Below are 115,111 nucleotides of genomic sequence, written 5' to 3'. Positions count from 1 at the left end.
ATCAACAGCCGCGCGTCATCGTGTGCGGCGGGCAGCAGCCGCGCGATCTGTTCGAGATCGGCGATCCGGAACGCCTCTTCGCCCGATTGCCGCGTGCCCAGCAATTCGCCCCCGCCGCGCAGGCGCAGATCCTCTTCCGCGAGCCGAAACCCGTCCTGCGTCTCGCGCATCAGGGCGAGCCGTTCGCGCCCCGTTTCGGACAGCGCATCTCCGCGCAACAGCAGGCAGACCGACTTTTCCGATCCGCGCCCCACGCGCCCGCGCAACTGGTGCAATTGCGCCAGTCCGAAACGCTCGGCCTGTTCGATCACCATCAGCGTCGCATTGGGCACGTCGACCCCGACTTCGATCACGGTGGTCGCAACCAGCAGTTTCGCCTCGCCCGACGCGAAGCGCTCCATCGCCGCGTCTTTCTCTTCGGGCCGCAGCTGACCGTGGACGAGCACGACATCGTCCCCGAACCGCGCCTTGAGGCTGGCGAAGCGCTGTTCGGCAGCGGCGATATCGTCGGTCTCGCTTTCCCGAACGATCGGGCAGACCCAATAGGCTTGCTGCCCGCCCTCGATATGGCGCGAAACGCCGTCGGCGACTTCGGAGAGCCGCCCGGTCGAGACGACACGCGTATCGATCGCCTGTCGGCCCGGCGGCAATTCGTCGATCTGCGAGACTTCCATCTCGCCATATTGCGCCAGCGTGAGCGTGCGCGGGATCGGCGTCGCAGTCATCGCCAGCGTGTGCGGCGTCGTCTTGCCCTTGCGCGCCAGCATCAGCCGTTGCCCGACGCCGAAGCGATGCTGCTCGTCGATCACCACCAGCGCGAGGTTCCGGTACGCCACGCTGTCCTGGAAGATCGCATGCGTGCCGACCACGATGTCGATGCTCCCGTCGAGCAGCCCCATAAGGATCGATTCGCGCGCCTTGCCCTTGTCGCGGCCGGTCAGCAGCGCGATCTCGATCCCGACCGGGCGAGCCATGTCGCGCAGGGTCTCGTAATGCTGGCGGGCGAGGATCTCGGTCGGCGCTAGCAGCGCCGCCTGCGTCCCCGCCTCGATTGCGATCAGCATCGCTTCCAATGCGACCACCGTCTTGCCCGATCCGACATCGCCTTGCAGCAGACGGAGCATCGGCGCTTCCTGGGCAAGGTCGCCTTCGATCTCGGTAATGCAACGCGTCTGCGCGCCGGTCAGCGGGAACGGCAGGTTCAGCCTGTCGCGCAGCGCGCGGTCGCCGCGCAGGGGCGTACCGCGTCGCTTGCGGTTGTCGGCGCGCACCAGCATCAGCGCCAGCGCATTGGCGAACAATTCGTCATAGGCGAGCCGGTCGCGCGCCTTTTCATGCGGACCGCGATGGGCGAGATGGAGCGCATCGCGCCATGCCGGCCAGCCCCCGCGATCGGCCTGGCCCGGCTCGATCCATTCGGACAGTTCGGGGGCCAGATCGAGCGCTTGATCGACAAGTGACGCAACCCGCGGCTGCGTCAGCCCCTCAGCCAGGCGGTAGATTGGCTCGACCTGCTTGTCCGACAGCGTATCGGCTTTCTCGGCCACGTGATCGGGATGGACGATCTGCAACATGTCGCCATAGCGATCGAGCCGACCGGCGATCCAGCGCAGCTCGCCCGGCGGCAGCAGCTTTTTCGCGGTGTAGGAGGCGCGCCCGAAATAGGTCAGCGCGCAGATATTGCCGATCGCGTCCTGCGCCAGCACGCGATACGGCCCGCGCCCACCCCGCGAGGCGCGATGTTCGGTCGGCGTCAGTGCGATGACGATCTGCTCGCCCTCGCTCGCCTCGTCGAGATTGGCGACCGCGCGCCGCTCCACGAAGCGATCGGGCAGGTGGTAGGCGACATCCTTGATCTTGCTCAGCCCAAGCCGTTCGAGCGGCTTGGCGAGCTTGGGTCCCACGCCGTCGAGCGTGTTCACCTCGGCAAAGATCGGATTGAGGATATCGGGGCGCATCGTTTCGCTTCGCTACCAACTAAAATTCCTCATTGCGAGCAGAGCGAAGCAATCCCTAGTGGCAAAGCGCCAGCGCAGGATTGCCGCGTCGCCTGCGGCGCCTCGCAATGACGAGTTGAAAGGCAAGGTAGCCTGGCCTAACCGCTCCGCATGGCAGACAATCCCGACCTCACCCAACGTTTCGCCAAGGCCAAGTTCCGCGCCTGGCATCGCGGCACGCGCGAGGCGGATTACACCTTCGGCGGGTTCTTCGATCGCTATTCGGGCGAATGGGGCGAGGCCGAACTGGTGTGGTTCGAAGCCCTGCTCGAGGAAGACGATGTCGACGTGATGGCATGGATGCTCAAGACGGCTGCAGTGCCCGAGCAATTCGCCGGCCCGCAAATGGACGCGATGCAACGGCTCGACTTCGTCGATATCCCGCGTTGATTTTCGCCTTCCTACTCGCCAGATGAGGACATGCGCGAGCTTCTGCGCGCAAAGAAATTCAATTCGTAGCGAGGCCATGCGCGAGACGCGCGCTTCGCTCGCCTCAACATTCGCTCCCCTCCTCTGAAAAAGAGGGGGTTTTTCGTGCGTGACGGAACGGTTTCGCTCGCGCTTGCTTGGATAGACCGCATGCCCGATTTCTCCCGTATCCTGACGGCGAAAGAGCCGCTGACGCTTTCCGGCATCGCGCGCGGGGCCCAACCGCTGGTGCTGGCCGATCTCGCCCGCGCGGCATCGCGCCGGGCGGTCTTCATCGCGCCCGATGCCGCCGCGATGCGCGCGATTGCCGAAGCCGCAAGTTTCTTCGCGCCCGAGCTCGAAGTGCTGCAATTCCCGGGCTGGGATTGCCTGCCTTACGACCGCGCGAGCCCGGCGCTCTCGGTCAGCGCGCAGCGGCTCTCGACGCTCCATCGTTTGCAGGCGAAGGGCGCCAACCAGCTGCTGGTCACCACCGCCAACGCGGTCACCCAGCGCGTGCTCTCGTCCTTCCGGATTCGCGAGTCGGTGCGCGAACTCAAGCCCGGCGTCGAGATCGGGCATGACAGCCTCACCGCGCTGCTTTCGCGCCAGGGGTACAATCGCACCGATACGGTCGTCGATGCCGGCGAATTCGCAGTTCGCGGCTCGATCTTCGACGTTTACCCCAGCGGGCTCGAAGGCGGGCTGCGGCTCGATTTCTTCGGCGACGAGCTGGAGTCCCTTCGAGTCTTCGACACCGATACCCAGCGCACGGTCCGCACCGTCGACCAGCACCTGCTGCTCCCGGCCAGCGAAGCGCTGCTCGACGAAGACAGCATCAAGCGTTTCCGTACGCGCTATCGCGAGATGTTCGGGGCCAATGCGACACAGGACCCGCTCTACCAGGCGGTCAGCGAAGGCCGTCGGCTGGCGGGGATGGAACACTGGCTTCCGCTGTTCGAAGACAAGCTCGTCACCCTGTTCGATCATCTCGGCGACGATGTCAGCCTGATCGATGCCGCCGCTATCGGCTCGGCTGACGAACGCCTATCCGACGTCGCGGACTATCACAAGCAGCGCAGCGAAACCTCGGGCCAGGCCTCGGGCAGCTATCGCCCGCTCGACACCAATGCGCTCTACCTCACCGAGCACGAACTCGGCGCCATCCTCGCCGAACGGCCGGTGCATCGTGCGAGCCATTTCGCCGAGCCTGAAAGCCCCACCACGGTCGAGTTCGGCTTCAAGGCTGCCCGCGATTTTGCGCCGGAGCGTGCGCGCGGCGAAAACGCCTACGATGCTGCGGCCAAATATCTCGGCAAGCGCGCAAAGGATGCCAAGGCGATCTTCGCCGCCTATTCCAAGGGCAGCCGCTCGCGCATCGCTTCCATCCTCGAAGAAGCCGGCGCCAAGACGGTATTGGCGAACAGCTGGCAGGAAGCCTTGGGCATTGCGGCCAAGAAGCAGCCGGTCGCGCTGGTGCTTCCGCTCGAAACCGGCTTCGCCAATGACGAAATCGAACTCGTCACCGAACAGGACCTGCTGGGCGACCGGCTCGTTCGCAGGAAGAAGAAACGCAAGAGCGCGGACGCCTTCCTCGCCGAGATATCCGCCCTCACGCCGGGCGATCTCATCGTCCACATGGATCACGGCATCGGGCGCTACGAAGGGCTGCAATCGATCCCCGTGGGCAAGAGCCCGCACGATTGCGTCCAGCTCTCCTATGCCGGCGGCGACAAGCTCTACATCCCGGTCGAGAACCTCGACGTCCTCTCGCGCTATGGCAGCGAAAGCGACAGCGTACCGCTCGACAAGCTGGGCGGCGAAGCGTGGCAGCGCCGCAAGTCGGGCCTCAAGGAACGCATCCGCGAGATCGCGCACGAATTGCTCAAGACCGCCGCCGCCCGAAGCCTGCGCAAGGCGCCGGTGCTCGAACCCGAGAAATCTTCCTACGACCAGTTCGTCGAGAAATTCCCGTGGGAGGAAACCGACGACCAGGACGCGGCGATCGACGATGTCATTCGCGATCTGGGCACCGGACGGCCGATGGACCGGCTGGTGTGCGGCGATGTCGGCTTCGGCAAGACCGAGGTCGCCCTGCGCGCCGCCTTCATCGCCGCGATGGAAGGACGACAGGTCGCCGTGGTCGCGCCCACCACCCTGCTCGCGCGCCAGCACTTCACCAATTTCAGGGAGCGTTTTTCGGGCTTTCCGCTGGAGATCGGTCGCCTTTCGCGCCTCGTACCTCCCAAGGAAGCCAAGCAGACCCGCGAAGGCCTAGAAAAGGGCGATGTCGATATCGTGATCGGCACCCATGCGATCCTGTCGAAGAACGTGAATTTCAAGGACCTCGGCCTCGTGATCGTCGACGAGGAACAGCGCTTCGGGGTGACCCACAAGGAGAAGCTCAAGCAGCTGCGCGCCGACGTTCACGTTCTCACGCTCACCGCGACGCCGATCCCGCGCACCTTGCAGATGGCCATGTCGGGCCTGCGCGAATTGTCGACGATCCAGACACCGCCGGTCGATCGCCTCGCCACGCGCACCTATGTCACCGAATGGGACGACATGATCATGCGCGAGGCCCTGCTGCGCGAACACCATCGCGGCGGGCAGAGCTTCATCGTCGTGCCGCGTATTGCCGACATGGCCGATGTCGAGGACTGGCTCAAAGAGAACGTGCCCGAAATCAAGGCGATCACCGCGCATGGGCAGATGACGCCGAGCGAGGTCGAGGACCGGATGGGCGCGTTCTACGAAGGAAAGTACGAAGTGCTGCTCTCGACCACGATCGTCGAAAGCGGGATCGACATCCCGAGCGCCAACACGATCATCATCCACCGCGCCGACCGCTTCGGCCTCGCCCAGCTTTACCAGCTGCGCGGTCGCGTCGGCCGGGCCAAATTGCGCGCCTATGCCTACCTCACCTACCCCGCCGACACGCAATTGTCCGAAGTCGCCGAGAAGCGCCTCAAGGTGCTGGGCGATCTCGACAGCCTGGGTGCGGGTTTCCAGCTCGCCAGCCACGATCTCGACCTGCGCGGCGCCGGCAACCTGCTCGGCGACGAGCAATCGGGTCATATTCGCGAAGTCGGGTTCGAACTTTACCAGTCGATGCTCGAGGACGCGATCGTCATGGCCAAGGCCGGCGATGCGGGGCTGGAGAAGGACACCACCGGCCTGTCGCCGCAGATCACCGTCGATGCACCGATCATGATTCCCGAAGACTATGTGCCGGATCTTGCGGTGCGGATGGCGCTCTATCGCCGCCTCAACCAGGTCGAAGGCAAGGCCGAGCTCGAATCGCTCGCCGCCGAGATGATCGACCGCTTTGGACCGCTGCCGGATTCCACCGCCAATCTGGTCAAGCTCATAGAAATCAAGCAGCAGGCGATCGAGGCGCATATCGCCAAGATCGACCTTGGCCCGAAGGGGGCGCTGGTCACCTTCCACAACGACAATTTCCCCGACGGTCCGGGCCTCGTCGCCTATGTCGACCGATTGAAAGGCGCTGCCAAGCTGCGGCCCGACATGAAATTGGTCGTAACCCGCAGCTGGGGCGATCCGCAATCGCGGCTGAACGGGCTTTTCCAGCTCACCAAGGGTTTGTCGGGCGTGGTGCGCCGTTCGACGAAAGGCAGACCTGCTCCGGCATAGCGCATTGATCGTGCCCCCGTGCGGCGGTTAGCGTGGCCGCGAGGGAGAATCACATCATGCGTTTGCCATCCATCGCCGCCAGTTCCTTTGCACTGGCCATCGGTCTTGTCGCCGCCACCCCCGCCGCCGCGCAGGAAGGCTATCGCCTTCCGCCGCCCGACGTGGTCGATATCGTCACCCGCGCGCCCAGTCCGCGCGTTTCGGTTTCGCCCGACAACGATCAGCTCTTGCTGCTAGAGCGTGAAGCGCTGCCGCCGGTGGCGGAGCTTGCCAAGCCGATGGAAAAGCTCGCCGGGATGCGGCTCGATGCGGCGATCAACGATCGCTACGGCACCCGCGCCACGATCGGCCTGTCTCTGCAGGACATCGCCTCCGGTGACCTACGCCCCGTCGCCATGCCCGCCGACGCGGATATTTCCGACGTTTCCTGGGCACCAGACGGATCGAGCGTGGTGTTCACCAACACCCGCAGCGATGCGATGGATCTCTACGTCCTCGACACGCAGACCGCGGCGGCGCGCAAGGTCATGACCGGCGGGGTCAATCCGATCTTCCAGACGCCGCGCTTTCTGCCCGACGGATCGCTGCTGGTGCTGACCATTCCCGAGGCGCGCGGCCCGCGCCCGGTCGCTTCGCTCACTCCGGTCGGCCCTGCGATCCAGGATGCATCGGGCGGGCAGGAAGCGCAGACGCGCACCTATCAGGACCTGCTCGAAAATCCGCACGACGAGGCAATGTTCGAATGGCTCACCACGAGCCAGCCCGTGGTGATGGATGCCGATGGCAGCAACAAGCGCAAGCTGGGCGAACCGCGCATCTATACCAGCGTCGCATTCTCGCCCGATGGCAAGTACATGCTGATGGAATGGATCGAAAAGCCGTTCTCCTATCAGGTCCCGTATTACCGTTTCCCGACCACCACGGCGGTCTACACGCGCGACGGAAAGCTGGTGAAGACGATCGTCCGCCAACCGCTCGCCGATGCCCTTCCGGTGCAGGGCGTCGTCAAAGGTCCGCGCAACGTCCAGTGGCATCCGACCGAGGATGCGCTGCTGGTGTGGGCCGAAGCGCAGGACGGGGGCGATCCGCGCGTCGAAACCGACAATCGCGACAATCTCATGGCTCTGGCCGCTCCCTTCGACAGTGAAGCCCGGGTTCTCGTCCGGCTCGAAGATCGTGCATCGGGCGCGTTCGGGATCGAGAAATCGGATGATCTGGTCGCTTACGAGTACGATCGCGACACCCGCGAACTCCGTCAGACCCTGGTCGATGTGACCGGCAACAACGCGCCGCGGCAGATCAATATCCGCAACATCCAGGATGCCTATGCCGACCCGGGCGAACCGGTGACGACCTATACCGATCGGGGCTTTTCGGTCGCGCGATCGGATGACGGCGCGCTGCTGCTGACCGGCGCAGGCGCGTCGCCCGAAGGTTTGCGGCCGTTCCTGCGGCGCTTCGATCTCGACACTCTCGAAACCACCGAATTGTGGCGTTCTTCCGGCGAACAGCTCGAATCGGTGATCGACGTTCTCGACGACGATGGCGACAGCTTCATCACCTATTTCGAGAACCCGATCGATCCGGGCAATGTCCGCCTGCACCGGAAAGGCGAAGTGCGGGCCCTGACCGACTTCCGCGATCCGCATCCCGAACTGACCGGGATCAAGCGCGAACTCGTGACCTACAAGCGCGCCGACGGGGTCGATCTCACGGCCACGCTCTATCTCCCGCCCGAATACAAGGAAGGCGACAAGCTGCCGGTGGTCGTGTGGGCCTATCCGCGGGAATACAACGATGCGGCAACGGCAGGGCAGAACCGCGACTCGCCGTATCGCTTCACGCAAATCGGCGGCTACTCGCAACTATTCTTCCTGACCCAGGGCTATGCCGTGCTCGATCGCGCGGCGATGCCAGTGATCGGTGACGACCCCGAAACGGTCAACGACACCTTCATCGAACAGATCGTTGCTTCGGCGCAGGCAGCTGTGGACTTCACCGTCGAACGCGGCTTCGGCGACGGAGTGCGCGTCGGCGTGGGAGGGCACAGCTACGGTGCCTTCATGACGGCGCACCTGCTGGCGCAGAGCGATATCTTCAGGGCCGGCATCGCGCGTTCGGGTGCGTACAATCGCACGCTGACCCCGTTCGGCTTCCAGTCGGAACGGCGGATTTTCTGGGATACGCCAGCAACCTATTACGAGCTCAGCCCGTTCATGGCGGCGGACAAGATCAACGAACCGATCCTGTTCACCCACGGAATGAACGATAGCAACTCGGGCACTTTCCCGCAGCAGTCCGAACGCATGTTCGCCGCGGTCAAAGGCACCGGGGGCACCGCGCGCCTCGTCATGCTGCCGCACGAAGACCACGGCTATCGCGGTCGCGAATCGGTGCTCCACGTGCTGGCGGAAATGTTCGACTGGTTCGATACGCATGTGAAGAACGCACCGGTCGAACGGGACACGGACGACGCCAGCGCAGAGTGATCGCTCAGCCTTTGGCGAGCGTCAGGAATTCGGCGGCCGACATCGGTTGGTCGCCGAAATAGCCCTGGTAGACATCGCAGCCTTCGGCGGCGAGGAGATCGCGCAATTCTTCGGTCTCGACGCCTTCGGCGATCAGTTTCATGCTCAGCGCCTTGCCCAGCGCGATGATCGCCCGCATCACTTCGAGGTCGCGGGTGTCGGTGGTGACGCCTTCGACCATCGAGCGATCGAGCTTGATCGCACCGATCGGAAGGACCTTGAGGTAGCGGAAATTGCAGAAGCCCGCGCCGAAATCGTCGCACGCGATCTCGATCTTGGCTTCGGCGAGTTGTTCGAGGCTTTCCTGCGCCGTGCTGAGATCGCCGAGCAGCGCATGTTCGGTTACTTCGATCGTCAGCTTCTGCGGCAGGAAGGCGGTCTGTCGCACGATCGACAGCATTTGCGTGGCAAACCGGCTGTCGGCAAGGTCGGATGGCGTCACATTGAGCGATAGCCGCAAATGGCTCGGCCATTGGCTCGCCAGTTCGAGCGCGCGCATGGCGATATGACGCGATAGCGGCGTCACATGATCGGCGCGCTCGGCAATCGTGAACAGCGCAGAGGCACCGACCTGGCCTAGATCGCGGTGCTGCCAGCGCGCCAGCGCTTCCGCCCCCACCAGGATCCCGCCGTTCAGTGAATATTGGGGCTGGAACCAGATCTCGATCTCGTCGCGATCGATCGCGCGCAGCAGGTCCGCCTCGAGCTCTGCTCCACTCCGGCCCAATAACGCGCGTTCTCCGTCGGCCCATTGGACCCGCCGGTTCTGTTCGCGCTGGAGCTCGGCAAGCGTGATCGACAGGCGATCGAGCATGGTATCGACCCGCTCGCTCGACAAGGCACGCAGCAGAGCCACGCGGGGAGACAGGCGCAACACGCCTTCGCTGGCATTGATCGGGTGCGCGATCGCATCGGCCAGTTCCTCGGCCAGCCACTGCCATCGTTCTCGACTGCAGTTCCCACGCAAGATGACGAGGAAATGGCCCCCACCGCCGCGTGCGAGCTTCCATTCGCCGTCGATCTCGTCTTCGCAAAAGCGGTTGAGACGGCGCGCGACTTCGACCAGCGCGCCGTCGCCAGTGCTCTCTCCGTAAGCCAGATTGACCGTATCGAACCGCCGCAAGCCGATCAAAGCGGCGTGAACCTGGGGAGCGGACTGGCTGGAGGCTGCGTCTTTCAGCCAGGTGCGCAACGAAGAGCGCACCTCCTCCATCACAGGCAGACCTGTCAGCGGATCGCGTGAAATATCGTCAGCTGAATCGTGGCCGCCCATCTGGCCGTCCATGCGCTCCCGCGCTCGCGCTGGCAATAATCCGGATGCGACATGCCATTGCCAATCGTGCCCCTGCCCCATAACGAGGCACCATGTTTGCGCGAGAACAGTGGACGCCCACGGCGAAATGACCATCGAGACCGGCAAGCTCGCCCTGCTGGCGGCTGATAGCGAGCGCGCGCAGGAGGCCGCTGCAGAGATTCGCGAACAGGGCGATTTCGTTCCGCTCGCCGAAGCCGATGTCGCCGTCGTGCTGGGCGGGGACGGTTTCATGCTCCAGACGCTGCATTCCATGCTCGACCAAGGGCGGGTGATTCCGGCTTTCGGCCTGAATCTCGGCACGGTCGGCTTTCTGATGAACCGGCTCACCCGCTCGCGCTCGCTGGCCGAACGCGTATCGCGCGCGCAGCCCGTGGCCGTGAAACCTCTGTGCATGAAGGCGCATACCCATGGCGGGGAAGTGCGCGAGTACCACGCCATCAACGAGGTCTCTCTTCTGCGTGAAACCCGCCAGACGGCGAAGCTCGAAGTGTCGGTCAACGGCAAGCGCCGGATCGCCGAGCTGTCCGCCGATGGCGTGCTGGTGGCGACACCCGCGGGATCGACCGCCTACAATTTTTCCGCCAACGGCCCGATTCTGCCGCTGACATCGAACATGCTCGCGCTCACCCCGATCAGCGCGTTTCGCCCACGCCGCTGGCGCGGGGCAATCCTGCCTGATCACTACGAGATCGGTTTCCGCGTGATCGAGCCCGACAAACGGCCGGTTTCCGCCGTGGCAGACCAGAAAGAACTGCGCGATATCGACGAGGTTACCGTCTCGATCGACACCTCGCGGACGCTCACCCTGCTGTTCGACAAGGGAAAGACACTCGAAGAACGGATCGTTGCCGAACAATTCGTCACTTGAATGGTGAAGCGGTCTTGCAATCGGTGAATCGCCCGCATATAGGCGCGCTTCCGCGAGAGATGGGTATTCCCCGATAGCTCAGCGGTAGAGTAGGTGACTGTTAATCACTTGGTCGTTGGTTCGAATCCAACTCGGGGAGCCACCCACCTCTCGCGGACATGAAAAAGGCGCCGGAAGCTCGATTGCTTCCGGCGCCTTTTTCGTTGCCCTCCGGCTTAACCCGCCCTGCCGTGGCAGTGCTTGTACTTTGCACCCGAACCGCAGGGGCACGGGGCGTTGCGGTTGAGGTTCATGCCGGCATAGGGATTGTCGCCCTCACCTTCGGCACCCTGCGGCATCGCGCCCAGTCCGGCCATCTGTCCGGTTGCGCCCGCGCTCATGCCTTCGGCGTCATTCCGTCCGGTCAGCGGATCGATATGGCCGGTCAGGAAATCGGGCAGGTCGGGCAGCTCGTCGACCGTGGGGGCCGGGACCTGGATGTCGCTGGTGGCGAGAATCCGGGTCACGTCCTCACGCAGCTGGTCGAGCATGTTCTCGAACAGGCCGAACGCCTCGCGCTTGTATTCGTTGATCGGCTGCTTCTGTGCATGGGCGCGCAGGAACACGACGGTGCGCAGCGCATCGAGAGTGGCAAGGTGCTCCTTCCAGTGGTGGTCGAGCCGCTGGAGCAGCACGCTCTTTTCGACCGTGCGCCAGATCGAAGCGTCGGTGCGCTCGATCTTGGCCTGCATCTTTTCTTCGGTCGCCTTGCCCAGGCGTTCCTCGATTTCGGACTGGTCGATCCCGTCTTCCTCGATCCAGGATTCGATCGGCGCGGGCACGGCGAGGACTTCCTCGACCTTTTCCTTGAGCCCGGCGACATCCCACTGCTCGGGATAGGATCCGGGCGGGCAATGCTCGGTCACCATCGCGTTGATCGTGTCTTCGCGCATGTCGAGCATCACGTCGTCGACCGTTTCGCTGTCCATGATCTCGGCACGCTGGTCGTAGATCACCTTGCGCTGGTCGTTCATCACGTCGTCGAATTCGACGACCTGCTTGCGAGCCTCGTAATTGCGCGCCTCGACCTTCTTCTGCGCGGTCTCGATCGCCTTGGAAAGCCATTTGGAACCGATCGCCTCGCCATCTTCGAGGTTCGAATTCATCATCTTGGCGAACAGCGTGTCCGGGCCGAAGATGCGCAGGAGATCGTCCTCGAGGCAGAGGTAGAAGCGCGACAGGCCGGGGTCGCCCTGACGGCCCGAACGGCCGCGCAACTGGTTGTCGATGCGACGCGATTCATGCCGCTCGGTGCCGAGCACGAACAGGCCGCCGGCGTCCTTCACCCGCTGCTTTTCTTCCTCGATTTCGGCTTTCAGGCGCTCGATCGCGGCATCGCGTTCGGGGCCCTCTTCCATGTCGGAAAGCTCGTCGTTCATCCGGAATTCGAGGTTGCCGCCGAGCTGGATGTCGGTCCCGCGACCGGCCATGTTGGTGGCGATGGTCACCGCGCCGATCCGGCCCGCCTGGGCGACGATATGCGCCTCGCTTTCGTGGAAGCGCGCATTGAGCACCGCGTGCTTGACGCCTTCCTCGTCGAGGAATTTCGACAGCAGTTCCGATTTCTCGATCGAGACCGTGCCAACCAGCACCGGCTGGCCGATCTCGTTCTTCTCGCGGATCGCGCCGGCGATCGCTTTGAACTTGTCGAGCGTGTTCTTGTAGAATTCGTCATCCTCGTCGATCCGCTGGACCGGGAGGTTGGTCGGGATTTCGACCACGTTGAGCTTGTAGATGTCCCAGAACTCGGCCGCTTCGGTGGCCGCGGTGCCGGTCATGCCGGCGAGCTTGGGATACATGCGGAAATAGTTCTGGAAGGTGATCGAGGCGAGCGTCTGGTTCTCCGGCTCGATCTTGACGCCTTCCTTCGCCTCGACCGCCTGGTGCAGGCCGTTCGACCAGCGGCGTCCGTCCATCATGCGGCCGGTAAATTCATCGATGATGACGACTTTCTCGTCCTTTACGATGTAGTCGGTGTCGCGCTTGAACATGACGTTGGCCTTGAGCGCCTGGTCGAGGTGGTGGACCACCTGCGTGTTCTCGATGTCGTAGAGGTTGTCGCCTTCGAGCAGGCCTTCCTTCTCGAGCTCGCGCTCGGCCCATTCGATGCCGTCTTCGGTCAGCTGGACGTTCTTGGTCTTCTCGTCGGCTTCGTAAAGATCGTCGGTGATCCGCTTCACCACCGCATCGACCGCGATGTACAGATCGGACTTGTCCTCGGTCGGGCCGGAGATGATCAGCGGGGTGCGCGCTTCGTCGATCAGGATCGAATCGACTTCGTCGACGATCGCGAAATTGAACGGGCGCTGCACCATCTGGCTGCGCTCGTGCTTCATGTTGTCGCGCAGGTAGTCGAAGCCGAGCTCGTTATTGGTCGCGTAGGTGATGTCGGCCGCATAGGCTTCGCGCCGACCGGGTTCGGACATGTTCGGCACGATCACGCCGACGGTCAGGCCCATCCAGCCATAGAGCTGGCCCATCCATTCGGCGTCGCGGCGGGCGAGGTAGTCGTTGACCGTGACGACGTGGACGCCCTTGCCTTCGAGCGCGTTAAGGTAACAGGCCAGGGTCGCGACCAGGGTCTTGCCCTCACCGGTGCGCATTTCGGCGATCTCGCCGCGATGGAGCACCACGCCGCCGACCATTTGCACGTCGAAATGCCGCATGCCGAGCACGCGGAACGAGGCTTCGCGCACGGTAGCGAAGGCTTCCGGCATAATATCGTCGAGCGTCTTGCCCTCTTCGAGCTGGCGGCGGAACTTGGCCGTCTGGCCCTGCAGTTCCTCGTCGCTCAACGCCTTGATCTGGTCTTCATAGGCGGCGATCTGCGCGACGATCTTGTTGATCGAGGCGACGTAGCGATCGTTGGACGAGCCGAAGAGGCCCTTGAAAAGGTTGCCGAGCATGGTGGCCGAGACTTTCGTGATGTGATGTAGGGAAATGCGCTCACGGCGTCAGTGGCCGGAGCGCGAAAATGCGGTCGTATAAGGGGGCTGCGCGCTATTGCAGCGCGAGATCGACGCCGACATAGATCGGGGGAATGTAGATCGTGCGCCGCTTCTCGCGCGGACAATCCTTATCCTCGATCTTTTTTCCGTCCTTGCCCTTGGCACGGCATTCGCATGCCTTGTCGTCATCCTTGCAGTCGATGGTATCGCCGATTTGCGATTCGACCTGGCTGACGAGCGAGCGAGCATTCTCGGCCTGCGCGGGCGCGGCAACGGCAGCAAGGCCGGTTAGAACCGCGAGGCAGGTGAGAAGACGGCGTAGCATCGTGACCGATGATGTAATCGCTGGATCGCGTTTCGTAAACCTTCGACGGACATTTGCTTGCGAGCGTTGCAGCAAAGACATAGGCGCATCGCGATATGGACCTCGATCGCTCTCCCCTCGCCCGTTCTTTTCCAAACCTGCCCGCGATTACTGGCGCGACGCCGCGCGTGGCGCGTGCGCGCTATAAGACCTGGGATCGGTGCGACCTGACGCTGGTCGAATTCGCCAAGGGCACCGCAGTCGCCGGGCTGTTCACCAAGAGCGCCTGCGCCTCGCCCGAAGTCGAGGCCGGACGCGTGCAGATCGGCGGCGGATCGGCCCGCGCGCTGGTCGTCAACGCGGGCAATGCCAATGCCTTCACCGGTGCCGCAGGGCGCGAAGCGGTCGAACAGATCCAGGCTCAGGTGGCCGACGAACTCGATTGCTCCCCCGAGCAGGTGTTCGTCAGCTCGACCGGCGTGATCGGCGTGCCGCTGCCGAAGGACAAGGCGCGCGCCGGGATCGCCGCCGCGCTCCTCGCGGAGCCGTGCGATTGGCTCGAAGTCGCGCGTGCGATCGGCACCACCGACACGTTCGAAAAGGGCGCGACGACCACCGCAACGATCGGCGATACCGAGGTCACGCTGATCGGCGTGATCAAGGGCAGCGGCATGATCGCGCCCGATATGGCGACCATGCTCGGCTATATCGTCACCGATGCGGCGATCGAACCGGCCCTGCTGCAGACAATGCTCTCGCAGGCCAACGGGGCCAGCTTCGGTGCGATCACCGTCGATAGCGACACGTCGACCAGCGACACCGTGCTTGCCTTCGCAACCGGCGCGGCGGGCAATGTCCCGCTCGCCGATGACGACAGTCCCGAAGCCGAAGCCTTTGCCGCTGCGCTCGAGGACTTGTGCGGCCAGCTCGCCCGGCTCGTGGTGCGCGACGGCGAAGGCGCAAGCAAGTTCATCACGGTGAAGGTGACGGGCGCGGATTCGGATGACAGCGCGCACCGGATCGGCCTCTCGATCGCCAATTCGCCGCTGGTGAAGACCGCGATCGCGGGCGAGGACGCCAATTGGGGCCGTGTGGTGATGGCCGTCGGCAAGGCCGGCGAACCGGCGGATCGCGACCGCCTGTCGATTGCATTCGGCGGCATCGAGGTGGCGCGCGAAGGCCGCGCAGTCGAAACCTATGACGAAGCGCCGGTTGCCGCGCATCTCAAAGGACAGGAGATCGATATCGATGTCGATATCGATCTCGGAGACGGACAGGCCACGGTCTACACCTGCGATCTCACCCACGGCTATATTTCGATCAACGCGGACTACCGCTCGTGAGCGAGAGCCTGACCGGCCAGGTTCATGCCCTGATGGCGCGCGCGAGCCGCGATGCGATCATGCCGCATTACCGCACGCTCGACGACGGCGAGATCACGAACAAGGCGGCCGACGATGTCGTCACCGTGGCCGATCATGCGAGCGAGACAATCCTCACCGAGGGTCTCGCGCGGTTGCTGCCGCAGGCCTCGATCGTGGGAGAAGAAGCGGCGGAGGCCGATCCATCGATCATGGACCGGCTCGGCGACGGGCTGTGCTGGATCGTCGACCCGCTCGACGGGACGAACAATTTCGCGTTCGGCAAGCCGCCTTTCGGCGTGCTGGTCGCGCTGGCCGAGGGCGGGGAAACGGTCGCGGGTTGGATCTACGATTGCCTGTCGGGCCGCTTCTGCCACGCCATCCAGGGCGGCGGGGCATTCGTGGACGGCGAACCGGTTTCGGCGCGCGCGACCGGGCACGACGTGCCGATCGCCGCGATTTCACTGATTTTCCTCGACCAGGCCGAGCGCGCGGCAGTGTCCGAGCATATCGCGCCGCATTACGAACTGGTCGACATTCCCCGCTGCGCCGCCGAACAATATCCGCGGCTCGCACTCGGGGAAAACGACGTTTCGCTGTTCAACCGCACCCTGCCATGGGATCACGCGGCGGGGGCGCTGTGGCTCAACGAAGCGGGCGGCAAGGTCGCGCGGCTCGATGGCAGCGCCTATCGGCCCGCGGACTGGGAGCGCACGGGCCTGATCGGAGCGGCCACGCCGCAATTGTGGGATGCACTGGCGGAGCGGATCGCCGCCATGGGCTGAATCCCCGCTCTCACGGGGATCCAGCGGCGCATCAAAGCTCGCTCTCGAGCCAGCTCTGAAGCTGCGATTTGGGCGCGGCACCGAGCTTCTGCGCAACCGCTTCGCCATTCTTGAACAGCACCATCAGCGGGATCGACTGGACGCCATATTTCTGCGGCACTTCGGTGCTTTCCATGATGTCCATCTTGGCGATCGTCACCTTGTCGGCCAGCTCTTCGGAAATCTCTTCCAGCGCCGGCGCGATCATCTTGCACGGGCCGCACCACTCGGCCCAGAAATCGACCAGCACGGGCTTGTCGCTATCGAGAACGGTGGACTGGAAATCGGCGTCGGTGACAGCTTTGGTGGACATGAAAACTCCTTTGCGTGTGCAATCTATCTAGGATCGCGGATCGGATACGCAAGCGCACGAGACGCTCAGACGTTCCGCCGCTCCGCTCGCGCTTCCGGCCCTTCGGAGACGAGCAAGGCATCCGGCAGACCGATCAGTTGCGGCGTGTGCGTGTAGAGCACCGCGGCTTCGACCGACCTTCCGGGATATATGGCGCGCAGGCTCGCGGCGTAGGCGGCCATCTGGCGAATGGTGGATCCGGGCACCCCGTCGAGCGCATGGGGCGGGCGCAGCGTGGTCTTGAAATCGACGATCAGGATGCGCTCGTCCTCGATCAGCAACCGGTCGATCGTGCCGGCAATCACCGCTTCGCCCACAGTCGCCGCAATCGGGACTTCCGCCAATGCGCGCGGACCGAACAGCTCGGCCCATTGCGGATCGTCGAGCACTGCGATCGCGCTCGAAGCCATTTCCGCGCGCATGTCGTGGGCCAGATCGTCCGCCTGCTTTTCAAGCCAGCGCAGCGCGCGTTCCTGGCGCTCGCCCTCCGGCACTTCGGGCAAGCGTTCGAGCAGGGCGTGGATCAGCGTTCCGCGCCGCGCCGCAACCGCCAGCGCATCGCTCGGCAGCGGCGGGTCGGGTGCCTCGTCCTCGCCCAGCGACGACGGAGCCAGCGGGCGCGGAGGACGCGGCTCGGGGCCGATCGGCGTGGTAAGCCATGCCGGCTTTTCGGGCTCCGGATCGGGCCCTGCGCTAGTCTTGGCCACACCATCGCCAGCCTTGCCCCGGACGTTGGTAGCATCCCAGATCGGATCGTCGCGCCACTCGCCCTCGTCGAACAATGCTTGGAGCCGCGCATACCAGCTATCGTCGTGGGGTTTCTTTTCACGTGCGCCAAGCGACCCGGTGACGAACAGCGCTTCTTCCGCGCGCGTCATGCCGACATACAGCAGGCGCCAGTGTTCGCGCAGCATTTCGGCCTTGGCATCTTCGAGGATCGGCGCCAGCGGGCCGACCAGATGATCTTTCGACAATTTGGGCAGGGGCAACGTCAACGGATCGCCTGCGGGATCGGGCTCCTCGATATCGAGCCGGTCGGTCTGCGAGTTGTTCGGATTGTCGGCCGCATCGGCAAGGATCACGATCGGCGATTGCAGCCCCTTCGATCCATGCACGGTCATGACCCGCACCTGGTCGCCCGCGCTCCCCGCCTCGCGCTTCAACTCGCCCTCGCCCGCGTCGAGCCAATGGAGGAAGCCTGAAAGGCTCGGCACTTGCGACACGGCATAGGCGTGGGCAGCGTTCAGCAATTCGTCGAGCGGATCGTTGGCCTCGCGCCCCAATTGCGAGACGAGCTTGCGGCGCCCTTCCCACGGCCCGGTCAGCAACCAGTGGAGGATCTTCTGCGGGGGCTCGAAGTCGGCCTGCGCCAGCAGCGGTTCGAACTGCAGCAGGACCTGCGCAACGTCGGAATGCGAGGACGCACGCAAATGATCCCACAACCGCACCCGGTCCTCGCGATAGCCGTGATCGAGCAATTGCTCCTGCGACCATCCGACCAGGGGGGAGACCAGCAGCGCGGCGAGATTGAGATCGTCGAGCGGCTGCGCGGCAAAGCGCAGCGCGGAAAGCACATCCTTGACCGCCAGCGGATCGCCGAGCCGCAGACGGTCGACCCCGGCCACCGCGACGCCTTCCTCATGCAGCCGGGCAACGATCAGGCCAGCCAGTTGCTTGCGCCGCCGAACCAGCACCATGATGTCGCCCGGGCTCACGCGTTTGCCGCCGCGCTTGTGGAGCGCGAAGCCCGCATCGATCCAGGCTTTCACCTGCCGCGCGATCCGCTTGGCGAGACGGCGATCGCTGGGCTGGAGCCAATCGCCACCCTCGCCTTCTTCGCGTTCGTCCTCGTCCTCTCCGCCAATCGGACGCCAGAGCCCGACCAGCCCCGGCCCGTGCTCGCCGGCATGGGGTTCGACGTCCTGCGCGCGGAGGCCGATTTCCTCATGCCCGATCGCCTCGATCGCTTCGTCGACGATGGAGAGGATGGGCTGGGTGGTGCGGAAGGAACGACCTAACCCAAGCTCGCGCAAGGGGCGGGGAGCCGATTCAGCGCGCGCGCGGGAGTTGGCGCTGCGCCAGGCTTCGGCATAGTCGGCCATCCGCGTCCGCACCCGGTCGCGCGCCTTGCGGAAGTTTTCGGGGCTGGTGCCCTGAAAGCCGAAGATCGCCTGCTTGTAGTCGCCGACCACGAACAGCGTGCGGGTTTCTGTCCCGTGCTGGCCTTCGCCGCGCCAGAAATCGTCGGCCAGCCCGTCCAGGATGATCTGCCATTGGTCGGCATTGGTATCCTGCGCTTCGTCGACCAGGATATGATCGAAGCGGCGATCGAGCTTGAACCGGATCCAATCGGCGGGAACGGCATCGGTCAGGAGATGTGCGGCGAGGCGGATCTGGTCGTCGAAATCGATCAGGCCTTCGCGCTGCTTGGCTTCGTCCCATGCCAGCGCATAGCGGCGCCCCAATTCATACGCCGGCGCGAGCCAGTCGGCGAGTTCGATCAGTCGGCGCTGTTCGGCGATCGAATCAAGCGCCTGATTGACGTCGTCGATCGCCGGTCCGTAGCGATCGTCGACCTTCAGGATGTTGGCGATCTGCTTGGGCGTCCCGTCCTTGTTGAGCACGGTGCCGTAGAATTCGTCGATGGCTGCAAGCCGCGCCGCAGGATCGAGCGCCTGCCATTGTGCGATCGTCGCCGCGCCTGTCAGGCCCGTCTTCGTCCCCCAATCCTCGAGGATCGAGCGGCAAAGACCCAGCGATTCCAACGGGAAAGCACCGTCGGCACACAGCGCAGGCAGATCGTCGGGCGATGCATCGGCTTCCAGCCCCAGCATCCGCATCAGGCGCGGGCGGACCGGAGGCTGGAACCCGCGCGTGCCCTTCCACGCCTCAATATGCTTGGCGCATCGCCGCAGGAACGCTTCCGCGCCATCCGGCCCGAACCGCAGCGAAAGCGAGGCAAGCGCATCGAGCGACGCTGTGTCTCCCACCGCTTCGGCGTCGACTAGCAGTTCGGCCAGAACCTCGCGCGACAGCAGGTCCTGCTCGCGCTCTTCCATCGCCCGCAGGCCGGGAGGGAGGCCCGCCTCATAGGGGAACGCCGAGAGCAGCCAGGTCGAGAAAGCGTGGATCGTATCGATCCTCAGCCCGCCCCCCGGACAATCGAGGACCGCCGCAAACCGCGTGCGCGCGCGGTTGAGCGTCTCTTCTCCGACATCGGCGCCGATATGGGCAAGCTCCTTGCCCAGTTCATCATCCTTCATCCGCACCCAGCGGGCGAGCACGCCGTTGACGCGCTCTGCCATTTCGGCCGCGCCCGCCTTGGTAAAGGTCAGGCACAGGATCTGCGACGGCGACACGCCGGGTTCGAGCAGCAGGCGGAGGACGCGGGCAGACAGCACCTGCGTCTTCCCCGTCCCCGCAGACGCTCCGAGCCAGACGGTGTCGCGCGGATCGACCGCTTCGGCCTGCGCACCTTCGAGACGATGGACCGCGCTCATAGGGCATCCTCCGCCGCTTCCTCGTCGTCAGGTGAGGCGATCCATTCCTCGAGCCGCATCAGGTGATCGTAGTCGGTATACGCCTCGTAATCGGGGTTCTCGCGCGCCAGGAACGGCTCGCGCCCGTCGATGTATTTCTCGACGGCCATGCGCAGGAAGTGGGCCGTGCGATCGAGGAACTCCTCGCGCGGGATGCCGCGCTTGCCCCGCGGGGTCGGATGCGGGTCGGCGATGTGGCCGAATTGCTCGGTCTTGGGAAGGCGGCCCAGCGACCAATATTCGAACAGTTCGGGATCGCCCGCCACGCCCTTGAACGCGCCCGCGCGCGCCATCAGCCCGATCAACCCGAGCTGCAGCGCGAATCCCTTTTCGACCTGCGCTTTCGAAGGCGGCGCACCGGTCTTGTAATCGAGAATAGCGAGCGAGCCGTCGGGCAAGCGATCGATCCGGTCGGCCCGTCCCACCAGCGTCGCGCCGCAGACTTGCGCGGTGCCCTTTTCCTCGATCGCGATCGGAATACGACCGTCCGCGCGCATCTTTTCGGTCTCGTCGGCCACCCAGTCCAGCGCCTCGCGCAGGCGCGGCCACCACAGATGACGCACCAGCGGGTGGCCCGACATCTTTGCAAGCTCCTCGCGCGCGATCGTTTCGAGATCGCCCTCGCCTTCGTGCCAGCGCTGGAGGATCTTGTGCGCTGCCGTACCCTTCCACTTGGCCGAAGGCTCGTCATCGAGGCCATCGAGTGATTTCAGACGCAGGATTTCCGAGGCGTAGAACTGGTAGGGATCGCCCAGCAGCCGGTCGAGCGCGGTGACCGCGATCGGCACCTTGCGCCGCTCGGCCGCGGGGTCGGGCGCGGGCCGTGGCGCAGGATCGGTGCGTCCCGTCCAGTCGATCGAGCGAGCAAGCGCGGGGGTGCGTTCATCGGTATGACGTTGCGCCAGATCCTCGCCCATCAGGGCTCGCACCCGCTGGACGAACCGCGAAGGGATCACCGGCCCGCTTTCATCGCGGCGCGCATGGCTGAGAACGACATCCGGCGCGCCGAGTGCGGCGGCGAGATCGTGCGCCGAAAGCCCGATGCGAAACTCGCCATCGGGAACGCCGAGCGCACGCATGACCGGCGGCGGTAACAACGCGTCGGGCGTCGGGGAAGCAGGCCAGGAGCCTTCGTGCATCGCGCCGCAGATCACCAGTTCGGCACGGCTCATCCGGCTTTCGAGCAGGCCGTAGATCGAAACGCGCGGATGTCCGCCCCAGGGCGGTCGCACCGCGATATCTTCCATCACATCGCGCAGGATCGACGGCAGCTCGCGCGGTTCGACGTCGGTCGGCACGGTCTCGGCAGCGGTTCGCAAGTTCTCGATGAAGGCGGACAGCGCACGGCCCTCCGCGCCGCCCCACACAGTCGTTCCGCCCAGCGCCTCGATCGTCGTCGAAAGCTGGCGCAGCGCCTGATTGAGCGGCAGAGTTGTGGGCGGATCGAACAGCGGTGCAATCAGCGCTTCGGCTTCGTCCCACCAGTCTCGGATATGCTTTTCAACGGCCAGCGCGCGCAGCGGAGCCAGGCCCGGAGCCGGACGCGGCCCGCGCAAGGCACGGTCGAATTTGCGCGCATTCTCAAGCCACGATTTGCGGTTTCCGGAGCGCATCACGAGAGGGTGCTGGAGCAGCGCCGTGAGCGCGACCGGCCCGCCCTCGCCGCCCAGCATCTCCGCCGAAAGCAGGAACAGGCGTCCCGGTGCTGTCTGCGGCAGGGGTGTGCCCGCCGTATCGTCAGCCGCGATATTCCAGCGCCGCAGATGAGCGACCACACGGGCGGCGAGTCCGCGGTCGGGGGTCACCAGCGCGACGCGCCTTTCAGGCGTTTCGAGCGCTTCGCGGACGAGAATCGCGATGGCTTGCGCTTCCTCTTCGGAATTGGCGCTTTCCATCAGAGTAACGCCTTCAAGACGCCGATCCTCGCTGCCGAGGTCGGCCCAGCGCGCCGAGGGGCCCGGCGGCAAAAAGAGATTCGCGATCGCCTTGCTGCGTTCGGGACGCGCGGCGGTCATCCCGGCGCGGTGCCATTGGTCGATCTCGGCGCGGTTCACGCCCATCCGGTTGAGCAACAGTTTAAGATGGTATTGCGGATGAGTGAGCGCGTCGCGGCGCCCGATCGGCGCGCCATCGACCTCTTCAGGCACGCCTGCACGCCCAAGTCCGTCCCAGACATCGTCATCGAGCCGGTCGGCCAGGGCCAGGTCGGGCAGGATCACCGCGCCTTGCGGCAATTCGCTGACCACGCGCAGCAACCGCGCGAGCGAAGGCGAGGCACTGGTGACGCCCGCCGCGACGATCGGACTTGCGGGCGGATCGTCGCGCCAGCGCCGGGCCGCGTGGTCGAACAGGAGATTGCGCCGGGTCGGTGGGTCGACCTGGCCGAATTGCGCCAACCGCTCCTGCCACAACCGCTCGATGGTCGCGAACACAAGCGTCGAGGCTTTCCAGTGATCGGCGAGATCGGGCACCAGTTCGAGCACGCGATCGGAGAGCAGTGCATCGGAGGAAACGCCCTCCACCAGCAGGCGGTCGATCGTCCGCCCGATCAGGTCGGCTTCACGCAAGCGCGCCGAGGCGGGCGGTGGCTCTTCGCCCCGATTGCGGCGCGGATCGTGCTCGTGCAACAGTGCCGCGAGTTCGAGCCGCCGGCGGGTGGGATCGATTGCCGGTGGAATGGTATCGTTCGCTTCGCCAATCGGATCGAGCAGCGAGCCAAGCGCCTCGTCGAGGTCGAGATCGCCCACCACCACCATGCGAGGCAGCAGCAGGCCACCATCCGACGCGCGAACGAACGCCTCCGTCACGGTGCGCGCGGCACGACGGCTCGGAAGCAACAGGGTAACCCGCGCGAGACCGAACCCCTCCTCGCGATAACGCGGGATCAGACCGGCGACGAGCGCATCGGCGAATCCGCGATGCGCTGCGATCGTGTAGATCTGCGGAGCGCCCGCGCCCACCGCGCCCTCAGCGCTCGGCCAAAGCGGCTTCGGTTGGCGCGATCGCCTGCGGGGTGCCGACCTCGAACCACTCGCCGGTATGCACCAGGCCATAGAGCCGTTCTTCCTCGATCGCGCGCTCCCACAGCACATTGGTCGAGAACTTGCCTTCGGGCGCATCGCGCAGCAGGCGGTGCGAAACGAGCTGGATACCCGTGTAGATATAGGGCGCGATCCGCCCCGGCTCGCGGCGCGTGATACGGCCAACCGGATCGAGATAGAAATCGCCCTGCCCGCGATAATTTCCCGCATTGTGGTGGCGAACGACGAGCAGCAACGCGTCCATCCTGTCCGCGTCCCATCCCAGGCTCAACTCGTGGAACACGTCGCGCGGACCGTCGAGCCAGACATTGTCCGAATTGAGACAGAAGAATGGGTCTGGCAGCCTGCCCTGCGCGCGGACCATCCCCCCGCCCGTCTCCAGCAGCAGGTCGCGCTCGTCCGAAATCACGACGGCGGGATTCTTGCGCGGCTTTACATGCGCTTCGAGCGCATCGGCCAGGTAGTGGACATTGACCACCGCCTTCGCCACGCCCGCATCGGCGAGCGCATCGAGCGTGTGGTCGATCAGGTGACGTCCCGCCACCTTGACCAGGGGCTTGGGCTGGGTCGCAGTAAGCGGACGCATCCGCTTGCCTAGACCCGCCGCCATCACCATGGCCGTATCGCTCACCAACTCGATCATCGCTGGAATTCCCCGCCCAGATTGTCGCGCAATTCGCGCGGGACATTGGTGTCGAACCATTTGGCGACCGGCTCGAGCGCCGGATGGGCCAGATCGCGTTCCATCAGGTTCCAGACGCGCGGGATCAGGTCGAGATAGCGCGGCTTCCCATCGCGCTTCCACAGCCGCGTGAAGATGCCGACGATCTTTGCGTTCCGCTGGGCGCCCAACCGCGCATAGTCGGCTTCGAAGTCTTCGCCCGGATCGGTTTTGGACAGATAGTGATCGAGCATCGCGCGCTCGAGCTCGGGCGAAACGTCGCGCCGCGCATCTTGCAACAGCGAGACCAGATCGTAGGCCTTGTGACCAACCAGGGCGTCCTGGAAATCGAGCAAGCCCTGCCGCCCCAGCGCACCCAGCAGCATGATGTTCTCGGCATGGTAATCGCGCAGCACGGTGACGCCTTGCCGCTGGTTGCGCAGCACCGGGAGCATGGCGTCCTGCCAGGCGTCGATATATCCGCCCTCGTCGACCTCGAGCCCCTGAGCGGGAGCATACCACTCGGTGAGCAGTCCGACTTCGCGGGCGTATTCGGACCATCCGTATTCAGGGAAAGGTCCGGCCGGCTTGGTGTGCAGATCGACCAGCGCATCGATCGCACCGCGATAGGTCTCGGTCTCGTCCTGCGGCCATTCGTCGAGATAGTCGCGCATCCTTGCCGCGCCGAAATCTTCGAGCAGGACGAAGCCGTGCTCTTCGTTTTCGGCATGGATTTCCGGCGCACGCAATCCGTGTTCGCACAGCCAGCGATCGACTTTGACGAAGGGGCGGATGTCCTCTTGTGGGGGCGGTGCGTGCATCAGCAGCGCGCTGTCTTCACCGCGCTTCAACCGCCAGTAGCGGCGGAACGAGGCATCGCCTGTCAGCGCGGTGGATTCGGCCGCGCCCCATCCGGCTGCGGCAAGGAAAGTGTCGGCGCCTTCAGGCAGTTCGCTCATGGCAAGCGTCCCTGCCACTCCGTTCCGCCTTCGACAATGGCGAAGCGCATGTCATCCCGCTTTTCGAGACGGATCGAAAGACAGGCCGGTTCCTCGTCGAAACCACCGGCGCGATCGGGCCACTCGGCTAGGAGGACGGCCCCGTCGCGATAATCATCGAGCCCGATTTCGTACAATTCATCCGGATGTTCGAGCCGATAGAAATCGGCGTGCACCACGGGTGGCTCGAGCGCCTCGTAAGTCTCGATGATCGTGAAAGTCGGCGACGGCACATCACCCTCGTGCCCGGCAGCACGCAGGATCGCGCGCGATAGCGTCGTCTTGCCTGCCCCCAGATCTCCGGTCAGTGCGATCACATCTCCCCCGCGCAGGCGGGCAGCGATATCGGCACCGAACGCATCGACCGCAGCCAGATCGGGCAGATCGCGCCGCAGCTCAGCCAAGGTCGAAGATCACGGCAGTGCCCTGCCCCTTCTCGGACATGATTTCGAGGTTGCCACCATGGGCTTCGACGATCCGTTTCGCCAACGGGAGACCATAATTGACCCTGCGTTCGACGGTTTTTCCATCGGCGCTGACCATTAACCCGTCGAGCGCACGGGCGAGCGTGATCGCGTCCATTCCCTCGCCATCGTCCGAGATCACGATCCGCGTGCCGTCCTTTCGATCGAGGAGTTTAACGAGGATCCGCCCACCCTCAGGAAGCGCGTTGATCGCATTGTCGAGGATATGCCCAACGGCTCGCGAAAAGCGCGCGTCGTCGCCCATGATCCGGGCGCCGCTTCCGGCGACCTTGAGCTCGAGCTGGATGTCTTGGCCCTCGATCCGTTCGCGCCTGGTCTCGATCAGGTTTTCGAGGAAGGGAGCAAGCGTAATCTCTTCCTTCACCAGCGGCAGCATACCCGCCTCGCTTTGCGACAGATCGAGCACGCTTTCCACCTGCTCGACCGAATCGAGAATCGCCTTGAGATAGGCCATGCCGTCATCGGTTAGTTCGCCCCCGATGCCGGTTTCGAGCAATTCCGCAAACCCACGCATCGAGGTAAGTGGGGTGCGGAATTCGTAGCTCATATTGGCGAGGAAGCGCGTCTTCATCGCGTCGGCCTCGACCAAGGCCGCATTGCGCGCGCGCAGTGCCTCTTCGGCCTTTTGCGTGTCGGTGATGTCGAGCACGGTGAGCAGACCGTTGCCATCGGGCAGCGGCACGCCCGCGAATTCCAGGATGCGTCCATCGGATAGGTTCGCCCGGCCCACCCCCTGCGCGCGATCGAGCGTCGCTGCCCGGACCACGTCGCCGATCTGACCGGCCTTGTCCCCGCGCTGCAGCTTCTTCTGGATCAGTCCGAGAAGCTCATCGATCCGCGGATGGGTATCGAGGAATTCCTCGTCGAGCCCCCAATCGGCGGCAAAGCGGCGGTTCCACAATTGCAGACGTCCATCGGGCCGGAACACCGCGATCGATTCGAACAGGCTGTCGAAAGTAGCTGTGCGAGTTCGCAGCAACGTGTCCTGGGAGGCCGAGAGCTGCAATTGTTCGGTCTGGTCCTCGGCCAGCAGCAGCAGCCCCCCGTCGGGATTGGGCTGAGCGAATATGCGAAGATGCGTGCCGTCGGCCAGCGTCCAGCTTTCCTCATTGGTCTCGTTCGAGGTAAACCACTCCTCGCGTTCCTTGCGCCAGGCGGGGTAATCGCGAACTTGCGGTATGCGATCCCGATCGCGCGCATTTTCGAGCCAGCGGCTGAAACTCGGCTGCTCTCGCATCTGTTCGAAGGTCAGGCCGAAACTGCGCTGGAACGGGCGATTGGCGAAAATCAGGTGATGGTTGGCATCGAATTGCGCCACCCCGGCGGACAATTTGTCGAGCATGTTGCGCTGAGCAACACGGAACGCCTTGAAGCTGCGCGACAGCTCTTCCATGTCCTCGACATCGATCGCATAACCGGCGATGCCTTCCTCGCCGAGCGGCAGGTCCGAGACGCGCAAAGCCCGCCTCTGACCATTGATCGTGGCATTCACCATTCGCTCGATCGGAAGGCGCTGTTCGCTCGCTTCGCGCGCGACATGAGACGCGGCCAGTCCGTTTACCGGCTCCACCAGTTCGATCTGTTCGGCCACGACTTCGTCGGCATCCTTCGCACCGACAGCCACGACATAGGCGCTGTTGACGAGCCGGATGTCGCCCTCGTTCGTGCGGAACCACATCGGCATCGGCGCCGCTTCGAGCAGTCCGACCAGCGCGGCAAAATCCCCCCGCGCACGCTGGGCTTCATCACGCAGCCGGGCCAATTCGCTTTCGCTGTCGGAAAAATCGAAGACCCAGACCAGCGCGGCGCCGCCTGGCGAGACTTGCGGATCGGCCAATTGCCCACGCAACGACAGAGATCGTAACGACCCTTGCGGGGTGATGATCATATCGAACGGGGCCGCCGTCTTCTGCGTGCGCCGCACCGCTTCCTGCAACTGCTCTGCTTGTGGGGGTGCAAGGCCCCGATCTGTCTCGCCCAGTTCGGCTAGATAAGTCGGCAATTCCTCGAGCCCAAGCCATCCGGCAAGTCGGGGCGAGGCCTCGATCCTTCCATCGGCACGTACAAGCAGCGGCAGCGCCGGCGATTCGTCGAGCATGCGCTGGAGCCGCTTCAATCCCGTGCGGGCATCGCGGACCTGCGCCGTCGCCCTGCTGGCAAGATAGATGGCAGCCAGCGCGGCGAGCGTCCACCCGCCGAGCACGACGCCGATCAGCACCCAGGTCGTGGCCGAAATATCCATTGGCTTTCAGCTATGACGGCTAAGGCTGCGACGCAACGGCGCTAACCAACAAAAACGGGGCGTTCCGTTGCCGAAACGCCCCGCCGTGTTCGATTTGCGATCGATCAGTAACGATAATGTTCGGGCTTGAACGGACCGTCGACCGGCACACCGATGTAATCGGCCTGCTTCTGGGTCAGCTTGGTCAGCTGGACACCCAGCTTGTCGAGGTGCAGCGCGGCGACCTTCTCGTCGAGGTGCTTCGGCAGAACGTAGACGTCGTTCTTGTACTGATCGGTGTTCTTGTAGAGCTCGATCTGAGCCAGCACCTGATTGGTGAAGGAACAGCTCATCACAAAGCTCGGGTGGCCGGTGGCGCAGGCGAGGTTCACGAGGCGGCCCTTGGCCAATACGATGATTTCCTTGCCGTCGGGGAACTTCACAAGGTCAGTGCCGGGCTTCAATTCGGTCCACTCGTAATTGTCGAGCGCGCCGATCTGGATCTCGCTGTCGAAGTGGCCGATGTTGCAGACGATGCTCATCGGTTTCATCGCCTTCATGTGCTCTGCGGTGATGACGTCTTCATTGCCCGTGGTGGTCACGAAGATGTCGGCGCGCTTGACGCCTTCTTCCATCGTAACGACCTCGAACCCGTCCATCGCCGCCTGCAGCGCGCAAATCGGATCCACCTCGGTCACCAGCACACGCGCGCCGCCATTGCGAAGCGACTGGGCCGAGCCCTTGCCGACATCGCCGAAGCCCGCGACCAAGGCAACTTTACCCGAAAGCATGACGTCGGTAGCGCGGCGGATCGCGTCGACGAGCGATTCGCGGCAACCGTAGAGGTTGTCGAACTTCGACTTGGTCACGCTGTCATTCACGTTGATCGCCGGGAATGGCAGCTTGTCCTGTTTGGCAAGCGAATAGAGGCGGTGGACACCGGTGGTGGTCTCTTCTGACACGCCCTTGATGTTCTTGACGCTGGCGGTGAGGTAGCCGGGCTTCTTCTTGAGGAATTCCTTCAGCGCACGCTGGAATTCGATTTCCTCGGCATTACCGGGTGCGGGCAGTTCCTCGCCCGCTTCGACCCGTGCGCCCCAAAGCGCGAACATCGTAGCGTCGCCGCCATCATCGAGGATGATATTTGCGGTCTGGTCAGCATCGTCGTCGGTCGACCAGTCGAAGATCTTGCCGACATAATCCCAGTATTCGGCCAGGCTCTCACCCTTGATGGCGAACACCGGAATGTCCTGATCGGCGATCGCGGCAGCGGCGTGGTCCTGGGTCGAATAGATGTTGCAGGTCGCCCAGCGTACTTCGGCGCCCAGCTCGACCAGCGTCTCGATCAACACCGCCGTCTGGATCGTCATGTGGAGCGAGCCGGTGATGCGCGCGCCCTTGAGCAGTTTCTCGTTCCCGTATTCCTCGCGGATGGCCATGAGGCCGGGCATTTCTGTTTCGGCGATGCGGATTTCCTGGTGGCCGTATTCGGCCAGCGAAATATCCTTGATGACGTAGTCCTTGGCAGCAGCCACGGTATTCTCCTGAAACTTGTGTAAATAGCCCTGCCTAGGGACCGACCGAGGGAGGACGATCCACCAGCAGCGCAGGATGGTCTCCCACTTAGCGGCTGACCTCGCTCGAGGCAAATATAAAGACATCTTTATATGTCATATCGACATCGAGACGCGGCAACCGGATGACGGACGCCGCGCACGCCCGACAGATCGGCGATTGTGCGCGCGGAACGCGCTTCCTATATCGGCTCCGACTGCAATCCCTATTCTAGAAGGAAATACGACATGACGATTTCGGTTGGCGACAAACTGCCCGACGTACAGCTGGTCAAGGCGACCGGCGACGGCCCGCAGCCGGTCCAGAGCGGCGACTATTTCGCCGGCAAGAAGATTGCCCTGTTCTCTGTGCCCGGCGCTTACACCCCGACCTGCTCGGCGCGCCACCTCCCTGGCTATGTCGAAAAGGCAGATGACCTTATGGCCAAGGGTGTCGACGAAATCGCCTGCACCGCGGTCAACGACGCGTTCGTCATGGGCGCCTGGCAGGAAGCCAACAATGCCAGCGACGTGACCATGCTGTCGGACGGTAATGGCGAATTCGCGCAAGCGACCGGCCTTACGATGGACGGCAGCGCCTTCGGCCTCGGCCAGCGCGGCCAGCGGTATTCCATGATCGTCGACGATGGTGTCGTCACCGAGCTCAATGTCGAAGAACCCGGCGACTTCAAGGTCTCGAGCGCCGACCACATGCTCGGCCAGCTCTGAGACAGATCGGCACGCGATTCGCGTGCCTTCGCAAGGCAAGCAGACAAGGCGGGCGCGACCTATATGGTCGCGCCCGTTTTGCTTCCAGGCGACAATCGTCTATTGGTATAAGTAACGGGTGATCAATGATTTGCGGCTAACAGACCACCATGCGCATTGAGCGGAGTTTTCGCGGCTGGAAGCCGGTGCTGTCGTCGCTCGTTGCGTCATTGGCCCTGCTTGCTCCGGACGCCGCATTCGCGCGCTGTGTCGGTGTCGACGATCCTGTCGTCCAGCAGGCCGAACTGGAAATCGGCCGCAACCCGGCTGCCGCTATCGCATCGATAGATCGTGCAATCTCGCGAACGGACCCAAATGATCGCCGCCGCCTCGCCAATCTCCATCTTGCCCAGACGATCGCCTATTCGATGGACGGGCAGTTAGACTCAAAAATCTTCGACGAGGCCGAGCGGCTCGCCGCCGAATTCCCAGCCAGTGATCCGATCAATCTGTTCATGCGGATTCCACAAGCAGACAGGTTAGAAGACAAGGCGGATCGAGTAGAGGCGAGACAGGCGATCCTGCACGACGTGGAAAGCCTTCCTGCCAACGCCGGTACCAGGGCTTGCCTTGGCCTGGATCTCGCCGTGTCCTATTCCGACGACAACAATCTGCGGCGAGCCTTCGATTTGACGAGCCGCGCCTATCGCAACACCGATGGCGACACATTTCCGCGAGCGCATGCCGAAGCAGCCTCGATCTTGGCCTACCTCGTGTCGATTGGCCGGGATTTCGAATACGCACTTCGTCTCCATTCGGAATCTCTCGACTTCTATGTGTCTAACGAGCTTTACGACCTCGCCGCGAACGAGCACGTGGTTCGAGGGTATACGGAACTCGAAGCCGACAATATTCGAGACGCGCTCGCGGATTTCGAAGCGTCGGTTGAACAAGCGAAAAGCTACGGAAACAGTTACGCTGTGGCCTATGCCGAGCAAGGCCTGTGTCTCGCCGCTCTGGAGGGCGGCATGATCGCTCGCGCGCGGCCAGCTTGCATCGCCTCGTACAGTGTCCTCGATCAAGCAAACGAGCCGATGGCCTATCGCGCTGGAGTTGCGAAAGGCATGCTGCTCCTTGCGGAAGGCCGCGCATCGGAGGCTTTGAAAGCAATCGAAAGGGTATTCGAAAGAAAATACAAACCGCTGGGATATGAGGACCAGATCGAGGCTTACGCAACCCGGGCCAAGGCACTTGCAGCCTTGGGCCGTAGTGACGAAGCCTATCGAGACATGGTCCGCGCGGCCGAACTGACGTCCGACGATCACAAAATCGCGCAGGCCAGCGCTACAGGCGTCGCCCAGGCACGATTTCAAACACGACAACTGAAGAGCGAACTCGCGCAGGAGCAGCGGTCCAGCCAGGAGAGCCGCAGGCTGGCGCTCGCCGTTGTCATCGGTTCGGCGACCGGTCTCGTACTGCTGGGAATGCTCGTATTTACACTGCTCCGCCACCGTAGCGAATTCCGCAAGCTGGCTATGCTCGATCCGCTGACCAATCTCGCCAACCGGAGAGCGACGCTCCACGAGGCCGACGAAATCCTGAGTGGCCCTGCGACGATTCGCCCTCGGGCGACGACCGCGTTGCTCGATATCGATCGGTTCAAACGCTGCAACGATCGCTTCGGCCACGACGCGGGCGACCAGATCTTGCGCGAATTTGCGCGGGTCGTGAAACGCTGCGTCCGTCCCGACGATATCGTTGGTCGCTGGGGCGGCGAGGAGTTCCTCGTCATCTTTCCCGCGCTTTGCGCCGAAAAGGCCGAACAGGTCATCGAACGCATCCGGCGCGAAGCCGAAGTTCAACCGTTCGAGCTCGCACCTGACTTAACCTTGCGCTTCAGCGCGGGGATTGCCGAGATCGAGGAAGCCGGCGACGATATGCGGGAGTGCATCAGACTGGCCGATCGTCGCCTGTATCAAGCCAAGGCCATGGGTCGGCACCGCACTTGCAGTCGCGGTCCTGGGATCGATCCGCTCGCTTCAATCGGTGAGCAGTCCGGTAACGGAAAGCCGGGCGGATCGCCCGACCATTCGAGCGAAGCTAGCCGTAGCCCATCAGCTTGAGCACTTCCTCGCGACTGCGAGGATCGTCGAGGAAGGTGCCCATCATCCGGCTGGTGATCATACCGACACCGGGCGTGCGTACGCCGCGCGCAGTCATGCAGCTGTGCGAAGCCTCGATCACCACCGCCACGCCTTCCGGCTCGAGATGCTCCCAGATGCAATCGGCGACTTCGGCGGTGAGTCGCTCCTGCACCTGCAAGCGCCGGGCAAAACCGTGTAGTACTCGCGCGAGCTTCGAAATACCGACCACCCGGTTGGTCGGGAGATAGGCAATGGCCGCCTTCCCGATGATCGGAGCCATGTGGTGCTCGCAATGCGACTGGAACGGGATGTCCTTGAGCAGGACGATCTCGTTGTAGCCCCCCACTTCCTCGAACACGCGCGAGAGATGCACGGCCGGATCCTCGGTATAGCCGAGGCAGTATTCCTTCCACGCCCGCGCCACACGCGCCGGGGTATCGAGCAGCCCTTCGCGTGAAGGATCATCGCCGGTCCATTCGATCAGCGTCCTGATCGCGTCCTGCACATGGTCGGGTACCGGCGGTTTCCCGCGCGGATCGTCTTCGTCGGGGCCGACGAGGCTGCTCATCTCAATTTCCTTTTACGCGTCGCCAGAGGCGGTCGAGCGGGGTCTCTTTGCGGAAAAGTCCGCCATTGGCAAACGGCTCGAACATTTCATCGGGACGCTCGGGATCGAGCAATTCGGACCCTGCAAGCGTTTCGGTGACATCGCCCTTCTCCGGCGGATCGTAACGGCGCAGCTGGCGCGAATTGCGGCCTCCGTGCTGCTCAATGAAGTCCTGCATCGATTCGGCGTTCTCAAGCTCTTCAAGCGCAGCAGCTTCGGTCACCCCGGTATGCTCGGCAAGCAAGGAGACGCGCAGATCGCGTATCTGGTCGCCAATATGGGCATTGGCGGGACGGGACTTGTCGATGAACAGATCGGTCTCGCTGTCGAGCCCCATCGAGCGATTGTTGAGATTGGCAGATCCGATCCGCAGGATCTCGTCGTCGAAGATCGAGATCTTGGCATGAACATAGATCGGCGTGTCCCCCGTATAGGGGACATAGATCGCGAAGCGGTTCTTATGGTCGAGTTCGCGCAACCGCTCGACCAGGAGATCGCGTGCATGGTCCATCGCCTGCTGCTCAAGCCAACCTTCGGCATTGGCCGGGTGGACGATCACGATTTCGGGCGGATCGTCCTCCTGCAAGCGCTGGACGATCGCATCGACGACCTTGCGCGATGTGATGTATTGGTTCTCGAAATAAATGAACTTCTTTGCCTCGCCAATCTGGCGGAGCATCAACTCCTCGATCTCGTCGATCTGGGTCAGCTCTTCGTATTTTGCCCTGGTCCGGGCGATTCCGATCTCGATATCCTTGAATTGCGCGTCGAGCTCATCCGGCCAGGGCGTGTCGTCGCAATCGACCGGATCGAGCTCCTTGCCGCCGGCATTGTGCCAGCGATTGCGGCCGAGCTCGCCAAGGCAGCCCGCAATATCGCCTTCCAGCATCATCGTGGCATCATGCCATGGCTGGTAGGTCGAGCCGCGCGGCGTCCGGCGATCGGGATCGTGTTCATCGTGAGCGCGCGTGTCCCACCGCTCTGTGGTCATATCGATACCGCCGCACACGGCAAAATTGTCGTCGATCACCGCGATCTTCTGATGATGCGAGCAACCGATCGGGTGCTTGGTATCGAATTTGAAATCGATCGCTTTCTTGGGCCACATGCGGGCCAGATCGGCCAGCATGCCCATTCGCCCGACGAACTGGATCCACCCGACGCTCCATTTGAGCACAAGAATATCCAGCCCCTTGCGATGACGCGCCAGCCATAGAAGGAAGCTGCCGAGACGCACGGGGTAACCCGCGTCCTTGATCCGGTCATACCAGCGGCGCCCTTCGGCAAGGTGGATGCGGGTGTCGAAATCCCACCCCACTAACATGATTCGCCTCTCGGCCTTCAGCATCGCTTGCTGCATCAGCGCGAAATAATCCTCGGCATCGACGATCACCGACGCGCGCGAGGCCTTGGCATAGCGCCAGACCCCGGGCTCGACCGGCTTGTCGAAGTCCTCCTGCGCGTCGTGCGCCTGCCCCTCCCCCAGGATCGCCACTATTCCTTGGCGTCCTCTTTCTTTTCCGGAGTTACTTCGGCGTCGGCCTTCTCGGCCTTTTTACGGCGTTCAAACACATGCTCCATGTGCTCGACGTCCTTGCCGTCTAGGTACTTCTTGAAGTCGGGAAAGTGATCTTCCTCTTCCTCGTCGATGTGATGGCGGTAATCGTGGTCGAGCTGTTTGAACTTCTGCAGCCAGGCCGACGAACTCATATCGGTTGCGGCAAGATCGTTGAGCGCTTCCTCGATCTCGTGATGCTCTGCCACCGAGTGCCGGGTTTCGTCGGTGGTGGGCGGCTTGCGTAGCATGGTCGAATAGAGCGCCTGCTCCTCGGCCGAGGCGTGACCTTTCACGTCCTTCGTGAATTCTTCGAACAGCGTCTTGCGCTCGTCGGTCTCCCCGCTGGTCTCCCCGATCCTGTCGAGCAACTCGCGGTGTCGGTCGTGATCTTCCTTGAGGCGGGCGAAAATATCTTCGGCAGACATGGCGGCGATCCTTTCAGTTCGGTTTGATGATTGAACCGCAAGTCACGTGCCTTGTTCCGCATATCTTCCGATTCCACCTCCCGAAGTGCTTCCGCACGCCTCCCGAAACCAAAAAAGGGACCGACCCCGTCGGGTCAGTCCCTTGTTTGGCGCGCCAGGAAGGATTCGAACCTCCGGCCGCCTGATTCGTAGTCAGGTACTCTATCCAGCTGAGCTACTGGCGCGCTTTGGAGGTGGCCACATAGGGCCGGCTCGAAACCAATGCAACCCGATTATCGTGTTTCATTCAACTTGTGCGCAAGCGGGATATCGAGCGGAGGCATGGCGAGGCTATCCATCGTCGAGCGATCGAACCAAGCAATCTCCTGTCCTTCCAACGGTCGAGGCTCCCCGTCCCAGAAACGGCAAGTGTAAAGAAGAATGACATAGGGCGATCTTTCACTGGTTCGCTGATCCCGATCGCTGGAGAATACCAGCGGTTCCAGATCGCGTGCTGCAATCGTGATTCCCAGTTCTTCCCACAACTCGCGGATCAGCGCGGTTTCCAGCGTCTCGTCCTTCTCTACTTTCCCGCCCGGGAACTCCCACAGGCCCGCGTGCGGATGCCCCGAAGGGCAGCGCTGGAGCAGGACCTTCCCAGTGGGCGACATCAACGCCGCTGCAACCACGATTCGGTTTGTCGGATTTTTTTGCAAGAAATCACCGTGCATCAACACTTCATTAGCCAATCCACGCAATAACGGCATCGTCACGAACCGGACAGGGGGATCGATGATGGGACAAGACATACTTCGGCAGACGTTGCGCGACGAGAGTGGGGCAACCGCTGTCGAATACGGACTGATCGTCGCGCTGATCTTCCTCGCGATTGCCGGTGCCGTGGCTGGCATGGCCAACGAAAACACGAAGACCTGGAATAAGGTCTCGGACGAAATGACCGATGCCAACAGGGCCGCCAACTAGGCGGTTTAGGAATTATCAACGAATTGGGACTAGACCCAGAACCACTCAACACACGGCATTTTGGGTGCGCCGGGTAGAGAGACTGTAAAACAGGAGACTTGATATGAAATTCTTCAACAAGCTGATCAAAGACGAAGCCGGCGCTACCGCCATCGAATACGGCCTCATCGCCGCTCTGATCGCGGTTGCCGCGATCACCGCGATGCAGGGCCTCGGCGGCCAGCTCAAGACGACCTTCAACAAGGCGTCGACCGAAATGGCTTCGACCAACTAAGGTCTGGACCAAACGAACAAAGAAGGGCGGCGAGGAAACTCGCCGCCCTTTTTTTATGTCCGCTTCCGGATCGCCAACTCAGTAGGTGATGATTTTAACCTTGTCGCCAGCGCGCAGGGTCGAGTTCGCTTCGAGATCGTTGAGAACAAGGAAGCGTTCGAGCTGATAGTTCGAATAGCTCATCCGGCTCGCGATCGAACGGACCGTATCGCCCGAACGCACCGTGTAGATATCGATCTTGCGCGGTTTGACATTGGCGGCTTCGGAGCTGCTGATCCGGCGCATCGATTGATACATGGAATTGAACACGCCAGTATTCCCCGCCTGGGTCACGGTCAGGAAGTGGAAAGCCTGTCCGTTGGAAAATTCGTAGGCGAAAACCGTCGCATCGACCTGTCCATTGCCGCTGTTGACCCGCGCAACACCATAAGCGGCAGGGATGCCATTAACGGTCGTGCGCTGGACGCTGGAGGGTTGGACCTGTTGTTGTTCGGAAAGGCCGGCGAAGACCGAACGCACATAGCGATCGAGATCGCCATTATACGACGCCATCGAGAACTGGCCCTGCCCCGACTGTCCGCCGATCGACACCGCGCGGGTGCCGTTGACCAGGTAAAACCCCTGCGGTGCCTTGAAGGCGAGCTTGAGCTCGGGATGGATGAACGTGCCGTTCTCGATGATCCCCTGCTTGGGATCGTCGCCGTAGAGCATGCCATCGATGTTGTTCAGGAACTGATCGCGCGCGGTGATGCCGCCGGCATCGTACTTTTGCGCTTCGGCGAGCGCTTCCTGCACGCGCGAGGCCGGATCGGGGTGGGTCGACGCCCATTCGGGCACACGGGTTTCCGAGCGCCCCATCATGCGGGAGTCGAGCGCGTTCTGAGCTGCCAGGCTGTTGAGCACCGTCGCCATGGCGCGCTCATCATAACCGGCACGATTGAGATAGAGCGCGCCGAGCTTGTCTGCTTCGAGCTCCTGCCCGCGCGAATAACTGAGCGTCGCGGCCTGGGCGAGGCCGAGCGAACCGCGTGCAAGCGTGTCGCCGAGGCCCGAGCCGCCGAGGAAAACGCTCGAGAGAATCGCGCCCAAGGTCCCGAAGAGCGAATTGCGCTGAGCTTCTGCCTGGCGGCGTTCCGAGTGGCGTGCCGCCACGTGGCCGACTTCGTGACCAAGCACGCCGGCCAGCTCGGCCTCATTGTCCATCAGTCCCACCAGTTGGCGCGTCGTGTAGATATAGCCCCCGGGGATCGCGAAGGCGTTATTCACCGAGGAATTGAGTAGCGTGACCGTGTAGGCATCGCGACCATTGGCGAGGCCCGATTGCGCGGCGATGTTCTTGCCCACGCGCTCGACATACGCGCCGCCCGGGCCGGTATATTCCCCACCGAACTCGGCCATCAGCTGGGGGTGGTATTCGGCACCCTGGGCACGGTCCTGCGCGCTGATCGGTTCGGGGGTTTGGTTGATGTCGTAATTGCCCCCGCCGCCGAGCAGGCCGGAGCCTGCAGCGCAGCCTGCAAGCGAAGCGCAAGCGATCAAAGCGGTGGTCGATTTCAGAACTGTTTTTACCATCGGGGCATCTCCTGTCAGGCGCCCGATCAGAATGGTGCGGGGGCGCGTGGTCCGTCGTCGCGCGCGAACCCTTCTGTCAGAAGAAATCTGTTGTAGCTGAGTAAGTTCCCAGCCCTGCCGAGTTAGGTCGTCAGCCCTCGCCGATGCTCAGGAAACGTTCCTCGCGCATCGCACGCAACTTGGCGGAATCGAATTCAGAGAGAGTCTGCAGTTCGTCTTCCAGCGCTTTGCCCAGCGCGGCGCAGGCCTTGTCGGGCGCGCGGTGCGCACCGCCTACAGGCTCGGACACGATCCGGTCGATCACACCCAACTTGAGCAGGTCCTGCGCGGTCATCTTCATCGCCTCGGCCGCATCGGGCGCGTTTTCCGCGGTTCGCCACAGGATGGAGGCGCAGCCTTCGGGGCTGATCACCGAATAAACTGCATGCTCGAACATCAGCACGCGCTCCGCACTCGCCAGCGCCACCGCGCCGCCCGAACCGCCCTCGCCTACGATCGCCGAAACCATCGGCACCGGCAGCGCGAGGCAGGCTTCGGTCGAACGCGCGATCGCTTCGGCCTGGCCGCGCTCTTCGGCCTCGATCCCCGGGAATGCGCCCGACGTATCGACCAGCGTTACCACTGGCAGGCCGAACCGGCCCGCCATGTCCATCAGGCGGATCGCCTTGCGATAACCTTCGGGCTTGCCCATGCCGAAATTGTGCTTGAGCCGAGTCTGGGTGTCGTGCCCCTTCTCATGGCCCATCAGCACCACCCGGCGATCGCCGAGCTTGGCGAGTCCGCCGACTATCGCTTCGTCCTCGGCGTAATAGCGGTCACCGCCCAGCGGCACGAAATCGGTGAAGATCTGCTCGACATAGTCGCGGAAATGCGGTCGCTGCGGATGCCGCGCGACCTGCGTTTTCTGCCACGGCGTGAGCTTGGCGAAAGTGCTGCCGATCAATGACGCCCGGCGTTCACGCAGCTTTTCGATCTCGCTCGTCAGGTCGACGTCGTCGCCCGCTGCGCTTTCAAGTTCGGCGATGCGCGAATCGATCTCCGCGATCGGTTTTTCGAATTCCAGGTAGGATGCCATGTCGCTCCGCTACCGCCCTCGTCCGCGCGCGGCAAGAGGATGCCGTGTATTCACCAGCTCGACGAGCCGGGCTGCATCGACATGGGTGTATATCTGCGTGGTCGCGATATCGGCATGGCCAAGTAGGGTCTGGAGCACCCTCAGATCGGCCCCGCCTTCGAGCAGATGCGTGGCGAAAGCATGGCGCAGGACGTGCGGGCTGACTTGCGTCGGCGGCACCCCGGCCCGTCCTGCGAGATCGCGGAGTAGCTGGTAGAGCCGCACCCGCGTCAAGTGCCCGTCCTTCCCGCGCGAAGGGAACAGGAAGCGCGAACCGCCTGCGCGTAGCGCGACCCAGCGCCCGAGCGCCTCCTTCGCCCGCGAAGAGACCGGCACCATCCGCTGCTGGCCGCCCTTCCCCGTAACCGTCACGAACGGCGCATCGCGCGGGACAGCGTTGAGCGGCAGCGAAACCAGCTCTGTCGCGCGCAGGCCCGATCCGTAGAGCATTTCGAGGAGCGCGAGCATTCGGACGGCGGCAGCACAATCGCTTTCCGCCTCTTCCTCCGCCTGTTGTATGAGCGCTTCGACCTGATCGTGCGACAGAATACGCGGCAACGGCCGGCGCGACTTTGGTATGGCCAGCGCCGAGGACGGGTCGTCTTCCCGCAATCCCTCGTCGAGCGCGAAACCATAGAACTGACGCAAGGCCGAGACCTTTCTTGCCACGGTCGACGGCGCGAGGCCGGACCAACTTTGGGGCAGAGAGCGCAAGGCATCCTTGTCCGCCGCGAGCAGATCTCCCACCACGCTTTCGGTCTGTTCCAGATCGCGGGTATAGGCAGCGAGCGTATTGGTCGCCGCCCCGCGCTCGACTGCCATCATTTCGAGAAAATCCGCGATGGCCGCGGAATGCTCGCTCGGGTCACTCACCCGCGCGCGACCGCCTCGGCCGCGATCATCCGCGCTTCGGCGGACAGTCCGACCTTATCGAGCGCGCGAACGATGTGATAAAGATAGAGCGGCGTCATCCGGTTCCAACCGTCGCCCTGCATCCCCAGCCCCGCAAGCAGTGCCACAAGTGGCGCGCTGCCGGCATCGGCTGCGGCGGAGATCGCCCTCGTCCAGCGCGTCTGGCGCGCCAGGTCGATGTCGTGATCTGCCGCCAGCCCGTTCTCGGCCTTGCCGAGCCCGACAAGTCCGGCAACAAATAGCGGTGCGGTCTCGTCGAGATCGCCGACGGCACTGCCGCCGACCGCGCCCTGCTGCGGATCGATCAGAGCGAGCATTGCCCAGCCTTTCGATCCCGGTGCGACCACGTTCTTCCACCGCAGGGCGTTGCGGTCGAGCCCGGCGGAGAGCATCGAGCCGATCAGATCGCCGGCCTCATCCTCGAATGCATCGCTGACCGGCAGGCGCGCGGCGGCATAGGCCGTCATCACCTGTGCGCCGTAAGGGTATTCACCCCCCGCCGCCCACAGGTCCTGCATCGCCGCGAGCCGCGCCGAAGGTTCGGCGGCGACATAGGCGAGGCGCAATTGTTCGGCCTGACGCGCGACCGCGCCTTCGCTTTGGCCCTGCCCGTAAGCAAGGCTGAACAGGTCGACCATCGCCTGGGCCGACAGCACGCCGTTCGAGGCCGCAAACCATGAGGAGGCAGCGCGCTTGTCGATCGGAAGAGCGGGCGCGGTGGCATCGACCATCGCGTAGTAGCGGCCCGCTCCATCGCGGAGCCCGGTGGGCACATCGAGGCCGGCGGCCAAGGCCAGCCCATAGGCGAAGGGGCTCAGCTGCTGGCTCTCGTCCCATTCGACATTGACCGCGCGCCGGGTCGAGCCGCCGGCACCGGCAAAGCGTTGGGCAAGCAGCATTTCGGCACGCGGCAGCACACCTTGCTGGCGCGCACGCTCGAGACGGCGAAGCGATTCGCCGCTGCGGCCCGAATAGGCACCGCAAATATCGCGCGTGATCGTAATCCGCGCGTCCTCGGCATCGTATGGGCGCATGATTTCGAGCATCGGGCAAGCGCCGACGATGTCGCCTGTCGCCACGAAGGCATCGAAGGCGGCCGCGCTCATGCCGCTGTCATAGGCGGAGTTGTCGACTTGCTGCGCGAGAGCGCGGGCAACGTTCCCTTCGCCCATCCGGACGAGCAACGCGGTGCGGAGCGCAGCGAAATCGACCGGATCCATACCAGAGGGCGCGGCAAGCCGAGACGCGAGCGTGCGTCGCAGGAGAATATGTCCCCAGCGCGAAACGAGCCGCCCACTATTGCCGCGCAGCGAAGCTTCGACCAGCGTTGCCGGCTGAGGGCCGAGCGCGGCGGCCTGCAAGCCCCCTTCGCCCTCGCCCAGCACACCGACCGCGCGCAGCGATCGCCGCGCGGCAGGCGGGATGTCGGCCTTGGGCTTGAGGTCGAACAATTCCTCGAATTGGTCGTCCGACATCCGCTCGAGCTCGTCGAGCGACGGAATGTTGGCCGGGATGGACGCCGTGCGGCGTACGCGAGTCTCGCCGGTATCCTGCACGACCGGTACCGATACGGTCGCCGCAGCGGTGGGCGTGGGGGAAGGCTCGGCGTCCTGAAGAGTCGCCATTGCCATGACCGACGTGAGGGCGAGCGCCGATCCGGCGACAAGGTAGCCCAGTTTTTTCATTGCGCACTCTCCGGCACCGGTATTTCCTCGACGATCGGTTCGAGCTGGCGTTCGCCGCCGTCGATCCACGCAACCACGAGCACCAGCAGCACGACGCAGCCGCCGACCACCCACCAGAAACCTCGTCCCAATCTTGCGGTCATGCGAACCTTCGATGCCAATGCGCTTGCGCCTCGCCTAGCCGATCTATAGCCGCCGCTTCAATGGCCCTGACGTCTTCCCCCGAACTTGGCGATCTCGCCGCGCGGCTCGACCGGCCGATCGTGCTGGTAGGACTGATGGGGGCAGGGAAGAGCACGGTCGGGCGCAAACTTGCCGACATGCTCGGCGTCGAATTCGTCGATGTCGATCACGAGATCGAGGCAGCGGCCAATCTAACCGTCGGTGAAATCTTCGAACGGTTCGGCGAGCCGCATTTCCGCGATGGGGAGCGGCGCGTTTTCGCCCGCCTCATCGGCGAGAGCCAAGGCCGGGGCATGGTGATCGCGGCTGGTGGCGGGGCCTTCTCCGATGCCGGGACGCGCGCGCTGATCGTCGAGCGCGCGATTGCGGTCTGGCTCGACAGCGACGACGCCACCCTCGCCGAGCGCGCCACACGCCGCGATACGCGCCCCTTGCTCCGCGATGGCGATCCCGAGGCGAAGCTTGCCGAATTGCGCGCAAAACGACGCGCGGACTATGGCGTCGCACCGATCTGGGTCAAAAGCGGACGCGGCGCGCATCACAGGGTCGCCATCGACATCGCGCGCAGCCTGGAAATGTGGATCGAGCGATGGATCGGATAAAGGTCGAAGCCCCGTCGGCGTCCTATGACGTAGTAGTAGGCACCGGTTTGCTAGCGCAGTTCGAAGAACTGGCGGGACCGTTCCTCACTTCGGGCCGGGTCGCAGTGGTAACCGATGCAAATGTGCGGGACCTGCACGGCGCGGCGCTCGAACGCGCTGTCGCGGATGCCGGTCGCGAAATTGCCTGGCACGTCGTCGATCCGGGCGAAGGCGCGAAAAGCTGGCAAGGCCTCGAGGCGCTGAGCGACTGGTTGCTCGAACAAGGCGTGACCCGCGGCGATCATGTCGTCGCATTCGGCGGCGGCGTGGTCGGCGACCTGACGGGATTTGCCGCCGCGATCCACAAGCGTGGCTGCGGCTTCATCCAGGTGCCGACGACCCTGCTCGCGCACGTCGATAGTTCGGTCGGTGGAAAGACCGCGATCAATTCCTCCGCAGGCAAGAACATGGTCGGCGCGTTCCACCAGCCTGCGCTGGTGATTGCCGACAGCGATTGCCTCGCCACTCTACCGAATCGCGAATTGCGCGCAGGATTTGCCGAAGTTCTCAAATACGGTCTCCTGGGCGATGCCGATTTCTTCGACTGGTGCGCGGCGAACGGTGCGGCGCTGCTGGCCGGCGATGCAGCTCTGCGGCGCGATGCCGTTGCGCATTGCGTGCGCGCCAAGGCGTCGATCGTCGCTGCCGACGAGACCGAACGCACCGGCACGCGCGCTCTGCTCAATCTCGGCCATACCTTCGGTCACGCGCTCGAAGCGGCGACGGGTTTCGGCGACGCGCTGCTCCATGGCGAAGCGGTCGCGCTGGGCATGGTGCTCGCCGTGAAATACTCTGCGCGGACTGGGCTGATGAGCGAAAATGCTGCGCAGCATGTGGACGAAGCGATCGGGCGCGCAGGCCTGCCGACGGCCATCTCCGCGCTCGATTTGGACGCCGACGGTGCCACGCTGGCGGACCTGATGCGGCACGACAAGAAAGTGGTCGGCGACTCGATACCGCTGATTTTGCTGCGCGGAATCGGTGCAGCATTCATGCAGCACGATATCGACCTCGCCGACGTCGCTAGCTTCCTCGATCAGCAGCTTCAAGCGCACTGAAGCGAAGGCTGATCAGCCGAACAAGGCGAAGGACTGGGTCTGTGCTGCGAGCGGACGGCCGCTGGCGTCCCACACACCCATTGTCTGGTGTGAGCTTCCATCTCTGGCATGTTCGGCGCGACTCTCGAGCATGAACCAGCCATCTTCCGTCGCGGGCTGGTCCGTCAGCAGATTGATCTGCCAGGTCATCGAACTCATCGGTGCCGCGATCGGGCCAAGGCCCAGCACGCCGGGCGGCAAAGAATCGGCGATCAGCAACAGTTCGGTCATCGGATCGAGCCCATCGCGCTCCTTCAGCCGCACATACCAGCAGAGCTCGGCTTGCGGTTCGCCAGGCTTCGGCCGGGCAAACTTCATGTCGAGATTGCGCGTGAACTGCGGGCGCATCGGGCTATCCGGCAGATCGCGCGCTTTATCCAGCGGAACCATGTCGGCGGGCGCTGCAACACGATCGAAATCGTATCGGCTATCGAGCGCCTGCATGAACACGAAGGTCGCGCTGAGGCCGACGCCCTTCTCGCTGGTAATTTCCACCGCGATCCAGGTCGCGTTGCGGCCCTTGCGCAGCACGCGCGCCGCCAGTTCCACGTCACCGAACAGCGGCCCGACGAAAGCAATCTGTGCCGAACGCAAGGGTGGCAATTCTCCCCCTAACCGACGCGCGACTTCGTAGGCCAGCGCGGCGGAATACCCGCCAAAGGACGTGCGGCCCTGGGTCCATTCATTCGGGACTTCGGCCAGATACCGGTCGCCCTCTTGGCGGATCGCCGCGAACAACTCGCCTGCAGCCATTCCTATTCGAGCTCCAGGATTACGGCGTCGACGGCCAGGCTGTCGCCTTCCTCGGCATTGATCTTGGCGATCGTGCCGGTTTTCTCGGCGCGTAGGATGTTCTCCATCTTCATCGCCTCGACCGTCGCGAGCGGCTGTCCGGGCTGCACCTCCTCGCCTTCCGCGACATGTAGGCTGACCAGCAGGCCCGGCATCGGGCAGATCAGCAGCTTGGAAAGATCAGGCGGTTCCTTCTCGATCATGTGATTCGCCAGCGGCGCGACGCGCGCGGGCAGGATCCGTAGATCGTGGCTCGCCCCGCGAGTGGTCAGCGTCAGACCGGTCACGCTGGACTTGAGGCGAACCGACATTTGCTCGCTGCCTTCACCGTTCTCATCCGCATCGAACAGCGCATGCACGATGCGATCGCCCGGCGTGTATTCCATCGACAGGTCCACCGCCTCGCCATCGACCACGATTTCCGATTCGTTGATCGTCACCGCGTGATCGGTATCGCCGAGGCGGATCGTCCAGTCGAACACCGGATCGGGCGCGCCGTTCAACTGCTGGTCGATGCGCTTGGCGCGGTCGTTGCGCGCGGTGGCGATGAAGCCCGCGATCGCGGCGAGCCGCTTCTGCAGTTCGACGTCAGCAGGCGCGCCTTCGAAACCTTCGGGGTATTCTTCGGCGATGAAACCGGTGGTCAGCTCGCCCGAGCGGAAACGTGGGTGCTGCATGATCGCACTGAGAAAATCGACATTGTGGCCGAGCCCCTCGATCTCGAAGGCATCCAACGCGGCGATCTGGAGGTCCGCGGCTTCGTCGCGCGTCTCGCCCCAGGTCACCAGCTTGGCGATCATCGGGTCGTAGAACATCGAGACTTCGCCGCCTTCGAACACGCCATCGTCGACGCGCACGCCATCGACACCGCGACGACCGTTTTCGGCGTCGTCGTGGATCCAGCCCGGAAGTGGCGGATCGTAGCGCACCAAACGCCCGGTGGAGGGCAGGAAACCACGATAGGGATCTTCGGCATAAACGCGGTTCTCGATCGCCCAGCCATCGATCTTCACGTCGTCCTGCGTCATTTCGAGCTTTTCGCCCGCCGCGACGCGGATCATCTGCTCGACCAGATCGACGCCGGTGATCGCTTCGGTCACCGGATGCTCGACCTGCAGGCGGGTATTCATTTCCAGGAAGTAGAAGCTCTCGCCGGTCTCGTCGGCGCCGCTGACAATCAGTTCGACCGTACCGGCGGAATGGTAATCCACCGCCGCGGCCAGGGCGACGCTTTGCTCGCCCATGGCTTTGCGCATTGTCGGCGTCACGAACGGCGACGGCGCTTCCTCGACCACCTTCTGGTGGCGGCGCTGGATCGAGCATTCGCGCTCGTTCAGATAGATGATGTTGCCGTGCTTATCGCCGAGGATCTGGATCTCGATGTGGCGCGGGTCTTCGATGAACTTCTCGATGAAGACGCGCTCGTCGCCGAAGCTGTTCTTGCCCTCGCGTTGCGTAGCCTCGAACCCGTCCTTCACGTCCTGATCGTCCCAGGCGAGACGCATACCCTTGCCGCCGCCGCCGGCGCTGGCTTTCATCATCACCGGATAGCCGATCTTATTGGCCCATTCGAGCGCTTCGGCCGTATCGGCGATCGCGCCGCCCGATCCGGGCACGGTGTTGACCCCGGCTTCGGCGGCGAGCTTCTTCGATTCGATTTTGTCGCCCATCGCCGCGATCGCGCTGGCGGGCGGGCCGATGAAAGTGATGTTCTCCTTCTCCAGCGCCTCGACGAAGCTGGCGCGTTCGGAGAGGAACCCATAGCCCGGATGGACGGCGTCTGCCCCCGTCTGCTTGCAGGCATCGATGATCTTGTCCGCTACCAGATAGCTTTCCGCCGCCGCCGCCGGGCCGATATGCACCGCCTCGTCCGCCATCTTTACGAACGGCGCGCGCGCATCGGCATCGGAATAGACCGCCACGGTGGCGATCCCCATCCGCTTGGCCGTCTGGATCACACGGCAGGCGATCTCGCCGCGATTGGCAATCAGGATTTTCTTGAACATCAATTTTCGTCCAACAGGGTCTGGAGTTGTTCTGTGCGCAGTTCGGTCAACGTGAAAAGGCAGCTATTGGCAATCAGGGGCGCAATGCTCCCGCCTTCAAATCGGTCCCGCTGCAGGGCGCATTCGGCATCGCGGTAGGCCAGCCAGGACCGCTGGGCCTTCAGGATCGCGTTCCATGTATCCGTCTGGCCGTCGTCGGCGCGATAGCGCTCGGCCACCTGCGACCATGCCTGGTTCAGCGCAATATCGGCGCGCAGATACGTGCGGTAGGAGCAGACGTTCATCGCCGTCTGCGTCATCGGCTCTTCGCAATCGAGGTCGGGCAATTGCCGGAGCGATTCCTGCAGCGCGCATTCGCTTGAAATCCTAGCGCCGCTCTTCTCGGAGCAGTCGGCCGGCGCGGCGACAAGGAGCAGCAGTGTAGAAACGATCATCGATTGTCCTCTCGTCCCGCCGCATAGCCGATTAGCGCGTCGGCGTAAGCCCCCGCGCCGCGGCGATCCCCCTCACCTTCGACCAGCGAGCCGATGGCGCGGGCGAGCATGGCGATATTGGCAGCAGACAGATCGCCCAACGGCGAAACGTAGACTCCGATCGTGAACAGGATCGCGCCCGTCTGCGGCAAGCGGCGCAAGGTCTGGCGCTCGGAGCGGACGAACAGCGTCTCACCAGCATTCTGGCGAGTCACATGGGCGAATGCTGTTGCAGGCGGCTCGGCCACCCAGCGCATGTCGCCGGTGGTGGCGATGAACCAGTTGCAACGGCCATAGATCGGCCCGGGCTTCAGCTTGGCCATGAAATGATCGACCCCGCTGGCGAGCTGTTCCTCATAGCCCTGGATCGGCGCATGGAGCGCGCGCAGCGGGAGGCCGAGCTTGTCGGCGGGCGTCCAGTCCGACGGCCACGCCACCGCCGCGCCGACGAGGCGATACTGCTCGTCCTGCTCGCGCTTGGTGAGGAGGCACATGTCTTCGTGATGGGCCTGCGCGGCTTCGGGCAGACCGCCGGTGAGGCCGAGCATAGCGGCAAGCTCCCCTCCGGGCCCCTCACCGTCGGGAGAGAGCTGGATGCCCTCCGGATAGGCGGCGAAGCCTTCGGCCCGCGCGGCAAGGTCGGGATCGGGCTGGAGCCAGCATTCCTCGTCGAGCTTCTGGAGGCCCATCTTCAACTGCCCCCCTCCGCGCGCCTTGGGAAGGAGGTCCTCGACGGAGAAGCCGAGGCTCAACTGAAGGCACCACCGATCAGCGCGAGGAAGGCACCGATTCCGGCCCCGAGCAGTCCGGGTGCCAATCGATGTCCGAAGCGCAGCCAGGAGGTAGAGACTTTCTTGCCGCGCGCCATCTGCACAATATCGGCCTGGCATTGCAGCGCGACGATGCCCCCTGCGGCAATCAGGCCCGCTGTCACCAGCATCTGCCAGAACTCTATCCGCTCGGCGAACAGGCCTTCGGACAAAGTCAGGATGCCGCCCAAGGTCAGGATCGACAGCGAGGTCATGTTCTTGAAGAAATCGTAGCTGAGGTTCTCGGCATCTGCGCCCTTGAACTCGGCGATCAATTGCTCATCGGTCGTCCCGCCAAGGCGTTCAGTCAGCGATTTCTTCTCGGTCATTCAGCCGGCTCCATTTGCTGATCTACCCCGGTCCGAGCCTGACGAAGGGGCTCCTCGCCTTGTAGCGGCGTCAGCCCCAGCTTGGCGAACAGCGCGCCGTCGCTGTCGTCGCCCGCATTCGGCGCGGTGAGCAGCTTGTCGCCGGTGAAGATCGAATTCGCGCCCGCCATGAAGCACATTGCCTGCGTGGCCTCGCTCATGCTCTCGCGTCCGGCGGACAGGCGCACCATGCTCATCGGCATGGTAATGCGCGCGACCGCCACGGTGCGAACGAATTCGATATCGTCGATCTTGGCGAGCGGGGTATCGGCGAGCATGTCGCCCAGCACCGTGCCCTTGACCGGAACCAGCGCGTTGACCGGCACGCTTTCGGGATGGCGTTCGAGCGTGGCGAGCGTGTGGACGAAGCCCACGCGGTCCTCGCGCGTTTCGCCCATGCCCACGATTCCGCCGCTGCACACATTGATGCCCGCATCGCGCACGTTCTGGAGCGTATCGAGCCGGTCCTGGTAGTTGCGCGACGAGATCACCCGCTCGTAATATTCCGGCCCGGTGTCGACATTGTGATTGTAATAGTCGAGGCCCGCTTCCTTGAGCATATCCGCCTGCTTTGGCGTCAGCATGCCCAGCGTCATGCAGGTCTCCAGCCCCATCGCGCGCACGCCTTTCACGATCTCGACAATCGCGGGCATGTCGCGGTCCTTGGGATTGCGCCACGCGGCGCCCATGCAGAAGCGCTGGCTGCCCGCATCCTTCGCCTGCGCCGCAGTCTGCAGCACGGCGCGAACGTCCATCAGCTTGGTCGCCTCAACGCCGCTATCGGCCTTCACCGACTGCGAGCAATAGCCGCAATCTTCCGGACACCCGCCGGTCTTGATCGAGAGCAGCGTGCACAGCTGCACCTGTTCGGGCGGATGATATTCGCGATGGACCGTGGCAGCTTGGAAAAGCAATTCGGTGAAGGGAAGGTCGAACATCTCGGCGATTTGTTCGCGTGTCCAGTCGGTGCGGATTTGGGTCATTCTGGTTCGACACCTTCTTCTTCAATCATTGCCTCGGTGGTTGCGTCTGGAGGATGTGCTGCGAACAACGTTCCGTCATTCCTTCGAACCAGATAGAAACGCCCTGAAATCCTCGATTGCCATGGCTCGAATGTTTGCGGACACCGGCCGATCACAATCCTCCCATCGATCTCATTTTGCGGAGGCGTTTCATCGACGTGCATGTTGACTTTCGAGCCAGATAATTTTTCGTCACCCTTGAGAACCTCAAAAATCTGCAGCTCGCAGACCCCAGTTGTCTCAAGACAAAAGGCTTCGGCCTCTACAACCAGATCGCTGCGCTCGAATTTCGCGCTCGGAATCAGCTGCCGACAGGCTTGAGCTGCCGTCGGCGAAAGAGCCAACAGCATTCCCAAACCTGCGGGTAGGAATCTCATCACTCCGCCGCCTCCAACTCGTCCCCCGCAGGTGGCATATTGTGCCCCAGCAAGCGCAGCACGTCCGCGGCGCACTCGACCACGTTACTGCCCGGGCCGTAAATGCCCTGCACCCCGGCATCGCGCAGGAAGTCGTAGTCCTTCTGCGGAATCACGCCGCCGGCGATCACCTTGATGTCTGGGCGGCCCGCGTCTTTCAGCAAGCCGATCAGTTCGGGGATCAGCGTCTTGTGGCCCGCCGCAAGGCTGCTCGCGCCGATGGCGTCGACTTGCGTTTCGAGCGCCATGTCGCGGGTTTCTTCCGGCGTCTGGAACAGCGGGCCGGAGACGACTTCGAAGCCCATATCGGCAAAGGCGCTCGCGATCACATTGGCCCCGCGGTCGTGGCCGTCCTGCCCCATCTTGGCAACCATCAGGCGCGGCGCGCGGCCCAGGCGGCGTTCGACCGCCTTCACGCCTTCGACCACCTGCGCATAGCGATCGTCGTCGGCATAGGCTTCGGAATAGACGCCGCGCACCGGGGCGGGGATCGTGTCGTAGCGACCGAACACATCTTCCATTGCCGCACTGATTTCGCCAAGCGTGGCGTCGTGGCGCGCGGCCTCGACCGCGAGCTGCAGGACGTTCTCACCGCCCCGCGCGCCTTCGGTCAGGGATTCGAGCGCGGCCTGGCACGCCTTCTCGTCGCGCTTGGCGCGCACTTCCTCGAGCCGCGCAATCTGGCTCTGGCGCACAGCGTGGTTGTCGATATCGAGCGTGTCGATCTCGTCTTCCTTGTCGCGGCGATACTTGTTGACCCCGACAATCACGGTCTCGCCGCGATCGACCCTGGCCTGCTTCACCGCGGCGGCGCGCTCGATCTGCGCCTTGGGCTGACCGCTAGCAACATATTCGGTCATCCCGCCCGCCGCCTCGACCTCGTCCAGCATGGCCTTGGCCTTCTCGACCAGCGCCGCGGTGAGGCTTTCGATGTAGTACGAACCGCCCAGCGGATCGGCGACATTGGTGATGCCGGTTTCTTCCTGGATCACCAGCTGCGTGTTGCGCGCGATGCGAGCGGAGAAGTCGGTCGGCAGCGCGATCGCCTCGTCCAGCGCATTGGTGTGGAGCGACTGTGTGCCGCCCAGCACCGCCGCCATCGCCTCGATCGTGGTGCGGATGACGTTGTTGTAGGGGTCCTGCTCCTGCAACGAAACGCCGCTCGTCTGGCAATGGGTGCGCAGCATCTTCGACTTGGGGTTCTGCGCACCGAGATCGGTCATCACATCGTGCCACAGATGACGCGCCGCGCGCATCTTGGCGATCTCCATGAAGAAGTTCATGCCGATGCCCCAGAAGAAGGACAGGCGCGGCGCGAAGGCATCGAGATCGAGGCCCGCTTCCATCGCGCGCTTGGCGTATTCCTTGCCGTCGGCAATGGTGAAGGCGAGTTCCTGCACCGCGGTGGCCCCGGCCTCGTGCATATGATAGCCCGAGATCGAAATGCTGTTGAATTTCGGCATGTTGGCCGAAGTATAGGCGATGATGTCCGAGATGATCCGCATGCTCGGTTCGGGCGGGTAGATATAGGTGTTGCGGACCATGAACTCCTTGAGAATGTCGTTCTGGATGGTTCCGGCGAGCTTGTCCTGCGAAACCCCCTGCCGCTCCGCCGCGACGATGTAGAACGCCAGCACGGGGATCACCGCGCCGTTCATCGTCATCGATACGCTCATCGTGTCGAGCGGGATTTGGTCGAACAGGATTTCCATGTCGCGTACGGTGTCGATCGCGACGCCAGCCTTGCCGACATCGCCAACCACGCGCGGGTGATCGGAATCGTATCCGCGATGGGTGGCGAGGTCGAAGGCGACCGAGAGGCCCTTCTGCCCGGCGGCCAGATTACGGCGATAGAAGGCGTTCGATTCCTCTGCGGTGGAGAAGCCCGCATATTGGCGGATGGTCCACGGCCGCCCGGTATACATCGAGGCATAGGGCCCGCGCGTGAACGGCGCGATGCCCGGAACACCGGGATCGAGTTCGGGCGCGTGGGCACCCACATCTTCAGACGTATAGAGTGGCTTGACCGCGATCCCTTCCGGCGTGTGCCAGGTCAGGTCGCGGCCCTTCACTTCCTTGTCGGCCTTGGTTTTCCAGTCGTCGTAAGTGGGGGTTTTGTTGTCGCTCATGACCGAGCCTGTAACCCGAACGCCGCCGCCTGCCAAATCCACAAGGCGCGCTTTCCCGCGATCCGGCGCTTGCACAGGCCGAATGGTTGGCACGCGCAGCTTCCAAGCGACAGACGGTTAAGATCGCGCTAACCCCGCCCGATTCTTGCCACGGCCGGAACCACGCCATGCCCGTTGCCGAAGCCACCCCTACCCTCCACGAACCGGCCGACCGGTCCTTCCTCGGTCATCCGAAGGGGCTCGGCTATCTCGCTTTTACCGAGGCGTGGGAGCGGTTCTCCTTCTACGGCATGCAGGCGCTGCTGGTGCTCTAGATGACGAAATCGCTGCTGCTGCCGGGCGAGGTCGAAAGCGTGGCGGGGATCGAGCAATTGCGTGCGCTTTATGGCGGAATCGACGGTCAGGCCTTCGCCAGCGCGATCTTCGGAACCTATGCGGCGAGCGTCTATCTCACGCCCATCCTGGGCGGCTGGATTGCCGATCGTGTGCTGGGCAAGCGACGCACGGTGCTGCTTGGCGCGATCACCATGGCGCTGGGCCATTTCCTGATGGCGTTCAACGTCACCTTCCTGCTCGCGCTGCTGTGCCTGATCCTGGGGTCGGGCATGTTCAAGGCAATATCGCCAGCCAGGTCGGCAGCCTTTACAAACCCGACGATCTGCGCCGTGCCGACGCGTTCCAGATCTTCTACCTCGCGATCAACGCCGGTGTGATCGCCAGCCCGCTGATCGTTGGCACGCTGGGTGAGACGATGGGCTGGCACTGGGGCTTCGGCGCGGCGGGCGTCGGCATGCTCATTGGCCTCGCGATCTATCTCTGGGGCCAGAAATACCTGCCCCGCGAACATTTCGGCGTCGCGAAAACAACCGCCGAGCCCAAGGAGCCGATGAGCCGCAAAGACTGGCTCGCCACCGCCGCGCTGATCCTGCTGATCCCGGTGCTGGCGGTGGCGATCGTGCCCAATAACCAGATCTTCAACGCCTATCTCGTCTGGGCGGACAAGGATTTCGCGCTCTATTGGGGTGGCGAGAAGCTGCCGACCACTTGGCTGATCACGCTCGATGCAGTGGTATCGGTCAGCTTCCTCGCGATCGTCGCGGGGTTCTATCGCTGGTGGAAGACCCGCTGGACCGAGCCCGACGAGCTGACCAAGATCATCATCGGCTCGGTGTTTTCGATCGGCGGGATGGTGTGCCTCTACATGGCGGCAGCGACCACACCTCCGGGCGAGAAGATCGGCCTTGCCTGGCCGGTCATGTTCCACATCGTCAACTCGATCGGCCTCGCGCACATGCTCCCGGTCAGCCTCGCGCTGTTCGCGCGGCTTGCACCCAAGCAGATCAACGCGACCGTGATCGGTCTCTATTACCTGTCGTTCTTCGCCGGCAATTCGCTGGTCGGCTGGGTCGGCGGATGGTTCGAGACCATGCCGGTAACGCAGTTCTGGCTGATCCACATGGCTCTGGCCACAGGGGCAGGCGTGGTGTTCATGCTGTTCAAGCTGCTGCTTGCCCCGCGCCTTATGGGCAAGGCCGAGCCCGAGGATGCAGCGCTGGCCTGATCCGGTCAGCGCCGCGCCGCTGGCGAGCGATCACTCGCCCTTGAAGTCCGGCTTGCGCTTCTGGAGGAACGACATCGCGCCTTCGACGGCATCCTTGCTGTCGCCCGCGCGGTGCTGGCCGAGCGCTTCCTGATGGAGCGCGCCGGTCAGGTCGTGCTGCAGCGCGTGCATGATGTTCTCGCGAATCTGGCCCAGCGCCAACGTGGGCCCCTTGGCGAGGCGCGCAGCGAGGGCCTGCGCCTCGTCGGACAGCGCCTCGTCGGATACGGCCTTGTAGATCAGGCCCCAGTCCTCGGCCTTTTCCGCGCCGATCTTCTCGCCCAGCATCATCATCTCGGTCGCGCGGGCCTTGCCGATCAGGCGGGGCAGCATCCATGTCGCGCCGCCATCGGGCACGAGGCCGATATTGACGAAGGCCTGGAGGAAATAGGCCGAGCTTCCGGCGAGGACGAAATCGCACGCCAGCGCGATCGAGCACCCGATGCCCGCCGCCGGTCCATTGACCGCCGCGATGATCGGCACGCTGCATTGCGCCATCTGCACCATCAGCGGGTTGTAGCTCATCGACAGGCTGTCATAGGCCCCGCGCCCGCCGCTGGACCCGCGGTCGCGGCCACTGGCGAGATCGGCACCCGAGCAGAACGCCCGCCCTGCCCCCTCGATCAGGAACGCGCGCGCATCACCCGGCGCAGCCAGCGCATCGCGCAGTTCGACGGCCATGGCAGGCGTGATCGCGTTCAGGCGATCGGGCCGGTTAAGCGTGATTTTCGCGACCGAATTATCGTGGTCGACGAGGATATTTTCGTAATCTGCCATCGGGCCTCCCGTTCGGGCCTGCGACTAGCCGCAGTCACCGGCTTACAGCAAGACCCTGATCAGGTGGATTCGGCTTCCTGCTCTACCGACGCTTCGTCGCGATGCGCGGCACGGTAGGGGAAAATGAACGTCCATTTCGTGCCCGTGCCTTCCGATTTCCGCTGCAGCTCCCCGCCGATCTGCTGCGCCAGAGCTTCCATAATTCGGCTGCCAGACCCCTCACGCTCAGAATCGTCGGACATACCCTTGCCATCATCGGCGATGCTGACTTCCAGCTTGTCGACCCCGTTCTTCTGCAACGCCACCCTCACACGACCGTCGCGATTGCCCGGGAAGGCATGTTTGGCGGCATTGGTGATAAGCTCGTTTATCAATAGGCTGAGCGGTGTTGCGTCCTCCACCGGCAAGGTGACATCGAGCAATTCGTTCTCAAGCGAAATGTTGTCCGGCAAAACCGACTGCTGCAATTGGTGGCATAGCGACCGAATCAGCTCGCCCGCTTGCACGAAATCGATTTCGCCCGCCTGATCCAGCAGATCGTGCACCGCACGGATCGCGTGGATCCGGTTTTCAAGGTCGCTCAGCGCCTTTTTGACATCCGCACTATCGCTGGCCTTGCTGCGAAAACTGACCAGCGCATTGAGCAACGCCAGATTGTTTTTCACCCGGTGGATCAACTCGCGGTGAAGGCGTCCCTCGGCCTCGAGCGCTCGCTCAAGATTGGCGTTGTCGTTTCGCTTCGACAATAAATCGCGGTTCAGTTCTCGTACCAGTCCGCGCAGTTGGGCAAAACCCTCGTCGCGATCCCGCGCGCTCACCAGCAGGATATTGTGCTCGGCGGCATCCTTGTCCCACACGCCGCGCCCGCGCATTTTCAGCTCGACGCCTTTCATCGGGCCCGATCGGAAGGTCGCATTCAGCGGCAGCCACTGACCCGACTGCGCAATTGCGCGGAGTTTACCGCGCAGCTCATTATTCTCGTTGGCAAATAGGTCGAACACGTGCTGCTCACCATCGACGAGGAATTCCTCCGCCGCCGGATTGGCGAACAGAATCTTCCCGCCCTTGCCAAGCAGCAGGGTTTCCTGGCTCAGGTTGTCTACGACCCTGGCGCAATAGCTGGCGGAAAGGCTGCCCCGGCTCTTCATACTAAATCAGATCGTCATCCACGCGGAAAAATTCGTGGTCTTCGTCGCCCGCCGTATCGGTGGGCTTGAGATTGATCACGACCCGGCAACGCCCGTCGCCTTTGGCAATAGTCTCCTGGAGGTCGACGCGGGCATAACCCAGCTGATTGGCGGTAATCCGGCCAAACACATTGGATGTCATCCGGCAAAGCGCCGGCCGCCCTTCGGCAAGCTCGGCAAACGGGCAGGCATCGTTCCCCAGCACAATCTGGTCGTCATCCACGCTGATCACGTGAAACTTGCCCCCAATTCGCCCCTTCAGATCGACCAGCAACTCGGCCAGCTCCTCCGGCTCGAACCGTTCCTTGCCGGAGGATTCCTTATACTGGTCTTCGATCCAAGTGCCAATTTCGGAACCGACCAGCGCGACATAACCCGCCGCCTCATCCAGACCGACAGTTTCTTCCAGAGATTTTGCAAACGAACTGATCATCTTCCGGAAGAAGAGATCGCGATCGAGTGGCAAATCCAGCTCTTGCATGTCTGTCGCCCCCCTGTAATCGGCAAACCGCCGCCCCTGAGCGCAGCCCTATCAGATTTGTGAACAAATTCAACGTCCGTGGACCGTCGCGACCCGCCAATGCGAGAATGCGTCGCGCCCGGACGATCAGGCGCTGGTCGGCGTTTCCATGATTTCCGTGAGCTGGCCCATCATGTCCTTCGGATGGAGGAAGAAGATCGGCGTGCCATGCGCGCCGATGCGCGTCGGGCCGAGGATGCGCTTGCCCTTCCCCTCGAACCACTCGCGTGCCGCCTCGATGTCCTCCACCTCGTAGCAGACATGGTGCTGGCCCCCGGCGGGGTTTTTGGCGAGGAAACCGTTGATGGGGGAGCTTTCGTCATAAGGCTCGATCAGCTCGATCTGCGTGCCCTTGCCGACTTCGCCCGCGCTGTCGGGCGTATCGACGAAGCAGACCTTCACGCCCTGTTCGGGCAGGTCGAACGGCTCGTTGATCCGCACCGCGCCCATCGTGTCGCGGTAATAGGCGACGGAGTCCGCAATCGAAGGCGTCGCGACGCCGATATGGTTGAGACGGCCGAGTTTCATCTCTAATCCTGCATAATACAAAACAGCCGATGGTACTCAGCTCCATAAGTACCCGGTATTACGTAACTCATCGCACCCCCACCCTGTCGCTCAATCATCCTACCCTCGGAATCATACGCGACCCACAAGAGAACCTGAATTCGTTCCTTCGCGCAGTCGAGCCGATAACGGGTCTTAGTCTCGCGGTAATCAACATCTCTGTTTTTCTTATGGTACCCACGGACCCAAAACTCGGGCTGGCGTTCAGATTCCGTTCGAGCATTTAGCAACTGCTCAGCGTGGACTGCAAAATCATCCTCCTGCCCCACTTCATCAACATTTATCCAAATCGTCCCATCCGGAGTTATGTCAAACCCGTAGGGCGAGTTCGCAGCCACCCATTCTAGCCATGGACTTGATTGGGCTAGGGCCTGAGAGCTCAGGAATATGACGAAGAAAAACAGCGCCCTTTTCATGCGATCACCTCAAAGCGGAATATTATCGTGCTTCTTCCAAGGGTTCTCCAGCACCTTCCCGCGTAGCTTCCTGAGCCCCAGCGCAATCCGCTTGCGCGTCGAGTGCGGGAAGATCACCTCGTCGATATAGCCGCGTGAGGCGGCCACGAAGGGGTTGGCGAAGCGGTCTTCGTATTCCTTGGTCTTTTCGGCGATCTTGTCGGGATCGTTGCGGTCCTGGCGGAAGATGATCTCCACCGCGCCCTTCGCGCCCATCACCGCGATCTCGGCGGTCGGCCAGGCGTAGTTGAGGTCGCCGCGCAGGTGTTTGGACGCCATCACGTCATACGCGCCGCCATAGGCCTTGCGGGTGATGACGGTGATCTTGGGCACGGTCGCCTCAGCATAGGCGAAGAGCAGCTTCGCGCCGTGCTTGATGATGCCGTTATGCTCCTGGCTCGTGCCGGGGAGGAAGCCGGGCACGTCAACGAAGGTCAGGATCGGAATGTCGAACGCATCGCAGAAGCGGACGAAGCGCGCGGCCTTCTTCGACGAATTGATATCGAGCACGCCCGCCAGCACCATCGGCTGGTTCGCGACGACGCCCACCGTGCGGCCTTCGACGCGGCCGAAGCCGCACAGGATATTGGCCGCATGGGCGGGCTGGATCTCGAAGAACTCGCCCTCGTCCAGCACTTTGCGCAGCACCTCGTGCATGTCGTAGGGCTGGTTCGCATTGTCGGGGATCAGCGTATCGAGGCTGCGTTCTTCGCGCTCGATTGGATCGGCGGTCGGGCGGTCGGGCACATCCTCGCGGTTCGACAGTGGCAAATAGTCGATGAAATCGCGCGCCGCGAGCAGCGCCTCGATATCGTTTTCATAGGCGATATCGGCGACGCTGGTCTTGGTCGTATGCGTCACCGCACCGCCCAGTTCCTCCTGCGTCACCGTCTCGTTGGTCACCGTTTTTACCACTTCGGGTCCGGTCACGAACATGTAGGAGCTGTCCTTCACCATGAAGATGAAGTCGGTCATCGCCGGGCTATAGACCGCCCCGCCCGCGCAGGGGCCCATGATCAGCGACAGCTGCGGGACCACGCCCGATGCAAGCACGTTCTTCTGGAACACTTCGGCATAGCCGCCGAGCGATGCAACGCCTTCCTGGATGCGCGCGCCGCCCGAATCGTTGAGGCCAATTACCGGCGCGCCGACCTTCATCGCCATGTCCATCACCTTGCAGATCTTCTCTGCATGGCGCTTCGACAGCGAGCCGCCGAATACGGTGAAATCCTGGCTGAAAACGAAGACGAGACGGCCGTTGATCGTTCCCGAACCGGTGACCACACCATCGCCGGGGATCTTGTTTTTCTGCATCCCGAAATCGACGCAATCGTGTTCGACATAGGTGTCGAGCTCTTCGAACGAGCCTTCGTCGAGCAGAACGTCGAGCCGTTCGCGCGCAGTCAGCTTGCCCTTGGCGTGCTGGGCATCGATGCGTTTCTGCCCCCCGCCCATGCGGGCGGCTTCGCGGCGGCGTTCCATTTCGGCAATATTGGCGGACATAGGCTCTGGCGCTCTCCCTTGGTTACGAGGCGGTTAGCCACCGACGGGGCAAGTTGGCAAGCTTCGAGGGGGCGCTAGACCTTTACTACCCCGCAGGCGATCAGGCTTTTTGCGCAATCGACGACGCTCTCTTCGGGCGGGCGGGTCTCCCAGTCGAGCACCTCTTTGGCATGGCTCACATCGTAATATGTAGTGCGCCCGAGGCCGGGTTTGATCTGCCGCACACCCGAATTGAACAGCGCCAGCGCGTGTACCATCCAGTTCGGCATCACCCGCTTGGGCACTTTGCGCGTCTGTCCGGGCGGCAGGCGGCGGCGCAACACCTCGGCGATCTCGATCAGCTTCATCGGCTTGCCAGAAGCGATGAAGCGCTCGTTGGCGAGGCCGGACTGGGTCAGGCAGCGGACATGGAGGTCGGCCAGATCGCGCAGGTCGACCACGCCGAAGCCGATATCGGGCGCCATTGGCATCGAACCATCCAGAAGTTGTTTCACAACCTGCACCGAGGGCGAGAAATCGGCGTCGTAGACAGGGCCGAGCACCATCGAGGGATTGACCGAGACGAATTCCATCTCCCCGCCATTGGCCAGCACCCAGTCGCGCGCGGCGCGTTCGGCGATGGTCTTGGACTTGGCGTAGGCGCCCGTTTCGGCATGGGTGATATCGGTCCAGTCGCTTTCGTCGACCGTGCGGGTCTTGGCATCGCTGCCATAGGACACCGCGGCGACCGAGCTGGTCTGCACGAAGCGCGCGACGCCCGCTTCCTTGGCGAAACGCAGCGCGCGGATCGCGCCTTCGCGAGCGGGCACGATCATCTCGTCCTCATCCTTGGGCGTGCCGACCGCAATCGGCGAGGCGACATGGGCGACGGCGTCGCAGCCGGCATTGGCCTCTGCCCACCCGGCATCGTCCATCAGATCGGCCTCGAAGATCTTCAGCTTGGCCGCGCCGACATCGAACCGGTCGCGCAAGCCGTCCTCGCTCTTCTTGCGGTTGCGCACCGTCGTGTGGACGGTGTGCCCGGCTTCGAGCAGGCGGTCGATGATCTCCCCGGCGATGAAGCCGGTGCCACCGGTAACGAGGATGGTCTTGGGCATTGCGTCTCTCCCTTCGGAGATCCGCAATATCACGCCATCACCGCATCAGCACCAGTTCTTCGGCCATGGTCGGATGGATCGCGGTGGTCGCGTCGAAGTCTTCCTTGGTCAGCCCGGCTTTGACCGCGATCGCGGCTGCCTGCATCATTTCGGGCGCTTCGGGCGCGATCATGTGGATGCCGACGATCTTGCCGTTCTCGCCGTCGCAAATCATCTTGAACAGGCTGCGCTCGTTGCGGCCCGCAAGCACGTTCTTCATCGGCCTGAAATCCGACAGATAGACCTTCACGCTGCCGAGCGCGTTCTTGGCCTCGCCTTCGGTCATGCCCACCGATGCAATCGGCGGATGGCTGAACACGGCGCTGGGAATGCAGGAATGATCGACCGCAACCGGATCGCCGCCGCCGAACACGGTGTCGGCAAAGGCCTGGCCTTCGCGGATAGCAACGGGGGTAAGCTGCACCCGATCGGTGACGTCGCCGACGGCGTAGATGTGATCGACATTGGTCTTGCTGAAGCGGTCGACCTTGACCTCGCCATTCTCGCCGAGTTCGACCCCCGCCTTGTCGAGGCCCAGCCCGTCGGTGTTGGGAATGCGTCCGACCGCGAACATCACGAGGTCGGCTTTTTCCTCGTCGCAATCCGAAAGCTTCACGAAATAGCCGCCTTCGTCGCATGGCTTGATGTATTCGAAAGTGGTGTTGAAGCGGAACTTGATCCCCTTCATCGTGCTGATCTGCAGCAGCCGGTCGCGCACCGCCTCGTCATACTGGCGGAGCAGGCGATCGCCGCGGTTGACGATATGCACATCGCAGCCGAATTCGTTGAAGATACCGGCGAACTCGTTGGCGATGTAGCCGCCCCCGGCGATGATGATCTTCTTGGGCAATTCGTCGAGGTGGAACGCCTCGTTCGAGCTGATGGCGTGATCGGCGCCCTGACAGCTCGGCATGCGCGGTGTCGCGCCGGTCGCGACCAGAATGTATTTCGCGGTAACCGTGCGGCCGCTTTCGAGCGTGATCTCATGCGCGCCGGTGATCGTCGCGCGTTCCTTGAATATCTCGACGTCGTGGTTCTCGAGCGTCTCGGTGTAGCCACTCTCGAGCCGGTCGACATCGTCGAGCACATTGTCGCGCAGCGTCTTCCAGTCGAACTCGCATTTTTCGGTCGACCAGCCGAACGCGCGCGCGTCTTTCAGGTCCTCGGCGAAATGCGCACCGTAGACGAGCATTTTCTTGGGCACGCAGCCGCGGATCACGCAGGTCCCGCCGACGCGGTACTCCTCCGCCAGCGCGACGCGTGCGCCGTGTGCGGCAGAGACCCGGCTCGCGCGCACTCCGCCCGATCCGCCACCGATGGTGAAGAGATCGTAATCGTATTCGGGCGTATCGTTCGAGGCGGTCATGCAAATGCTCCTAGAGCCGGATCAGGTCGGCGGTGAAAAGAATGAAGAGGGTGTAGGCGAGGACCAGCGCGCCGCCTTCCCATCGCCCGAGACGTCCGCCGGTAAAGGCGAACACCATCGCAACGACCGAAGCGCCGACCAGGACCCAGAGATCGAAAGACAGGATCGGGAGCGGAATCGGCCCGGGCGCGACGATGCCGGTCACTCCCCCGATGAAGAAGATGTTGTAGATGTTGGAGCCGAGCACATTGCCGAGCGCGAGATCGCTCTGCTTGCGAAGCGCCGCGATCACGGTGGTGACGAGTTCGGGAAAGGATGTTCCCGCTGCCACGATGGTGAGGCCGATGACCGTGTCCGACACGCCGAGATGCCCCGCGATTTTGACCGCCGCATCGATCAGCACCGTGCCCCCGGCGACGATCAGGACAAGCCCGGCGAGGAACAATGCCACCGCCGTCCACATGCTGCCGCGCGGTTCTTCCTCGACGTGGAAATCGGGATGCGTGCCTTCCACGGCCAAGACGCGGTCTCCGGCGGCCCCGTGCACACCGGTTTTCTCCTGATGGAAGGCGAACCAGATATAGGCCGCCAGCACGGCCAGGAAGCCGATGCCGACCACACGATCGAGGCCCAGCGTCTGCCCAGCGAGCATCAGCAGCAACACGCCGCCCAGCCCGACAAGACCATCGCGCCACAACACGCTGCGCTCCACCATCACCGGCGCGATCAGCGCAGCGGTGCCGAGGATCAACAGCGTGTTGGCGAGGTTCGAGCCGACGATGTTACCCAGCGCAATGCCGGGCGATCCGGCCAATGCGGCCTGCACGCTCGCGGCCAGCTCGGGCATCGAGGTGCCCAGGCCGACCACGGTGAGGCCGATCAGCATCGAGGAAAGCCCCAGCCGCTCGGCCAAACGCACCGCGCCGCGGACCAGCAATTCACCCCCGCCCACCAGCAGGGCAAAGCCCAGCAGCAGGAACAGTATCGTGCCGGTCATGTCGTGATCGTCTCCGCGTGGATTATCGAGCTAGCGCCTGACAACCCTAGCGAAGAGGGTCAAGGATTGTTCCGACCGCCTCCGCCGCCGCTGCGGCGACGATTGCGATTGCCACGGCGCTGACCACCACCGGAACCACCCTGGCCGCCACCGTTCCCGGCGCCTTGCGGCCTGCCCTTGCGAGCGGGATGCTTCTGCTTGGGCCGTCCGCCCTTGGGCGCAGCGCCCGGACGCGGCTGGACCTTCGCACGCGGCGCGCGCTGGCCCGGGGGAGCGCGCTTGGTCGGGCCGACGCCTTCGACCACCGCACGGAAATTCTCCGGCAAATCGAGCCGTTCGAATTCGGCATCGGTCGTCTTGCGAATGTCCTTGAGGTAAGCCCGTTCGTCTTCGGCACAAAAGGCGATCGCGACCCCGTCCGCCCCGGCACGCGCGGTGCGGCCGATCCGGTGGACATATTGCTCGGGCACGTTCGGCAGTTCGTAATTGATCACGTGACTGACACCGGGAATGTCGATCCCGCGCGCCGCGACATCGGTCGCGATCAGCACCGGCGTCTTGGCCCGCTTGAACTCGTCTAGCGCGCGCTGGCGCTGCGGCTGGCTCTTATTGCCATGGATCGCATTGGCGGCGATGCCGACCTGGGCGAGCTTTTTCACCACCCGGTCGCAGCCATGCTTGGTCCGCGCGAAAATCAGCACACGTTCGATCTTGCCCGGGATCGGGTGACGCCCCGAGAGGATCATTTCGAGCAGGCTCTGCTTCTCGTCCTGCTGGACCATGAAGAGATACTGGTCGATCCGCTCTGCGGTCGTGCTTTCGGGCGTGACCGAGACGGTCACCGGATTGCGACAATATTTGCCCACCAATTCCTTGATCGCGGTCGGCATGGTTGCGCTGAAGAAGAGCGTCTGGCGTTCGTCGGGCACCAGCTGGCTGATCTTGCGCAGCGCGTGGATGAAGCCGAGGTCGAGCATCTGGTCGGCCTCGTCGAGGACGAGGATTTCGACGCCGTCGAGGCGGAAGGCCTTCTGGTCGATGAGATCGAGCAGCCTGCCCGGCGTGGCGACGAGAATGTCGGTGCCGCGATGCAGCTTGTTGCGATCCTTGTTGACCGAGGTCCCGCCGACGATCGAGTGGACCTTGAGCCCGGCGAGCGCGCCATATTCCTTGGCATTTTCGGCAATCTGCCCGGCCAGTTCGCGCGTTGGCGCAAGCACCAGCATGCGGCAGGACTTGAACGGGGTCTGGTTGTCCGCCTCGCGAAGATTGTCGATCGAGGGCAGCATGAACGCCGCAGTCTTGCCGGTGCCGGTCTGCGCGATGCCGAGGAGGTCGCGTCCTTCGAGCACGGGCGGAATCGCCTGCGCCTGAATCGGTGTAGGTGTATCGTAGCCCTTGAGATCGAGGGCCTGAAGCACGGGCTGCGAGAGCCCGAGGTCTGTAAATTGTGTCATGAAAACTCGTAACTTGAGCGGCGCGCAGACGGAATCGTCGCGCGGCGCGGGGGTTGAAAACCGCCCGCGTGAAATGGGAAGCTTGAGAACTGGAACCGAAGCGCGCCGGGGCTTGCCTGGAAGGCCGCCGCTTCACGCTGGCTGGCGCTTCGATGAAGCCCATGTGGTGCAGTGCAGCGCAAAAGTCAATCTTTCACCGTCTATGTGCCGCGCACAATCGTTTGGTGAAACCAGGGCAATGCTCTAGAGCGCACCCATTCCGGTAAACGAACCGCATGCCCGGAACTGAGAGACTACGTCGCGCTCCCGCAGAACAGGAGCCGTAATGTCGTCCGTCCCCTCCCTCACCCTCGCGCCCTGGGCCGTGGTCATGTCCACGCGGGTGATGATCGCCTATGCGCTGATTGCGCTGCTCGTCGTCGTTCTGGCCATTGTGATCTGGAACCTGCGCCACCATTCGCAGCGCAATGTCGAACGGCGTCTGTTCGAACGCCGCGCGACCGCAGCCCGCAAGGCTCGCGAACGCCGCGAAGCGAGGGAGCACGACCATGCCTGATCCGCGTCCCCGCAGCGCAGCCATCGAATGTGTGCTCACCGCCAAGGCCCTGGCGCTTCATGCCAAGCCCCCGCGTGCATTGCGCCGCCGCGTCACCCTCGAACCGTTTCAGATCAGCTGATCGACTTGGGTTCGAGCCGATGCGGAAGCACCGGTACCAAACGTCGATCCGATCGCCGCGCACGCCTTAGGGCTTGGCACCTTCCGCGTCGCGCTGTGCAAGCACTTGCGCCATCGCGACCTTTTGCAGCCGCCCGGCGACCTTGGGTTCTATGCCCAGTTCGTGCGCGGCCCTTTCACCATCGCCGAACTGGCGCACGTCGTATCCGGTGATTTCGGCGAACACCACCAGCGCCTCGAGATAGGAGCCCTCGGCACTGGCGTGATAATGGTCGTAGCTCCACAGGTCGATCTTGCCGTAATCGCGCCCGTCATAAGGGTTGGCGTCGGCGATCCCGGCTACGATCGCAGCGTTCCAGGCCTCGCCGACGGGTAGGACCGCATCGATCTCCTCGCTTGCCGCGTCGACCGCGTCGAGTTCGCGCCTGAGGTCGAGCGCCATGGCGGAGATCGGTCTGCCGAACCAGTGCCCGGTCGGCTGATAGGTCTGATCGGCGCGGGTCCAGGTCGACATCAGATACACCTGCACCTGCGGGTTGGCGGCTGTGAACAGCCGCGCCAGCGCCGGGGCATCCTCGCGCGTGTCGCGGGCATCGAGCGGGATCTTCGGGTCGAGCGTCGAATATTGCTGCATCACCACCGCATCCCACGAGCGGTCGATCGCCTCGCGCTTTTCGTTGAGGTGAAAACCCAGCGTGCTGCCGCCCCGCAATTCGTGGCTCACGCTCCACGCCTGCCCGGCCTCCTCGGCGAATTTCGCAAACAGGGCGGGTATGCCCCCCACGCCTTCGCCGTTGATGTCCTCGACGCTGTCGGGCCGATAGCGCAGCACGGCGGAATTGGCCCCCTGGGTAAAACTGTTACCGATAAACAGGATCGACTGCGGAGCAGGCTGCTCTTCCTGCGCATGCGCCGGAACGCCCTGCCAGAGCGCAGCGGCGGCGAGCAGGGTCTGGACCAGACGGATCATCGCTGGAGCCCGCCTGCCAGTGCAAAAACATGATTCATCGTCGCAGCTATCCTCTATCCCATTGGAGAGACATTTACGCTGAAATGTCATGTCATCTTCAACTTAGAAAATGGTGTGAACGGTAACCCTGTTTCAGCGGCGGTGCGAACTTTCCTGCGTAAAAGCTCATCTAAAGAAACCTTTGAACCTAAAGCCTCGTAAATGTCTTCACCGTTCACGCATATGAGACTTTTTGCATTACCGAATGCAGTCAGGCCAACGTCGATGAAACCGTTGTAGCTCACAAAAACGCCTCGCGTCCACGATGCTTTCTCTAGCTTCCCTAAGAACGCCCTAAGCTCGGCAACGCCGATCGGAGAGTCAGTCCATTTTGCTTCCAGCAGATACACTTCATGATCGAGAAGAAAACTGCCGTCTATCTGCTCACCAGTGTTTCGAAAACCGCGGCGTCCAGATAGGCCAAATGCATTGAAGCAATCAGTTAAATATGTTTCAAATTCATACCCTCTGCGCTGTGGGGGTACGTTTCGCAATTTGTAGAGCCGCTGTTTAAGTTCATCGAACTTACCGTGGTCGAATGCATGCGGTAAAGGGGTGCTCGACGATGATTGACCTGATTTCAAACGAGCTTTGATGAGCTCGATTTTTCCTTCGAGGCCAACCAACTGTTCGCTTCGACCAATGCGCTCCATTTCATACTGACGATGCGCCCACAACGACTCGATGACACGGAGAGCAGTGGTGTTATCAGCCTTTCGCAAAAAGCAGCGAAGCCGCTTACCTTTGGATTGCCCGTCTTCACAGAACTCGGGAGCATCAATATCGATGTTAAACTCATCTGCGAAATATTCCGCGAAGGTGCCATCGCCGAAATTGAGAACATAACCGGCACCACGAAAGCACTCGACCATCTCTGAGATGATACGCATATCTATGGATCTAAGGTCGCTCATAAGGTTCTTTCATCACCCCAACCCCGCCGCATTCAGCAGCGCCTGCGTGCTCGCGTCGAATTCCCCCTCGTCCTCTTCCATCGCGCGGGCGAGCTGCTTGCCCAGCTCGACACCGAACTGGTCAAAGGGATTGATGCCCAGCAGCACCGCGTTCGCGAAGGTGCGGTGTTCGTGGAACGCGATCAGCACGCCCAACGTCGCAGGGTTGAGCGCGTCGCACAGGATCGTCGCGCTGGGGCGGTCGCCGGGGTAGTTCCTGGCGCCATCCTCGCTCTTCTTGCCCGCCATCAGCGCGGCGCCCTGGGCGAAGCAGTTCATCAGCAGGATCTCGTGATGCGCGGGGTCGAGATCGTGGCCGGGTTCGATGGCCGCGATGAAATCGACCGGCACCAGATGCGTGCCTTGGTGCAGGAGCTGGAACACCGCGTGCTGCGCGTCGGTGCCGGTGCCGCCCCAGGTGATCGGCGCGGTGGGGCCGTGGACGGGCTCGCCATTGACGGTCACGCTCTTGCCGTTGCTCTCCATTTCGAGCTGCTGGAGATAATCGGGCAGCAGCGCCAGCCGTTCGTCATAGGCGAACACCGCCCGGGTCTGGCAACCACGCAGATGGGTGTAATAGAGATCGGCAAAGGCAGCGCGCAGCGGCAGGTTCGCAAGGCCCTCGCTCTCGCGGAAATGCGCGTCCATCGCGCCCGCCCCGTCGAGCATCGCGGCAAAGCCTTCCCAGCCCAGTGCGATCGCGACCGGGAAGCCGATTGAGCTCCACAGCGAATAGCGCCCGCCCACGGTCTCGCTGAACGGCAGGATGCGCGTTTCGTCGACACCCCAATCGACCGCCTTCCCGGGATTGGCGGTGAGCGCGACCACGCGGCCCTCGGGATCGGCAATGCCACCTTCCAGCATCCAGTCGAGCGTCGACTGCGCGTTGGTCATCGTCTCGATCGTGGTGAACGTCTTCGACGCGACCGCGAGCATGGTCGTTTCCGGGTCGCAGGCGGCGAACGCCGCCTTCAGCGCATTGCCATCGACGTTGGAAACGACGTGGACGTCGACCTTGGCATCGTCCCTTGCCAGCGCATCGAGCGCCAGCGCCGGGCCGAGTGCCGAACCGCCGATCCCGACATGGATCAGGTGCCGGACCTCGCCGAAGGCGCCGCCATGGATCGCCTCGACCAGGCCGCGCATCCGCATGTGGAGCGCATCGGCGAGCGCCACCGCCTCATCGTCGCCATGACCGCGTTCGGCGGTGTGTTCGGCGGCCCGATCCTCCGTCTGATTGACAATTTCGCCTGCAAACAGCGCGCGGCGCTTTTCGGCGAAGTCCATCGCACCGGCCAGCTTGGCAAAAGCCTCGCCATGCGCATCGTCGAGATGGGTTTTGGACCAGTCGAAGCGGATCGTTCCCCCCGGCAGGTCGAGCGCGCGGGACCATTCGTCCACCCTCGCTTGATCCTCGAACAGCGCCGCAAGGGTCGGCTTTTCGAGAAGGGTCAGTTCTTTCCAGATGGCTTGCGGATCGGTCACGCTTGTCTCCGTCGATGATTGGCGACCGGCCTAGAGTGGCACGCCCGTCGAATAAAGACCCGTCTTCATCCCTGCGCGCTTGATTTTCGAGCGGGTTCAAGGGCAGAGGAGCCGGCCATGACCGACACCGCCGCCCCGCCTGCCGAAAAGCCGGAAAACGAGAGCACCGACGCGCCCGCCAAGAAGGAGAAGAAGGAAGAGAATATCTTCGTCTTCATCCTCAAGCTGTTCGTGATCGTGTTCATCTTCCGCAGCTTCATCTTCGCCTCGCATTCGATCCCCAGCGAATCCATGCTGCCCAAGCTGTGGAACGGCGATTACCTCGCGGCGAGCAAGTGGTCCTACGGCTACACCCGCTATTCGCTGCTGTTCGAACCTCCGGTGGGCGATTGGCGCATCTTCGGCAGCGAGCCCGAGCGCGGCGACGTCGCCGTATTCAAACACCCGGTCAGTCACGAGGACTACATCAAGCGGGTGATCGGATTGCCCGGCGACCAGATCCAGATGAAAGAGGGCGTCCTCTACATCAACGGCACCGCGGTGAAGCGCGAGAAGGTCGCCGATTTCATCGAGCCGCAGTCTGAAAACACGACCTGCGCCGCCCAGCGTTTCCGCACCGTGTCGGACGACGGAACGCCGGTCTGCCGCTACGAGCAATACCGCGAGACGCTGCCCAATGACGTCTCCTACAACACGCTCGATTTCGGCTTGGGCCAGTATGATAATACGCCGGTCTACGTCGTGCCCGAAGGAAACCTGTTCATGATGGGCGACAATCGCGACAATTCGCTCGATAGCCGCGCACCCGCGGTGGCCGGCGGCGGGGTCGGCTATGTGCCGATGAACCTGCTGCTCGGCAAAGCGCAGATGCGGATCTGGTCGAGCGATGGCAGCGCAAGCACCTTCCTTCCGTGGACATGGTTCACGGCCGCGCGGTGGGACCGGATCGGAGACGGTCTCTGACCCGCCCTGCCCTCTCCGACGACACCCGCGCGTTTCTGATCGCACTGGTCGGTCGCGACCTCGGCGACGAAGGCGTCTGGCTCGACGCGCTGACGCATGGTTCGACCGGCGAGAAGCGCGATTACCAGCGGCTCGAATTCCTCGGCGACCGCGTGCTCGGCCTCGCGATCGCGCAATGGCTCTACACGCATGACAACCAGGCCGAAGGCAAGCTTGCGCAGCGCTTGGCAGCGCTGGTCAGCCGCGATACCTGCGCCGAAGTCGCCCGTGCTAGCGGGCTTCCCGCGCATGTCCGGCTCGGCAAGCAGGCGCGCGACGATGGCGGCACCGACAGCACCAACATCCTCGGCGATGTGATGGAATCGGTGATCGGCGCAGCCTTCATGACGGGCGATTTCGAAAACGCCGCCGCAATGGTCGAGCAATTGTGGTCAGATACGCTGTCGGGGCGTATGGGCCGTTCCAAGCATCCCAAGAGCGCGCTGCAGGAATGGGCCGCTGGCAATAATCGCCGCCCGCCGCGCTACAGCGTGATCGACACCTCCGGGCCCGACCATTCGCGCCATTTCACCGTGCGGGTCGAAATCGAAAAGGTCGGCGCGGTCGAGGCCAGCGGATCGAGCAAACAGGACGCCGAAACCGAAGCGGCAAGGAAATTCATCGAAACCTATGGCTGACAAACAAACCCAATGCGGCGTGGTCGCCGTGATCGGCGCCCCGAATGCCGGCAAGTCCACCCTGGTCAACCAGCTGGTCGGCCAGAAGGTCGCGATCACCTCGCCCAAAGCGCAGACGACCCGTGCCCGGATGATGGGGATCGCGCTGCATGACAGCGCGCAGATCATCCTCGTCGACACCCCGGGCATCTTCGCGCCGCGCCGCAAGCTCGACCGCGCGATGGTCACCGCCGCCTGGGAAGGCGCCGAGGCGGCCGATGCAGTGCTGCTACTGGTCGATCCGATCAAGCAGCGCCGACACGAGTTGATGCCGCTGATCGAAGCGCTGGCCAAACGGCCCGAGCGCAAGATCCTGGTGCTGAACAAGGTCGACAAGGCGGTGAAGGAGCCGCTGCTGGCGCTGGCGCAGGAGCTGGTCGATCAGATCGACTTCGCCGAAGTGTTCTTCGTCTCGGCGCTTACCGGCGACGGCGTGCCCGAATTGAAGGCCGAGCTCGCCAAGGCGATGCCCGAAAGCCCGTGGCACTATCCTGAAGACCAGGTGTCCGATGCGAGCGAGCGCCTGCTGGCTGCCGAAGTGACGCGCGAACAGCTCTACAAGCAGCTGCGCGAAGAACTGCCCTATGACAGCGCGGTGCGGCCCGAGAGCTATACCGAGCGCGACGATGGCAGCGTGGAAATCCACCAGCAGATCGTCGTCGCCCGCGACAACCAGCGCGCCATCGTGCTCGGCAAGGGCGGATCGATGATCAAATCGATCGGCCAGGCCGCGCGCGAGGAATTGAGCGAGATGCTCGGCCGCAAGGTCCACCTCTTCCTGCACGTGAAAACCGAGGAAGGCTGGGACGAGGATCGCGAGTTCTACGAAGCGATGGGACTGGAAATGCCGCGCTAGCACGCTGCCGGCGGCAAGATGCTGCCAACGGCTAGCGTTTCTTGGCGATCGCGATCTTCTGTTTCTTCGCGAAGTCCTTGGTCGAATCCTCGCTTCGGCCAAGCGCTTTCGCGATCTGTTTCAGTCCTTGCCCCTTGGCGGCCAGCGTCCGCAGCTGGCCCACCTCGTCCGCGTTCCATGGCTGTTTGTGACGTTCGAAACGCTCCTTGCTCATGCCGGGTCCGATGATTTTTCGGCGGATTTCTTCGCCGCGGGTTTCTTGGCCGCAGCTTTCTTCTTGGCCGGTGCCTTTTTCTTGGGCGCAGCCTTCTTCTTGGCAGGCGCCTTCTTCTTTCCCTTCTTCTTCGCCGGCCCCTTGGCAACGCGTTCGTCGATCAGGCGGATGGCGTCTTCCTCGGTCACGTCCTCGGGCTTCATGTCGCGCGGGATCGTGGCGTTGGTCGTGCCGTCGGTGACATAGGGGCCGTAGCGGCCGGGCAGCACCTTCATCTCGGCTTCGCTCACCGGGTGTTTACCGAAAGTCTTGATCGGCTCGGCCTTGGCGCGGCCTCCACCCTTGCGATTGGCGGCTTCGGCCAGCAGCGTGACCGCCGCATTCATGCCGGTGTCGAAGACATCGCGGGTCGATTGCAGCTTCGCGTACTTTCCATCGTGCCTGAGATAGGGACCGTAACGTCCTATCGCTGCTTCGATTTCCTCGCCCGTCTCGGGATGCTCACCAACGATGCGCGGGAGTGCCAACAGCTTGAGCGCCCATTCGAGATCGAAGTCGTCGAGGTCCTTGGGGATCGAGGCGCGCTTGGCCTCCTTGCCCTCGCCCAACTGCACATAGGGACCGAAGCGGCCCGACTTGCGCTCGACGTCGAGACCGGTCTCGGGGTCCTTGCCCATGATTGTGTCTTCGGCCGGATCCTCCCCATCGGCGCCAGGCTGGGCGAAACGGCGGGTGAACTTGCATTCGGGGTAGTTCGAGCAGGCGACGAAGGCACCATACTTGCCCCCACGCAGCGCCAGCCGCCCGTCGCCGCAGCGCGGACAAAGGCGCGGATCGGTGCCGTCGGCCTTGGGCGGGAAAAGGTAATCCTCAAGGAAGGTGTCGAGCACTTCGGTGACTTCCGAAGGCTTGCGCTCCATCACCTCGTCGCTCTTCGGCTTGAAGTCGCGCCAGAAGGCTTCGAGCACCTTCTTCCATTCGGCGCGGCCACCGGAAACCTCGTCGAGCTCGTCTTCCATCCCTGCGGTGAAATCAAACGCGACATAGCGGGTAAAGAACCGTTCGAGAAACGCCGTCAAAAGACGCCCCGATTCCTCTGCGTGGAAACGATTTTTCTCCATCCGCACATAGTCGCGATCGCGCAGGGTCTGGATGGTCGAAGCATAGGTCGAGGGACGCCCGATGCCGAGTTCCTCAAGCCGCTTGACCAGCGAGGCTTCAGAGAAGCGCGGCGGTGGCTGGGTAAAGTGCTGATTGGCCTCGACCGCGCGCTTGGCGGGCGTATCGCCTTCGCGCAGGAAGGGCAGCAGGCCGTCCTCGTCCTCTTCGTCGCCGCGCTTGTCGATGCCTTCTTCGTAGAGCGCGAGGAAGCCGGGGAATTTCACGACCTGGCCGGTGGCACGCAGGCCGTGGCGGCCGGTCGCCTCTTCCATGTGTACAGTCGTGCGCTCGAGCCGCGCCGAGGCCATCTGGCTAGCCAGAGCGCGGGTCCAGATCAGCTTGTAGAGCTTCTCCTCGTCGCCGCGCCCGGCCTTTTCCTTGATGAAATCGGTCGGCCGGATCGCTTCGTGCGCTTCCTGAGCATTCTTGGCCTTGGTTTTGTACTGGCGCGGTTTTTCCGGGAGGTAATGCCCGTCATAGCGGCGCGTGATGGCCTTGCGTGCCGAAGCGATTGCGCTGCCTTCCATCGAGACACCATCGGTACGCATGTAAGTGATCGCGCCGGCCTCGTAGAGCGACTGCGCAAGCCGCATCGTGTGGCTGGCCGAGAAGCCTAGCTTGCGCGCCGCTTCCTGCTGCAGCGTCGAGGTGGTGAACGGCGGCGCGGGGCTGCGCTGCATCGGTTTGGTATCGACGCCGACGACGCGGAACTCGTTTTCCTCGACCGCGGCCTTGGCCTTGGCGGCCGAGCCTTCATTGCCGAGCGTGAGCTTTTCCAGCTTCTCACCATCGAACTTGACCAGCCGCGCATCGAAGCCGGTACCGTCCTGCTCCATCTTGGCGACGATCGACCAGTATTCGTCCGACTTGAACGCTTCGATCTCGCGCTCGCGATCGACAATCAAACGCAGCGCGACGGACTGCACGCGCCCCGCCGATTTCGCACCGGGCAGCTTGCGCCACAGCACCGGCGAAAGCGTGAAGCCGAACAGGTAATCGAGCGCACGGCGCCCGAAATAGGCGTCGATCAGATCCTGGTCGAGCTGGCGCGGCTTCTCCATCGCGCTCGTCACCGCCTGCTTGGTGATCGCGTTGAAGGTCACCCGCTCGACATCGGCAGGGAGGGCCTTCCGCTTCTTCAGCAGATCGAGCACGTGCCAGCTGATCGCCTCCCCCTCGCGATCGGGGTCGGTTGCGAGGATCAGGCGGTCGGCCTTCTTGGCCGCATCGGCGATGGCCTTCACCTGGGCGCGGTTTCGCTGATCCGAATAGACTTCCCAGTCCATCTCGAAATCCTCGTCCGGGCGCACGCTGCCATCCTTGGGCGGCAGATCGCGCACATGGCCGTAGGAGGCGAGAACCTTGAAGTCCTTGCCGAGGTATTTTTCGATGGTCTTCGCCTTGGCCGGCGATTCGACGATAACGAGTTGCATATGAGTTCGGGCAGTCCCTTACGTGTGTACGTGTACGTACGCGCGATGGTCAGGCGGGAGGGCGATTCGTCAAGCGGTCAATTGGTCAGGTGAGAAGATTGGCGCGTTAAATCACCGGGCGGCGACGAGGGTCAGTAACGGGATGCGCACCAGCGTCTCGCAACTTATCGATCAACGCGTCTGAGCTATGCGACTTTGCATACGCAACCTCAGAATCTGTGATTCCTGTAAAGCCAACTAAAATGACCTCGCCCGACGGAAGACCAAATTTTCGCGGAATGTCTTCGCATTCTGTGAGGATTAGATTCTTGATCTCGCAACTCTGATTACCGTCGATAGGAGCATTTAAAGGTAGCCGGTCATGCAATCCAATGTGATCGCAACCTGGATAGACCCCGGCGTTGAGCAATAGGTTATATGCCAACATGTTGGCGAGCGTATTTATGGCCCAATCGCCCTGCGCCGCGACGGAAAACGTAAACTCAACTCCGTATCCAGATTCACCCTCAGGATCATATTCGGAAGGCTCTTGAAACCATGGGTTTGACATACCCGAGGTCACGTAAACCCATGAGGCGCGCTCTGTGGTTGGAGCGAATTCGATCACACCCATAGATAGCCATCGCGGATCAACTTCTTGTTGATGGAACGTGCTTGAAAACAGTTCTGAGCTGAGAGTGAATATCCCTCTCTGTTCCGATCCGAACAGCGCCGGATAAATCTCTTCCTCTCGCATTTCCCAGACTTTTTCGAGATCCATAGTAAAGTCCTTCTAGGCTTGAACCAAACTCACCCTGCCCCCAGCGTGCCGCTCCAGCCGTCCGGCCAGTTCCAGTTCCAGCAGTGCCAGTTGCACTGCGGCGGCGCTGTCGCCCGATTGGCGGATGAGTTCGTCCACCGCGACGGGCGCGGTGGTAAGCCAGTCGGCAAGTTCTGCGGGTTCGGCTTCGGGCAGCTCCTCGGCAGGCTCCCAGAGCGGGGCACTGGCCTCGCGGAACGTACTGCGCGGGGTGCCGTCGAAGCCGGAGAGCAGCTCGATCACGTCCTCGGGCGTCTGGACCAGCACGCCGCCTTCGCGGATCAGCTGGTTGCAGCCGTGGCTGCGCGCATCGAGCGGGCTGCCCGGGATCGCCATCACCTCGCGCCCCGCTTCGCCCGCCAGCCGCGCGGTGATCAGCGAACCCGATTTGGGCGCGGCTTCGACCACCAGCGTGCCCGCCGCCATTCCGGCGATGATGCGGTTGCGCTTGGGAAATTGCTGCGCGCGGGGCTCGCTGCCCGGCGGTTCCTCGGCGATCAGCAGCGCTTCGCTGGCGATGCGTTCCTGCAATGCGGCGTGTTGCGGCGGATAGGCGATATCGATCCCGCTTGCGATCACGCCGATGGTGCCGGGAAAGGCGCCCTCATGCGCCGCGCCGTCGATCCCGCGCGCGAGGCCGGACACGACGGTCCAGCCTTCCTCCGCCAGGGCATGGGCGAAATCCCGTGCCAGCTTGACAGCCGCCGCGCTTGCATTGCGCGCGCCCACCATCGCTACGCACGGCCTGGCGGCCAGCGAAGGATCTCCGCGATAGGTGACGATCGGCGGCGCGCTGTCGAGCTCGGCCAGCAGCGGGGGATAGTCGGGCTGGTCGTGGAACAGATAGCGCGCACCTGCTGCCTTCACTGCGGCAATCTCGGCCTCAACCTTGCCGGTCGGGGTCGGCGCGATCTTTCGACCGCCCCGCTGGGCGAGATCGGGGAGCGCGTCGATCGCGGCGCGGGCATTGCCAAAGCGTTGCAACAGTTGGCGATAACTCACCGGACCGACATTGGGCGAACGCAGCAGGCGAATGCGCGCAAAGGCTTCGTCCTGCGTCAACTCGCTCATGGCGCGCTCCTCACCCCTTCGATCCGACCCTGGGTTCCTCGCCCTTCAGCAGCCGCCCGATATTGGCGCGGTGAAGCCAGATGATGATCAGCGCGATCACGATGAGCGCGGGCACATAAGCTTCGTACCCCAGCAGCGCGGCCGCAATGGCGGCGGCCACGACCGAAATCATCCCGGCCAGCGAGGAGATGCGCGTCAGCGCCAGCACGCCGATCCAGACCAGCGCGTAGGCCAGCCCGATCGGCCAAGCCAGGCCGAAGCTCACACCCGCATTGGTCGCCACGCCCTTCCCGCCCATGAAACCGAGCCAGACGGGGAAGCAATGGCCCAGCACCGCGGCAACGGCGGCATAGGGCGCGGTTTCTTCACCGAACACCAGGCGCGCGATCAGCACCCCGGCGAGCCCCTTGAGGAGGTCGAGCACCAGCGTCGCCGCGCCCAGTTTCTTGCCCCCGGCGCGCAGTACATTGGTGGCCCCGATATTGCCCGATCCCTGAGCGCGGACATCGCCCAGACCGGCGGCCTTGGTCAGCAGCAGGCCGAACGGGATCGAGCCAACGAGGTAGGCCGCAAGTGCGGCGAGCAACGTTTCCATCGAACCTCCGGCAATCGACCGGCGCGCGGAAACGGCGCCGTCTTCGCGACGACGATAGAGGCAAGCAGGCCGAGCACACAAGACGCTTGCTCGGGAATGGTTCATTCGGACAAGCCGCCGTAAGCGCCGCGAAAAGGTACCAGCCTTCGGTACTATGCCCCTGCCACCCGATGGGGCTAAGATGCATGCCGATGTCGAACGCCTTACCCCGCTCGCCCGAACGCCTGACCGAAAAGGAAAAGGAATGCCTGCGCCTATGGCTTGCACCTGCCACGGCGAAGGAAATCGCCATCGAACTCGGTGTCTCGCACCACGCGAGAACGGGACACTGGCCAAGGCCGACCTGCGCAAAGCCTTCGACCGGATGGACAAGGATGGATCGGGGTTCATCGAATCCGGTGAAGCCTCCAACATCCGGTTGTCGAAGGTCGATGGCAGCAAATCGGGAGAGAAGACCGAGCAGACCGGTCGCAGCGCCGTCGCGCTGTTCGACGACGACCAGGATGGGCGGGTCAGCTACGACGAGTTCGAGAACTGGTTCGCTTCCTCGCTAATCCGTGCCGGCGCGGTCGCGGAGGACTGAACCGACCGCACAACGCTCGATTGACGGGGGCGGTAAATGGCGGCATTTCGCTAGCCGAATGTCGCCGACCGCCCCCATCCTTTTGTTCGATTCCGGTGTCGGCGGACTGTCCGTGCTGGCGGCGCTCCGGCGCGCATTGCCCGATGCCCCGGTGGTCTATGCCGCCGACAATGCGGGCTTTCCCTACGGCACGAAAAGCGAGGCGCAGATCGCCACCCGTGTGCCCGCGCTGCTCGGGCGACTGGTCGAGCGGTATCGCCCGCGCCTCGTGGTGATCGCCTGCAACACCGCCTCTACCATCGCGCTCGAGGATGTGCGCGCCGCGCTCGACCTCCCGGTGGTCGGCACCGTTCCCGCGATCAAACCCGCCGCCGCTCTGACCAAGACCGGCGTGATCGGCCTGCTCGGCACCGATGCGACCGTGCGCCAAGCCTATGTCGACGCGCTGGCGACGGATTTCGCCAGCGATTGCACGCTGCTTCGCCATGGCTCGGCCGGGCTGGTCGCCGCGGCGGAAGAGCGACTGCATGGCGGCACGCCCGATCCGGCGGTGTTCGAACGGGTGGCCAAGGCCTTCCGCGATCAGCCCGACGGCGAACGGATGGACACAGTGGTGCTGGCCTGCACCCATTTCCCGCTGGTGGAGGAAGAACTGCGTGCCGCGATGGGCGATGTGCGCTTCGTCCACGGGGCCGAGGGCATCGCCAGGCGAGTCGCATATCTGCTCAAAGGCCACAGTTTCGAGCGAGAGCAGCCGGATCGCCTCGTTCTGACAGAAACCGACGATCGGTTCGCCGCGCTCGAACCGGCACTTTTGGCTTACGGGTTAGAGGTTTGCGAGACGCTGTAGCATTCGCGCCTAACTGGTGAGAATCGTTCGCAAAGACAATCCTTCAAATCCGCGCATCGCAGGTCTAAGGCCCCGCCAAGGACGAGAGACCGATGAATTATCAGCACATCTTCGACCAAGCGATCGAACGCCTTCACGAGGAAGGCCGTTATCGCGTCTTCATCGACATCCTGCGCAACAAGGGGGCCTTCCCCAATGCCCGCTGCTTCGCCGGGCATAACGGGCCGAAGCCGATCACGGTGTGGTGTTCGAATGATTACCTCGCCATGGGCCAGCACCCCAAGGTCGTGACCGCGATGGAAGAGGCGCTGCACGATGTCGGCGCGGGCTCTGGCGGCACGCGCAATATCGGCGGCAACACGCACTATCATATCGAGCTCGAAAACGAGCTCGCCGATCTGCATGGCAAGGAAGGCGCGCTGCTGTTCACCAGCGGCTACGTCTCCAACGAAGCCAGCCTCGCGACGCTCGCCAAGCTACTGCCGGGTTGTGTCATCTTCTCCGACGAGTTGAACCACGCCAGCATGATCGCCGGGATCCGCAACTCGGGCTGCGAGAAGCGGGTGTTCCGCCACAACGATCTCGAGCATCTTGAGGAATTGCTGGCCGCCGAAGACATCGACACGCCCAAGCTGATCGCTTTCGAAAGCGTCTATTCGATGGATGGCGACGTCGCCCCGGTCCACGCGATCTGCGACCTGGCGGAAAAATACAACGCGCTCACCTATATCGACGAAGTCCACGCGGTGGGCATGTACGGCAAGCGCGGCGGCGGGATCACCGAACGCGACGAAGCCGCCGATCGGGTCGACATCATCGAAGGCACGCTGGGCAAGGCGTTCGGCGTGATGGGCGGCTATATCGCGGCCGACAAGAAGATCATCGACTGCATCCGTTCCTATGCACCGGGCTTCATCTTCACCACCTCGCTCAGCCCCGTGCTGGTCGCCGGCGTGCTCGCCTCGGTCAAGCATCTGAAGGCGTCGAGCGAAGAGCGTGACGCCCAGCAGGCCAGCGCCGCCAAGCTCAAGGCGATGATGCGCGAAGCCCACCTCCCGGTGATGGATTCGACCACCCATATCGTCCCGCTGATGGTCGGCGACCCGGTGCGCGCGAAGAAGATTTCCGACATCCTGCTCGCCGAATATGGCGTCTATGTGCAGCCGATCAATTTCCCCACCGTGCCGCGCGGCACCGAACGCCTGCGCTTCACCCCCGGCCCCGCTCACACCGAAGAGCTGATGGCCGAACTGGTCGACGCGCTGGTGGAAATCTGGGACCGGCTCGACATGGAGCTGCAGGAGGCCGCATAGGCTTGTGGCCGCTGTCACGCGGACACCCGCTTTCGGATATTTGCGGCAAACACCGTCGCCAACGCGTGCGATCTTAGGCGATTAGAAACCAAATCGCGCCATAGCTTCCGCCTGTTCCTCACCCGTGAGGAGCGAACGGGACAATTATGGGTTTATTCCGCAAGCGCGCCAATACCGCCGATACGGACGACGAGACCGCTCCGGTTACCGCCGGTGGAATCGACATGCGCGATCCGCATGCGCGGCTGGCCCTGCTCGACGATTACGAGCGTACGGGACTCTCCTGGATCTGGGCTACCGATGCCGCGAACAAGCTGATCTACCTTTCGCCGGGCGCGGCCGAGCATCTCGGTCTCGAGCCGGAACGAATGCTCGATCAACCGCTCGAATCGCTGTTCGAAACCGATCCCGACGATCCCGACGGTCGCTCTTCGCGTCCACTCAAGTTCCAGATCAAGGCGCGCGGCAAGCTTCATTCGGTCGTGGTGCGTTGCTCGTTGTGCGCGAAGAAGCCGTCCGCCGATATCTGGTGGCAGATCTCCGCCCATCCGAAATTCGACGATGAAGGCCATTTCCTCGGCTATCGCGGCTCCGCCAAGGACGTCACGGTCGAATACAATCGCAAGCTCGAAGACAGCCGCCTCGCCGAATTCGACTCACTCACGGGGCTCTACAACCGTCACCGGATGACCCGTCGGCTCGAATCGATGCTGGCCGCGTTCAAGATGGCCAAACGTTCCTGCGCGCTGATGATGCTCGATCTCGACAAGTTCAAGCAGGTCAACGACACAATGGGTCACCAGGCAGGCGACGAACTGCTGAAGATGGTGGCCGAACGCCTGATCTCGATTATCGGTGACAGCGGCCATGTCGGGCGCTTGGGCGGCGATGAATTCCAGGTGATCCTCCCCGATCTCGACGATCGCGGGAAGCTCGGCGAACTGGCCGACAAGATCATCCAGATCCTTTCGCAGCCCTATCCGATCGACAACAAGCGCGCCGTCATCGGCACCTCGGTCGGGATCGCGATCGCGCCCTATGACGGGATCGAGAGCGAGGACCTGATCCAGTCATCCGACCTTGCGCTCTACGCTGCCAAGCACGGCGGACGCGGCCAGTTCCGGTTCTATTCGGCAGACTTGAAGGATGGGGAGGTCGAGCGTCAGGAACTGCTCGACGATTTGCGCGACGCGCTTGTCGAAGACCAGCTCGAGCTTCATTACCAGCCCGTCGTCCGCTGCGAGGATTCGGCCGTGGTGGGGTTCGAGGCCCTGATGCGCTGGAACCATCCCGAACGCGGGATGGTGCCGCCCGACAGCTTCATTCCGATCGCCGAAAGTACCGCGCTGATCAACCGCTTGGGCGAGTGGGCCCTGCGCCGCGCGTGCGCCGATGCCGCCGAATGGCCGGAATCGGTGCGGGTGGCGGTCAATGTGTCGCCCAAGCAGTTCTCGCAGAAGGGCTTTCTGTCGATCGTCACCAACGCGCTGGCAGAAAGCGAACTGGCGCCCGACCGGCTCGAGCTCGAGCTGACCGAAAGCGTGTTCATGGGCGATAGCGAGACGGTTGAGGAGATGTTCGATCAGCTCAAGAAGCTGGGTGTGCGGATCGCGCTCGACGATTTCGGGACGGGCTATTCCTCGCTCAGCTATTTGCGCGCCGCGCCGTTCGACAAGCTCAAGGTCGACAAGAGCTTCGTCGATTCCTGCACCGGCAAGGACCAGAACAGCGCCAAGATCATCGCCGCTATTATCGGTCTTTCCGATGCGCTGGGAATGGACGTCACGGTCGAAGGGGTCGAAGCATTCGACCAACTCGAACTGGTCAAGGAAAAGGGTGCCAAGTTCATCCAGGGCTGGCTCTACGCCAAGGCGCTGCCGCTGGCCGAAGTGCTGGAACGGATGGAAGCGGGCGAGTGGAAGATCGAGCCTGACGGCCCCGATACGCACCGGCCCGAGCGACGCTCGGTGTTTCGCCGGATCGGTGTGATTCACGAGGATCATCGCTACGGCGCGATGCTGCGCGACCTGTCGAAAACGGGCGCGCTCGTCGAAGGCCTGGTGGGCGTGCCGCAGGGCGAGAAGATCGTTCTCGATCTCGGCAACGGCCAGCTCGCCGTCGGAACGGTTGCGCGCGCGGGGGAAGACCGTTTCGGAGTCGAGTTCGAGACCGAACTGGTGTCGGACGGCGCGGGCGGCCTGTGCACCCGCCACCGGGTGAGCCCCTACGCTCTCGCCGCTGCCGGCATGCCGCTCGAAGTGCTGCCGCAGGGCGCCGCGCCCAAGGGGATTATCCCCGAAGGGCCGAAAAGCCCGCCGCGTTTCATGGAAGTCGTCGTCGGCGGAATGGCCTGACGCCGGCGGGCATCGCGCCCGCCATGCAGGTGAGGATCAGGCCTTGCTTTTGCGCTTGCCGGTGCGCGCGATGATCATCCCGGCAATCGCCAGTCCGAACAGCAGCAGCATGTTGGGTTCGGGAACCGGGGTACCACCATTGGTGCCGCCCGAAGTGGTGCCGCCGCTCGACCCGGTCGGGATGTCCGGGCCGGGATAATCGCTCGAGAACGTGCCGAGGTGCAGTTCGCCGCGCTGGTCGAGGTTGCCGAACACCGCCGAACCTTCGATGAAGTTGCCGAGCTGGCCGTCGGCCTTCGGCGCGAGGATCGACCCGCCCCAGGCAGTGGTCGTCTTGAGCGAAGTCGCATCGGGGAAGTTCCAGATCACCTTTTCGCCGAGCTTCTGCGTGCCGCCGAGGAAATTGTCGTTGAGCGTGATGTCGGTACCGGCGACATTGACGATGACTGTTTCCGCGCCGTTGAGATCGAATTCGATTTCTCCGATGCGGTCGAGATCGGCTTGCGAGATGTCGAACACCGCAACGCCATCCGCATCGGGCTGGGCCGAGAAAACGCCCTTGTTGCCCTGGATGTCGAGCGTGCTGTTGGCGGTCAGCTCACCGAGGTCGGCCGACAAATTGCCCATACTGGTGGTAAGCGCGCTCTTGTCCTGGTTGAGGTCGGAAAGGAAACTGGGGTCGCTGGCGGCGAGGCCGGATTCGACCGTATTCTGGTTCACATTGGTCCTGCTGATCGTGCCGCCGACCTTCACCGTCTGCGCGCTGCCATTGAGGTTGAAGCCGCTATCGACATTGCCGCCGACGACTGCGCCGCCGCCATTGTTGAGATTCTTGGCCCCGCCGATCACATTGCCGACCACCGTCAGCGCCGGCTGACCGTTGGGCGAAGGATCCTGGCCCGCGACGATGTTGTAATTGGACGACGATCCCTTGAGGTCGCCACCCACGAAGGTGCGTCCCTCTACTTCGGAATTGGACGTGAGGTCTCCCAGGACGACCAGATTCCATTCGCGCAGCGCATCGAGACCGAGCGGAAGATTGTTCGATTGCGCGTGGGCGACACCGATTCCCGCCATCAACAGCAGGACAGCGCAAAACGATCGGAAGTATTTCAACATCTTAATGCCTTTGGGTCGCGAAAAGGAAACGCACCGTGCGATTTCTTCGCAGTACATAAGGTATTTCACGGACCCGGGCGAGCGAATTGGCGGCCTCGTTCGATTGCGTACCGAAACGAAACGGAATCGCCGAAGCCCCCAATCGACCGCCTTATCGTCTAGCCCTGGGCCGCTTTTTCCGCGCAGCGCGACACCCAGTCTCGGATTACAGGATCTGCCGGCAGCATCTCCTTGAACCACTGGAACGGCGACGACAGCAGGATGTCGGCCGCGCTGAAGCGCTCGCCAAGCAGCCATGGCCCATCGCGCAGCGGCTCCGCCAGCCGTTCGAGCATCGTCGCTTCATCGCGAATTCCGGCTTCGATCGCCGGATGTGAGATATCCGCCATTTTGAGGATCAGCAGCGGCTCCATCACGCCCTGATACCACGACAGCCAGGAGAGGTAGGCGCCGCGGCCGGCCTCGCCCACCACCGGGCCGAGCTTGGCGTCGGGATAGGCATCGGTGAGATAGAGCACGATCGCCCCGCGCTCGCGCACGTGCTCGTCGCCATCGACGAGATACGGCACCTTCTTTTCGGGATGCGGATTGTCCCAATCAGGACTGCCCGAACCGTCCTGACGCGTGATCGAGACTTCGTGGATATCGATATCGGCGCCGAGCAGGCGGACGAGGTCGACGATGGTATCCGAACGCGATTGCGGCGAATGATAGAGGGTAGGCATCGGGTTTCTCCTTTCGATTGCGAGACCGATCGGATAGGCCGCCCCTCCTGACAGAAAGAGGCAGCAGGGTGCGATGGCGCGGCAGGACAGACTCATGCGATTGCTTTCAGCATTGCGGCGGCTGCCCTCCCCCGTCACGGCCGAACGGCTTGCGGCGGAGACCGAGATTTCGCAGCGCCAGCTCTATCGCGATATCGCCACGTTGCGCGCGGGCGGCGCGCTGATCGATGGCGCGGCAGGCTATGGCTACACGCTGACCGAAGATCCGGCGCTCCCGCCCCAGAGCTTCTCCCGCCTCGAGACCGAAGCGCTGATGCTCGCGGTTGGCAGTCTCGACCAGTTGGGCGACGAGCGTCTGGCCGCCGCCGGGAAAGACGCGCTGGCCCGGATCATTGCCAGCCTCCCCGATCGGCAGGCGCGGCAATCGATGCACGCGATCATGCGATCGTGGCGCCATGACGAAGAGCGCCCCGACATCACGGTCGACCTCGAAATGCTGCGCGAAGCGTGCTGGAACGAGACCAGCGTGCATATCGCCTATCGTGACAAGAACGACCGCCGCTCCGAACGCGAGATCCTCCCGCTCGGCCTGTCCTACAGCCCGACGACGCTGATGGTGGTGGGATGGTGCCTGCTACGCGAAAGCTACCGTACGTTCGAAGTCGCACGGATGGAGCGGCTCACGCCGGGCGCAACGAGCTTCCGCCCGCGTCGGGTCGAACTGCTGCGCCAATATGTGAAGCTGCGCATGGCCGAATGGAAAGCGCAACAGGCAGAGGAGCGGCAGCAAGATCCTGGATCGGGGGGATGAGCCGGGCCCCGACGCAACTTCTTCAATCCAATGAAACTGCGCCGTTGCGATCCTGCGCCGGCGCAAACGAGATGGCGGTTGTGATTTTTGCCAGCAGATCGTGCGAGATATCCGCCCATTGCTCGGAACCTGCGCCGTCCGGCCCCAAATTCTCAGGCGCTATTCCCACGTTCGGCATGTCGTCATAGAAAAACACGATCATCTCGTGCCGCGCAGCCTCGTCCGGGATGTGTACCAGGCGCGCGAATGCGTACTCGCCGGGTATCTCGACGCCGTGGGAGGCAAGAAATCTGTGGGCTTGGTAGCGGTCGCTGCCCGGCTTGCCGTAGGGGAACAGAGTATTGAGCAAGCCGCCGGTCGAAGCAGCCTCGGTCAGCGTGAAAAAATCGAGCCCGTCGATCTGCGTGCGAAGCGGTGCATCGGAATAATCGTAAGCGTGATCGACACCCGGGAGCACGCTTTCGAACTGCAGCCGGATGATAGACTGCGCATGCCCGGCCTCGTCACGTTGCACGTAGAAATACTGATCGACTGCGACCGTGCCGTAGAGCGTGAATTTCTGCCCGCCGAGATAGTCGTACGCATCCGACACCTTTATCTGCGCTACCGGATTGTCGTCGGACACAAGGACATCGTCAGCGTAATGGCGCGGCAAGCCGGTGACTTCCGGCTGGGTGGTTTCCCAAGCAGGATCGTCCCACACGACCTTGCCGACATAAAGACTGAAACCCAACAGAACGACCGCCAACGCGATCCAGACATATCTCTTCATAGTTTTCCCGCCACTGTGTTACTGTATCAATACAGCGGCAGAGATCGAGGTCAATCCTTAGCGCAGGCTCACCACATTGTCGCGGCGCACGATGTCGCGATCGCCGCGATAGAGGCTGGCCATCGGCTCGTCCTCGGCGGTGACGACCGTCGCGCCGCCGAAGCCGTTGAAGCCGGTCTTCATCGTGGCGCCATAGGCCCCGATCATGCCGATCTCGATGAAATCGCCCGCGCCGATATCCTCGGGCAGCAGGAACGGGCCAGCCATGTAGTCGGCATCGTCGCAGGTCGGGCCATAGAAGGCGAATTCGGCCAGCGGCGATGCGCTGTCTGCCATCCCTTCGGCCGTCACCTTGCGGACCGGGAAGCGCCAGCCGACATGCGCGGCATCGAACAAAGCGCCATAGGCACCGTCATTGATAAACAGCTCGGTCCCGCGGCGACGTTCGACCCGCACGATCAGCGAATTGTACTCCGCCGAGAGCGCACGGCCGGGCTCGCACCACAGCTCGGACGAATAGGAAATCGGGAGCGATTCATTAGCATTGTGGATCGCGCCGAAATAATCCTCGAGCGGCGGCGGTTCCATGCCGGGATAGACGCTCGGGAAACCGCCGCCCACATCGATCACGTCGACCGTGACCGAGGCTGCGACGATCGCCGCACGCACGCGCTCCATCGCCTGGACATAGGCGAAGGGCGTCATCGCCTGGCTGCCGACATGGAAGCAGATGCCGAACGTGTCGGCGACCTGGCGGGTCGACTGCAACAGACCGGTCGCATCGGCGAGATCGACGCCGAACTTGCTCGCCAGCGAGAGCTCGGCATGCTCCGACGACACGCGCAGGCGCACCAGCAAAGCGAGATCGGCAGCGTCGTTCCCGTCGTCGTCGCGGGTGGCAGTGACAACCTTTTCGAGCTCTTCCTGGCAGTCGAGGCTGAAGACCTTAACGCCGTGCTCGTGATAGGCCTCGGCGATCGCGCGCGGCGTCTTGACCGGATGCATAAAGCACAAGGTCGCCTCCGGCAGGATCGAACGCACGAGGCGCACTTCGGCGATCGACGCGACGTCGTAATGCGTCACGCCGGCTTCCCACAGCACGCGCAGCAGATCGGGCGAAGGATTGGCCTTCACCGCGTAAAGCGATTTGCCCGGGAATTTCTCGACGAAGAAACGCGCTGCGCGGCTAGCCGCGTGCGGCCGGTCGAGGATCACAGGTTCGTCGGGCGAAAGGGCGCCGACTACAGCCTTGGCGTCAGGGAAATGGTGCAACTCAAGGGACCCCCAAAACGGTTTGTTGAAACCATGAAACGACAAGCTGCCTTGCGGTTAGGAAGTCCCCTTGGGGCAGCGAGCCGCGCATATAGTCTCTTTCGCGAGCGCTGCAAGTGGAGATCGCACCCCCGTTCGCAAGGTTTGCCTCGCTGCGTCGTGGCACTTTCGCGACCGGACGACGACCGTAGGACCGCTCGATTGCCGGGCACCGTTCGTTAACCACTTCCTGACAAGGCGCACAGTGATGAGATTCGTCCTTCGCATCGCGACGCTGTGCGTGCTCCTGATGGGCATGTGGAGCCATGCCTCGCATGCGCATGTGACGTCCGACCAGCGCTTCGATATCTTCTCTCACAGCTGCATGCTCGTGAGCGAAACACCGATTGGTTTTGCCGAGGCCAGGGAAAGCGGCCAGTGGAATTGCCGCCCCGATTTCCGCGCTGCCGAAGCGCCCTATGTCTGGCTCCGCACGACGTTGCCTGATTCGGTCGGCAATGATCTCGTGCTCCGGGGAATGGCTGCGCCGGTCGAGCGGCTGACCCTGATCGTCGACGGGGCCGACGATGCCGTTAACCTTACCGTGCTCTACGAAGCCGACCTGCGCCAGCACTGGACGCCCGGCAATTATTTCGCTGCGCCACTGCCGGAAAACGTGGCGCCGGGGTCGACGATCTATATCGAATTGCGCCAGCCACTCTCGCGATTGATGGCCACCGAGCTTTCTCTCGAGGCAGCGGAAAAGGCCACGCGCGAACGGCTCAGCCGGACCTTCTTCTATTCACTGTGCGCCGGGATGCTTATCCTCGTCGCGCTTTTGAGCGGTGTGCTGTCCTACCTGATGCGCAGCGTCTCCGCAGGTCTCCATGCGATCTTCTCCCTCGGTGCCGCGGGTTATGTGCTATCAGCGAGCTCGATCGTCTTCATCCTCGCACCCGATCTGCCGCTATGGGATCGCCAGGCGTTCAGCTATGCCTTGCTCGGGATAGGGGTGATGATGGTCGCCCCAATCCTCTACCTGCATGTCGACGAAGGCACGCTCACGCGCCCGCAGAAGATCGGCCTCGCCGTGGGCACGTTAGGAAGCCTCGTCGCCGCGTTGGCCCTGCCGCTGAGTACGTGGTTCGACTTCAACGCGCGCACGGTATTCCATCTCGCCTTCATCCCCTTCATCGTCGTCCTGTTCTGGATCATCGGCTCCGCCCTGAGGCGGGGAGAGCGATCGATCATCGGCTTCGCGCTTGCCTGGTCGGCACTGATCGTGCTCGGGATCGAGCGCGTGCTGCGCGGCGCCGATTTCTATTTCGCCCCGATGTGGCTCGACTACCTGTTCTTCTTCGGACTGGCATTCCAGGCGCTCGTCATGACGGTGGCGATTGCATACCAGACGCAGACCTTGCGCAAGGATCGCGATCGCGAGCGCGCCGTGGCGCTTTCGGCGCTCGAAACGGCGATGACCGATTCGCTGACCCGGCTGCCCAACCGCCGCGATTTCGACCAGTTCGACTGGCAGCGCGCGGACTTTTTCGGCTTCGTCGATCTCGATCGCTTCAAGGCGATCAACGACACTTATGGCCACGATATCGGAGACCAGGTGCTGCGGGTGATGGCCGACGCGCTGTCTCCGAACGACAATACCGGTATCGTGCGGGCCTGGCGGCTCGGCGGCGAGGAGTTCGCGATTGCCATGCAAGCGCCGTCGATCGAAGCTGCCGCGATCGCGTTCAACCGTTTACGCGGCGAAGCGAGCGCGCGCGTGGCAAGGGATGTTCCGCAGATCACACGACCGGTCACGGTCAGCGCGGGGCTCGTCGCCCTGGCGCCCGACCCGCGCAAGGCCTTTCGCGCTGCCGACGTTGCGCTCTACCGCGCCAAGACGTCGGGCCGGGATAGACTGTGCTACCAGACCGAGAGCGGAGATCTTGCCACCATGTTCCCCAACACGGGAACGCCGCAAGCAGCCTAGATCAGCCGGCGACCTGGATCAGCTGGTCGCCGCGGAAATCGCCGCTGATGAAGTCCGGTCAGAATGCAATTTTGGGCGCCTGGTCGACCGTACCCTTCTCGCTATCGTCGAGCCGATGGAAATCGGCCTCGCTGAAGCCGAACATCCCGGCGAAGAGGACCGCTGGGAAGCTCTCGATTCCGGTGTTGTAGCGGGCGACTGCCGCGTTGAGCGCCCGGCGCGCGGCAGCGAGCTTGTCTTCCACGTCGGCCAGCTCGCGCTGCAATTCCTGGAAGTTCGCACTCGCCTTCAGATCGGGATAGGCCTCGCCCAGCGCCAGCAGCTTGTCGAGCGCGACGCGGAGCCGGGTCTCGTCGCCCGACGACACTTCGCCCGAGGCAGCGGCATTGCGCGCCTCGATCACCTGCCGGAGGGTCTCCTGCTCATGCCCGGCATAGCCCTTCACCGTTTCGACCAGGTTGGGAATCAGATCGTGCCGCTGGCGTAGTTGCGCATCGATATCGGCCACGCCGCGCCGCACGTTCTGCCGCAGCGACACCAGCCGGTTGTAGATCCCGACAAGCACGAAAAGCAGGATCACCACGATCCCGAGCACGATCCATTCCATGGCAATCCCCTTTGCGCGCGGCATCCCTTGCGCCGCCAACGGCAATGCGTATCAAAGCAAACGCAAGGGGGAAAGCGATGATCGAACGGCCGGATGCGGCACAATTGATGTCAGGGCCGCTCGGCGAGTGGCTGCAAACCCAGCACGATGTCCGCCGCCAGGCCAAGGCCGCCTCGAACAAGCGCTTCCTGATCGTCGTGCCCTGCCTGCTGGTCGGCGCATTGCTGTGGTGGGCGATCATACCCGATATCGGCGCGATGCGTCCGTTCATCTACGTCGCCATCGCGATGTTTGCGCTCTTCTGGGCCTACAGGCCGCGCGCCGAGGCGATCAACCGGATGAAGACCGGGATCAACAGCGCGATCGCCGAAGCGGTCGGCCTGATGTACGAGGAAAAGCGCGAAGCGGGAGCCAGCTTCGCGCTCGCCCGCGCGTTCGACATGCTACCCGGCTACACCCGCAGCAGCTTCGAGGATTTCTGGAGCGGCGAGATTGCCGGCCACCCGTTCGAACTGTTCGAAGCGCATCTCGAACAGAAGCGCTCCAACGGGAAGAACTCGCATTATGTCACCGTGTTTCGCGGCGCGATCATGCGCTTCGGCTTCGGCACCCCGTTCCATGGCACCACCCTCCTCACTCGCGATGGACGCTATCGCAAGTTCCTGATCGGCGGGCGCAAGGATGCGATTTCCCTTGGTGATTGCCAGCTCGACCTTGCCGAGCTCGTCCATCCCGAATTCGAAGACGCGTTCGACCTCTATACCACCGACCAGACCGAAGCCCGCTATCTGGTCGATCCCCTGTATTGCGAGCGGCTGATCGCGATCGAGGATGCGTTTGCGGGGAAGGACATCCGCACCCTGTTCCACGAGGGACAGCTGCTGGTGATCGTCGAACTCAAAAACATGTTCGAAAGCGGTTCGCTCGACAGCAGCCGCGACCGCGCATTGCTGGAGCGGACCTGCGAGCAGTTCGGGACCCTCGCCGATCTCGCCAACACGCTCGATAAGGAGCGGCGAACCTAGCTCAGCCGGTCGCGGAAATCGCGGTAGCCGAACTTGCGGATCTGCTCGAGCTGGTCGGTCTCGCTGTCCCACAGCCAGATCGAGGGTAGCGGCACACCGTTGAAGGTCGTTGTCTTGACCATCGAGTAATGCGCCTGGTCGAGAAACGCGAAGCGCGCGCCGGGCTCGCATGTGCCGGGCATCATGTAATCGCCGATCACGTCGCCCGCGAGGCAGGACGGACCGCCGAGCCGCACCGGTGTGCCCTCGCCCTGCTCGTCCAGCATCGCCGGGCGATAGGGTGCCTCGATCACATCGGGCATGTGGCAGGTGGCGGAAACGTCGGTGATCGCGAACGGCACTTCGTTGACCCCGGTATCGAGAATGGTGCCGACGAGAATCCCCGCATCGAGCGCCACCGCCTCGCCCGGCTCGAGATAGATTTCGCAGCCGGTGTCTTCCTTTGCGTCCTTCAGGAATTCGACCAGTTCCTCGCGCTGGTAATCGGCGCGGGTGATGTGGTGTCCTCCGCCCATATTGATCCAGTCGAGCTGGTCGAAATACGGCTCGATCGCATCGAACACCTTGTCCCAGGTGCGGTGGAGCGGCTCGAAATCCTGCTCGCACAGATTGTGGAAGTGGATGCCGGTGACGCCCTGCATATGCTCGTCGGTTAGCTGGTCGATCGGGAAGCCCAGGCGCGAGCCGGGGCTGGAGGGATCGTAGCGCGGCACTTCGCCGGTCGGCACTTGCGGATTGATCCTGAGGCCGACGTCGAAATCGTTGCCGCGCGCGCGCTCCTGCTCGAGGATCAGCGCGGCGCGCGCAATCTGCGCCGGGGAGTTGAAGATCACATGGTCGGACAGCCGGCAGACCTCGGGGATGTCCTCGGGCTTGTAGGCCGCGCAATAGGTCGTGATCTCGCCATCGTAATGTTCGGAAGCGAGCAGCGCTTCCCACAGGCCCGAGGTGCACACGCCGTCGAGATATTCCCCGATCAGCGGGGCGACGCTCCACATGCTGAACGCCTTGAGCGCGGCCAGCACCTTGATGTCGGCCTCGTCGCGGATCTCGGCCAGTATCTGGCAATTGGCGCGCAGCTTGGCCGCGTCGATGACGAAGGAGGGACTGTCGACCCGGCTGAGGTCGAAATGGCGAAAGGCGCCCGGATCGCCGGCTTTGGTTTCCATGGCTCGTCAGATAGGGACACAGTCGAGCCTTGTCATGCACCGGTCGAGGATTTGTGACCGCGCGAACGATCGATGCCAGGCCAATGCGTGCAAAGTCGCGGGTCGCGTGAACCGGGGGAGACGGAGAATGCTCCGCATATTGGCGCTGTTCGCGCTGTTGATGGCAATCATATCGCCAGCGGCGGCGAGCGAACTGGGCGACTTCGTCGATGCACGGATGGAGCAGTCCGCCCTACCCGGCGTGGCCTGGGCGGTGATCGAGGGCGACACCGTTACCACCGGTGCACGCGGCACGTCCGATGGCACGCAGCCTGTGACTCCCGACACGCCGTTCCTGCTCGGCTCGATCTCGAAAAGCTTCACCGCGCTGGCGATCATGCAATTGGTCGAAGCGGGCAAGATCGATCCCGATGCGCCGGTTTCCGACTACCTGCCGGACTTCAAGGGGCGGCCCGCAGGCGCGATCACGATCCGGCAATTGCTGAGCCATACAAGCGGATATTCGACCTTGCAGGGCAACAGCGCGCCCACCCAGACCGACACCGGTGCCGATGCCATTGCCCGCCGCGCGACCTGGTATGCGCAGCAGCAACCGGCGTATTCGCCCGGCCCCCGATGGGAATATTCCAACGCCAATTACCTGATCCTGGGCCGCGTGATCGAGCGGGTCGGCGGCTTTCCCTACCCGGCCTATATCACGGCCAACATCCTCCGGCCGATCGGCATGGACCACACCTACGTCTCGGGCGACGAACAGCACACGGAATTGGCACAAGGATACTCACCCTGGTTCGGATCGATGCGGCGGACCGGCGCGCCAGCTCCCGGCCTCGGCTCCGCGCCGCAAGGCGGGATCGTCTCCACGGCGAACGATTTCGCGCGTTACCTGCGGATGATGATGAACGGCAGGGACGATATCCTTAGCGCAGCCGGCAAGACCCGGATGCTGGAGCCAGCGAGCGATGCCTCCCCCGGCTACGGGTTCGGGTGGATGCTCGATGCCGAGGACGGCAGCGCTTACCACACCGGGCTCAGCCCCGGCTTCGAGACCATCGCGGCGATGATCCCGGCGCAGCGGCGCGGCGTCGTCGTGCTGACCAACGCCAATGGCGGCATGGGTTTTGCCGAGACGACCGATTTGCGGTTCGGCCTCGTCGCACGCGCGCTCGACCTCCCGCAGGCCGACGACAGTGGCCGCACGATGCGGAAAATCAATTTCCTCGCGCTGGCCGCCGCGCCGCTGATCCTGCTGCTGGCGATCGTCTGGGCGTGGGCAAAGCGCGGCGCATTGCGCTCCAAACGATCGAGCGCTTTCGGCCGTTTCAGCCTGTGGTTCCCGCTGCTCGCCATGGCGGCGGTGGCGTGGGTGTGCCTGGTGCTGATCCCGCAGCTGTTCGGTGTCTCGATCTCGACGCTTGCCATCTACCAGCCCGACATGGCGCTGCTGCTGAAGGCAACCGCGGCACTGGGCGTTGTATGGGCGGCGATCAGGCTGGCACTGGCGTATTCAGGACGTCGAGCGAACGGCTGATCGCTCGTTCGCTATGGCTATTCAAACGGCCTCCAGCGCGGCGTTAAACGCAGTCAGCGCCTTAGCGTCGAAACAGACCAGCGCGATATGTTTGAATGCACCCGGCCTGTCGCGGACAAAGATTGCGATCGTATCGACCGCGACCTTCGCAGCCTTGTCGAGCGGATAACCATAGATACCCGTCGAAATGGCCGGGATGCCGAGCGTTCGCGCACCGACTTCGATCGCGCGATCCAGTGATTCCCGGTAACAGCTCGCCAAAAGCTCGGCTTCACCGTTTTCGCCGCCGCGCCAAACCGGGCCCACGGTGTGGATGATGTGCTTCGCGGGCAGGCGATAGCCCTTCGTCGCTTTTGCCTGTCCGGTCTTGCAGCCGCCGAGCAAGCGGCATTCGTGAACAAGGTCCGGTCCAGCCGCGCGGTGGATCGCACCGTCTACGCCGCCCCCGCCCAGTAGCGAGGAATTGGCGGCATTGACGATGGCATCGAATTCCATCGTGACGATATCGCCTTTGACGGCCTCTATAGAGGTGCCACCGATATGCATATGGTCAGAAATCCACCGGCCCGTCGAGTTCCTTCACCTGCCACGGCAGGCCGTGTTCGTTGAGCATGTCCATGAACGGATCGGGGTCCATTTCTTCCATGTTGAACACGCCGTCGCCCGACCATTTGCCAGTGACCATCATCGCAGAGCCGATCATCGCGGGCACGCCGGTGGTGTAGGACACGGCTTGGTTGCCCGTTTCCTCGTAAGCCGCTTCGTGGCTGCAGATATTGTTGATGTAGAACGTCTTTTCGCCGCTGCCGTCGAGCGCCTCGCCGGTGGCGATGACGCCGATATTGGTGTTGCCCTTGGTCGTTTCGCCGAGGCTTTCGGGCTTGGGCAGCACGGCGGCGAGGAATTGCAGCGGGATGATTTCCTGGCCCTTGTACTTGATCGGGTCGATCCGGGTCATGCCGACATTCTGCAGCACGGTCAGGTGCTTGATGTATTCATCGCCGAAGGTCATCCAGAAGCGCGCGCGCTCCAGTTCGGGATTGAACTTGGCAAGGCTTTCGAGCTCCTCGTGATACATCATGTAGGCGTTCTTCTCGCCCACGCCTTCGAAATCGAAGGTGATCTTCTTGCCCATTGCCGGGGTCTCGACGAATTCGCCGGCTTCCCCCGGTTTTTTGGCCCAATGCCGCGCGGGCGCGGTCACTTCGCGGATGTTGATTTCCGGGTTGAAGTTGGTGGCAAAGGCCTGGCCGTGATCGCCGCCATTGCAATCGAGGATGTCGAGCTGGCGAATGCTCTTCAGCTTGTGCTTCTTGAGCCACATGGTGAAGACGCTGGTGACGCCCGGATCGAAGCCCGAACCCAGCAGCGCCATCAGGCCCGCTTCCCGGAAGCGGTCGTGATAGGCCCACTGCCACTTGTATTCGAACTTGGCCTCGTCCTTGGGTTCGTAATTGGCGGTGTCGAGGTAATCGACGCCTGCTTCGAGGCACGCATCCATGATCGGCAGATCCTGGTACGGCAGCGCGAGGTTCACGACGAGGCTCGGCTCGATTTTGCGGATGAGATTGATCATCGCCGGGACTTCCTCGGCGTCGATCTCGTAGGTCGCCACCGTCTCGCCAGTGCGTTTTTTCACGCTGGCGGCAATGCTGTCGCACTTCGACTTGGTGCGGCTCGCGAGGTGGATTTCGCCGAAAATGTCGGCGTTCCCATCCTTGTTTACTTGGGCCATCTTGTGCACGCAGACCGAGCTCACTCCACCCGCGCCAATCACCAATACCTTGCTCATGTTCGTCTCTTTCTGCGCCCCCTGTGAAGGCGGGCCTTGTCTCGTGTGCGTTGAATGTCCCTGCGTATGCCGGGACCGTTTTTCTGCCGCCCACATAATCCAATGCACTGGCATCGCAACATGATCCGAGGCTTTCCTACCCGCACGCAAACGGGCAGAAGGACGGCATGATACTTCCCGCCCCTTCATCGCTTTTCCCGCTGACCGGGCGTCGTGCAATCGGATGCTTTTTCTTGTCTGGACTGTGTAACACGCGGTCCATCCGTGCTGCAGGAGCGACGAACCGATGAGTAGGCTGCGCACTCCGACTCGCGAAGGCGTCGAAGCCGCGGCCCGTTCGATCGCCGAGATCCTGCCGCCCACGCCGCTATTGCCGATCACGATCGGCGACGTGACGTGCCGTGCCAAGGTCGAAAGCCTGCAACCGATCGGCGCGTTCAAGATCCGCGGCGGATGGTGGCGCCTGGCCAACCTCACCGACGCGGAACGACGCGCGGGCGTGGTCGCAGTGTCGAGCGGCAATCATGCGCAAGGCGTCGCCTGGGCAGCACGGCGGCTACGGATCGATGCAACGATCGTGATGCCGCGCGACGCGCCTCAGGTGAAGCTCGAAGCGACCCGCGCGCTGGGCGCCGAAATCGTCCTCTACGACCGGCCCGGCGAGGATCGCGACGAGGTCGCGGCGAAACTGATTGCGGAGCGGGCCGAGCGGAACGGAGCGGCGCCCACGTTGGTCCATGCGTTCGGCGATCCATGGGTGATCGAGGGCCAGGGCAGCGCAGGCGTCGAAGCGACTGCCCAGCTCGGCACCGCACCTTCGCGCTTCGTCGTGTGCTGCGGCGGCGGCGGGCTGACGGCGGGCCTCGCGCTCGGCTGTCCCGGCAGCGCGATCGTGCCGGTCGAGCCCGAGGGCTGGGACATGGTGGGTCGGGCACTGGCGACAGGCGAGATCGTCCACGCTGCGCCCGATGCGCCCCGCACGATCTGCGACGCGCTCCAGCCCACCGCCACCAAACAGATCAATCTCGATGTCCTGCGCGGGCGCGCCGAACCGGGTGTCACCGTGACCGACGATGAAGTGCGCGCGGCGCAACGCTTCGCCTTCGGTCAGCTCAACCTTGTGGTCGAACCCGGCGGCGCGGTGGCGCTGGCGGCGGTGCTGGCGAGCAAGGTGCCGGTCGATTCCCACACGGTCGTGATGCTCACCGGAGGGAACACCGATGCGGCGCGTTTTGCCGAAACGCTGCTGGGATAAGCGGCTTGGGCGTGCTTGCATTCGCACCGCACTCGCCTAGGCTCGCCGGTTCACAGAGGGGATAGAAATGCAGGCTCAAATACTCGCTCCGGCCGCCGTGCTGGTGTTCTGGTCGATCATCATGCTGTTCTGGACCGCGGGGACGCGTTTCCCGGCCATGTCCAAGGCCGAGATGGACTTGTCGAAAGCCCCTCCGGGCGGGCGCGGGCAGGATCTGGAAGGCGTACTGCCGCCGCAGGTCCAGTGGAAGGCGCACAATTATGCGCACCTGATGGAACAGCCGACGATCTTCTATCCCACCGTCATCATCCTCGCGATCATGGGCGCCAACGGGCTCGATGCGATGTTCGCCTGGGCCTATGTCGCGATCCGGATCGTCCACTCACTGTGGCAGGCCACGGTCAATCGCGTGCCAGTGCGCTTCGTGCTGTTCATCCTCTCGACGCTGTGCCTGCTCGTACTCGTCCTGCGCGCGCTCAGCGTCACGCTGTTCGCCGGCAGTGGACCGCTCGGATGATCGGGATGGGAATCCTCCAGCCCGTCGTCGCGCTGGCGGCGTGGACGATGGTGATGTGGTTCTGGATGTACCTCGCCCGGATCCCCGCGATGAACGCAGCGGGGATCGAGCCCGACGACGCCCGCGACACCGCAGAAATGGGTCGTCAGCTGCCGCCCGAGGCCCAGTGGAAGACGCACAATTACAACCATCTGCATGAGGCACCGACGGTGTTCTATGCGGTCGCCATCGTGCTCGCGATCATCGGTGCGGGAGATGGCATGGCGATGTGGCTGGGCTGGGCCTATGTCGGCTTGCGCGTATTGCACTCGCTGGTGCAGGCCACGATCAACCGCGTGATGGTCCGCTTTGCGCTCTATTCGCTGTCTATGGTGGTCCTGCTCGCGCTGGTCTTCATCGGCGGGATTGCGGTGTTCGACATCCCGCTCGGCCCGCGCCCGTTTTAGCCGCCTTCGGGCTCGCGGACAAACAGGCTCGCGAGCTCGATATGGGTGGACCACAGGAACTGGCCGACCGGGCGCAGCTCGATGCAGCGCCATCCGGCGTCGACCAGCGCACGGCAATCGCGCGCCCAGCTTACCGGGTTGCAGCTGACATAGGCGATCCGCTCCACCTTGGAGGCCGCGAGTTGCTCGACCTGCGCCCGCGCTCCCGCACGCGGCGGATCGAGCACCACCATGTCGCAACCGGCCATTTCCTCGGGCCGCAGCGGATTGCGGTAGAGATCGCGGTGAAGCGCATGCACATCGCGGCGCGATACGCCCGCCGCCGCCTTGCACGCCAGATGCGCATCGCGTGACGCCTCGACCGCCAGGACCTTGCGCCCTTCGGCCAGCGGGAAGGAGAAGGTGCCCAGCCCTGAAAACAGGTCGGCCACCACCCTCGCCCCGGCAACCCACTCGACCACCGCACCGACCAGCGCCGCCTCGCCTTGCGGTGTCGCCTGCAGGAACGCGCCGTGCGGCATGGTGACGGGAATCCCGCCCAGCGTGATCGTTACCGGCTCGGGCTCCCACCGGTTCTCCGGGCCGAGCCCGTCATCAACCGCGAGCCGCGCGAGGGAATAATGTCCTGCAAAATCGCGCAGCAGCTCTTCCTGCGCGAGCTCTTCGACCTTGAGCCCCGACAGCAGGCAATCGATACCCTGGTCGGCAAGCGTGAGCACGATATCGAGCGCGAGCTTGCCCGGCCACGCCGTCAGCAGATCGCGCAGTGGCTGAACCAGCGCAAACAGCGCAGGGTCGAGCACGTGGCACTCAGCCAGATCGACGATCCGGTGCGACTTCTCCTCACGGAAGCCGATCACGATCCGGCCGCTGGCGCGCATCGCATGAAGCGTCGCGCGGCGGCGCGTCTTGGGAGGGGAGAGTTGCGCGGGCTGCACCGTCCCGACGTCGATCCCCTGCCCCTCGGCCGCCGAAGACGCGCACTCGCGCACGAATTGCTCGAGGGCTACCGCATCGGCATGCTGGAGCTGGCACCCGCCGCATTGCGGGAAATGCCGGCACGGCGGATCGACGTGATGCGGACCGGGTTCGATCGCACCGTCCTCGCTCACTTCGTCGCCCGTCACCGCACCCGCAACGTGCCTGCCATTCGCCGTGACGCCATCGCCGCGCGCGGCCAAGCGGATGATCGTCTCGCTCACAGGCAGCGCTCCAGCGCCGCGCGCACGCAATTGGCAAGCTCGCCTGCAGCGAAGGAGGCACCCGCGATTCGCCCGGCCTCGGCATGCAACCATACGGCCTCGCAAGCCGCATCGAAGGCATCGCCATCCTCGCTGGTCGCGCGCCGGGCCACGGCGATGCCTGCGAGCACGTCGCCCGATCCTGCCACCGAGAGCCAGCTCGGCGAACGCGGCGCGCAGACGCAGTGTCCGTCGGGTGAAGCGATGATCGTATCCGGCCCCTTGGCGATGACGATGGTGCCATAGGTATCGGCCACCCGGCGCGCGCGATCGAGCTTGCTTCCGCGCTTTTCCAGCCCGCCATTCTCCTCGAGCGAGGCGAGTTCGCCTTCATGCGGCGTGAGGATGCTGTCATCCCATTCGCGCTCGAACCGGGTCGCGGCGGGCGTGATGATGCGCAATGCGTCGCCATCGATGACGAGCGGGATGCCGGCGGCCAGCGAGCGTTGAAGCCGATGGCTCGCGTCCTGATCGCGTCCCAGGCCGGGCCCGATCAGTGCGGCATCGATCCGTTCGTCCGAGAGTGCATGTTCGAGTTCGCCGTCGATCTGAACGATATCGTGCGGGACCGCGCCTGCTTCGTTGCTGGCGAGCTGGACGAAACCTGCGCCTGCGCCCTGCGCCGCGCGGGCTGCGAGCAGGCTCGCCCCCGGCATCGCACCGCCGACAACCAAGGCTAGGCCTCGCGAGTATTTGTGCGCATCCGATTTCGGCGCGGCGATCTGCGGGCGATCGAGAGTTTCGGCGCGGTAATGGATATCGCCAAGCCCGATATCGACGCAGCGGACCATGCTCAGATGCGGCGCGGCGGGAAGCAGGACATGAGCCGGTTTCAGCGCGCCCAGCGCCACGGTGAGATCGTAGCTCGGAATATCGTCAAACAGGGCGCCGTCATCGCTTGAAACGCCACTCGGCAAATCGATTGCAACGCTGTTGACATGCCTGTTGGCGAGCCTGTGGAGAAGCTGTTGATGCTCGGGGGATAGCCCACGTGATAGGCCGGTGCCGAATAGCGCATCGACGAACACCTCGCCGCCTGCCTCGTCCCAGCTTTCGGAGACGGAATCGCCCCAGTCGGCGCGTGCGGCCCGCGCGGCATCGGTGTCTGGTGCGAGCGGGGCGACCACGCTCACCGAAGCGCCGCGTTGGCGCAGGTGTCGAGCGATGACATAGCCGTCGCCGCCATTGTTGCCGGGCCCGCAAAGCACCGTGACCGCCCGTCCACCGCAGAGACGCCAGATCCATTCTGCCGCGCCCTCACCCGCGCGGTGCATGAGTTCTTCAACCGAGGTGCCGCTTGCGATCGCCGCTTCTTCGGCCGCGCGCATCTCGTCGGCGGTGACGACCGGATCAGCCATCGTCGCGGCGCTTCGCGATGAAGGGCACCCGGTAACGATCGCCGCCCACACTCAGCAGCAACCAGTCGCCGTCGATCTTCTGGCTCGAACTGTCGGCACCATCCGCCGCGACCAGGCCACCGCCATCGGGGTAGAACAGGAAGCGCCGGAAACTTCCGTCCGGGTGGTGGAGGACGACATCGTTGTCCTTGCGCTCGAGAATGCAGCGGCTGTCGAAACTCTCGCTTCCCCCCAGCGCGCAGGCGATGCTCTCGCCTTCGGGCGCGGGCGCTGGATCGCCCGATTCGGCGGGTTGGGAGCAGGCGGCAAGCGCCGCGAGCGACACCAGGAATAGCTGTCTCACATCAACTCCATCGCGATCCGGTTACACACGCGCTGCAGGCATTCGGCCCACTCGGCCTGACCTGCTGCATCTCCGATCAGGTCCTGCCGCACTTCGAGATAGAGGTAGGGCCTGCCCGGCTCCTCGGCATGGCGGCTGATCGTCGCATTGTACACAGCGCCCGAATAGGGCTGCTGATCGCCGACGGTAAGCCCTTCTTTTTCCAGCAGGATTTTCGCGATCATCGCACCGCGATCGTCGCCCTCGTAGAGCACGCCGCACTGCCAGGGGCGCGGGGTGTCGTCGGTCTGCATGGCGGGGGTGAAGCTGTGGAGGAACAGGATCAGCGCGGGGGGCGCGGCGTCGAGCTGCGCTTCGAGCCGGGCATGGAACGGGGCATGGTAGGCCGCCAGGCGCGCGTCGCGATCGACGTCGCGATTGCCGGGCATGGCGCGCCCGTCGCTCTCCTCGGGCAAGGCCGCGGGATCACTCGCCTCGCGATTGAGGTCGACCACCAAGCGACTGAAATTGGCGATAAAAGCAGCCGTACCGGGATTGCTTGCCATCCGCTCGGCGATCTCGGCGACGCCGATATCGTGCCCGATATGCTGCTCGATCAGTGCCGGATCGATGCCGAGATCGACGTCGTCGGGGACGCTTTTCCCGCCATGGTCGCAGACCACCAGGATGCCGCCGAAACGCGGTTCGCCGACGATGCGGGCGACATCGCTCATCGCAGATTACCTTTCAGCTGCCACCACTGCGGGTGCCGAACACGTGTCAATGAAGCGTATGAATCGCGCGCCGACTCGTCGCCGAACAGCGCAAAGCAGGTTGCGCCCGATCCGGACATGCGAACCAGCCACGCGGAGCTCTCGCGCAGCGCATCGAGCACCTCGGCAATGGCCGGACAATTCGCGATCGCGGGCGCTTCGAGATCGTTCCGGCCCGCCAGCGCGATCTCGCGCGCCGTACCTTCGGACAGCGCGCCGCGATCCTTGCCGTCCCATGCCTGGAACACCGGACCGGTGGCGAGCGGAACGCGCGGATTGACCAGCAGCACCGGCGTTCCGGCGAGATCGCCTGGTCCCGGCACGAAATCCGCCCCCGTCCCGCGGCCGATCGCGGTTTCGCTTTTCACGCAGACCGGGACGTCGGCCCCCAGCGATGTGGCGCGGTCATGCCAATCGTCGGGCAAGCCATGCATCGCCTCGACGAGGCGGAACACCGCGCCGGCATCGGCCGAACCGCCGCCCAGCCCCGCCGCGACCGGAAGCGCTTTCTCGAGCGTGAGGTCGAGCCCGTCGGGCCGTGGCAGTTTGCCGAGCGTGCGCATCACCAGATTGCCGAACGGATCGTCGAGCGCTCCGGCGAATTCGCCCGTGACCGTCAGGCGATCTTTCGCAGCAGAACGCGCGGTGAGCGTGTCGCCCCCGTCGACGAACGCGAACAGCGTCTCAAGCTCGTGATAGCCATCCTCGCGCCGCTTGCGGACATGCAGCGCGAGGTTGATCTTGGCATAGGCGGTTTCGCGCATGGTCATATCCTCCCCGCGGGGGGGAGGATTCACTCATCACATATTCGGATAGTTCGGACCGCCGCCGCCTTCGGGCACGGTCCATTCGATGTTCTGCAGCGGATCCTTGATGTCGCAGGTCTTACAGTGGACGCAGTTCTGCGCGTTGATCACGAATTGGGGCTTGCCCTCTTCGACACCGGTGAACTCGTACACGCCCGCCGGGCAATACCGCGCCGACGGCCCCGCGAAGACCGGCAGGTTGTAATCCACCGGAATGTCCGGGTCCTTGAGCACCAGATGGCTCGGCTGGTCTTCCTCGTGATTGGTGTTCGACAGGAACACCGAGGACAGGCGATCGAAGCTGATCACGCCATCGGGCTTGGGGTACTGGATCGGCGAGAACAGGTCGGCGCGCTGGAGCGCCTCGTTGTCCTTGTGATGCTTCATCGCAATCGGCAGGCCGATCTTGAGCGTGCGCATCCACAGATCCGCACCCGCCAGCAGCGTCCCCATCGCGCCGCCGAATTTGGCGACCAGCGGTTCGGCATTCTGGACGAGCTTCAATTCGGTCGCGATCCAGCTGTCGCGCAGCGACTGATCGTATTCGGAGAGGCTATCCTGCGCGCGGCCCGATTTGATTGCGGCGGCGGCGGCATCGGCGGCGAGCATCCCGCTTTTCATCGCGGTGTGCGTACCCTTGATCCGCGGCACGTTTACGAAGCCGGCCGAACAGCCGATCAGCGCGCCGCCCGGCATGTCGAGCTTGGGCACCGATTGCCAGCCACCCTCGTTGATTGCGCGCGCACCATAGGAAATGCGCTTGCCGCCTTCGAGCACTTCGCGGATCGCCGGATGCTGTTTCCAGCGCTGGAATTCCTCGAACGGGAAGATGTACGGATTGGCGTAATCGAGCGCCGTCACAAAACCCAGCGCGACCTGTCCGTTGGCCTGGTGGTAGAGGAAGCCCCCGCCCCATGCGTCGTTTTCGGACAGCGGCCAGCCCTGGGTGTGGATCACCCGGCCCGGCACGTGCTTGTCGGCCGGAATGTCCCACAACTCCTTGATGCCGAGGCCGTATGTCTGCGGTTGCGCATCGGCGCGCAGGTCGAACTTCTCGATCAGGTGCTTGGACAGGTGCCCGCGCGCGCCCTCGGCGAAGAAGGTGTACTTGCCGTGGAGTTCCATGCCCGGTTCGTAGTCGGGCTTGTGGCTGCCATCCTTGGCGATCCCCATGTCGCGCGTGGCGACGCCCTTGATGTTGCCATTGTCGTCGAACACGACTTCGGCGGCGGGGAAGCCGGGGAAAATTTCGACCCCCAGCCCTTCGGCCTTATCGGCCAGCCAGCGGCACAGATTGCCGAGCGAGCCGGTGTAATTGCCGTCGTTGGAGAACAGCGGCGGCATGAAGAGGTGCGGCAGCTCGTGCTTGCCACCCTTCGTCAGGATCCAGTGCTGGTTGTCGATCACAGGCGTTTCGGCCAGCGGGCAGCCATCGTCGCGCCAATCGGGGAGCAGCTCGTCGAGCGCCTTGGGATCGATCGTCGCACCCGACAGGATATGGGCGCCGATTTCGGAGCCCTTTTCCAGGATGCAGACCGACAGTTCCTCGTCGATCTGTTTAAGCCGGATAGCCGCCGCCAGACCCGCCGGCCCACCGCCGACGATGACGACATCATATTCCATGGATTCGCGTTCGCTCATGCCTCGCCTCTCGCGCGTGAAGAATGTGCTGTATGCCTTGACCTGCCGTGCCCCGCGCGGTCAAGGGTGACGCAACGATAGCCTATGGGGGAACCTTGGCACAAACGCGCGAAATTGCCGGTGAAAAAGCAATGGCAGCGGTCATCGCATGGTGGCGCGAGGCCGGGGTCGACTATGCCTATTCCGACGATGCGAGCGGATTTCTTGCGCAGCCGGAAGAGGAAACCGATGCGTCGGCGAGCGACACTTCGCAAGGAGGCAGCACGCCTACGCCCGTACGCGCGCCCGAAGAACCGCGCGGCCCCTCCCTGCCCGCCCCCGAGCATTGGCCGACGGACCTCGCCGATTTCGAGCAATGGTGGCTGACCGAGGACGCGTTGGGAGATGGAACGGCCGGGCGTATCGCGCCGCGCGGCCCGTCCGAAGCCGCGCTGATGGTGCTCGTTTCGCAGCCCGAGCGTGAGGATCGCGCGCAATTGCTGAGCGGACCCGACGGAAGTTTGCTCGACGCGTTTCTGCGCGCCACCGGGCTCGATGAAGCGAATATCTATCGCGCGAGCATCGCCCCGCAATACGATCCCGCCCGCAACTGGGATGACAGCGCGCATCTGGGCGCGGTCGCCTGGCGCCACATCGCGCTGGTTCGGCCGACGGGCGTGCTTGTGCTCGGCAACAACGCCCGGTCGATTTTGCAGCACGATCCGGCGCAACGCGATTACGCGTTACGCGGTCTTAACCAACAAGACCTAGAGGTTCCGATCCTCGCAGGAACCGGTCTGGCCGCGATGCGCAAGGCACCGCGAACCAAGGCCCGGCTCTGGCGGGATTGGCTGGAATGGACAGGGAAATAGGCAGCTATGCCAAACGCGAAGCTTCGCACGATCGGTCTGGCCGCGATCGCGGGACTGTGTGCCATACCGCAAGCAGCAGCCGCCAATCCTTCGACCACCGCCTATTACCAATCCTTCTCCGCCGAGCCGAACGTGCCGGCGCTGCTCTCGGACAAGGACAAGGCCTATTACGCACAGGTTTTCGCCGCGATCGCGCGCGAGGATTGGGATGCGGTCGAGCAGCTTCTGGCGCAAGGCGACAATAGCGCGCTGCACAAGCTCGTCATGGCCGAGTATTTTCTCGACGCCAATTCTCCCACGATCCCGCTCGATCGCCTCAACGACTGGCTCGCGCGCAGCGGCGAACTGCCGCAGGCCGAGCAGATCGGACGCCTCGCGATCCGTCGCGGAGCAGACCAGATGCCCGACCTGCCGGCCACGCGACGCCTCTCCTCGACCGGCTACAGCCCAAAACGGATCAAGCCGCGTCCCGCGTCCGACGGATCGATGCCGTCCGATGTCGAGGCACGGATTCGCGATGCGATCACGAATGACGATCCGTCGGGTGCGCATGCGCTGCTGAACGAGATCGACCCGCAGCTGGGGTCGGAAGCGCGCGCCGAATGGCGCCAGCGCGTTGCCTGGAGCTATTACATCGAGAACCGCGACGCCGAAGCCCTGGCGCTGGCGCGGACCGTCGAAGATGGTGGCAGCGGTGCCTGGATCGCCGAAGGCTGGTGGGTTGCGGGACTGGCCTCGTGGCGGCTCGGCGATTGCGCGACGAGCGCCGATGCGTTTCAGCGCAGCTCCTACTGGTCGCAAAACGAGGAACTGACCGCCGCCGCGCTCTACTGGCAGGCACGCAGCGACATTCGCTGTCGCCAGCCCGACAAGGCGCAGGGCCTGTTGCGCGACGCCGCCCGCCGCGACGAGACGCTTTACGGCATGATCGCCGCCGCCGCGCTCGGCACGCAGTTGCCCGATCCGCATCGCGGCCCCGATTTCAGCAGCGACGACTGGAAAGATCTGTCCGGCCTGCAAAACGTCCAGCTGGCGGTGAAACTCGTCGAACTGGGCGAAGATGCGCGCGCCGATGAAGTGCTGCGCTACCAGGCCAAGATCGGCGATCCGCGCGAGCACCGCGCCCTCACCCGCCTCGCGCGTGAACTGGGCCTGCCGCAGACGCAGCTGTGGATGGCTTACAATGCGCCCTCGGGCGGGAATTACGAACCGGCGGCGCGCTATCCCACGGTGCGCTGGCAGCCGGTCGGCGGATGGCGCGTCGATCCCGCGCTCGCCTTTGCCCATGCCCTGCAGGAATCGATTTTCCGCACCTCGGTGGTCAGCCCGGCCAATGCCAAGGGGCTGATGCAGATCACCCCGATCACCGTCCGCCAGCATGCCGGATCGCTGGGGATGAACCCCGGCGCGGTCGATCTCACCGATCCGCGGGTCAATCTCGCCTTCGGCCAGCGCAATCTCGAAATGCTGCGCGATACGCCGGCAACGCGCGACAATCTGCTCAAGATTATGGCGGCCTACAATGCAGGGCTCACCCCGATCACCCGCTGGAACACCGAGATCCGCGACCAGGACGATCCGCTGCTGTACATGGAATCGATCCCTTATTGGGAAACCCGCGGCTATGTCGCGATCGTGCTCAAGAACTACTGGATGTACGAACGCCAGGCCGGCTCCACCTCGGAAAGCCGCATGGCGCTGGCCAATGGGGAGTGGCCCAGCTTCCCCACCGCAAGCGCGGACGACCGGATGGCCTCATCGCGCCGCTAGCACCGCAACGAAAAAGGGCGCCCCGAACGGAGCGCCCTTTCGATTTCGATGTGTGTCGTCTCAGACGAAAGCGATCTTGTCGACGAGGTAGAACTTGTCGCCCGACGGCACCGTCACTTCGACTTCCTCGCCCAGGCTCTTGCCGATCAGCGCGCGGCCGAGCGGCGAGGAATAGGTGATCCGCCCCTGCTTGGCGTCCGCCTCGGCGGGGCCGACGATCTGGTATTTGACCGGCTTGTCCTCATCGTCGAGCAGGGTCACCGTGGCGCCGAACACGATCTTGTCGCCCGACAGCGTCGTCGGGTCGATGATCTGCGCGCGGCTGATCTGGTCTTCCAGCTCGCCGATCTGCGCTTCAACGTGGCCCTGGCGCTCCTTGGCTGCGTGGTATTCGGCATTTTCCGACAGGTCGCCATGCGCACGCGCTTCCTCGATCGCATCGACGATCTTGGGGCGTTCGGCGCGCAGCACCTTCAGGTCCGCAGTCAGCTTTTCATAGCCTTCGGCGAGCATCGGGACTTTTTCGACCATCTTCTATCGTCCTTCCGGGCGCGCCATCCGTGAAAAACCCGCTTGCCCGGCCGATGCATTACACATCGAAACGGCTTTCAAGCGGGGTATGTCGGAAGAGCGCTGTCTATTCTTGGGAGCTATAATAGTCCTGCAAGGCGCGAACTTCAAGTTTTCGCGCACCCAGCGCCTCGATCGCCTCGACCGCGGCCAGCCCCGCCGAGGCGGTGGTGTAGTACGGAACCTTGAGATCGAGCGCCCCGGCGCGGATCGATTGCGAGTCCTTCAGGCTTTGCCAACCCTCGGTGGTGTTGAGGATCAGCACGATCTCGCCATCGACGATCGCATCGACGATATGCGGACGGCCCTCGGCCACCTTGTTGACCCGCGTGACGTCCAGCCCGGCCTCGGTGAGATAGGCATGGGTGCCGCTGGTCGCGACCACATCGAAGCCCAGATCGAGCAGCTTCTTCACTCCCGGCAGGATCACCTGTTTGTCGGTATCCTTGACAGAGACGAAAGCCGTGCCCGATTTCGGCAGCGTGACGCCTGCGCCCATCTGCGACTTGGCGAAGGCCATCGCGAAATCGCGGTCGAGGCCCATGACCTCGCCGGTCGATTTCATTTCGGGCGACAGCACCGGGTCGGTGCCGGGGAAGCGCGCGAAGGGGAACACCGCTTCCTTGACCGCGATGTAATCCATCGCGCGGCGGATCTTGGGCAGATCGGCAAGCTTTTCGCCCGCCATGATCCGCGCGGCGTATTTGGCGATGGGCTGGCCGATCGCCTTCGCCACGAACGGCACGGTGCGGGACGCACGCGGGTTCACCTCGATCAGGTAGACCTCGCCATCCTTCACCGCGAACTGCACGTTCATCAGGCCGACCACGCCCAGCGCCATGGCGAGCGCTTCGGCCTGGCGTTCCATCTCCTCGATGATCTCTGTCGGCAGCGAATGCGGCGGCAGGGTGCAGGCACTGTCGCCCGAATGCACGCCCGCCTCTTCGACATGCTGCATCACGCCCGCAATCACGACCTGTTCGCCATCGCACAGCGCATCGACATCGCATTCGATCGCATCGCGCAGATACTGGTCGACCAGCACCGGACTGTCGCCCGACACATTGACCGCGGTGGCGATGTAATCGTCGAGCTGGGCTTCGCTGTCGACCACTTCCATCGCGCGCCCGCCCAGCACGTAGGACGGGCGCAGCAGGACCGGATAGCCGATCCGCGAGGCCCAGGCGGCGGCCTCGTCGCGATTGCGCGCGATGCCGTTCATCGGCTGCTTCAGTTTCAGCTTGTTGACCAGCTTGGCGAACCGCTCGCGATCTTCGGCAAGGTCGATCGCATCGGGGCTGGTGCCGAGGATCGGGATCCCCGCCGCCTCGAGCGCGGCCGCCAGCTTGAGCGGGGTCTGCCCGCCGAACTGGACGATCACGCCGACCAGCTCGCCCGATTTCTGCTCGGTACGCAGGATTTCGAGCACGTCTTCGGCCGTCAGCGGCTCGAAATAGAGCCGGTCGGAGGTATCGTAATCGGTCGAGACCGTCTCGGGATTGCAATTGACCATGATCGTCTCGAACCCGGCATCGCTCAGCGCGAAGCAGGCGTGGACGCAGCAATAGTCGAATTCGATGCCCTGCCCGATCCGGTTGGGCCCGCCGCCCAGGATCACGATCTTGCGCCGGTCGGAAACCTGCGCCTCGTTTTCCGGCTCGCCGAAGCTGGGCGCCTCGTAGGTCGAATACATATAGGGCGTGATCGCCTCGAACTCGGCGGCGCAGCTGTCGATCCGCTTGAACACCGGCGAAACGCCGAATTTCTCGCGCAGCTTGCGCACTTCCTCTTCGGACGTCGCCCCCGCCATCGCGCGCAACGTGTCGTGGAGCAGGCCGGAGGAACGCGCCTGCGTTTCCCCCATGCCGCCCGCCACGCCGACCGAGCGCACCGCGAGCGTCGCAAGCCGCCGGTCGGAGAAGCCCATCGCCTTGATCCGGCGCAATTCCTCGGCGCTGCGCGGCAGGCCGTCATTGGCGATCATCCGCTCTTCGTAGATGATCTCCTCGATCTGGCGCAGGAACCACGGATCGTATCCGGTAACGTCCTGGATATCCTCGACGCTCAGCCCTTCGCGGAAGGCCTGCGCCACTTTCAGCAGCCGGTCGGGCGTGCGCTGCGACAGCTCGGCCACGATCCGCTCGCGCGCGATCCCTTCAAGCGCGACGACGCGGTTGAACCCGTCGAGCCCGGTTTCGAGGCCGCGCAGCGCCTTCTGCATCGATTCCTTGAAATTGCGCCCGATCGCCATGACTTCGCCGACCGATTTCATCGCAGTCGAGAGGTGATTGTTGGCGCCTTTGAACTTCTCGAACGCGAAGCGCGGAATCTTGGTGACGACATAGTCGATCGTCGGTTCGAAGCTCGCGGGCGTCGCGCCGGTGATCTCGTTGGTCAGCTCGTCGAGCGTGTAGCCCACCGCCAGCTTGGCCGCGACGCGCGCGATCGGGAAGCCAGTCGCTTTCGACGCGAGCGCCGAACTGCGCGAAACGCGCGGGTTCATCTCGATCACGATCAGGCGGCCGTCCTTCGGATTGACCGCGAACTGCACGTTCGATCCGCCCGTCTCCACCCCGATCTCGCGCAGCACCTCGATCGAGGCGGTGCGCATGATCTGGTATTCCTTGTCGGTCAGCGTCAGCGCGGGCGCGACAGTGATCGAATCGCCGGTGTGCACGCCCATCGGATCGACATTCTCGATCGAGCAGATAATGATGCAATTGTCCGCCCGGTCGCGGACCACCTCCATCTCGTATTCCTTCCACCCGAGCAGCGATTCCTCGATCAGCACTTCGGTGGTGGGCGAGGCATCGAGGCCCGAACGTACGATCCGTTCGAATTCGGCCTTGTTGTACGCGATCCCGCCGCCGGTGCCGCCGAGCGTGAAGCTGGGACGGATGATCGCGGGCAGGCCAGTGCGTTCGAGCACGGCAAAGGCTTCGTCCACCGAATTGGCGACGCCCGAGCGCGCGGATTCGAGCCCGATCTTGTCCATCGCCTCGCGGAAGCGCTGGCGGTTCTCGGCCTTGTCGATCGCATCGGCATCGGCGCCGATCATCTGCACGCCGAGCCGCTCGAGCGTGCCGTCGTTGAACAGTGCCAGCGCGCAATTGAGCGCGGTCTGCCCGCCCATCGTCGGCAGCACCGCATCGGGGCGCTCCTTCTCGATGATCTTGGCGACGACTTCGGGCGTGATCGGCTCGATATAGGTCGCATCGGCGAATTCGGGATCGGTCATGATCGTCGCCGGGTTCGAATTGACGAGGACGACGCGATAGCCCTCCTCCTTCAGCGCTTTGATCGCCTGCGTGCCCGAATAATCGAACTCGCACGCCTGCCCGATGATGATGGGCCCCGCGCCGATTACGAGGATGGAGGAAATGTCAGTACGTTTGGGCATTAGGGCGCCTTTTTATCTCGGAGGATTATTCCGGGTTGCTCATACGATCTGACGCAGTCGATTTGCTCGTCGGAAAGCGAAGTATCCTCAAGATAGAGCGTCATCACCCCATCGGTGCCGTCGGAAAGCCAAGTTTCGCCGAGCGCGCATTTCTGTACAATTTCGTCCAAAACCTTACGCGCCTCAGGAATGTAGATATCGTTGGTTTCCGGGGGCCCGGTAATACTTACGCCATCCCAAATCTCGATCTCCCACCGCGCTTCCATTGCGTTTATCAACTGATCCTCGTTCGCCACTTCACGAACGATCGATTTCTGACGGTTCGGCTCGCCGCCGCAGCCGAGAAGCGCGAAAGCAAGTGAGAGCAGGATAAGCAGCCGCATCACCCCAACATCCCCACGAATTTCTCGAACAGGTAGAAACTGTCCTGCGGGCCGGGGCTCGCTTCGGGGTGGTACTGGACGCCGAAGGCGTTCTTGCCGCTGATCGAGATGCCGCAGTTCGAGCCGTCGAACAGCGAGACATGGGTTTCGCGTACATTGTCGGGCAGCGTGTCGTTATCGACCGCGAAGCCGTGGTTCATGCTGGTGATCTCGACCACGCCATCCTCGAGGCGCTTGACCGGGTGGTTCGCGCCGCGGTGGCCCTGGTGCATCTTGGTGGTGCTCGCGCCCGCCGCGATGGCGAGCATCTGGTGGCCGAGGCAGATGCCGAAAATCGGCATGTCCTTGTCGAGCAGTTTGCGGATCACGGGGACGGCATATTCGCCTGTCGCTGCCGGATCGCCGGGTCCGTTGGAGAGAAACACGCCGTCGGGCGCTTCCGCCATCACCTGCTCCACCGTGGCGGTGGCAGGCAGCACCGTCACCCGCGCCCCGGCGCGCACGAGATTGCGGAAGATGTTGTCCTTCGATCCATAATCGATAGCGACCACGTGGGGCTTCGCATCGTGCGGCGCGCGGCCATAGCCCTTGCCTAGGGTCCAGTGTCCGCCTTCCCAGTTCTCGCTCTTCTCGCGGCTCACACGCTTGGCGAGGTCCATGCCTTCGAGGCCCGGCCATTCGGCGGCGCGCCTGGTCAGCGCTTCGATATCGAACTGGCCATTGGGCGAATGGGCGATCACCGCATTGGGCGCGCCCGACAGGCGGATGCGGCGCGTGAGCGCGCGGGTATCGACCCCGGCGAGGCCGATCTTGCCGTGGCGCTTCATCCAGCCGGTGAAATCTTCGGCGCTGCGGAAATTGCTCGGCGCGGTGATATCCTCGCGCACGACGCAGCCTAGCGCGGCCTCGACCTTGCTTTCGACATCCTCGTCGTTCGCGCCGACATTGCCGATATGCGGAAAGGTGAAGGTGACGATCTGCTTGGCGTAGGAGGGATCGGTCATCACCTCCTGGTAGCCGGTCATCGCGGTGTTGAAGCACACCTCGCCCACGGCCTCGCCAAGGGCGCCGAATCCCTTGCCCCAGATGCAGGTGCCATCCGCCAAAACGAGAACGCCGGTGGCCCCTGCTGGTGGGCGCGCGTGGCGAAAGGCGGATAGGGCCATATCGGGCTCTCCGGTACAAGTGGGTTACAGCAATGTCGCTAAGTCGCCACCGCTAGGGATGCGGCAGATTCGGGTCAAGCTGTCAAAATGCGTTTCAACGCCTATATCGCCTCCATCCGGCGATCTGCCGTTACATTTCCACAGAACAAGAGAGACCCGATGATCCGCGAGAACCTGAAAGCCGCCCAGATCGAAGCGATGAAGAACAAGGACAAGGCGCGCCTTGGTGCGATCCGCATGATCCTGGCCAAGGTGAAGGACCGCGACATCGAACTGCGCACCGCGAGCGAGCAGCCCGATGACGACGTGCTCGTCACCGAAGTCCTGATGAAGATGGCGAAGCAGCGCCGCGAATCGATCCAGATGTTCAACGATGGCGGGCGCGAGGAAAAGGCGGCCGAGGAACAGGCCGAACTCGACGTGATCGAGGATTTCCTGCCCAAGCAGATGGACGAAGGCGAGATGAACGCCGCGATCGCGCAGGTGAAAGCCGATGTCGGTGCCGAAAGCATCAAGGACATGGGCAAGGTCATGGCCGAGCTGAAAGCGCGCCATGCCGGGCAGATGGATTTCGGCAAGGCCAGCGGGCTGGTGAAAGCGAGTTTTGGTTAACCGGAACCGGCTACAGACGTCGTGCGTCATCCGTTCGACATCTGGGGAGTAATCGCATGATCCGCATCGCATTTCCGCTGGCCGCCGTGGCTGCGCTGGCATTGTCCGCCTGTTCGGACGGGCCCGATACGGTCGAAGGGTCCGACGAGACCGATCTCGACAATGTCGACACCGTCTCCGAAGCCGAGGCCGAGAAAGAGGCGCTTCCGGCGGACGATTTCGCCGACCTGGAGCTCGGGGCCAAGATCGACGGGCCGCAGGGCACCGAGGTGAAAACCACCCTCTCCAACCAGGCGGGCAATTTCGCCGACATCACCTCCTATGTCTCGTGCCCCGACGGACTGGACCCGTGCGACCCGCGCGAGGCACCCGAAGGCACCGTCTTCACCTATGTCCACGTCGTCTATCCGGGCGAGGACATGGACCCGACCACCGGCGCGGGCGAAGGCGTGAGCTCGTCGGACGTCGAGCGCGCGACCATGTTCCGCATGACCCGCCCTGCCCGCGGCTTCACCGGCAAAGCCGGATTCTCCAAAGGCGAAGTCGAAGCCGCGATCGGGACCAAGGCCGATGTGGTGATCACCTGCAATGACGGCGCGCTCGTCTGGACCGTGTCGGCCGGTGATGGCGGCGACCAGTGGCAGGCGCGCGAGCCGATTACCTTCTGGTGGCAGTCCACCCTCCCCCCGGTCGGCCCGGCCGATGCCTACGAGATCGAAGTCGACGGCACGCTCGCCAGCGGCAACGGCCCCTATCCCGGCAAGTCCGACAGCGCCGCGCAGGGCTGCGCCGGGTAACAGGCCCGGCTCGACTCGGTTCACAGAATGGCTAAGTGGGTGGGACCATGCTCTCACCCCAATGGCTCGATCAACTGCGCAACGCGATCACGCTGTCCTCCCTCATCGGGCGGACGGTGAAGCTGCAGCGCGCGGGGCATGAGTACAAGGCCTGCTGCCCGTTCCACGACGAGAAGACGCCGAGCTTCTACGTCAACGACCAGAAGGGTTTCTACCACTGCTTCGGTTGCGAAGCGCATGGCGACGCGATCCGCTGGCTGACCGACCAGCAGGGCCTGCCGTTCATGGACGCGGTGAAGGAACTCGCCGCGATGGCCGGGATGGATGTTCCGGCGCCCGATCCGCGCGCGGCCAAGCGGCAGGAGGAAGCCAAGGGCCTGCGCGACCTGATGGAAGCTGCGCAAACCTGGTTCAGCGACAATCTGTCCGGCCCGCAAGGCGCCGAAGCGCGCGCCTATCTGGAGCGGCGCGGGATCGCGGAGAAGACGATCCGGGCCTTCGGCTTCGGCTATGCGCCCGAAGACCGCACCGCGCTGGGCAAGGCGCTGACCGATTATCCCAAGGACATGCTGGTCGAAGGCGGCCTCAGGATCGAGGTCGAGGGCAAGGAGCCCTACGACCGGTTCCGCGGGCGGCTGATGCTGCCGATCCGCGATCCGCGCGGGCGGGTGATCGCGTTCGGCGGGCGCATCCTCAAGGATATCGAGGGCGCGCCCAAATACCTCAATTCGCCCGACACGCCGCTGTTCGACAAGGGCCGCAATCTCTACAATTTCGACCGCTCGGGGCCGCTCGCACGCAAATCGGGCCGGATGCTGGTGGTCGAAGGCTACATGGATGCGATCGCCTGCGCGGCGGCGGGGATCGAGGAAGTGGTCGCCCCGCTCGGCACCGCGCTGACCGAAGCCCAGCTCGGCCTGCTGTGGCGGGTGGTGGATGTGCCAGTCCTGTGTTTCGATGGCGACGGCGCGGGCCAGCGCGCCGCGATGCGCGCCGTTTCGCGCGCCCTCCCTTTGCTTGCGCCGGGCAAGTCGCTGGCGATCGCGGTGCTCCCCACGGGCAAGGACCCGGACGACCTGCTGAAGGAACGCGGGCGCGAGGCGATGCTGAGGGTGATCGAGGATGCCCGGCCGCTCACCGATGTGTTGTGGGGCCATGAGAGCCAGGCACAGCCCCTGCGCACACCCGAAGACAAGGCAGGCCTCAAGGCGCGGGTGATGGAGCATGTCGACGCAATCGGCGATCCCGATATCCGCGCGCTCTACAAGCGCGAGCTGATGGATCGCTTTTCCACCTTCGCCTTTCCCAAGCGCGAATTCGGCGGGCGTCGCCAGTGGTCGGACAGGCCGGCACCGGCCTCGCGCCCCTCCTCCTCGAACGCCTCGCGCCTCTCCGCCGCGTCTGCCGGAGGGCTGCGTGAAAAGCTCGCCACGGCGGTGCTTGTCGGCCTCGAACGCTATCCCGGCGAAATCCCCCGCCATGCCGATGCGATCGCAGGTCTGGACTTCTCCACCGAAGAACAACGTGCTGCGGCAACCAAGATTCTCGAGCGGGCAGCGCTTGACACGCCGGACGAAAAGCCCACATGGGATTCACCGGACAATTTGCCGCCCGCGCAACAACGAAAAGCGGGGCTGCCCCTGTCCTTTCTGGCCGCCAATGCCGACCCCGAAGATGCGGTTCGCGATCTGGCTGAGGCCGTTGCTCTGCTGGTCGAAAGACCGGCGCTCGACGTCGCCCTCGCCGATGCCGCCGCCCGGTTCGAAACCGACCCCGAGGGAGCGTTTGCCGACCAGCAGCGTTTACTGAATAGAAAACTGGAATTCGAAGAGCGTTTGCGGCAGTTATCCTCCGCTCGCGCAATGGAGCCCGACAAACGGGGCACCGACAAGGCCGATTCTGGCGACGAAATTTGATTGCAAGGCGATTATGGCGACCAAAAGCAAGGACAAGAGCGCGGGTGACGACGCGCCCCTGATCGATCTCAACGAAGCTTCCATCAAGAAGCTCATCGCGAAGGCCAAGAAGAAGAGTTACATCACCTACGATGAGCTCAACGAGGCTCTCCCGCAGGACCAGATGACCTCCGAGCAGATCGAGGACGTGATGTCCGCGCTGTCGGAAATGGGCGTCAATATCGTCGAGAGCGACGAGGATGCCGAAGCCGAGAAAGAGCACCAGCAGGAGCAGGTCGCGGAAATCTCGGGCAACGAGGACGACAAGACCAAGCAGAACGTCCCGGCGCCGAAGAAGAAGGCGACCAATGAGCGTACCGACGATCCGGTGCGGATGTACCTGCGCGAAATGGGCGCGGTCGAGCTGCTCAGCCGCGAAGGCGAAATCGCCATCGCCAAGCGCATCGAAGCGGGTCGCGACATGATGATCCTCGGGCTTTGCGAAAGCCCGATCACCTTCCACGCCATCATCATGTGGAGCCAAGCGCTCAACGATGAGGAAATGCAGCTGCGCGAGATACTCGATCTCGATGCGATGCTTTCCAAGGAGCCGCCCGCCGACAAACTGAACGACGACGCCGAAGACGATGACGACGACGGCGAAATCACCGAGGATTCGGCCGGTCCGACCATCGTCGACGACGATGAGGAAGACGACGACGAAGACGGTGACGACGAGGACGGCGACGGCGAGTCCAAGAAGAAGGAAGAGGAAGAGGAGGACAACACCCTCTCCCTCGCCCAGATGGAGGCCGCGCTGAAGCCCGAAGCGCTCGAGCGTTTCGGCCGCATCACCGACCTGTTCAAGAAATTCGAGAAGATCCAGGCCGAGCGTGTCGACACGCTGGCTCGCGGCGACGATTTCTCCGCCGCCAAGGAAAAGAAATACGAAGATCTGCGCGAACAGCTGACCGCCGAGGTTGAGGCCGTTCAGTTCCACGCGACCAAGATCGAATTCCTGGTCGACAATCTCTACGCTTTCAACCGCCGCCTGATGGCGCTGGGCGGCCAGATCCTGCGTCTGGCCGAACGCCACAAGATCAAGCGGATCGACTTCATCAACGCCTATGAAGGCAACGAGCTCGACGAAGCCTGGCTCGCCGAGATGTCGAAGAAGGACAAGAAATGGGCCGCCTTCGCCGAGAAGGAAGAGTCCAATGTCGAGCGCATCCGCTCCGAGATCGCCGATATCGCGGCGAACACCGGCATGGCGCTCCCCGAATTCCGCCGCATCGTCAACATGGTGCAGAAGGGCGAGCGCGAGGCGCGCATCGCCAAGAAGGAAATGGTCGAGGCGAACCTTCGCTTGGTGATTTCCATCGCCAAGAAATACACCAATCGCGGCCTGCAATTCCTGGACCTCATCCAGGAAGGGAACATCGGCCTGATGAAGGCGGTCGACAAGTTCGAGTATCGCCGCGGCTACAAGTTCAGCACCTATGCGACGTGGTGGATCCGGCAGGCGATCACCCGCTCGATCGCCGACCAGGCGCGCACGATCCGTATCCCGGTCCACATGATCGAGACGATCAACAAGCTGGTACGCACCAGCCGCCAGTTCCTGCACGAGGAAGGCCGCGAGCCGACCCCGGAAGAAATGGCCGCGCGCCTGTCGATGCCACTCGAAAAGGTTCGCAAGGTGATGAAGATCGCCAAGGAACCGATCTCTCTCGAAACGCCGATCGGCGACGAGGAAGATTCGCATCTGGGCGATTTCATCGAGGACAAGAACGCGATCATCCCGGTGGATGCCGCGATCCAGGCAAACCTCAAGGAAACCGTCACCCGCGTGCTCGCCAGCCTGACGCCGCGCGAAGAACGCGTGCTGCGCATGCGCTTCGGCATCGGGATGAACACCGATCACACGCTGGAAGAAGTCGGCCAGCAATTCTCGGTGACCCGCGAACGTATCCGCCAGATCGAGGCCAAGGCGCTGCGCAAGCTCAAGCACCCGAGCCGCAGCCGCAAGATGCGCTCGTTCCTGGATCAGTAAGCGAGAGCTTTTAGATTCAGCCCGGCTTGAGCGGAGAGTAGGTCGCCACCGTTTCGGCGACCGGATCGAACCTTACCCACAGCGACATACCGATCGCCCCGACCAGCAGGATCGGGGCGATCGTGCGTTTGCTTGGCAGTCCGGGCCACAGCGGCATCCAGCCCAGGATGCCGAGCGCGGCCGGCAGCGCGACGACATACGGCATGAACGGCCCGACGCCCTGCATCATGAAAAAGCCGAGATAGAGCATGTAGCCGGTCACCAGCGCGACAAAGATTGCGGCGACAGCCATGTGCGCCTGCCTGCCGAAACATCCGCGTATTCCCTCGCCAAGGCTCGCGAGCATCACCGGGATTACAATGACGTAAGCCGCAGTCGGCGCATAGGCCTGCGCGCCCACGCCCAGTGCCAGCAAGACGAGCGTTGCACCGATCCGTGTCGACGCACCGAGCTGACTGCGACCGAGCACGAGTGCCGCCATGGCGCTCAGCCCCAAGGCTGCCATCGCGGTCAGTTTCGGAATTGCCGCCAAGCGATCGTAGTAGCCTGCGCCTTCCCCCGCTCCCGAAAGAATGTTGAGCCCGAGCAATAGCAACCCGCCGAAAACCAGAAATCCGATCATGCGCGCAACACCGCTCAAAAGGCTTCCCGATTCCTGATGGCGGCGAATGAAGCCCGTGGCCAAACCTGCCGCCGCGATTAACAGCATGAGCCATCCGATCCATGGCGCGAAGACGACGACGAACATGCCGAACAGATCGAAGAAAACAGCATCGCCATCGGCCTTCGGCAACGTGTCCGCATTCGCCAGGGCAAGTGCGAGAGCGTGGGTATGATCGAGCATCTGCCGCAGCGAACCGCGATCGAGATTTTCGG

General features: G+C 63.5%; 102 protein-coding genes, 2 tRNA genes and 1 pseudogene (2 of these 105 only partly in view). 38 read left to right on the top strand and 67 right to left on the bottom strand.

Going from position 1 to position 115,111, the window contains the following annotated elements; all coding sequences use genetic code 11:
* Positions 1-1,958 carry the 5' portion of an ATP-dependent DNA helicase RecG gene (recG, locus tag GRI68_RS04105; protein ID WP_160616060.1) on the bottom strand. The gene continues 103 nt to the left of window position 1, outside the view, so only the first 1,958 of its 2,061 coding nucleotides appear in the window; its start codon is at positions 1,956-1,958; its stop codon lies beyond the left edge, outside the window.
* A 150-nt stretch (positions 1,959-2,108) separates the two neighbouring features.
* Here recG and GRI68_RS04100 point away from each other — a divergent pair, with 150 nt between their 5' ends.
* The 3 genes from GRI68_RS04100 (at position 2,109) to GRI68_RS04090 (ending at position 8,548) form a co-directional block, all read left to right on the top strand.
* A complete protein-coding gene (locus GRI68_RS04100) occupies positions 2,109-2,387 on the top strand; it encodes an FAD assembly factor SdhE (RefSeq protein ID WP_160616059.1) in 279 nt (92 codons plus the stop codon).
* A gap of 189 nt (positions 2,388-2,576) precedes the next feature.
* Positions 2,577-6,059, top strand: a complete 3,483-nt coding sequence (gene mfd / locus GRI68_RS04095; protein WP_160616058.1) for a transcription-repair coupling factor — start codon at positions 2,577-2,579, stop codon at positions 6,057-6,059.
* A 56-nt stretch (positions 6,060-6,115) separates the two neighbouring features.
* Entirely contained in the window at positions 6,116-8,548 is a 2,433-nt protein-coding gene (locus tag GRI68_RS04090; protein ID WP_160616057.1) for a S9 family peptidase, read from the top strand.
* Positions 8,549-8,552: 4 nt separating this feature from the next.
* On the opposite strand, the gene GRI68_RS04085 is transcribed toward GRI68_RS04090, so the two are convergent.
* Positions 8,553-9,872, bottom strand: coding sequence for a bifunctional diguanylate cyclase/phosphodiesterase (locus GRI68_RS04085; RefSeq protein WP_160616056.1), 1,320 nt, complete (start codon positions 9,870-9,872; stop codon positions 8,553-8,555).
* 115 nt (positions 9,873-9,987) lie between these two features.
* On the opposite strand from GRI68_RS04085, the gene GRI68_RS04080 reads away from it, so the two are divergent.
* Positions 9,988-10,770, top strand: coding sequence for an NAD kinase (locus tag GRI68_RS04080; RefSeq protein ID WP_160616055.1), 783 nt, complete (start codon positions 9,988-9,990; stop codon positions 10,768-10,770).
* 67 nt (positions 10,771-10,837) lie between these two features.
* Positions 10,838-10,912: transfer RNA gene (locus GRI68_RS04075), tRNA-Asn, on the top strand.
* Positions 10,913-10,985: 73 nt separating this feature from the next.
* Here the strand turns inward: GRI68_RS04075 and GRI68_RS13995 are convergent.
* The 3 genes and pseudogenes from GRI68_RS13995 to GRI68_RS04065 form a co-directional block, all read right to left on the bottom strand.
* Positions 10,986-11,063: an SEC-C metal-binding domain-containing protein gene (locus tag GRI68_RS13995; RefSeq protein ID WP_407643362.1), complete on the bottom strand. Its 78-nt coding sequence runs from the start codon at positions 11,061-11,063 to the stop codon at positions 10,986-10,988.
* 105 nt (positions 11,064-11,168) lie between these two features.
* Positions 11,169-13,715 (bottom strand): annotated as a pseudogene (gene secA / locus GRI68_RS04070) (preprotein translocase subunit SecA); the annotation flags it as partial.
* Between the two features lie 94 nt (positions 13,716-13,809).
* Positions 13,810-14,082: a hypothetical protein gene (locus GRI68_RS04065; protein ID WP_160616053.1), complete on the bottom strand. Its 273-nt coding sequence runs from the start codon at positions 14,080-14,082 to the stop codon at positions 13,810-13,812.
* A 95-nt stretch (positions 14,083-14,177) separates the two neighbouring features.
* Between GRI68_RS04065 and argJ the strand changes: the two genes are divergently transcribed.
* Both argJ and GRI68_RS04055 read left to right on the top strand, forming a co-directional pair.
* Positions 14,178-15,404: a bifunctional glutamate N-acetyltransferase/amino-acid acetyltransferase ArgJ gene (gene argJ, locus GRI68_RS04060; protein ID WP_160616052.1), complete on the top strand. Its 1,227-nt coding sequence runs from the start codon at positions 14,178-14,180 to the stop codon at positions 15,402-15,404.
* The gene (locus GRI68_RS04055; RefSeq protein WP_407643326.1) at positions 15,401-16,207 is read left to right on the top strand and encodes an inositol monophosphatase family protein; all 807 of its coding nucleotides are present in this window, start codon (positions 15,401-15,403) and stop codon (positions 16,205-16,207) included. The genes argJ and GRI68_RS04055 overlap by 4 nt, the downstream gene beginning before the upstream one ends.
* A gap of 31 nt (positions 16,208-16,238) precedes the next feature.
* Here GRI68_RS04055 and trxA read toward each other — a convergent pair whose 3' ends face one another.
* The 8 genes from trxA to ahcY form a co-directional block, all read right to left on the bottom strand.
* On the bottom strand, positions 16,239-16,559 hold the full coding sequence (gene trxA, locus GRI68_RS04050) for a thioredoxin (RefSeq protein WP_160616051.1): 321 nt from the start codon (positions 16,557-16,559) through the stop codon (positions 16,239-16,241).
* Positions 16,560-16,624: 65 nt separating this feature from the next.
* Entirely contained in the window at positions 16,625-20,098 is a 3,474-nt protein-coding gene (gene addA / locus GRI68_RS04045) for a double-strand break repair helicase AddA (protein ID WP_160616050.1), read from the bottom strand.
* The gene (gene addB / locus GRI68_RS04040) at positions 20,095-23,097 is read right to left on the bottom strand and encodes a double-strand break repair protein AddB (RefSeq protein ID WP_160616049.1); all 3,003 of its coding nucleotides are present in this window, start codon (positions 23,095-23,097) and stop codon (positions 20,095-20,097) included. The genes addA and addB overlap by 4 nt, the downstream gene beginning before the upstream one ends.
* A 7-nt stretch (positions 23,098-23,104) precedes the next feature.
* The gene (locus GRI68_RS04035; RefSeq protein WP_160616048.1) at positions 23,105-23,821 is read right to left on the bottom strand and encodes a nucleotidyltransferase family protein; all 717 of its coding nucleotides are present in this window, start codon (positions 23,819-23,821) and stop codon (positions 23,105-23,107) included.
* Positions 23,818-24,798 (bottom strand): aminoglycoside phosphotransferase family protein, encoded by a 981-nt coding sequence (locus tag GRI68_RS04030; protein ID WP_160616047.1) that lies wholly within the window; start codon positions 24,796-24,798, stop codon positions 23,818-23,820. The genes GRI68_RS04035 and GRI68_RS04030 overlap by 4 nt, the downstream gene beginning before the upstream one ends.
* Complete coding sequence (gene tsaE, locus GRI68_RS04025) at positions 24,795-25,232, bottom strand: tRNA (adenosine(37)-N6)-threonylcarbamoyltransferase complex ATPase subunit type 1 TsaE (RefSeq protein ID WP_160617839.1); 438 nt, start codon at positions 25,230-25,232, stop codon at positions 24,795-24,797. Before tsaE ends, GRI68_RS04030 begins: the two co-directional genes overlap by 4 nt.
* Position 25,233: 1 nt before the next feature.
* Entirely contained in the window at positions 25,234-27,564 is a 2,331-nt protein-coding gene (locus GRI68_RS04020) for a sensor histidine kinase (protein ID WP_160616046.1), read from the bottom strand.
* Between the two features lie 104 nt (positions 27,565-27,668).
* Positions 27,669-29,078 carry an adenosylhomocysteinase gene (ahcY, locus tag GRI68_RS04015; RefSeq protein ID WP_160616045.1) on the bottom strand — a complete coding sequence of 470 codons (1,410 nt, stop codon included), beginning with the start codon at positions 29,076-29,078 and terminating at the stop codon, positions 27,669-27,671.
* 267 nt (positions 29,079-29,345) lie between these two features.
* Here ahcY and GRI68_RS04010 point away from each other — a divergent pair, with 267 nt between their 5' ends.
* Both GRI68_RS04010 and GRI68_RS04005 read left to right on the top strand, forming a co-directional pair.
* Positions 29,346-29,825 (top strand): peroxiredoxin, encoded by a 480-nt coding sequence (locus GRI68_RS04010; RefSeq protein WP_160616044.1) that lies wholly within the window; start codon positions 29,346-29,348, stop codon positions 29,823-29,825.
* A gap of 149 nt (positions 29,826-29,974) precedes the next feature.
* Positions 29,975-31,927, top strand: coding sequence for a GGDEF domain-containing protein (locus GRI68_RS04005; RefSeq protein ID WP_160616043.1), 1,953 nt, complete (start codon positions 29,975-29,977; stop codon positions 31,925-31,927).
* On the opposite strand, the gene folE is transcribed toward GRI68_RS04005, so the two are convergent.
* From folE to GRI68_RS03980, 5 genes are all read right to left on the bottom strand, one after another.
* Positions 31,905-32,516, bottom strand: coding sequence for a GTP cyclohydrolase I FolE (gene folE, locus GRI68_RS04000; RefSeq protein WP_160616042.1), 612 nt, complete (start codon positions 32,514-32,516; stop codon positions 31,905-31,907). The genes GRI68_RS04005 and folE overlap by 23 nt on opposite strands.
* Position 32,517: 1 nt before the next feature.
* Complete coding sequence (locus GRI68_RS03995) at positions 32,518-34,050, bottom strand: phospholipase D-like domain-containing protein (protein ID WP_325063759.1); 1,533 nt, start codon at positions 34,048-34,050, stop codon at positions 32,518-32,520.
* Positions 34,050-34,538 (bottom strand): hemerythrin domain-containing protein, encoded by a 489-nt coding sequence (locus GRI68_RS03990; RefSeq protein ID WP_160616041.1) that lies wholly within the window; start codon positions 34,536-34,538, stop codon positions 34,050-34,052. Before GRI68_RS03990 ends, GRI68_RS03995 begins: the two co-directional genes overlap by 1 nt.
* Positions 34,539-34,685: 147 nt before the next feature.
* A tRNA-Arg gene (locus GRI68_RS03985) sits at positions 34,686-34,762 on the bottom strand.
* A gap of 48 nt (positions 34,763-34,810) precedes the next feature.
* Positions 34,811-35,326 carry a (deoxy)nucleoside triphosphate pyrophosphohydrolase gene (locus tag GRI68_RS03980; protein WP_234028707.1) on the bottom strand — a complete coding sequence of 172 codons (516 nt, stop codon included), beginning with the start codon at positions 35,324-35,326 and terminating at the stop codon, positions 34,811-34,813.
* Between GRI68_RS03980 and GRI68_RS03975 the strand changes: the two genes are divergently transcribed.
* Together GRI68_RS03975 and GRI68_RS03970 are read left to right on the top strand one after the other, a co-directional pair.
* Positions 35,310-35,501 carry a Flp family type IVb pilin gene (locus GRI68_RS03975; protein WP_325063758.1) on the top strand — a complete coding sequence of 64 codons (192 nt, stop codon included), beginning with the start codon at positions 35,310-35,312 and terminating at the stop codon, positions 35,499-35,501. The two genes, GRI68_RS03980 and GRI68_RS03975, sit on opposite strands and share 17 nt — an antisense overlap.
* Before the next feature lie 103 nt (positions 35,502-35,604).
* Positions 35,605-35,775, top strand: coding sequence for a Flp family type IVb pilin (locus tag GRI68_RS03970; protein ID WP_160616040.1), 171 nt, complete (start codon positions 35,605-35,607; stop codon positions 35,773-35,775).
* A gap of 78 nt (positions 35,776-35,853) precedes the next feature.
* Here GRI68_RS03970 and GRI68_RS03965 read toward each other — a convergent pair whose 3' ends face one another.
* From GRI68_RS03965 to GRI68_RS03945, 5 genes are all read right to left on the bottom strand, one after another.
* Positions 35,854-37,347 carry a M48 family metalloprotease gene (locus GRI68_RS03965; protein WP_160616039.1) on the bottom strand — a complete coding sequence of 498 codons (1,494 nt, stop codon included), beginning with the start codon at positions 37,345-37,347 and terminating at the stop codon, positions 35,854-35,856.
* 130 nt (positions 37,348-37,477) lie between these two features.
* Positions 37,478-38,422 carry an acetyl-CoA carboxylase carboxyltransferase subunit alpha gene (locus GRI68_RS03960; protein ID WP_160616038.1) on the bottom strand — a complete coding sequence of 315 codons (945 nt, stop codon included), beginning with the start codon at positions 38,420-38,422 and terminating at the stop codon, positions 37,478-37,480.
* 9 nt (positions 38,423-38,431) lie between these two features.
* Positions 38,432-39,334 (bottom strand): tyrosine recombinase, encoded by a 903-nt coding sequence (locus tag GRI68_RS03955; RefSeq protein ID WP_325063757.1) that lies wholly within the window; start codon positions 39,332-39,334, stop codon positions 38,432-38,434.
* Positions 39,331-41,058 (bottom strand): hypothetical protein, encoded by a 1,728-nt coding sequence (locus tag GRI68_RS03950; protein WP_234028706.1) that lies wholly within the window; start codon positions 41,056-41,058, stop codon positions 39,331-39,333. Before GRI68_RS03950 ends, GRI68_RS03955 begins: the two co-directional genes overlap by 4 nt.
* Positions 41,055-41,201: a hypothetical protein gene (locus tag GRI68_RS03945; RefSeq protein WP_160616037.1), complete on the bottom strand. Its 147-nt coding sequence runs from the start codon at positions 41,199-41,201 to the stop codon at positions 41,055-41,057. Before GRI68_RS03945 ends, GRI68_RS03950 begins: the two co-directional genes overlap by 4 nt.
* Positions 41,202-41,261: 60 nt before the next feature.
* On the opposite strand from GRI68_RS03945, the gene GRI68_RS03940 reads away from it, so the two are divergent.
* Together GRI68_RS03940 and aroB are read left to right on the top strand one after the other, a co-directional pair.
* Entirely contained in the window at positions 41,262-41,843 is a 582-nt protein-coding gene (locus GRI68_RS03940) for a shikimate kinase (RefSeq protein ID WP_160616036.1), read from the top strand.
* Entirely contained in the window at positions 41,831-42,940 is a 1,110-nt protein-coding gene (gene aroB / locus GRI68_RS03935; protein WP_160616035.1) for a 3-dehydroquinate synthase, read from the top strand. The genes GRI68_RS03940 and aroB overlap by 13 nt, the downstream gene beginning before the upstream one ends.
* A gap of 12 nt (positions 42,941-42,952) precedes the next feature.
* On the opposite strand, the gene GRI68_RS03930 is transcribed toward aroB, so the two are convergent.
* The 8 genes from GRI68_RS03930 to scpA all read right to left on the bottom strand — a co-directional run bounded on the left by GRI68_RS03930 (position 42,953) and on the right by scpA (position 50,994).
* Positions 42,953-43,732, bottom strand: a complete 780-nt coding sequence (locus GRI68_RS03930; protein ID WP_160616034.1) for a thioesterase family protein — start codon at positions 43,730-43,732, stop codon at positions 42,953-42,955.
* 2 nt (positions 43,733-43,734) lie between these two features.
* A complete protein-coding gene (locus GRI68_RS03925) occupies positions 43,735-45,777 on the bottom strand; it encodes an acetyl-CoA carboxylase biotin carboxylase subunit (RefSeq protein ID WP_160616033.1) in 2,043 nt (680 codons plus the stop codon).
* Positions 45,777-46,103 (bottom strand): lysozyme inhibitor LprI family protein, encoded by a 327-nt coding sequence (locus tag GRI68_RS03920; protein WP_199799708.1) that lies wholly within the window; start codon positions 46,101-46,103, stop codon positions 45,777-45,779. The genes GRI68_RS03925 and GRI68_RS03920 overlap by 1 nt, the downstream gene beginning before the upstream one ends.
* Positions 46,104-46,207: 104 nt before the next feature.
* Positions 46,208-47,002 carry a heme-dependent oxidative N-demethylase family protein gene (locus tag GRI68_RS03915; RefSeq protein WP_160616031.1) on the bottom strand — a complete coding sequence of 265 codons (795 nt, stop codon included), beginning with the start codon at positions 47,000-47,002 and terminating at the stop codon, positions 46,208-46,210.
* Entirely contained in the window at positions 46,999-47,388 is a 390-nt protein-coding gene (locus tag GRI68_RS03910; protein ID WP_160616030.1) for a hypothetical protein, read from the bottom strand. The genes GRI68_RS03915 and GRI68_RS03910 overlap by 4 nt, the downstream gene beginning before the upstream one ends.
* A complete protein-coding gene (bioB, locus tag GRI68_RS03905; RefSeq protein ID WP_160616029.1) occupies positions 47,385-48,410 on the bottom strand; it encodes a biotin synthase BioB in 1,026 nt (341 codons plus the stop codon). Before bioB ends, GRI68_RS03910 begins: the two co-directional genes overlap by 4 nt.
* Complete coding sequence (locus GRI68_RS03900) at positions 48,407-48,826, bottom strand: hypothetical protein (RefSeq protein WP_160616028.1); 420 nt, start codon at positions 48,824-48,826, stop codon at positions 48,407-48,409. The genes bioB and GRI68_RS03900 overlap by 4 nt, the downstream gene beginning before the upstream one ends.
* Complete coding sequence (gene scpA, locus GRI68_RS03895) at positions 48,826-50,994, bottom strand: methylmalonyl-CoA mutase (RefSeq protein WP_160616027.1); 2,169 nt, start codon at positions 50,992-50,994, stop codon at positions 48,826-48,828. Before scpA ends, GRI68_RS03900 begins: the two co-directional genes overlap by 1 nt.
* Positions 50,995-51,161: 167 nt before the next feature.
* Between scpA and GRI68_RS13955 the strand changes: the two genes are divergently transcribed.
* The 3 genes from GRI68_RS13955 to GRI68_RS03890 are packed head-to-tail and all read left to right on the top strand — an operon-like array spanning position 51,162 to position 52,555.
* Positions 51,162-51,308, top strand: a complete 147-nt coding sequence (locus tag GRI68_RS13955; protein ID WP_325063756.1) for a hypothetical protein — start codon at positions 51,162-51,164, stop codon at positions 51,306-51,308.
* Positions 51,309-51,707, top strand: a complete 399-nt coding sequence (locus GRI68_RS13950; RefSeq protein WP_325063755.1) for a hypothetical protein — start codon at positions 51,309-51,311, stop codon at positions 51,705-51,707.
* A complete protein-coding gene (locus GRI68_RS03890) occupies positions 51,614-52,555 on the top strand; it encodes a POT-type proton-dependent oligopeptide transporter (RefSeq protein WP_325063815.1) in 942 nt (313 codons plus the stop codon). The genes GRI68_RS13950 and GRI68_RS03890 overlap by 94 nt, the downstream gene beginning before the upstream one ends.
* 30 nt (positions 52,556-52,585) lie before the next feature.
* Here GRI68_RS03890 and GRI68_RS03885 read toward each other — a convergent pair whose 3' ends face one another.
* From GRI68_RS03885 to GRI68_RS03845, 9 genes are all read right to left on the bottom strand, one after another.
* Positions 52,586-53,371 (bottom strand): enoyl-CoA hydratase-related protein, encoded by a 786-nt coding sequence (locus tag GRI68_RS03885; protein WP_160616026.1) that lies wholly within the window; start codon positions 53,369-53,371, stop codon positions 52,586-52,588.
* Positions 53,372-53,430: 59 nt separating this feature from the next.
* A complete protein-coding gene (locus GRI68_RS03880; RefSeq protein WP_160616025.1) occupies positions 53,431-54,519 on the bottom strand; it encodes a sensor histidine kinase in 1,089 nt (362 codons plus the stop codon).
* Position 54,520: 1 nt separating this feature from the next.
* Positions 54,521-55,039 (bottom strand): methanogen output domain 1-containing protein, encoded by a 519-nt coding sequence (locus GRI68_RS03875; RefSeq protein WP_160616024.1) that lies wholly within the window; start codon positions 55,037-55,039, stop codon positions 54,521-54,523.
* 126 nt (positions 55,040-55,165) lie between these two features.
* The gene (gene mce, locus GRI68_RS03870) at positions 55,166-55,606 is read right to left on the bottom strand and encodes a methylmalonyl-CoA epimerase (RefSeq protein WP_160616023.1); all 441 of its coding nucleotides are present in this window, start codon (positions 55,604-55,606) and stop codon (positions 55,166-55,168) included.
* A 464-nt stretch (positions 55,607-56,070) separates the two neighbouring features.
* Entirely contained in the window at positions 56,071-57,603 is a 1,533-nt protein-coding gene (locus GRI68_RS03865) for an acyl-CoA carboxylase subunit beta (protein WP_160616022.1), read from the bottom strand.
* Positions 57,604-57,677: 74 nt separating this feature from the next.
* On the bottom strand, positions 57,678-58,700 hold the full coding sequence (locus GRI68_RS03860) for an NAD-dependent epimerase/dehydratase family protein (RefSeq protein WP_160616021.1): 1,023 nt from the start codon (positions 58,698-58,700) through the stop codon (positions 57,678-57,680).
* A gap of 37 nt (positions 58,701-58,737) precedes the next feature.
* Positions 58,738-60,105 carry a glutathione-disulfide reductase gene (gene gorA / locus GRI68_RS03855; RefSeq protein ID WP_160616020.1) on the bottom strand — a complete coding sequence of 456 codons (1,368 nt, stop codon included), beginning with the start codon at positions 60,103-60,105 and terminating at the stop codon, positions 58,738-58,740.
* A 10-nt stretch (positions 60,106-60,115) separates the two neighbouring features.
* Positions 60,116-61,102: a calcium/sodium antiporter gene (locus tag GRI68_RS03850; protein WP_160616019.1), complete on the bottom strand. Its 987-nt coding sequence runs from the start codon at positions 61,100-61,102 to the stop codon at positions 60,116-60,118.
* Between the two features lie 59 nt (positions 61,103-61,161).
* Entirely contained in the window at positions 61,162-62,559 is a 1,398-nt protein-coding gene (locus GRI68_RS03845) for a DEAD/DEAH box helicase (RefSeq protein ID WP_160616018.1), read from the bottom strand.
* Positions 62,560-62,884: 325 nt separating this feature from the next.
* Between GRI68_RS03845 and GRI68_RS03840 the strand changes: the two genes are divergently transcribed.
* Together GRI68_RS03840 and GRI68_RS13865 are read left to right on the top strand one after the other, a co-directional pair.
* Positions 62,885-63,115 carry a hypothetical protein gene (locus tag GRI68_RS03840; RefSeq protein ID WP_160616017.1) on the top strand — a complete coding sequence of 77 codons (231 nt, stop codon included), beginning with the start codon at positions 62,885-62,887 and terminating at the stop codon, positions 63,113-63,115.
* Complete coding sequence (locus GRI68_RS13865; RefSeq protein ID WP_267902081.1) at positions 63,108-63,236, top strand: hypothetical protein; 129 nt, start codon at positions 63,108-63,110, stop codon at positions 63,234-63,236. Before GRI68_RS03840 ends, GRI68_RS13865 begins: the two co-directional genes overlap by 8 nt.
* A gap of 66 nt (positions 63,237-63,302) precedes the next feature.
* On the opposite strand, the gene GRI68_RS03835 is transcribed toward GRI68_RS13865, so the two are convergent.
* From GRI68_RS03835 to pgi, 3 genes are all read right to left on the bottom strand, one after another.
* Positions 63,303-64,205: a PEP-CTERM sorting domain-containing protein gene (locus GRI68_RS03835; protein WP_160616016.1), complete on the bottom strand. Its 903-nt coding sequence runs from the start codon at positions 64,203-64,205 to the stop codon at positions 63,303-63,305.
* An 86-nt stretch (positions 64,206-64,291) separates the two neighbouring features.
* Positions 64,292-65,134 carry a restriction endonuclease gene (locus GRI68_RS03830; protein ID WP_234028705.1) on the bottom strand — a complete coding sequence of 281 codons (843 nt, stop codon included), beginning with the start codon at positions 65,132-65,134 and terminating at the stop codon, positions 64,292-64,294.
* A gap of 36 nt (positions 65,135-65,170) precedes the next feature.
* Entirely contained in the window at positions 65,171-66,682 is a 1,512-nt protein-coding gene (gene pgi, locus GRI68_RS03825; protein ID WP_160616014.1) for a glucose-6-phosphate isomerase, read from the bottom strand.
* Positions 66,683-66,799: 117 nt separating this feature from the next.
* On the opposite strand from pgi, the gene lepB reads away from it, so the two are divergent.
* The 3 genes from lepB to era are packed head-to-tail and all read left to right on the top strand — an operon-like array spanning position 66,800 to position 69,217.
* Positions 66,800-67,645 (top strand): signal peptidase I, encoded by an 846-nt coding sequence (gene lepB, locus GRI68_RS03820; protein ID WP_160616013.1) that lies wholly within the window; start codon positions 66,800-66,802, stop codon positions 67,643-67,645.
* Complete coding sequence (rnc, locus tag GRI68_RS03815) at positions 67,600-68,322, top strand: ribonuclease III (protein WP_160617833.1); 723 nt, start codon at positions 67,600-67,602, stop codon at positions 68,320-68,322. Before lepB ends, rnc begins: the two co-directional genes overlap by 46 nt.
* Entirely contained in the window at positions 68,315-69,217 is a 903-nt protein-coding gene (gene era, locus GRI68_RS03810; RefSeq protein ID WP_160616012.1) for a GTPase Era, read from the top strand. Before rnc ends, era begins: the two co-directional genes overlap by 8 nt.
* Before the next feature lie 31 nt (positions 69,218-69,248).
* On the opposite strand, the gene GRI68_RS03805 is transcribed toward era, so the two are convergent.
* From GRI68_RS03805 to plsY, 5 genes are all read right to left on the bottom strand, one after another.
* Positions 69,249-69,431, bottom strand: coding sequence for a hypothetical protein (locus GRI68_RS03805; RefSeq protein ID WP_160616011.1), 183 nt, complete (start codon positions 69,429-69,431; stop codon positions 69,249-69,251).
* Entirely contained in the window at positions 69,428-72,025 is a 2,598-nt protein-coding gene (topA, locus tag GRI68_RS03800; protein WP_160616010.1) for a type I DNA topoisomerase, read from the bottom strand. Before topA ends, GRI68_RS03805 begins: the two co-directional genes overlap by 4 nt.
* Before the next feature lie 106 nt (positions 72,026-72,131).
* Positions 72,132-72,785 carry a suppressor of fused domain protein gene (locus GRI68_RS03795; protein ID WP_160616009.1) on the bottom strand — a complete coding sequence of 218 codons (654 nt, stop codon included), beginning with the start codon at positions 72,783-72,785 and terminating at the stop codon, positions 72,132-72,134.
* 12 nt (positions 72,786-72,797) lie between these two features.
* Positions 72,798-73,895 carry a DNA-processing protein DprA gene (gene dprA / locus GRI68_RS03790; protein WP_160616008.1) on the bottom strand — a complete coding sequence of 366 codons (1,098 nt, stop codon included), beginning with the start codon at positions 73,893-73,895 and terminating at the stop codon, positions 72,798-72,800.
* A 10-nt stretch (positions 73,896-73,905) separates the two neighbouring features.
* Complete coding sequence (gene plsY, locus GRI68_RS03785) at positions 73,906-74,490, bottom strand: glycerol-3-phosphate 1-O-acyltransferase PlsY (protein ID WP_160616007.1); 585 nt, start codon at positions 74,488-74,490, stop codon at positions 73,906-73,908.
* A 244-nt stretch (positions 74,491-74,734) separates the two neighbouring features.
* On the opposite strand from plsY, the gene GRI68_RS03780 reads away from it, so the two are divergent.
* From GRI68_RS03780 to GRI68_RS03765, 4 genes are all read left to right on the top strand, one after another.
* Positions 74,735-75,073, top strand: coding sequence for an EF-hand domain-containing protein (locus tag GRI68_RS03780; RefSeq protein ID WP_160616006.1), 339 nt, complete (start codon positions 74,735-74,737; stop codon positions 75,071-75,073).
* A 58-nt stretch (positions 75,074-75,131) separates the two neighbouring features.
* Positions 75,132-75,923 (top strand): glutamate racemase, encoded by a 792-nt coding sequence (murI, locus tag GRI68_RS03775; RefSeq protein ID WP_160616005.1) that lies wholly within the window; start codon positions 75,132-75,134, stop codon positions 75,921-75,923.
* A gap of 92 nt (positions 75,924-76,015) precedes the next feature.
* On the top strand, positions 76,016-77,236 hold the full coding sequence (gene hemA / locus GRI68_RS03770) for a 5-aminolevulinate synthase (protein WP_160616004.1): 1,221 nt from the start codon (positions 76,016-76,018) through the stop codon (positions 77,234-77,236).
* Positions 77,237-77,382: 146 nt separating this feature from the next.
* A complete protein-coding gene (locus tag GRI68_RS03765) occupies positions 77,383-79,590 on the top strand; it encodes a putative bifunctional diguanylate cyclase/phosphodiesterase (protein WP_160616003.1) in 2,208 nt (735 codons plus the stop codon).
* Positions 79,591-79,626: 36 nt separating this feature from the next.
* Here GRI68_RS03765 and GRI68_RS03760 read toward each other — a convergent pair whose 3' ends face one another.
* Complete coding sequence (locus GRI68_RS03760; protein WP_160617832.1) at positions 79,627-80,667, bottom strand: choice-of-anchor A family protein; 1,041 nt, start codon at positions 80,665-80,667, stop codon at positions 79,627-79,629.
* 200 nt (positions 80,668-80,867) lie between these two features.
* Positions 80,868-81,434, bottom strand: a complete 567-nt coding sequence (locus GRI68_RS03755; protein WP_160616002.1) for a glutathione S-transferase family protein — start codon at positions 81,432-81,434, stop codon at positions 80,868-80,870.
* A gap of 94 nt (positions 81,435-81,528) precedes the next feature.
* Between GRI68_RS03755 and GRI68_RS03750 the strand changes: the two genes are divergently transcribed.
* Positions 81,529-82,245 (top strand): helix-turn-helix transcriptional regulator, encoded by a 717-nt coding sequence (locus tag GRI68_RS03750; RefSeq protein WP_234028704.1) that lies wholly within the window; start codon positions 81,529-81,531, stop codon positions 82,243-82,245.
* A gap of 22 nt (positions 82,246-82,267) precedes the next feature.
* On the opposite strand, the gene GRI68_RS03745 is transcribed toward GRI68_RS03750, so the two are convergent.
* Positions 82,268-82,993, bottom strand: a complete 726-nt coding sequence (locus tag GRI68_RS03745) for a hypothetical protein (protein ID WP_160616000.1) — start codon at positions 82,991-82,993, stop codon at positions 82,268-82,270.
* A gap of 81 nt (positions 82,994-83,074) precedes the next feature.
* Complete coding sequence (locus GRI68_RS03740) at positions 83,075-84,289, bottom strand: type III PLP-dependent enzyme (RefSeq protein WP_160615999.1); 1,215 nt, start codon at positions 84,287-84,289, stop codon at positions 83,075-83,077.
* 247 nt (positions 84,290-84,536) lie between these two features.
* Here GRI68_RS03740 and GRI68_RS03735 point away from each other — a divergent pair, with 247 nt between their 5' ends.
* On the top strand, positions 84,537-86,255 hold the full coding sequence (locus GRI68_RS03735) for a GGDEF domain-containing protein (RefSeq protein ID WP_160615998.1): 1,719 nt from the start codon (positions 84,537-84,539) through the stop codon (positions 86,253-86,255).
* A 58-nt stretch (positions 86,256-86,313) separates the two neighbouring features.
* Here the strand turns inward: GRI68_RS03735 and GRI68_RS03730 are convergent, their stop codons facing one another.
* Positions 86,314-86,886 (bottom strand): LemA family protein, encoded by a 573-nt coding sequence (locus tag GRI68_RS03730; protein WP_234028703.1) that lies wholly within the window; start codon positions 86,884-86,886, stop codon positions 86,314-86,316.
* A 53-nt stretch (positions 86,887-86,939) separates the two neighbouring features.
* Here GRI68_RS03730 and GRI68_RS03725 point away from each other — a divergent pair, with 53 nt between their 5' ends.
* On the top strand, positions 86,940-87,887 hold the full coding sequence (locus tag GRI68_RS03725) for a DUF3137 domain-containing protein (protein ID WP_160615997.1): 948 nt from the start codon (positions 86,940-86,942) through the stop codon (positions 87,885-87,887).
* Here the strand turns inward: GRI68_RS03725 and GRI68_RS03720 are convergent.
* On the bottom strand, positions 87,884-89,056 hold the full coding sequence (locus GRI68_RS03720) for a carboxynorspermidine decarboxylase (protein WP_160615996.1): 1,173 nt from the start codon (positions 89,054-89,056) through the stop codon (positions 87,884-87,886). The two genes, GRI68_RS03725 and GRI68_RS03720, sit on opposite strands and share 4 nt — an antisense overlap.
* 127 nt (positions 89,057-89,183) lie before the next feature.
* On the opposite strand from GRI68_RS03720, the gene GRI68_RS03715 reads away from it, so the two are divergent.
* On the top strand, positions 89,184-90,587 hold the full coding sequence (locus GRI68_RS03715) for a serine hydrolase domain-containing protein (protein WP_160615995.1): 1,404 nt from the start codon (positions 89,184-89,186) through the stop codon (positions 90,585-90,587).
* 21 nt (positions 90,588-90,608) lie between these two features.
* Here the strand turns inward: GRI68_RS03715 and GRI68_RS03710 are convergent, their stop codons facing one another.
* Together GRI68_RS03710 and GRI68_RS03705 are read right to left on the bottom strand one after the other, a co-directional pair.
* Positions 90,609-91,133 carry an O-acetyl-ADP-ribose deacetylase gene (locus GRI68_RS03710; RefSeq protein ID WP_160615994.1) on the bottom strand — a complete coding sequence of 175 codons (525 nt, stop codon included), beginning with the start codon at positions 91,131-91,133 and terminating at the stop codon, positions 90,609-90,611.
* A gap of 4 nt (positions 91,134-91,137) precedes the next feature.
* On the bottom strand, positions 91,138-92,379 hold the full coding sequence (locus GRI68_RS03705) for a saccharopine dehydrogenase family protein (RefSeq protein WP_160615993.1): 1,242 nt from the start codon (positions 92,377-92,379) through the stop codon (positions 91,138-91,140).
* A 286-nt stretch (positions 92,380-92,665) separates the two neighbouring features.
* Here GRI68_RS03705 and GRI68_RS03700 point away from each other — a divergent pair, with 286 nt between their 5' ends.
* The 3 genes from GRI68_RS03700 (at position 92,666) to GRI68_RS03690 (ending at position 94,597) form a co-directional block, all read left to right on the top strand.
* Positions 92,666-93,634 (top strand): threonine ammonia-lyase, encoded by a 969-nt coding sequence (locus GRI68_RS03700; RefSeq protein ID WP_160615992.1) that lies wholly within the window; start codon positions 92,666-92,668, stop codon positions 93,632-93,634.
* A gap of 67 nt (positions 93,635-93,701) precedes the next feature.
* Positions 93,702-94,151 carry an MAPEG family protein gene (locus GRI68_RS03695; protein WP_160615991.1) on the top strand — a complete coding sequence of 150 codons (450 nt, stop codon included), beginning with the start codon at positions 93,702-93,704 and terminating at the stop codon, positions 94,149-94,151.
* A complete protein-coding gene (locus GRI68_RS03690; RefSeq protein WP_160615990.1) occupies positions 94,148-94,597 on the top strand; it encodes an MAPEG family protein in 450 nt (149 codons plus the stop codon). Before GRI68_RS03695 ends, GRI68_RS03690 begins: the two co-directional genes overlap by 4 nt.
* Here GRI68_RS03690 and GRI68_RS03685 read toward each other — a convergent pair.
* Genes GRI68_RS03685 through GRI68_RS03660 form a run of 6 tightly spaced genes read right to left on the bottom strand, consistent with a single transcriptional unit; the run spans position 94,594 to position 100,738 of the window.
* Positions 94,594-95,799, bottom strand: a complete 1,206-nt coding sequence (locus GRI68_RS03685) for a class I SAM-dependent RNA methyltransferase (RefSeq protein WP_160615989.1) — start codon at positions 95,797-95,799, stop codon at positions 94,594-94,596. The two genes, GRI68_RS03690 and GRI68_RS03685, sit on opposite strands and share 4 nt — an antisense overlap.
* A complete protein-coding gene (locus tag GRI68_RS03680) occupies positions 95,796-97,196 on the bottom strand; it encodes an NAD(P)H-hydrate dehydratase (RefSeq protein ID WP_160615987.1) in 1,401 nt (466 codons plus the stop codon). Before GRI68_RS03680 ends, GRI68_RS03685 begins: the two co-directional genes overlap by 4 nt.
* Positions 97,189-97,539, bottom strand: a complete 351-nt coding sequence (locus GRI68_RS03675; protein ID WP_160615985.1) for a hypothetical protein — start codon at positions 97,537-97,539, stop codon at positions 97,189-97,191. Before GRI68_RS03675 ends, GRI68_RS03680 begins: the two co-directional genes overlap by 8 nt.
* Positions 97,536-98,252: an N-formylglutamate amidohydrolase gene (locus GRI68_RS03670; RefSeq protein WP_160615983.1), complete on the bottom strand. Its 717-nt coding sequence runs from the start codon at positions 98,250-98,252 to the stop codon at positions 97,536-97,538. Before GRI68_RS03670 ends, GRI68_RS03675 begins: the two co-directional genes overlap by 4 nt.
* Positions 98,249-99,061 carry a 4-(cytidine 5'-diphospho)-2-C-methyl-D-erythritol kinase gene (locus GRI68_RS03665; RefSeq protein WP_160615981.1) on the bottom strand — a complete coding sequence of 271 codons (813 nt, stop codon included), beginning with the start codon at positions 99,059-99,061 and terminating at the stop codon, positions 98,249-98,251. Before GRI68_RS03665 ends, GRI68_RS03670 begins: the two co-directional genes overlap by 4 nt.
* 30 nt (positions 99,062-99,091) lie before the next feature.
* Entirely contained in the window at positions 99,092-100,738 is a 1,647-nt protein-coding gene (locus GRI68_RS03660; RefSeq protein ID WP_160615979.1) for an electron transfer flavoprotein-ubiquinone oxidoreductase, read from the bottom strand.
* A 131-nt stretch (positions 100,739-100,869) separates the two neighbouring features.
* Here GRI68_RS03660 and GRI68_RS03655 point away from each other — a divergent pair, with 131 nt between their 5' ends.
* Positions 100,870-101,589 carry a uracil-DNA glycosylase family protein gene (locus GRI68_RS03655; RefSeq protein ID WP_160615977.1) on the top strand — a complete coding sequence of 240 codons (720 nt, stop codon included), beginning with the start codon at positions 100,870-100,872 and terminating at the stop codon, positions 101,587-101,589.
* A gap of 6 nt (positions 101,590-101,595) precedes the next feature.
* Positions 101,596-103,359, top strand: coding sequence for a lytic transglycosylase domain-containing protein (locus tag GRI68_RS03650; protein ID WP_160615976.1), 1,764 nt, complete (start codon positions 101,596-101,598; stop codon positions 103,357-103,359).
* Positions 103,360-103,419: 60 nt separating this feature from the next.
* Here the strand turns inward: GRI68_RS03650 and greA are convergent, their stop codons facing one another.
* The 4 genes from greA to carA form a co-directional block, all read right to left on the bottom strand.
* Complete coding sequence (greA, locus tag GRI68_RS03645) at positions 103,420-103,890, bottom strand: transcription elongation factor GreA (protein WP_160615974.1); 471 nt, start codon at positions 103,888-103,890, stop codon at positions 103,420-103,422.
* A 106-nt stretch (positions 103,891-103,996) separates the two neighbouring features.
* Positions 103,997-107,329 carry a carbamoyl-phosphate synthase large subunit gene (gene carB, locus GRI68_RS03640; protein ID WP_160615972.1) on the bottom strand — a complete coding sequence of 1,111 codons (3,333 nt, stop codon included), beginning with the start codon at positions 107,327-107,329 and terminating at the stop codon, positions 103,997-103,999.
* Positions 107,329-107,712, bottom strand: coding sequence for a glycosyltransferase family 61 protein (locus GRI68_RS03635; protein ID WP_160615970.1), 384 nt, complete (start codon positions 107,710-107,712; stop codon positions 107,329-107,331). Before GRI68_RS03635 ends, carB begins: the two co-directional genes overlap by 1 nt.
* Positions 107,712-108,878, bottom strand: coding sequence for a glutamine-hydrolyzing carbamoyl-phosphate synthase small subunit (gene carA, locus GRI68_RS03630; RefSeq protein WP_160615968.1), 1,167 nt, complete (start codon positions 108,876-108,878; stop codon positions 107,712-107,714). Before carA ends, GRI68_RS03635 begins: the two co-directional genes overlap by 1 nt.
* Before the next feature lie 159 nt (positions 108,879-109,037).
* On the opposite strand from carA, the gene GRI68_RS03625 reads away from it, so the two are divergent.
* The 4 genes from GRI68_RS03625 to rpoD are packed head-to-tail and all read left to right on the top strand — an operon-like array spanning position 109,038 to position 114,235.
* Positions 109,038-109,490 (top strand): GatB/YqeY domain-containing protein, encoded by a 453-nt coding sequence (locus GRI68_RS03625; protein WP_160615966.1) that lies wholly within the window; start codon positions 109,038-109,040, stop codon positions 109,488-109,490.
* 56 nt (positions 109,491-109,546) lie between these two features.
* Positions 109,547-110,287, top strand: coding sequence for a hypothetical protein (locus GRI68_RS03620; RefSeq protein WP_160615964.1), 741 nt, complete (start codon positions 109,547-109,549; stop codon positions 110,285-110,287).
* 47 nt (positions 110,288-110,334) lie between these two features.
* Positions 110,335-112,203: a DNA primase gene (gene dnaG / locus GRI68_RS03615; protein ID WP_160615962.1), complete on the top strand. Its 1,869-nt coding sequence runs from the start codon at positions 110,335-110,337 to the stop codon at positions 112,201-112,203.
* 13 nt (positions 112,204-112,216) lie between these two features.
* On the top strand, positions 112,217-114,235 hold the full coding sequence (rpoD, locus tag GRI68_RS03610) for an RNA polymerase sigma factor RpoD (protein WP_160615960.1): 2,019 nt from the start codon (positions 112,217-112,219) through the stop codon (positions 114,233-114,235).
* Positions 114,236-114,251: 16 nt separating this feature from the next.
* Here the strand turns inward: rpoD and GRI68_RS03605 are convergent, their stop codons facing one another.
* Positions 114,252-115,111 carry the 3' portion of a M20/M25/M40 family metallo-hydrolase gene (locus GRI68_RS03605; RefSeq protein WP_160615958.1) on the bottom strand. 847 nt of this gene lie beyond the right edge of the window, so 860 of the gene's 1,707 nt are visible here — the last part of the coding sequence; the start codon falls outside the window, past its right edge; it ends in the stop codon at positions 114,252-114,254.

The sequence above is a fragment of the Alteriqipengyuania halimionae genome, from assembly GCF_009827575.1.
Taxonomy (GTDB): domain Bacteria; phylum Pseudomonadota; class Alphaproteobacteria; order Sphingomonadales; family Sphingomonadaceae; genus Alteriqipengyuania_A; species Alteriqipengyuania_A halimionae.
The sequence above is the reverse complement of the archived record's forward strand: the minus strand, read 5'-3'. Positions and strand labels throughout refer to the sequence as shown.

Bases quoted from the DNA above. Each gene is read 5' to 3' on its own strand.
- GRI68_RS04090 (WP_160616057.1), top strand. From the start codon at position 6,116: ATGCGTTTGCCATCCATCGCCGCCAGTTCCTTTGCACTGGCCATCGGT.
- GRI68_RS03885 (WP_160616026.1), bottom strand. From the start codon at position 53,371: ATGGCAGATTACGAAAATATCCTCGTCGACCACGATAATTCGGTCGCG.
- GRI68_RS03860 (WP_160616021.1), bottom strand. From the start codon at position 58,700: ATGCCCAAGACCATCCTCGTTACCGGTGGCACCGGCTTCATCGCCGGG.
- GRI68_RS03780 (WP_160616006.1), top strand. From the start codon at position 74,735: ATGCCTGCGCCTATGGCTTGCACCTGCCACGGCGAAGGAAATCGCCAT.
- GRI68_RS03980 (WP_234028707.1), bottom strand. From the start codon at position 35,326: ATGTCTTGTCCCATCATCGATCCCCCTGTCCGGTTCGTGACGATGCCG.
- hemA (WP_160616004.1), top strand. From the start codon at position 76,016: ATGAATTATCAGCACATCTTCGACCAAGCGATCGAACGCCTTCACGAG.
- gorA (WP_160616020.1), bottom strand. From the start codon at position 60,105: ATGACCGCCTCGAACGATACGCCCGAATACGATTACGATCTCTTCACC.
- dprA (WP_160616008.1), bottom strand. From the start codon at position 73,895: ATGAGCGAGTTGACGCAGGACGAAGCCTTTGCGCGCATTCGCCTGCTG.
- GRI68_RS03875 (WP_160616024.1), bottom strand. From the start codon at position 55,039: ATGCAAGAGCTGGATTTGCCACTCGATCGCGATCTCTTCTTCCGGAAG.
- GRI68_RS03750 (WP_234028704.1), top strand. From the start codon at position 81,529: ATGCGATTGCTTTCAGCATTGCGGCGGCTGCCCTCCCCCGTCACGGCC.
- GRI68_RS03845 (WP_160616018.1), bottom strand. From the start codon at position 62,559: ATGACACAATTTACAGACCTCGGGCTCTCGCAGCCCGTGCTTCAGGCC.
- dnaG (WP_160615962.1), top strand. From the start codon at position 110,335: ATGCTCTCACCCCAATGGCTCGATCAACTGCGCAACGCGATCACGCTG.
- lepB (WP_160616013.1), top strand. From the start codon at position 66,800: ATGACCGACACCGCCGCCCCGCCTGCCGAAAAGCCGGAAAACGAGAGC.
- GRI68_RS03840 (WP_160616017.1), top strand. From the start codon at position 62,885: ATGTCGTCCGTCCCCTCCCTCACCCTCGCGCCCTGGGCCGTGGTCATG.
- GRI68_RS03720 (WP_160615996.1), bottom strand. From the start codon at position 89,056: ATGGAAACCAAAGCCGGCGATCCGGGCGCCTTTCGCCATTTCGACCTC.
- GRI68_RS03710 (WP_160615994.1), bottom strand. From the start codon at position 91,133: ATGCATATCGGTGGCACCTCTATAGAGGCCGTCAAAGGCGATATCGTC.
- argJ (WP_160616052.1), top strand. From the start codon at position 14,178: ATGGACCTCGATCGCTCTCCCCTCGCCCGTTCTTTTCCAAACCTGCCC.
- GRI68_RS04035 (WP_160616048.1), bottom strand. From the start codon at position 23,821: ATGATCGAGTTGGTGAGCGATACGGCCATGGTGATGGCGGCGGGTCTA.
- mfd (WP_160616058.1), top strand. From the start codon at position 2,577: ATGCCCGATTTCTCCCGTATCCTGACGGCGAAAGAGCCGCTGACGCTT.
- GRI68_RS03725 (WP_160615997.1), top strand. From the start codon at position 86,940: ATGATCGAACGGCCGGATGCGGCACAATTGATGTCAGGGCCGCTCGGC.
- GRI68_RS03835 (WP_160616016.1), bottom strand. From the start codon at position 64,205: ATGATCCGTCTGGTCCAGACCCTGCTCGCCGCCGCTGCGCTCTGGCAG.
- GRI68_RS03620 (WP_160615964.1), top strand. From the start codon at position 109,547: ATGATCCGCATCGCATTTCCGCTGGCCGCCGTGGCTGCGCTGGCATTG.
- GRI68_RS04065 (WP_160616053.1), bottom strand. From the start codon at position 14,082: ATGCTACGCCGTCTTCTCACCTGCCTCGCGGTTCTAACCGGCCTTGCT.
- era (WP_160616012.1), top strand. From the start codon at position 68,315: ATGGCTGACAAACAAACCCAATGCGGCGTGGTCGCCGTGATCGGCGCC.
- GRI68_RS03695 (WP_160615991.1), top strand. From the start codon at position 93,702: ATGCAGGCTCAAATACTCGCTCCGGCCGCCGTGCTGGTGTTCTGGTCG.
- greA (WP_160615974.1), bottom strand. From the start codon at position 103,890: ATGGTCGAAAAAGTCCCGATGCTCGCCGAAGGCTATGAAAAGCTGACT.
- GRI68_RS13950 (WP_325063755.1), top strand. From the start codon at position 51,309: ATGACGAAATCGCTGCTGCTGCCGGGCGAGGTCGAAAGCGTGGCGGGG.
- GRI68_RS03950 (WP_234028706.1), bottom strand. From the start codon at position 41,058: ATGAAAAAACTGGGCTACCTTGTCGCCGGATCGGCGCTCGCCCTCACG.
- GRI68_RS03960 (WP_160616038.1), bottom strand. From the start codon at position 38,422: ATGGCATCCTACCTGGAATTCGAAAAACCGATCGCGGAGATCGATTCG.
- GRI68_RS03715 (WP_160615995.1), top strand. From the start codon at position 89,184: ATGCTCCGCATATTGGCGCTGTTCGCGCTGTTGATGGCAATCATATCG.
- GRI68_RS03755 (WP_160616002.1), bottom strand. From the start codon at position 81,434: ATGCCTACCCTCTATCATTCGCCGCAATCGCGTTCGGATACCATCGTC.
- GRI68_RS03680 (WP_160615987.1), bottom strand. From the start codon at position 97,196: ATGGCTGATCCGGTCGTCACCGCCGACGAGATGCGCGCGGCCGAAGAA.
- murI (WP_160616005.1), top strand. From the start codon at position 75,132: ATGTCGCCGACCGCCCCCATCCTTTTGTTCGATTCCGGTGTCGGCGGA.
- GRI68_RS03635 (WP_160615970.1), bottom strand. From the start codon at position 107,712: ATGCGGCTGCTTATCCTGCTCTCACTTGCTTTCGCGCTTCTCGGCTGC.
- GRI68_RS03690 (WP_160615990.1), top strand. From the start codon at position 94,148: ATGATCGGGATGGGAATCCTCCAGCCCGTCGTCGCGCTGGCGGCGTGG.
- GRI68_RS03670 (WP_160615983.1), bottom strand. From the start codon at position 98,252: ATGAGCGATGTCGCCCGCATCGTCGGCGAACCGCGTTTCGGCGGCATC.
- folE (WP_160616042.1), bottom strand. From the start codon at position 32,516: ATGAGCAGCCTCGTCGGCCCCGACGAAGACGATCCGCGCGGGAAACCG.
- GRI68_RS03930 (WP_160616034.1), bottom strand. From the start codon at position 43,732: ATGGCTGCAGGCGAGTTGTTCGCGGCGATCCGCCAAGAGGGCGACCGG.
- GRI68_RS03925 (WP_160616033.1), bottom strand. From the start codon at position 45,777: ATGTTCAAGAAAATCCTGATTGCCAATCGCGGCGAGATCGCCTGCCGT.
- GRI68_RS04030 (WP_160616047.1), bottom strand. From the start codon at position 24,798: ATGAGCGAACTGCCTGAAGGCGCCGACACTTTCCTTGCCGCAGCCGGA.
- GRI68_RS03910 (WP_160616030.1), bottom strand. From the start codon at position 47,388: ATGACCGAGAAGAAATCGCTGACTGAACGCCTTGGCGGGACGACCGAT.
- GRI68_RS03765 (WP_160616003.1), top strand. From the start codon at position 77,383: ATGGGTTTATTCCGCAAGCGCGCCAATACCGCCGATACGGACGACGAG.
- GRI68_RS03805 (WP_160616011.1), bottom strand. From the start codon at position 69,431: ATGAGCAAGGAGCGTTTCGAACGTCACAAACAGCCATGGAACGCGGAC.
- GRI68_RS03990 (WP_160616041.1), bottom strand. From the start codon at position 34,538: ATGTCTGCCGAAGATATTTTCGCCCGCCTCAAGGAAGATCACGACCGA.
- rpoD (WP_160615960.1), top strand. From the start codon at position 112,217: ATGGCGACCAAAAGCAAGGACAAGAGCGCGGGTGACGACGCGCCCCTG.
- carA (WP_160615968.1), bottom strand. From the start codon at position 108,878: ATGGCCCTATCCGCCTTTCGCCACGCGCGCCCACCAGCAGGGGCCACC.
- GRI68_RS04085 (WP_160616056.1), bottom strand. From the start codon at position 9,872: ATGGACGGCCAGATGGGCGGCCACGATTCAGCTGACGATATTTCACGC.
- scpA (WP_160616027.1), bottom strand. From the start codon at position 50,994: ATGAGCGACAACAAAACCCCCACTTACGACGACTGGAAAACCAAGGCC.
- mce (WP_160616023.1), bottom strand. From the start codon at position 55,606: ATGAAACTCGGCCGTCTCAACCATATCGGCGTCGCGACGCCTTCGATT.
- addA (WP_160616050.1), bottom strand. From the start codon at position 20,098: ATGAGCGCGGTCCATCGTCTCGAAGGTGCGCAGGCCGAAGCGGTCGAT.
- GRI68_RS03945 (WP_160616037.1), bottom strand. From the start codon at position 41,201: ATGACCGCAAGATTGGGACGAGGTTTCTGGTGGGTGGTCGGCGGCTGC.
- GRI68_RS03795 (WP_160616009.1), bottom strand. From the start codon at position 72,785: ATGGATCTCGAAAAAGTCTGGGAAATGCGAGAGGAAGAGATTTATCCG.
- GRI68_RS03660 (WP_160615979.1), bottom strand. From the start codon at position 100,738: ATGAGCGAACGCGAATCCATGGAATATGATGTCGTCATCGTCGGCGGT.
- GRI68_RS03625 (WP_160615966.1), top strand. From the start codon at position 109,038: ATGATCCGCGAGAACCTGAAAGCCGCCCAGATCGAAGCGATGAAGAAC.
- bioB (WP_160616029.1), bottom strand. From the start codon at position 48,410: ATGACCCAAATCCGCACCGACTGGACACGCGAACAAATCGCCGAGATG.
- GRI68_RS03865 (WP_160616022.1), bottom strand. From the start codon at position 57,603: ATGTCCGCCAATATTGCCGAAATGGAACGCCGCCGCGAAGCCGCCCGC.
- GRI68_RS03940 (WP_160616036.1), top strand. From the start codon at position 41,262: ATGGCCCTGACGTCTTCCCCCGAACTTGGCGATCTCGCCGCGCGGCTC.
- GRI68_RS04020 (WP_160616046.1), bottom strand. From the start codon at position 27,564: ATGGATATTTCGGCCACGACCTGGGTGCTGATCGGCGTCGTGCTCGGC.
- GRI68_RS03665 (WP_160615981.1), bottom strand. From the start codon at position 99,061: ATGACCATGCGCGAAACCGCCTATGCCAAGATCAACCTCGCGCTGCAT.
- GRI68_RS03830 (WP_234028705.1), bottom strand. From the start codon at position 65,134: ATGCGTATCATCTCAGAGATGGTCGAGTGCTTTCGTGGTGCCGGTTAT.
- GRI68_RS03655 (WP_160615977.1), top strand. From the start codon at position 100,870: ATGGCAGCGGTCATCGCATGGTGGCGCGAGGCCGGGGTCGACTATGCC.
- GRI68_RS04080 (WP_160616055.1), top strand. From the start codon at position 9,988: ATGACCATCGAGACCGGCAAGCTCGCCCTGCTGGCGGCTGATAGCGAG.
- plsY (WP_160616007.1), bottom strand. From the start codon at position 74,490: ATGGAAACGTTGCTCGCCGCACTTGCGGCCTACCTCGTTGGCTCGATC.
- GRI68_RS13865 (WP_267902081.1), top strand. From the start codon at position 63,108: ATGCCTGATCCGCGTCCCCGCAGCGCAGCCATCGAATGTGTGCTCACC.
- aroB (WP_160616035.1), top strand. From the start codon at position 41,831: ATGGATCGGATAAAGGTCGAAGCCCCGTCGGCGTCCTATGACGTAGTA.
- GRI68_RS03850 (WP_160616019.1), bottom strand. From the start codon at position 61,102: ATGACCGGCACGATACTGTTCCTGCTGCTGGGCTTTGCCCTGCTGGTG.
- GRI68_RS03970 (WP_160616040.1), top strand. From the start codon at position 35,605: ATGAAATTCTTCAACAAGCTGATCAAAGACGAAGCCGGCGCTACCGCC.
- carB (WP_160615972.1), bottom strand. From the start codon at position 107,329: ATGCCCAAACGTACTGACATTTCCTCCATCCTCGTAATCGGCGCGGGG.
- GRI68_RS03700 (WP_160615992.1), top strand. From the start codon at position 92,666: ATGAGTAGGCTGCGCACTCCGACTCGCGAAGGCGTCGAAGCCGCGGCC.
- GRI68_RS13955 (WP_325063756.1), top strand. From the start codon at position 51,162: ATGCCCGTTGCCGAAGCCACCCCTACCCTCCACGAACCGGCCGACCGG.
- topA (WP_160616010.1), bottom strand. From the start codon at position 72,025: ATGCAACTCGTTATCGTCGAATCGCCGGCCAAGGCGAAGACCATCGAA.
- GRI68_RS04100 (WP_160616059.1), top strand. From the start codon at position 2,109: ATGGCAGACAATCCCGACCTCACCCAACGTTTCGCCAAGGCCAAGTTC.
- trxA (WP_160616051.1), bottom strand. From the start codon at position 16,559: ATGTCCACCAAAGCTGTCACCGACGCCGATTTCCAGTCCACCGTTCTC.
- GRI68_RS13995 (WP_407643362.1), bottom strand. From the start codon at position 11,063: ATGAACCTCAACCGCAACGCCCCGTGCCCCTGCGGTTCGGGTGCAAAG.
- GRI68_RS03880 (WP_160616025.1), bottom strand. From the start codon at position 54,519: ATGAAGAGCCGGGGCAGCCTTTCCGCCAGCTATTGCGCCAGGGTCGTA.
- GRI68_RS03900 (WP_160616028.1), bottom strand. From the start codon at position 48,826: ATGAGATTCCTACCCGCAGGTTTGGGAATGCTGTTGGCTCTTTCGCCG.
- GRI68_RS03705 (WP_160615993.1), bottom strand. From the start codon at position 92,379: ATGAGCAAGGTATTGGTGATTGGCGCGGGTGGAGTGAGCTCGGTCTGC.
- rnc (WP_160617833.1), top strand. From the start codon at position 67,600: ATGGTTCACGGCCGCGCGGTGGGACCGGATCGGAGACGGTCTCTGACC.
- GRI68_RS04005 (WP_160616043.1), top strand. From the start codon at position 29,975: ATGCGCATTGAGCGGAGTTTTCGCGGCTGGAAGCCGGTGCTGTCGTCG.
- GRI68_RS03730 (WP_234028703.1), bottom strand. From the start codon at position 86,886: ATGCCGCGCGCAAAGGGGATTGCCATGGAATGGATCGTGCTCGGGATC.
- GRI68_RS03975 (WP_325063758.1), top strand. From the start codon at position 35,310: ATGATGGGACAAGACATACTTCGGCAGACGTTGCGCGACGAGAGTGGG.
- GRI68_RS03650 (WP_160615976.1), top strand. From the start codon at position 101,596: ATGCCAAACGCGAAGCTTCGCACGATCGGTCTGGCCGCGATCGCGGGA.
- GRI68_RS04010 (WP_160616044.1), top strand. From the start codon at position 29,346: ATGACGATTTCGGTTGGCGACAAACTGCCCGACGTACAGCTGGTCAAG.
- GRI68_RS03760 (WP_160617832.1), bottom strand. From the start codon at position 80,667: ATGGCGGGAATCGGTGTCGCCCACGCGCAATCGAACAATCTTCCGCTC.
- GRI68_RS03735 (WP_160615998.1), top strand. From the start codon at position 84,537: ATGAGATTCGTCCTTCGCATCGCGACGCTGTGCGTGCTCCTGATGGGC.
- GRI68_RS03965 (WP_160616039.1), bottom strand. From the start codon at position 37,347: ATGGTAAAAACAGTTCTGAAATCGACCACCGCTTTGATCGCTTGCGCT.